This is a genomic window from Kitasatospora sp. NPDC058218 (assembly GCF_042882445.1).
Classification (GTDB): Bacteria; Actinomycetota; Actinomycetes; order Streptomycetales; family Streptomycetaceae; genus Kitasatospora.
Genome location: NZ_JBHVWC010000007.1, coordinates 57,672 through 173,014, shown reverse-complemented (window position 1 = coordinate 173,014; position 115,343 = coordinate 57,672). Strand labels below are relative to the sequence as shown.

Genomic DNA, 115,343 nt, shown 5'->3' with positions numbered 1-115,343 from the left:
CCAGGCCGTCCTCGGCGGTGGCGACGACGTCGATGTCGGGCTGGGCGCCGAGGAGGATCGAGAAGGCCTCCCGCACCATGGCCTGGTCGTCGGCGATGAGTACGCGGATCGTCATGCGGCAGCTTCCTTGTCGGCCGTGGAGGCACTGAGGGCCGTGGGCGTGGTGGGGGTGGGCAGGGTCGCGAAGACCTCGTAGCCGCCGCCACCGCTGGGGCCCGCGGCGAAGTCGCCGCCGAGCATCGCGGTGCGCTCCCGCATCCCGGTGACGCCGTGGCCGCCGCCGGGCGAGGGGCCGGCCGGGGCCACCGCCGGTCCGTTGACGACCCGCACGGTCAACGCGGCGGGCGTGTAGGTGAGTTCGACACCCGTGCCGGCGCCCGGTGCATGGCGCAGGACGTTGCTGAGGGCCTCCTGCACGATGCGGTAGGCCGACAGCTCCACACCCGGGGACAGGACGCGCGGTTCGCCCTCGGTCCGGACGGCGACCTCCAGGCCGGTGGCGCGCACGGTGCCGAGCAGCGCATCGAGCTGGGCCAGGGACGGCTGCGGTGCGGTGGCCGTGGTGCTGTCGCCGGGGCCGCCGGCGCGCAGCAGGCCGAGCAGCCGGCGCAGCTCGGCCAGCCCGTCCAGCGCGTTGGCTCGGATCGACGCCAGCTCGGCGACCAGGACCGGCGGCGGATCCTGGACGCGGTACGGCGCGGCGTCGGCCTGGATGGCGATGACCGACATGTGGTGGGCGACGACGTCGTGCAGCTCGCGGGCGATCCGGGCGCGCTCTTCCAGGACGGTGCGCAGCGCCCGTTCGTGGGCGGTGGCGGCGATCTGCTCGGTCAGGCGTTCCCGGTCCCGGCGACGCCCGCGGGCCACGGACGCGAGGGGGACCGCCAGAGTGAACAGGGTGAGCGCCCCGAGGATCACCGACCACGGGCCGACGGCGCAGCCGGCCAGCTTCAGCAGGACGGCCTGCAGGGCGCTGAGCACAGCCGCGGTGACCGCCGAGGAGGGGCGCACCCGCAGCGCGAGCAGGAAGAGCACCCCGGCCTGTACCGCCCAGACCCAGATCCGGTTGTCGTGGGTGGGCGGGTGGCCGAGCGTGATGCCGGTGACGAAGGCCGTCGACACCAACCAGGCCGGCGCCGGCCACCGCAGGGCCGTCACCAGGGTCGCCGCGTGTGCGACCGCCAGCAGCCGGGCGGTCAGGTCCGCTCCGGTGGCCGCCAGGGCCACGGCGCCGAGGAACACCAGGGCGTGGGGCAGCCACCGCAGCCGCCGTGGCCAGGACATCGGCGGCAGGGGGGCGGGCCGCAGGGTGAAGAGGTCCGTCCGAACCGCGCGGAGCCCGGGGCGACCCCCCGTCGGCGGGGTGGTCTCGTGCAGCTGATCACTGTGGGGCACCGCGGGGATCCTTCGACGTGGAGACTTCAAGGTGGAGACGGCGCACGGCCGTGGGAGGAGGCGCGTGCAGGGCCCGGTCCCGCGCTTCCGCCCGGCGTGACGCGGGCCGGGCGAGAGCCCGGAGGCGGGTCCACCCGGCACGCTACGCGGTGGAAGCCCTGGCCGACTTCCTGCCGCAGAGCCATCCTGCCGGGTAGCTCTCAGGGGGTACCCGGCGCCGACCCCGCTGCGTGCGCGAGCAGCGCGGCCTGGCCGGCGAAGCCCGGGACGTGTTCCGTGAGGCCGTCGAAGCGGGTTTCGGCCTTCGGGGAGTGGACGCTGACGCCGGACTCCGGACCGGATGCGGACCAGCCGACCTACGTCCTGGTGTGCTGCGGCGAGAGTGACCACGGAGTCGCATGTGCGGGCGCGTCCGAACCGGTGGCCACTCCGGCCGAGTTCGCCGAATGGGCTCGGAAGCACGTGTGGGAGCACCCCGACCACCGCTCCCTTCGGCTGCTCGCCACCGTACCGATGGTCATGGTGCCGAAGGTCGAACCCCTACCCAAGGGAGAACCGACGTGACCCGCGAGACGCTGTTGACCGGGCTGCTGGTGCTCGGCGTCGGCGTCGGTCCTGCCGGCCTGGTGCTCGGATTCGCCATGGCGGAGCCGGACCGTGGGCGAGGGTGGGTGCTCGCCTTCGTCGTCCTGGCGCTCGCCATGATCGGCACCGTGTACGGCCCCGAGTGGGTCGAGGGCTGGCAGCACCGAAGGCGCGCCCGAGCCCGGGTCCGCGCCGCGTCGCGCCGCTCGGCCGGGAGACGCCGGAACGAACCGTGACCGGGACCGGTGAGCTACCGACCTTCCCTTTCGGACTCGACTGGTCGTCCGGCTGGTGCTACCCGTGCGGAGACGTGCGGGACGTGACCGAGATCGAGTCGACATCCCGCCGGAGGGTGGAGCAGTTGGTGCTCCTGTGCCCGGGTGATCGCCCACTCGTCGAGCGGACGAAGGGCGTGGCCAGGGGCCGCCTCGGCCGAGGGCTCCGAGCTCACCCGGGCGTGAGTTCGCGGAGCCGCTGGCAGAGAATGCTCGACGACAGGCCGTCGCACCGCGCGAGCAGTACCCGGGCGCCGAGCGGGTCGTCACCGGGTGTTCGCCCGCGGGGGCGGGCGGCCACCCGGGTGACGACCGGTCAGGCGCAGGTGACCCCGGCGCTCTTCCAGCTGGCGGCATCGACCATGGTGGTCTTGGCGAACGCCTCGGCGGGCATCTCCTTGCCGCTCTTGAGCCTGTCGTACATGGTCTGGACGGCGAGCGCGCCGACGTCCTTGCCGTTGATGAACAGGGCGGCCTTCATCCCGGAGGGCTGGGTGCCGCTCCAGTCCTTGCAGGCGAGGTAGGCGCCGAGGCCGACGCCGATCACGTTGTCGGCGCTCAGGCCGGCGTTGCGCAGGGCGGTGACGCCGCCGTGCACGTTCTCGTCGTTGCAGCCCACGACGACCCAGTGCTTCACGCCGGGCTTCGTGTTGATGATCGCGGCGACCTTGTCCTGGGCGCCGGTGGGGGTGTTGTCGGTGGCGACGTCGATGGTCTGGACGCCGGGGGCGACGGCGCCGAAGGCCTCCTTCGCGGCCTTGACCCGGTCTCCGCAGACCGTGACGTCCTGCTTCCAGGCCGCGATGACCCGCGTCTCCGCGGGGTTCCAGCCCGCCGCCTTGTACTCGTCGGCGGCCCGCTTGCCGACCTCGGTGCCCATCTGGGTGCCGCTGAAGCCGACGCGCGGGACGAGGTCGCTCTTGGCGCAGACCGCCGGGTCCGGGCCGGTGGCGCAGACCTGGTCGTCCGAGGTGAGGAGCGCGACCTTGGCGTCCTTGGCGGTCTGCACGACCTGCGGGCCGACGGCCGGGTCCGGGACGACGACGATCACCCCGTTGGTCTTCTGGGCGATGGCCGCCTGCACCTCGCTGACGGTCTTGTTGGCGTCGCTGCCGAGGTTCACCACCTTGAGGTCGATGCCGAGCTCCACGGCCTTCGCCCGGGCGCCCGCGGCCTCGCCGACGAAGTACTCCTGGTCGCCCTGCTTCTGCAGGTAGGTCAGCGAGATCTTGCCGTTCACCGGGGCCACCGCGGCACCGCCGGTGGACTCCTGGCCGTTGGAGCAGGCGGTCGTGGTCAGGCCCAGCGCGAGCAGGAGGCCGACGGAGGTGGCACGACCGGTGGTGCTTCGGATCATGGGGGGAACGCTCCTTTGTGCCGGTCGGGGGCTCCGGCACGGGGTGGGGATCGTGGGTGGCACGTCGAACAGGCCAGGGCTGAGGGCATGTTCGATAAGCAATCAGAACCAAACGGATTTCAACGTGATGTGAAATATCACATGACTCGTCGATCCCTCGTCAAGCACGTTGTCACGCCGAGATCAACCTGTGACATGACGCGGCGCGGAAGGGCATCCACCAGATCACCCGGGCTGGGCCGGCCTCATCGACGGCTGCGTGCACGGTACTTGAGCACGAACTGCTCGTATGCCTATGCTGCGTTGCTTTCTGTTGGGACTTCAAACAGAAAACAACGGCAGTGGCTTGCCGATCCCCCACCCCACTTGCGCACCCTGGAGCGCCCCCCATGCGGATACCCCTGCCCCGCGCACTACCCCGCGCCCTGGTCGCACTGGCCCTCGCGGCGACCGGGCTCGGCAGCGTCGTCCTCGGCTCCTCCACCCCCGCGGCGGCCCTGGACAACGGACTCGCCCTCACCCCGCCGATGGGCTGGAACTCCTGGAACACCCTGGGCACCGCGGTGACCCAGGAACAGGTCGTCCAGACCATCGACTTCATGTCCGCCAACGGGCTCGTCCAGGCCGGCTACGACACCGTCACCATCGACGACGGCTGGTCGCTCGGCCACCGCGACGGCCAGACCACCGACCTGGTCAAGAACTCCTACGGCGCGATGCAGCTCTACGACGCCAACCACAACCCCGTCAGCGGCACCGACGGCAACGGGTTCGACCCGACCACCGGCCACCTCGTCCCCGCCCCGGACCGCTTCCCGGCGCGCACCGTCAACGGGCAGACCCTGAACGGGATCCAGTACCTGTCCTGGTACGCCCACAGCAAGGGCATGAAGTTCGGCCTCTACGCCACCGACACCTACACCACCTGCCAGGGCCGCCCCGGCAGCCTGGGCCACGAAGCCACCGACGCCGCCGACTTCGTCGCCTGGGGCGTGGACTTCGTCAAGTACGACGACTGCCCGTACGGCCCGCCGATCGTCGGGCCCGACGGGCACAACTACGGGACGCAGGGCGAGGGGAGGGAGCTGACCCGGTCCATCTACACCCGGGTGCGCGACTTCCAGCGGGCGCTCGACGCCGCCTCCCAGGCCCAGGGGCGCCCGCGGGTGGCCCTCAGCGTCTCGGCGCAGCCGGTGCACTCCGGGATCCCGTACCTGCTGGCCTCCGACGACCCGGCCCGCACCGACCCGGTGGTGGTCGCGGCCGGCACGCCCGCGTTCCAGGCACCCGGCTACGCCCCGACCGGGGTGTGGTGCGGCCAGGTCGCCAACCTCTGCCGGATCGGTGGTGACCGCGGCCCCGACCTGGAGGGCGTGCTCTACAACGGCCAGCTGCAGACCGCCCTGAAGTACCCGGGCAACGCCCGACCGGGCAGCTGGAACGACCTGGACATGATGTTCGCCGGCTGGGAGGACCCGTACGGCGTGTACGGCCAGACCGACACCTGCACCTGCCACAAGCCGATGTCCCTGACCGAGTCGCGCAGCGAGATGTCGATCCTCGCCATGATGGCCTCCCCGCTCATCTCCGGCGCGGACCTGCGCACCGCCGCGAACTCCCAGCACACCAAGGACGGCCTCACCTGGTCCACCGGCATCAGCGCCGACAAGCTGGCCGTCTACAAGAACACCGAGGTCATCGCGATCGACCAGGACCGGCTCGCCAGGCCCGCCACCCTGGTCGGCGCCCCGCCCGCCGGCAGCACGGCGCCGGTCGTCCTCAAGCGGCAACTGGCCAACGGTGACACCGCCGTGCTGCTGATCAACCAGGACCCGGCCGGCTACCGGAACATCTCCACCAGCCTGAGCGACCTCGGCCTCACCGGCCCCGGCTACTCGGCCAAGGACCTCTGGACCGGCTCCACCGGCAACGTGACCGCCGGCCTCAGCGCCCAGGTGGAGCCGCACGGCGTCGCCCTGTACCGCCTCAAGGCCCTGCCGGGCACCGTCCCGGCGACGGTCGTCGGCGACGGCCGCTACCACGGCATCAGCGCGGGCGGCACCGGCGGCAAGGCGCTGGAGGTCCAGGGCACCTGCAGCGCCCCCGACGGCTCGCCCACCGACATCAACACCTGGTGGGACACGCACACCTCGGAGCAGTGGAACTTCGCCGCGAACCCCGACGGCACGGTGCGCATCACCGACAACTGCTACACCGGCACGCAGAACCACGGCACCCTCACCGGCGCCGCGGCCGGCCAGCCCGCCCGGGCCCAGAACGCCTACGACCCCGGCAACCCGGCCCAGAAGTGGCGCGTCGTCCAGAACACCGCGACCGGCGCGCTGACCATCACCAACGTCGCCACCGGTCTCGTGCTGGCCGCCCCGCAGAGCGCCGCGACCTCCCCCGTCGTCCTCGGCCCGGCCGACGGATCGGCGGCGGGGCAGTCCTGGAGCCTGCTCTCCTGACGCTCCCCTCCCCCTGTTCCCCCCGGCTCCGGCACCTGTGCCGGAGCCGGGGTACTGCCCATCCACCACACCGTCCCTGGAGGACCTTTGCGCTCCCCCAGCACCTCACCGTTACGTCGCACGGCACTCTCGCGCCGCATGGCATCGGCACTGACGGCCGTGACCCTCCTCACCGGCGGCGGCGCCCTCGCCGTCGGACTCCAACTCGCCACCGCGCCACCGGCGCTGGCCCTGGACAACGGCATCAACCTGACGCCGCAGATGGGCTTCAACAACTGGAACTCCACCCTGTGCGGCGACCAGTTCGACGAAGCCATGATCAAGGGCATCGCCGACGCCTTCGTCGACAAGGGCCTCAAGGCCGCCGGCTACCAGTACGTCAACCTGGACGACTGCTGGGCCCTGCCGGAGCGCAACGCCGCCGGCGACCTCGTGCCCGACCCGGTCCGCTTCCCGCACGGCATCAAGGCGCTCGCCGACTACGTCCACGGCAAGGGCCTCAAGTTCGGCATCTACTCCAGCGCGGGCGACCACACCTGCGACGTCCGGGGCTTCCCCGGCGGCCTCGGCCACGAACAGCAGGACGCCCGGCTCTGGGCCTCGTGGGGCGTGGACTACCTCAAGTACGACAACTGCCACAACCAGGGGCTCGACGCCAAGACCCGCTACAGGACGATGGGCGACGCGCTGAAGGCGACCGGCCGCCCGATCCTCTACAGCATCTGCGAGTGGGGCAGCACCGGCCCGTGGAACTGGGCGCCCTCGGTCGGCAACTCCTGGCGCACCACCGGCGACATCAGTGACACCTGGCAGAGCATGATCTCCATCGCCCAGGCGAACCAGGGCCTGGCCGGCTACGCCAAGCCCGGGGCCTTCAACGACCCCGACATGCTGGAGGTCGGCAACGGCGGCATGACCGCGACGGAGTACCGGACCCACTTCAGCCTCTGGGCCGAGATGGCCGCGCCCCTGATGATCGGCACCGACCTGCGCACCGCCGCGCCGGAGACCCTGGAGATCCTGACCAACGCCGACGTGATCGCGGTGGACCAGGACCCGCTGGGCCGGCAGGGCTCGGTGGTCTCCAGCGAGCAGGGACTGGTCGTGATGTCCAAGCCGCTGGCCGACGGCGCCCGGGCGGTCACCCTCACCAACGAGGGCTCCTACGACACCACCATCACCGCCACCGCGCAGACCCTCGGCATCGGCGGGGCGGACTCGTACACGGTCAAGGACCTGTGGTCCAAGAAGACCACCACCGGCAACGGGACCGTCAGCGCCACCGTGCCGGGACACGGCACCGCGATGTTCCGGGTCACCCCGAGCTCGCCCGTGCCCCCGCCGACCGGGGTCACCCAGCTGAGCGACCTCCCGTTCGGCTCCGCCGCCAACCAGTGGGGACCGGTCGAACGGGACCGCAGCAACGGCGACCACCAGCCCGGTGACGGACAGACCATCAGCATCCGCGGCACCACCTACGCCAAGGGCCTGGGCGTGCACGCGGCCAGCGACGTCGCCTTCCACCTCGGGGGCGCCTGCCGGAGCCTGGTCACCGACGTCGGGATCGACGACGAGGCCTACGGCAACGGCTCGGTGGTGTTCCGGATCTACAAGGACGGCGCCAAGGTGGCCGACAGCGGCACCGTCACCGGGAAGGATCCCGCCAAGCGCCTCACCGCCGACCTGACCGGCGCCACGACCGTGCGCCTGGTGGTCACCGACGCCGGCGACGGCACCCGCTACGACCACGCCGACTGGGCGGGCGCGCACGTCGCCTGCGGCAGCGGTCCGGCCACCGGCACCTACCCGCTCTCCAGCCTCGCCTGGTCCTCCGCCGGCAACAGCTGGGGCCCGGTCGAGAAGGACATGAGCAACGGCGACAACCAGGCCCGGGACGGACGGACCATCACCATCGCGGGCACCACGTACGCCAAGGGCCTGGGCGTCAACGCGCTCAGCGAGGTGGTCTACTACCTCGGCGGCTCCTGCACCTCGCTCACCACCGATGTGGGCGTGGACGCCGAGGCGAACGGCCGCGGCAGCGTCTCCTTCGAGATCTACAAGGACGCCACCAAGGTCGCCGACAGCGGCCTGATGACCGCGAGCTCCGCCGCCAGGCACCTCACCGCCGACCTCACGGGCGCCGACGAGCTGCACCTCGTGGTCACCGACGGCGGCGACGGCACCAACAGCGATCACGCGGACTGGGCGAACCCCGTCCTCACCTGCTGACGGTCGCACGACCCGACGGCGCGGTGCCGGCCCCGGCCGGCACCGCGCCCGGGCGGCCACCCGGGTGACACGGACGGATCCGCGCGGTGTCAGCGCCGGCGCGCGGCGGTGCGGCGCAGCACGATCTGCGGCAGCACCAGCCAGGTGGCGGTGAACCAGGCCAGCACCGCACCGCTGAGGATCCACGCCACCGCCGGGTCGCCGGTCGCGGTGCGCAGCAGCAGGAGCAGGGCGCCGCTGATAGTGAGGGCGAGGGTGACGAGGCCGGTGGCGATGAGCCGGCCGGCCACCCGGATGAGCTCGGGTTTCATGCCGTGGCCGGCCAGGAAGCGGTGGAAGGCCACGGGTGCGACGAGTGCTCCGGTGGCGAAGGCACCGAGGACGACGGTGGCGACGTACAGGTTCTTGTCGAAGTCGGGCAGGTCGGCGAAGAGCGGGGTGAAGGCCACGCTGATGAGGAAGCCGAGAAGGATCTGTGCGCCGGTCTGGGCCACCCGGACTTCCTGGAGCGTCTCGGCCCAGAGGCGGTCCGCCCGTTCCTGAGGTGTCTCGTGGCGGCCGGATGCCGCCGGGCCGTCGGGCCCCGTCGCCGTCACCGCTCGCCTCCTCCGCCGCCGTGGCCGCGCCGCCACCGGTCATCGCCGAACCTACGTCCGTCGGCCGGGCGCCGCCTGCCGAGGCGGCAGCGGCCGAGCCACGGCCGGTGACCGATGCGGCTCCGGCCCGCGCTCGCGGCGGTCACCGCGGCCTCAGCGGCGGTGGCGTCCGACGGGCCGCCGCGAGGTGAACACCGGCCCCGAGGCCGGGAGGAAGAGCCGGGCCACCTCTCCCCCGAGGTTGACGCCGATGGCCAGGGCCATCGCCGTGGCGCACGCCCGGCCGACCCAGGTGCACCCGGCTTCGGGCCGGCCCTGGACGAAGGCGAGCATGCCGAAGTACAGCACCGAGCCGGGCATCAGCGGCCCGAGGGCCGCCGTGACGTGCGGCAGCGCGGACATGGCCCGGTAGCGGGCCATCAGCTGGCCGAACAGGCCCACCAGTCCGGCGGCGAGCCCGGTGGCCAGGATCGGCTCGACGCCGGCTTCGGCGAGGACGGCGTAGGTCGTCCAGCCGACGGCGCTGTTGAGGGCGACCAGCGTCAGGGTGGCCCGGTCGGTGCGCAGCAGTACCGCGAAGGCCAGGGCCAGCAGCATCGCGGCCGCCAGTTGCAGCGGCGGGTTCACCGTGCTGCCCGGCGTCGCGTCGGGGGTCAGGTCCGCGTCGTTGCTGACGCCCAGGTACAGCACCGTCATGACGCCGATCACGATGCCGGCCATCAGGTACAGCACTTCGACGAGGCGGGCGGCCGCGGTGAGGTAGAAGCCGGTCAGGCCGTCCTGTGCCGCGGCCACCAGGGGGCGCCCGGGCAGCAGGGCGAACAGCCCGCCGGTGATGACCACGGAGCCGCGCAGGTGGAGCCCGTTGAGCGAGAGCAGGCTGCCGATCGCGGCGGCGGGTGTCGCGGCGATCACGAAGCAGTAGAACTCGGGCAGGTCGTGGCGGGCGACGAGGGCGGCCAACCGCTCTCCCGTCAGGGCTGCGACGAAGGCGGACGCGAAGACCAGCCAGGCCCGGCCGTCGGACCGGCCGCCGACCAGCAGGGTCGCCGAGCCGGCCAGCAGCCCGGAGGCGAGGACGAGGAACCACCCGGGGTACGGGGGCCGCCGGCGCGCGGTCAGGGCGGCCAGCCGGCGGCAGGCGTCCTCGGCCGCCACCTCGCCGGCCGTGATGGCCGAGACCAGGCGGAAGACGGCGGCGAGCCGGGTGTAGTCGCTGGCGGGGCGGCGGACCGCCCGTTCCGCCGTCAGGGGAGCATCGTCCGGCGTCGGCTGGTAGGAGATCGCCACCAGGGTGAACGTCACTTGCGGCTCGCAGGGGTACACGCGGTAGGCATGGGCGACGCCCAGCATCGCGCCCTCCACGTCCTCGGCGGACTCACCGCTGGCGAGCAGCGACTCACCCACGCGCAGGGCGAGGTCCAGGACGCGCGACGCCTCGGCCGGCCCGGGCCGCTGCTGCGGCTCGGCGCCGGCGAGGACCGGGCGTTCGGCCATCGGCGTACGCACCAACGGGCGCATCCGGTCCGGCCAGGGGGTGGCTCCGCGGCCGGCGCGACCGGGAGCGGGGACGCTCTCCCCCTCGGCCGGCGGCCGGGGGGCGACCAGCCCGCCGCTGGCGCCCTCGGGCCGGGATCCGCCCGGCGCGGCGCGGTGCGGGCCGGGGATCGCGCCCGGGGCCGGCCCGTCGTCACCGACGCCGGGCCGACCGCTGGGGTGACGTTGCTTCGACACCGCCGCTCCTCACCGTCGTGCCGCGCGCCGTACCGGGTGCCGGCGGCGGGGTGTGGCCGCGTCGAGGCGGGGCAGGACCGTCACCGACTCGCTACGCATGGTGATTGATCTGCTACCCATGGTGACTTGAATGGGAACGCTCAAGGCGGCGCGCGCACGGCGCCCCGGAGTTCGGCGGGCTCCGTGCGCTCGGCCGACCGGGTGGCGCCGCAGCACCCCACCGCGCCGGTCGCCCCCTACGACCGGCGCACCCCGGGCGGGCGAAGGGGGTTACCCGGTCACCACGTTGAACACCGGGTAGACCTTCGGCTGCACGTCCGGAGCGCCGACCTCGCGCAGGATCGGCCTGATCACCTCGCCGAACCGCTCGAACGCCTCCGCGGACTCCCAGACGTCGGCGACGAACCACCCGTCGGGGGTGGGCGCGGCGGTGTGCGAGATGAGTCCGGGCACGGGCCAGTCGGCGGGGCTGTTGAGCCCGCCGGAACCCCCGCTCACCATGACGGTGGTCCGCTCGTAGGCGGCCTGGGTCATGCCGGGCAGTTCGAACATCACGAGGATCGCCATGGTGGGCTCCACTACGAAGAGGTTTACCGTGTGCGGCCCAGTCGACCATCCCGGACGGTCACCCGCGCGCTGGTCTGCGCCGGACAGGCGGGGCGGCCCCGGGCACCCGAGCTTCGTGGCCTCGCCTCCGGCCGGCAGTCGTGCCGGCGCGGCGGCCCGTGGGCGCTAACCGCCCGGCGCGAACGCCAGTGCGGTGTTGTGCCCTCCGAACCCGGCCGAGGTGCTGAGCGCGAGCCGCACCCGCTGCCGCCGGGGCCCGCCGTGGACGAGGTCGATCCGGCCGGTGTCCCGGTCGGGCTCCGCGAAGCCCGCGGTGGCGGGCACCGTCCGGTGCTGGACGGTCAGCACGGTCAGGGCCGCCTCGACGGCTCCGGCCGCGCCCATGGTGTGGCCCAGTGCCCCCTTGGCGGAGGTGACGGACGGCGGGCGGTGGGCGAACAGTCGCTCGATCATGCCCGCCTCGGCCCTGTCGTTGAGCCGGGTGCCGGTGCCGTGCGCGTTGACGTGGTCGACGTCCGCCACGCCGGCGCCGGCTTCGGCCAGGGCCTGCCGGACGGCCGCCTCCAGACCGCGGGCCTGCGGATGCGGGGCCACGGGGTGGTGCGCGTCGGCCGCCGACCCGACGCCGACCAGCAGGGCCCGGATCGGCACCCGCCGGCACACCGCGTCCGCGTGACGCTCCAGGACGGTGAAACCGGCCCCCTCTCCGAGGACGAAGCCGTCGCGGCGCCCGTCGAAGGGGCGCGAAGCGTACGCGGGATCGCCATGGCGCGAGAGCGCCCCCATCCGGGCGAACGCGGCGACGCAGACCGGGGTGATCATGGCATCGGTGCCACCGGCGAGGGCGATGTCACAGGCCCCGGCGTGCAGCAGCAGGGCGGCGGTGTGGAGGGCGGCCGCGCCGGACGCGCAGGCGGTCGCGGTGTGCAGCACGGGGCCGGTGGCACCCAGGTCGATGGCGAGCTGACCCGCCGCCATGTTCGGCAGGAAGGCGGGCAGCGCCAGCGCGGACACCGCGGCCGCTCCCCTGACGGCGAACCGCTGCGCCGCCTGCTCGTAACTGCCCACGCCTCCGGCGGCCGACCCGAGGACCACGGCGACCCGGGCGCCGTCCCACTCGGCGGGTCGCAGTCCGGCGTCGGCGACGGCCTCCCGCGCGGCGACCAGGGCGAAGTGGGTCGCACGGTCCAGCCGCCAGGAGTGGCGGCCGCCGATCAGCGCCCTGGCGTCGAACCGGGGCACCCGGCAGGAGATGCCGACCGGCAGTCCCGCGAGCTCCGGATCGATCGCCGCCGTGGCGCGGGCGTCGAGGACGCCCTGCCAGGTCGGGCCGGTCCCGGGACCGGCCGGGGTGACCAGGCCGATCCCGGTGACCGCGAGCGGCGGGCGCGCCGCGCTCATTCCGGCGCCCCGGGCTGCCCGGTGGCCTCGGCGATCAGGGCGTGGACGCGGTCGACGAGCCGGCCCACCGTGACCTCGGCCGCGGAGTCGCGGTCGTCGTCGAGGCCGATGCCCCAGTGCTCCTGCAGGCTGACGACCAGTTCGACGCGGGCGAGCGAGTCGAGGTCCAGGTCGCCGAGCGCGGCGTCGTCGTCGATCGTCTCCCTCGGGACCTCGAACTGTCCGGCGAGCAGGGCGACCAGGTGTTCGCGTACGGGGTTCACGGGGTGCCGACCTCCTTGGGGTCGAGGTGGTGCGGGCGGGCCTGCGGAGCGGCCGTGCGCACGGTGACGTCGGGCCAGAGCAGCGTCGCGGAGGCCCAGGTGAGGCCGCCGCCGAAGGCGGTGAGCAGGGTCGGGGCGCCCGGCGGGCAGACGCCCCGGGCAGCGGCGTCCGCCAGGGCGAGCGGAACGGACGCGCCGGCCGTGTTGCCGACCTCGCGGATGTTGCCGAAGCGGTGCTGCGGTGCGATGCCGAGCCGGTCGGCGACGGCGTCCAGGATGCGCTGGTTGGCCTGGTGGCCGATGAAGGCCCGGACGTCGCCCGGGTGCCAGCCGGTCGTGGCCAGCACGGTGGCGGCGGAGGCGGCCATCCGGCGCACGGCGTGCGCGTAGACCGGTCGGCCGCGCATCCGGAAGTAGCGCTCCTCGCGCCGCAGGCCGCCGGAGCCGGGCAGCCGCGTCCCGCCGCCGGCGACGGTGATCAGGTCGCTCCCGGCGCCGTCGCTCCCCCAGTCGGTCTCCAGCAGGGCGCCGGGCTCGGTGGGGTCGCCGCGGCGGAGCAGCACGGCGGCCGCCGCGTCGCCGAAGAGCGGTGCGGTGTCGCGGTCGAGCGGGTCGATGATCGCCGAGTACTTCTCCGCCGCGACCACCAGGGGTGCCCGGCAGGTCCCGCTGCGGAGCAGGGCGGCGGCCGTGGTCAGGGCGTAGAGGAAGCCGGAGCAGACGGCCGCGAGGTCGAAGGCGGGGACGGGCCCCAGGCCGAGGCGGTGCGCGACCTCCGGCGCGGTGGCCGGGCAGGGGCGGTCCGGCGTGGTCGTGGCGAGCAGGAGGAGGTCCGGCCGCGGACCGGCGGGGTCGAGCGCGGCGGAGTCGAGCGCGGCGCGGGCGGCGGCGGTGGCCAGGTCGCCGGTGCTGACGTCGAAGGCGGCCAGCCGCCGGCGGTGGATCCCGGTGCGGCTGGCGATCCACTCGGCGGTGGTGTCCAGGCCGCCCCGCTCGATGACCTGACGGTTGGTCACCACCAGGGGCGGGAGGCTGGCCCCGACCCCGGCGATCACCGCCGCGGGCCGGCCGGCCGCGGGCCCGCCCGGGGAGGTCATGGCGCGAGGAACGGGGAGCGCGGCTTGGGGATGCCCGCCAGACCGCCGTCGGGCACCGACAGGCCCCCGTCCAGGGCGACGGCCTGTCCGGTGAGGAAACCGGAGGCGGGCGAGGCCAGGAAGAGCGCGGCCGTGGCGACCTCCTCCGGTTCGGCCCACCGCCCCAGGGGCACGTGGGCGAGCAGCCAGTCGCTGAGCGCGGCGTCGGTGTGGACGGCGGCCGTCATGTCGGTGCGGACCCAGCCCGGACACAGGGCGTTGACCCTGATGCCGGCGCGGGCCCACCCGACGGCGAGGCTGCGGGCGAGCGACACCTGGGCGGCCTTGGTGGCGGCGTAGACCTCCATCAACGGCGTCCCCACCAGGCCGGCCACGGAGGACATCAGGACGAGACTGGCGCCGTCGGACCGGGCCAGGTACGGGTGGGCGTGCCGGCAGATCGCCGCGGTGGCGTTGAGGTTGACCGCGACCACCTCGTCCCAGACCGGCTGCGGGAGGTGCTGCAACGGCGCGAGGAGCGCGCTGCCGTCGGGCTCGGCGGGCAGGATCCCGGCGTTGTGGACGACGATGTCGAGCCCGCCCAGGGCCTCGGCGGCGCGGTCGACGAGCACCGCCTGGCGCGAGTCGGCGAGGTCGCCCGGCACGAGGGCGGGGCTGCCGGTGTGCTCGGCGACCAGGTCGGCGGTGTGCTTCAGCCCGGCGGCGGTGCGGGCGGACAGGGCGAGCCGCGCTCCGGCCTGGGCGAGCGCGACGGCGACGGCCTGGCCGATGCCGCGGGAGGCGCCGGTCACCAGCGCGCGTCGGCCGTCGAGGCGGAAGTGGTCGAGGACGGTCATGGGGGAGCTCCTCTGCTGCTGACGCATCAGGACGCGGTGGGTGCGGTGGGGACGGCGGGTCCGGTGGGTGGGGTGGACGCGGTGGCGTGCCGGGCGGGCGCACCGGTCCAGGTGAGCAGGGCGCTGCCCCAGGTGAGGCCGGCGCCGAGCACGCAGACGAGCAGGCGGGCGCGGTCGGGCAGCAGACCCCGGGACGCGGCGTCGGCCAGCGCGAACGGGGCGGAGGCCGCGCCGATGTTGCCGGTGCGGTCGCCGGTGATGTGGAGTCGCTCGGGCGGGATGCCGACAGCGGTCGCGACGGTGCGCAGGAGCAGCGGGTTGGGCTGGTGGGTGAGGAAGGCGTCGATGTCGTCGAGGTCGAGGCCGTGCTCGGCGAGGGTCTCCTCGACCATGCGCGGGAAGACCTCGGTGATGAAGTCCCGCACGGCCCGGCCGTCCATGTGGATGTGGTGCAGGCCCGCGGCGAGGGTCCGGGCGCTCGCGGGGATCCGGCTGCCTCCGCCGGGGATGAGCACATGGTGCGCTCCCCGGCCGTCCGAGCCGAGCCGGAAGCCCCGAAAGCCCGCCTCCCCGGGCACCGGGCCCAGCACGGCGGCGGCCGCGCCGTCCGCGAAGAGCACGGCGGTGCCCCGGTGGGCGGGGTCGACGAACTTCGAGTAGGCCTCGACGCCGACGACCGCCGCGTACCGGCTGCCCGGGGTCGTGGAGAGCCAGCCGTGGGCGACCTTGGCCGCGAACAGCCAGCCCGAGCAGGCCGCACTGACGTCCAGTGCCACGGCGTTCGCGGCGCCGGTCAGGGCCTGGACGCGGCAGGCGGTGGCCGGTCCGAGCTCGTCGGGGGTGGAGGTGGCCAGGACGAGGAGGTCGAGCCGCTCCGGCGGGATGCCGGCGGCCTCGCAGGCGGCGAGCACGGCCGCGGCCGCGAGGTCGGAGGCGGCCTCGCCGCCGGCCGCCACATGCCGTTCGACCACGCCGGTGCGCTCGACGATCCACGCGGCCGAGACGCCGGCGAGGCGGCCGACCTCGGTGTTTCCGCGCACCTGCGCGGGCAGGTAGGTGCCCATCCCCAGGATGCCGATCGCGGGCGCGGTGCTCTGGTTCACGCTGTGCTCCTGGTCAGGTCTCGGGCTGCGGGAGGGGTGCCGTGGGAGGGGTGCCGAGGGCCCCGAGCAGTTCGGCGGGGTAGTCGGGCCCGTCCAGCGCGGAGGGGGCGAGGGCCGCGCCGGGGTCGAGGGCGGCAACGATGTCCGCAAGGGCCGGTAGCAACCGGTCGCACAGCGTGTCCATGGCGGCCGGGAAGGCACGCACGGCTGCGGGTTCGAGCACACCGGTCGCCAGCAGCGGCCCGGCCAGCCGCCGGGCCCGGCGCAGTCCCGCCAGGGCCGCGAGGTCGTCGGCCTGGGGCACGGGCCACTCCGGTCCGTCCGGGCCCGTCGCGGCGGCGGCCGCCAGCCCGCAGGCCTGGACTTCTCCCAGCACCAGGGCATCCGCCAGGAGCGGATTCCACAGGTCCAGCGCGCGGTGCCCGGCCGCGACGCCGGCCGCGAGCGCCGCCGCGAGGTCGTCGGCGAGGCGGTCCCGCAGCGCGGCGACGACGGCCGGCCACCACGCGGCGTCGGTCGGACCGGCCGGTGCGCCGTACGGGCCGGTCGGTCGGCCCCACGCGGCGTCGGTCGGACCGGCCGGTGCGCCGTACGGACCGGCCGTCGGTGCGCCCCGACCGGTCCGCTCCTCGACCAGGGCGCGCCCGGCGTCCAGCAGGATGAGGGTGTTGTCGCCGCCCGCGTTGTCGAAGGCCCGGGCGAACCCGAGGTAGCCGGCGAACCGGTTGCCGTCGAAGAAGCCGGACACGCCGCAGCGGTGCTGCAGGCCGTCGATCAGCTCGGCGACGGCCCGCGTGCTGTGCGCCTTGTAGAGGGCGAGCGCCCGATCGACGCCCGCCCACGGCGAGAAGGTCATCGCCGCGTCCGCTCCGGCGGCCGGCCCGGCGGTGCGCACGGCCGCCCACGCGGAAAGGGCAGCCCGTGCGGTACGGCGCAGGGAGTAGGCCTCGGCCAGTGCGCCGACGACGGCGTGCTGCTGGGTGCGGTACTCCAGGAGGGAGCGTCCCGGGGCCAGCCGGCCGTGACTGCGCCGGCCGGCGCTGAACCGCCAGGCCATGGCCGCGCTGCGGCCCGCCAGACCCGCCATGGCCGAGGGCAGGGTGGCCCACAGGCCCTGACCGCAGCTCAGGGTCCGCTGCAGGCGGGCGTCGGGGCGCGGCTGCGGGTCGTGCAGCACCCCCGAGGCGTCGATCGTGGATCCGTCCGCGAGCCAGCGGTCGTGGCCCACGCGCGCGCCGTGGAAGCGCACGAGGCCGTAGGGCAGGGGGAGGGCCTCCACGGCGATCGGGTCCGAGATCGAGACGCCCGGCGCGGGGCGGCCCTCGGCATCGGTGATGTCGACCAGGAAGGAGAACACCCCGCCGTCCCGCCCGTTCACCACCAGCCTGGCGCAGACCACCGCCTGCTGGGGCAGCCCCGGCGCGGCCACCGAGGAGAACTTCGCGGCCCGGTCGTCGGGGGTGCGCAGGACGAACTCTCGGCGCGCGGCGTCGAAGTGCGCCTCGGTGCGGATGCCGAGGTGGCTGCCGGCCTCACCGATCTCGGTGACCATGAAGGAACCCTTGGTCCGGGCGTGCGCCAGGCCCCCGGACGGGTCCGCACGCCCGCCGCCGAGGAGTACCAGCGATCCCACGCACAGCGTGTAGTGGGAGAGGAAGGTCTGGTAGAGCGGCGGATCGGCGACGGCCGTCGCCTCGCCGAGGGCGGCCAGGAGTTCGGCGTCGGTGACCACGTCGGCGGCGGGGGGCAGCACGGCCGCCAGCCGGATCAGCCGTTCGTGGGCACGGGTGTCGGCGCGCAGGGCGGCCGGGCCGTCGGACGGCTGGTCCTCCGGTGTCCGGGCGTCCGGTGTCCGGTCCTCCGCCAGGAGCTTGCCGAGTTCGCCCGCCCGTCCGGGTGGCAGGAGTGTCGTCAGGCGCGCCACGACGTCCGCGGCGCCCGGTCGGTGCTGATCCCGGTGTCCGGTGTTCACGAGTCCCTCTCTCCTGTGGTGCTCCGGCGGGCGTCGGTCACGGTGCGGCGGGGACGGGTGTCCTCCCTGCCCGGCGGGTCGCAAGGCGGTCGGGGCCGTGGCAGCGGGACGGGCCACTCGCCGTCGAAGACCGGGGCCAGGGCGCCGATGTGCGGGGTGGCCAGCCGCACGCTGGTGGTCAGCGTCCGGCCGGTTCCCGCCTCGACGACCAGCGAGGCTCCGGCCAGCGCCGGGCCGAGCACCGCGGGGAGCGAGAAGGCGCGGACCAGACAGGCGGACAGCGCCCGCGGCAGATCCGTGTCCCGCTGATAGGACCGCCCGGCGACCACCGAGTAGACCGGCCGGCGCGGCGGTTCGAGGCGCAACCTCCGGGCGTAGTGTGCGAAGGCACCGGCCTCACGGGCGAGGGCCGGGTGGTGGCTCATGAACGGCAGCCGCAGGCGCTGGACGGCGACGCCCTGACGCCCGGCCAGCGACTCGACCTCGGCGAGGCCGGCCAAACTGCCGGAGAGCACCGTCTCCGCACCGTGGTTGACACACGCCACCACGACCGAGCCGGCTCCGGGCCCGGCCTCCGCCAGCAGCCGACGGGCCCGGCGCTCCGCCGCGCCCACCAGCGTCATGCCGCCTCCGGCGCCCGTCAGCAACTGTCCGAGCCGGCAGGCCAGTCGGGCGCCGTCGGCGATAGGGCAGCAGCCCGCCGCGGTGAGTGCGGGGATCTCGCCGAAGCTGACCGCGAGGATGCGGTCCGCCCGGAGGCCGTCGGCTTCGAGGGCGCGGTGGACCGCCACCGAGACGCCGAACAGGGCGAGTTGGACGGTTCCGGGCGACTCGCCGGCCAGCCCGCTCGTGCTGAGCACCGGCCCGACCGCCCCGAGCGCCGACCCACCCGTCCCGAGCGCCGGTGGCGCCGCCAATCGCGGGCCGATCGGCGCGACGCCGAACTCGGCGGCGACCGTGTCGGCTTCGCCGAACACCTCCGCCAGCGCCCGCGCCAGCGACGGGACCCGGGGAAGGACCCGCAGCAGCGGGGTCAGGCTGAAGTCCCCCTGGCCGGGGAACATGTGGACCACCCCACGGGTGCTGGTGGGGCCGTTCGGGCCGGTGATCACGGGCGCCGCCTCGACATCGGGGCGCTCCGGGAGGGAACCGCCGACACCACCGATGGTGAGGCCGTTCGCCGGTCGCGTCGCACCGCGCCGACCCCCGGCCTGTCAAGACTTACGCTCCGTCAATTCTCCTTGTCCGCAGGAAAATCCGACGTCCTCCTGGCTAGCATGGGCAGTGCATGCAGGGGCCCGCCCGGACACGGGAGCCCCGTGCCCCGGCCTCCCAGGGGGAGACATGACCGGCCGCCGTATCCCCAACACCCGTCTCAGGGAACTCCTCGGAGAGGCCCGCTGGACCGGCGAGGAGCTGGCCCGCGCCGTCAACCGGTCCGCCGCCGAGGCCGGCATGAGCCTGGCCTACCGGAGAGCCTCCGTCCACCAGTGGATCACCGGCGCGGAGCCCCGCCGGCCCGCCGCGCACTTCGTCTGCGCCGCACTGACCCGGCGCCTCGGGCGTACCGTCACCCTGGCGGACGCGGGGTTCGCCTCGCCCCGGCCGGACGCCGCGGTGGCGGTCTCCGACCGGGACGCGCTCCGCCGCCTCGCCGCGGCGGCAAGCGTCCCGGACCGGCACGGCGGGCTCCTCGCCTACCGCCCGCTGTCGGCCGAGGAGTACGTCACGACACTCGTCCGGCCGACGGACGGCGGGTCGGTGGTCGGCGACCGGAGGACCGACCGGCCGGCGGACCACTTCGGCCACCCCGGAGGGGAGACCGGCCCGACGGACGCCGAACCGGACGTGCTCAGGCAGGTGCTGACCGTCTTCGCCACCGTCGACCGCGCCCAGGGCGGCGGCCAGGCCCGCACCGCACTCGCCTCGCTGCTCGCCACCCTGGTGGCGCCCATGCTCGGGCGCCCCTACGGACCCGTCCGGCACGCGCGGCTCCTGGGCGACGCCGCCCGGCTCAGCTACCTGTGCGCGTTCATGCACGTCGACGACGAACTCAACGGCCTGGCGGGATGGTACTACCGGATCAGCCTCGCCCTCGCCCACCGCGCGGGCGACCCCGCCGCCCAGGCGATGGCGCTGCGGGCCATGAGCGCCCAGGCCTACGAACTCGGCCGCCCCCGCCAGAGCCTCCGGCTCGCCCGGGCCGCCGCCGACTGCCCCCTCGACGCGGCCCCGCCCCGGTTGCGCGCCTCGGTCCTGGGTCAACTCGCCCTCGCCGAAGCCGCAGCGGGCAACGGGACGGCCGCCCTGCGCCATCTCGACGACGCGCGCGACCTGCTCCCCCGCATCGTCGGTCCACCGCCGCCGATCGGCGACTACCACCGGTCGTCCTGGGACCACCAGCGCGCCCTGGTGAGGGCCGAACTCGGCGACCTCGCCGGGGCGATCAGCTCCCTGGAGGCGTCCACCGCCCGCCGGCCCCGGGCCGAGGCCCGCTCCCGTGCCATCGTCCTCAGCCGGCTGGCCGAACGACAGTTGGCCGCCGGACACGTCGAGAACGCGTGTGCCGCCTGGCACGAGTTCCTCGACCTCTACCCGCTGCTGTCCTCGCGCCGGGTCCACGCCGCCAGGGCGCGGCTGCCCGGTCTCCTGCTCCCCCACCGGCAGCGCCCGGCCGCGGAGCACCTCATCCGGCGCGCCGCCGCCCTGCGCCCCGTCCGACCACAGTGACCCGGGCACGGACCCAGGGCGCGGCCCGGTCGAACAGCGGACCGATCCGACCGTGGGCCCGATCAGACCGTGGCCAGGCCGAGGCCGTAGAACGTCACCGCGTAGGCGCCGATGTCCCCCGCCTCGCCTCCGAGCAGCAGGTCGTCGACCGAGGCCACTCCCTGGGCCCGCGCCGTCGCCACGACCATCTCGGCCAACGCACGCCCCGCCGGCACGCCGGGGCCGCGTCGGGCCCGGCACCCGCCACCGTCACGGCCAGCTCCAGATACGCCTCGTCGTCGACGTACCGGCGTTCGGACGGCCCGACCGCCCGAAGCCTCGGTCCACCCGGTGACGCCGGGTCGGTGACGTGCTCCCAGCGCAGACCCAGCTCCTGGACGAGTGCCCGGGCACCGTCCTCGCTCCAACCCCCGGTCCCCGCACCGCCGAGCCGGTGGGCCAGTTCGGCGAGCGGTTCGCCCGCGACGGTGAGGTGTTCTTCGATCACGGGGCAATTCTGCCCTTCGGGCGTCCGGCTGCTGCGTCCGGCCCGCGCGTACGAAGCCGGGCCGGCCGTCCGCACCGCTGCGGCAGGTCATCGAGTCGATCAACGAGATCTTCCAGGGGCCGCCCGGCCCGGAGCGCCACCGTGGCCGCACCCCGCGCGACGCGATCGCCGGCGACCGCAGCCCTGCGGTCGCGCTACGGGCGGTCCAGCGCCGCCACCAGCTGCGGCAGATCACCGCCGGCCACGATGAGGGCGAGGTGGTCGTGGAAGTCCCTGCTACTGACGATCAGGCCGTCGCGGACCCGCAGCACCTGGATGTTGGCGGTCTCGAAGTTCCGCCCGCTCACGCGGTGGTGCACCTGGTAGTCCCATTCGGCGACGATCACCTCCGGGTCGTCGGTCTGCCGGACCACCACGTTCGTCGCGGTCAGTTCCACGGGCGAATGCGCGGCGACGGCCGCGAACCGCTCCTTGAGTGCCGCCCGCCCTTCGATGCGGCGCGGCCCGACCGGCTCGAAGACGGTCTCCACTGCGGCGTCCTCGGCGTAGAGCTCGGCCAGCTCCGAGTACCGCCCTGCGGTGATGCCCTGGAGCAGCCGCTGGAAGACCTCGCGCGGTGACAGCGTTTCGGACATGATCAACCTCCATCGGTGACCGTCGCTACAATCGGACTGGCGACTCAGGTTACCGACGATACGGACTGGCGACTCCGCTTGTCCAGGGCGGCGGCCGTGCCGTCGGAGCAGGCTTCGGAGAAGCCCTCGGAGAAGCTGAGGAGTGGAAGACATGAGCGGCGCTCAGGAACGCCCGCTGCGGGCGGACGCGGCCCGCAACCGGGCCAGGCTCCTGGACACCGCCACGGAGGTGTTCACCACCCGTGGCGTCGGCGTACCCACGGAGGAGATCGCCCGGGCCGCCGGGGTCGGGGTCGGCACGCTCTTCCGGCACTTCCCCACCAAGGAAGCACTGCTGGAGGCGGTGATGGTGCGCAGACTGGAGGAGATCGCCGCCCGGACCGCGCAGCTGGCCGCCGAGGCCGATCCGGCCGAGGCCTTCTTCGCCTCCTTCCGACTGGTGATCGACCGGTCAGCGGGCAAGAGCGACTTCACCCGGGCACTCGCCGGGGCCGGCATGGATGCACACGCGGCCCTGCAGGAGTCGAACACGGTGATCAGGGAGCAGCTGGCCGGACTGCTGGCGAGGGCACAAGAGGTCGGGGCGGTCCGCCCGGAGCTGGGCCTACCGGAACTGGTCGCCCTGCTGGCCGGCACCAGCACGATGACGGAGCACCTCACGGCGGACCCGGCAGCCCGGGAGCGGATCTTCGAGGTGATCTTCGACGGACTGCGGCCGCGCTGAACCGGCCGGTGCGCAGCTACACCACCCGCCACGCCGGAGACGGACGGACCGAGCTGCTCATCGCCCCCGGTCACAACCGGACCCGGCCCGGCGGCCCCGACGCGCCACTCGACCGCCGGGAGAGCATCCCGGCCGTCGTCGACGCCCTCGAAGCGCAGGCCGGCGCCCCGGGCCCGCAGTTCCTGGACCGCCACGGCGAGACCGAGGCAGCCGGGGGGCCGCGCCCCCTCCTCACGCTGCCGGCGCCGGGGTCGTCGGCGGTTCAGGAAGGCTTGGCGGCCAGGATGTCGACGGCGCGGATGCTCGGCTCGGTCGCCAGCAGCCTCGGGGCGACCTCCATCAGCGCGGCGGCGATCGGGCCCTCCAGGTGCGCGGCCCGCCCGGCCTCGTCGGCGAAGGTGTCGAAGATCCCGAACACCGTGGGGCTCTCCCTGAAGGCGAACCAGGTCAGTGTCTGCTCCTCGGCCCGGGCCGCGTCGAGCGCCCCGCGCAACAGTGCCGCGACCTCGTCCGCATGCTCCGGCCGGGCTTCGATGCGAGCCAGCAGACCGTTCTTCGATGGCATTGCGCTGTTTCTCCGATCATGTCCGAGGGGCCGCCGCGTGCGTCGACGGCATCGGAGCAACCGGTAGCACGGCGGGCCGGCACAATGCGGTGTCCCCGCACCGGACGGGGCGCTCCTTCACCTGTTCGGTCGCGGCCCGGCCGTGCCGAGGGCCGCGATCCGCAGCGGAGGTCTCGTGGCGGGCGGCGCCCTCCTGGTGACGGGGAACTGACGGGATGTCGACCCACCTCGGTCGGCGAGGGCCGGTTTCGCGGGGTAGACGCCCGAAGCCCGGTACCGACTCGGCGGTCCAGGGGGATCCGCCGAGGGTGTGCCGGCGGACGGTGAGCAAGCGCTGACGGCAAGGACGGCCACGACGGCGTGGACGGAGCATCGCGCCTTCGATCCGCCTTCGGTACACGAAGGAGCCGCTTCGCCGACCGGTGGAGCCCCCTCAGCGCGTGGCACCGTCCCTCGAACGGCCGACCGCCGCCGCGCCCCGGTGGGCCTCGGGATCGCCGCCGGCCGGGGCACGGCGGCGGATACCGGGCCGGGCCGTCACAGCGCGTGAGCGTTCCGGGTGGCCGGTACCGGCAGCCTGTCCGAGGCTGGGGCATGACCGCCAGCACGCCGCTCTACCGGAGGGGTACCGATGTTCGACGAGAGCTTCGCGTATCCGCACCACCTGCTGGGCCGGACCGCCCACGCCCGCCACCGGGTCGCCGTGATCGGCGCCGGCGTGGCGGGCCTGGTCTGCGCGTACGAGCTGCACAGCCGCGGTTTCGACGTCGCCCTGTACGAACGCGCCAGCCGACCGGGCGGCCGCGTCCGGACCCACCGGTTCTGGGACGGCACGCACGCGGACCTCGGCGCGATGCGCATTCCGGGCAACCACCACTGCGTGCTGCACTACGTCCGGCAATTCGGCCTCGCCACCCGGCCGTTCGTCAACCACAACCCGGCCGCCCTCTACCACCTGCGCGGCCGCCGGGCCAGGGTGCGCGACGCCCACGCGCTCTTCCCCGCGTTCGCGCTGCGCCCCGGTGAACAGCAGTCGCCGACCGGCCTGCTCGACCGCCTGCTCGGCGCGGTCTGGGCGCAGCTCGGCGTCACCCGGCAACTCCGCGTGCTGCGCGGTCACTGGGACGACCCGGCACTCGAAAAGCTGCTCTCGGTGTCGCTCTGGCAGTTCGTCAGCGAGCAGCTCTCCCAGGAGGCCTGGGACTTCGTCGGGCACGCCAGCGGGCTGACCCACTACGAGCAGTCGTCGCTGCTGGAGGTGCTGGTCGACTACTTCGGCCTGTTCCACACCGGCCAGCTGGAACTGGTCGACGGAACGGACACCCTGATCCGCGCCTTCGTCCGCGAACTGCCGCCCGGCACCCTCCGGTTGTCCACACCGGTCGAGGAGCTGGCGGTCACCGGGACGGGCGTGACGGTCCACGGCACCCGACTGGGCCGGCCGTTCACCGACCACGTCGACTTCGCGGTGTGCTGCGTCCCGGCGCCCGTGCTCGAACGGATCACCGTCCGGCCCGGGCTGCCGAACCCGCAGCGGCACGCCGTCCGCGGCATCAGCTACGCCAGCAGCGCCAAGACCCTGCTGCACGTGACCCACCGTCGCTGGGAGTCGCAGGACGGGATCTTCGGCGGCGGCAGCTTCACCGACCTGCCGATCCAGCAGTGCTGGTACCCCTCGGACAACGCCCGCGCGGTGACGCACCGCATCGACGGCAGCGGCGGCCTGCGCTGGGTGGCCCGGGACCGGCAGCGCTCCGCGGAGCCCTCGGCTCTGCTCGGCGCCTACCTCTGGGGCGCCAACGCCCGCCGCTTCACGGCCCTGGCACCGGCCGACCGCGACCGGCTGGTCCTGGACTGCCTGGAGCAGCTGCACCCCGGCATCCGCGCCGACGTGGACGACATCGTGCACTGGAACTGGGACGAACAGGCCGGCGTGGGCGGCGCGTTCGCCCACCTCGCTCCCGGTGAGCACCTGCGTCACCTGGCCGTGCTCGGCGACCCGCACCCGCTCGGGGATCCGCGGATCTTCTTCGCCGGCGAGCACCTGTCCGGCGCGCACGCCTGGTGCCAGGGCGCCGCGCAGTCCGCCCTCGCGGCGGTCGGTCGGCTGCTCGACCGCGGGCGCCAGGTCGCGGTCGCCGCCACCGCGAGGGTGGCATGACCGAGCCTCCCCCAGCCGGCCGCCCCGGCCCGCGAGCAGCCGGTCCCGCCGACGTGCCCGCGCTGGGCCGCGAGGACCTGCGCACCCCCTTCGCCCGCACCGGCGCGCCGCTCGAACGCGTCGGGCTGGAGATCGAGAACGGTCTCGTCGACCCGGAGACCGGCCGCGCCGCGCGGTACGAGGGCCCGCGCGGCGTTCGTGCCGTCCTGGCGACGGCGCTCGCCGAGTGGGACGGCGAACCGCAGACGGACACCGGCCGGCTGACCGGCGTCACCCTTCCCGACGGCAGCCAGCTCAGCCTGGAACACGGCGGCCAGCTGGAGTACTCCTCCGCCCCGGTCGTCGGCCTGGGCCGGGCGGTGACCGATGCCGAAACCGCGTTGCGCCGACTGGCGGTGCTGGCCGACCGGTTCGGCCTGGCACTGTTGCCGGGCGCCCAACTGCCGTTCGAACGCCCGGACACCGTCTCATGGGTCCCGATGAGCCGCGGCGCCGTCATGCGGGACTACTTCGCCCGCACCGGCGAGCCGGCCGCGCGGGCCACCACGATCATGTCGATGTCGCTCTCCACCCAGGTGCACCTGGACCACCTCTCGGCCGCGGACTTCACCCGCAAACTCCGGATGCTGGTCGCGGCCGCCCCGGTGGTGGCCGCCCTGCTCGTCAACTCGCCGATCGCCGGAGGCCGTTCGAACGGAATGCTGTCACACCGTTCGTACAACTGGCTGCGGATGGACCCGCGGCGGTGCGGCCTCCTGCGGCCCGCACTGCGCCCGGACGTGAGCGTCGACGACCTCGTCGACTGGGCGCTGCGGCTTCCGATGATCTACTACCGGACGGCGGACGGCCGCTACCGGCTCGCCCCGGACCGGCCGTTCGCCGATCTGCTGACCAGCGGCTTCGACGACGGCACGACACCGACCCCCGCGCACTGGGCCGCCCACCTCTCGCAGATCTGGACGGACGTCCGGGTGCGCCGCACGTTCGAACTGCGCAGCGCCGACGGACCGCCCCACCACGGCATCCCGGCGCTGCCGGCCCTGTGGGTCGGGCTCGGCTATCACCCCCCGTCCTGCCAGGCCGCCTGGCAGCTGCTGCGCCACCACACCGCCGGCGAGTACCAGGCCCTCCTGGACGCACTCCCGTCCGAGGGCCTGCGCGCCCGCCTCGGCGACTCACCGGTCGGCGAGCTCGCCGCCGAGCTGCTCCGCCTGGCCCGCGCGGGCCTCACCGCCCGGGTCCGGACCGGACTCGAACCCCCCGAGGTGCTCGCCCACCTCGACCCGCTGGACGAGATCCTCGCCACCGGCCGCACCTTCGCCGAGCAGTGCCTCGCCCGCTGGGAGGGCGACCTGCGGGGCGACCCGCGCCGGTACGTCGCCGCCTACCGCGTCCGCGCCCGGTAGGCGGCCGGTCGCCGGTGGCAGCGGGACGCCGGCCGGTCGCCGGTGGCTCCGGGCACCCCGCGAGCCGCCCCGGCCCGGGAGTGCGCGAGTCGCACACCCGGGCCGGGGCGGGCCTGAGGACGGCGGCCTGCCGCGTCAGCCCTTGGTGGCCGCGTGGCCGGTCTCGGCGGCGAATCCCCAACCCGGGGTGGCGTCCCAGGGGATGTCCATGCCGTCGTCGGTGGCGTAGACGTAGCCGGCGCCACGGGTGAAGGCGGTGTCCAGGGCGGTGCGCATGGCAGTTGCGTCAGGGGTGTCGTAGACCAGGTGCCAGAACGCCGTGCCGCTCGGGTCGAGGGTCGCGCCGGAGTAGTAGCCGGCGGTGTAGTTGAAGACGTTGCCGCCCAGCCAGCCGCCGGTGTAGTCCGCGTAGCCGCCCTCGAAGGTCACGAAGACGTCGGCCGTGCGGTGGCCGGGCTCCAGGTAGCAGTCCGCGACCGCGGTGCCCGGATTGTCCACGACCAGGTCCTGGGCCTGCGGCGAGATCGCGTAGACGGTCTCCTGGACGTAGGCGCGCAGCTCCGCGTAGTAGTCCCGGGTGGAGTTGCCGGCCCCGCAGTCGCGTTGGGACTGGTCGAAGAAGATGCCGTCGACGTGCAGCCGGTGGTCGGCGGTCTTGAGGTAGTTGTCCACGGTCGCCCGGACCGCGGCCTGCGCGAGCGTGCCGTGGGCCGTGTCGACGTAGCCCAGCACCCGCGTGCGGCCGCCGTGCGCGGTGACACCGGCCCGCAGGGCGTCGGCCTGCGTCTGCCAGGTGGCGTCGAACGGGGCGTAGCCGTTGTAGGGGTTGAGGATGACGATCGACGGCGCCGGGCGGGTGGTCGGCAGACCGGTCAGCATGGGGTCGCCCGGCAGGACGTAGGCCGGGACGGCGACCTCCAGGCCCCGCGGTCTGTCGGCGGCCACCGCACCGGCCACACCGGATGACGCCGACGCGGCGGGCGCCGTCATGGTGACGGTCAGTGCCGCGCCGGCCAGAAGAACGGGCAGGGTCTTGGTGAACGAACGCATCGTGTCCCTTGATCGGTGAGTCGGGAATCGGGAGTCGGCAGTCGGAGGGCGCAAGCGGAAGTCGAGGGCGTGACATGCCCCCGCACCCGCTTCCCCCTCAGCCCGGCCAGGGCGGGCCGAACGCCCCCATTCCTACCGGGCCACCCCGGTCCGGGTGGCCAACTTGGAAAGAACGCAGGGAACTTCGACGCTTCGATCAATCCGTCGGGCACTCGCGGCGACCGCACCGGCTCGCTCGGCCGTCGAGAATCGCCGCCACCGGGGCGTTTCCCCGGCCGGACCCGACGAGTTGGGTGAGCAGTGTGTCGCGCTCGTCCCGAAGGCGGCGCGGCGCGGTCCGGACAACACGGGGCAGGCAGCACGGCCCCCGCAGGAGGTCTCCCATGAACCAGCACGATGTGAGCGAAGCCGCCAAGGCTGTCGTCCGGCGCAACACCGAGGAGATCCAGGGCGGTGGCAACTGGGCCCTGCTCGACGAGCTCTGGGCCGACGACTTCGTCGATCACACCCCCCAGCCGGGCCGCACCCCCGACCGCGCCGGTGCGCTGGAGCTCTACCGGGTCCTGCGAGCGGCGTTCCCCGACTTCCGCCCCGAGATCCACTGGCAGGCCGCCGACGGCAACCTCGTCACCACCTTCAAGACCTACCACGGCACCCACGAAGGCGAGTTCCTCGGGGTCGCCCCCACCGGCCGGAAGATCCACTTCGAGACCGTCGACGCCATGCGGGTGGTCGACGGCAGGATCACCGAACACTGGGGCGTGGCGAACCTCTTCTCCCTCATGGAACAGCTCGGCGCGGGGCCCGGTCGGTCCTGAGCGGAGTGACGCCGCACGGTCCTGGCCCTGACCCCGGGCACGGACCCGGCCGACGGACGGGCCGCCCGCACCGGTTGTCGAGAGGCGGCCGGCCCGTCCGTCGGGGCTACCGCTGCCCGACCCGCCGGCGGCCCGTCCGGCGGGAGTCAGCCACGATCGCGAAGGCGTAGTCCCTCATCCGCGCCTCGTACCCGCGGACCGCCTCCATCAGCGAGGCGCCGGGGTCGGGAGCGCCCGACACGCTGCCCAGGGCGCGGGTGAGTTCGCCGGCGTCGCGGATTGCGGTGTTGGCGCCCATCGCCAGGACCGGGCTCATCGCGTGGATCGCGTCGCCGATCAGCGTGACCGGCCCGGGCTCCCAGGCCGGCACCGGGGCCGCGGTGGAGATCCGCAGCGGGAACAGCGAGTCGGTGTCCCACAGGCCCAGCAGACGGTGGACGTCCTCGTGCCAGTCCCCGCCCATCAGGTCCGTCGCGAGCCGGCGCAGCGCCGGGGGCGTGAGCCGACGCAGGTCCTCGAAGGCCGGCATCGCGGGGTGGTCGACCGGGGCGCCGACCATGCAGGCGACGTAGTCGCCGACCGGGGGCAGGGCGACGGGCGGAATCCGGGCGGGGCCGGCGTGATCGGGCCGGGCCGCGAGCTCCACCGGGCCCAGCCCCAGGTGCGGGTGGCCCGGGCCGCCGGTGACCACGGTGAAGATGCTGTCGAAGACCCAGTCGGGAATGCCCGCCCGGGTCGTGGCGTCGAGCGGTATCCGCCCGTAGACCAGCCGCAGGCCGGCGTCCTCGACCCGGGCGCCGGGCAGCAGGAGCGGGCGCACGGCGGAGTTCACGCCGTCCGCGCCGACCAGCAGGTCGGCGGTCGCCGTGCGGCCGTCGGCGAAGCGGGCGGTGACCCCGCCGTCCGCCTCGTGCCGGTAGTCCACCAGCCGCGCACCGTGGTGCACGTGGTCGGCGAGCCCGCTGAGCATGATCCGACGCAGGGTCGGGCGGTCGAACGCGAACGGGCCCGGCTCGCCGGCCTCGCCGGAGCCGAGGGCGGCGGGCCGGTCCGCCAGGGTGTCCAGCCGGCGGTCGCGGACCGAGACCCGCGCGGGCGGCGCACCGGCGGTCGCCAGGCAGAGCCGGAACAGCGGTGCGGGCAGGCAGCGCCGCAGGCCGGTCAGGCCGGGTTCGTCGAGCTGGATGCGGTACCCCTGCGGGCGGGCGTCGGGGTGGGCGTCACGCTCGTAGACGGCGACGTCGATCCCCTGTCCGCGCAGACCGTGGGCGAGCGCGAGCCCGCCCAGTCCAGCACCGACGATGATCACACGATACGGAAAATGCACAGTCCTCTGCCTTCGTTCACGATCACGAAGGAAGCACCGGGTTCCTCGAAGAGGAACGAACACCGCACGGGCGCCGCTCAGAAACACCATTCAGGAGCGAGTTTTTCGCGCATTCCAGTCAGCGACCGCGACCCTAGCACGCATCCGCAGGCCGCATCCGCAAGCCGTCGCGCACGACCGCGGACCGGCGCGGGGCCGTCAGCCGGGCGGGGCCGTCGCCGCAGCCGGGGGCGCTCCCGCCGTGACGAGCCGGTGGATCTGGGCGGTCACCAGGTCGGCGCGCAGGGCCGGTGCGTGGGCGGTGTCGTCGACCACGGAGAACAGGATGCGGTTGTCGCCGACGGCCACGTAGAGGTAGACCCGGGTGCTTCCGCCGGCCGAGGCCACCGCGCCGGTGGGCGAGAGGGCCCGGAAGCCGACCGCCGGTGCCTCCAGCTCGGCGGAGGGCACCGCCTCGACCCGCAGTTCCGCCGCGCCGATGCCGCTCTCCATCCGGAAGCCGGGGCAGCCGCCGTGCACGGCGGCCGCCAGCGCGTCGAAGCGCTCCCACACCCGGCCGGCGGGGAAGCCGCCCACGTCCACCAGGGTCCGGTTGCCGAGCACGTTGCTCCCGGTGACGTACAGGCTCCGGGCGGACGCGGCGGGCTGTTCGGACAGGACCGTGAGGATCGGCGCACACGCCGGGCGGCGCTGCGCGGCCGCCTCGTAGCGCGCGGCCGTGCCGGGAGCGGGCGTGCTGTCGACGGCCTCGGCCGTGCTGCCCGCCGGCAGGTCGGCGACGGGCAGCAGCACGGCCGTCAACTGCTCGCGGGTCAAAGGCTCCAGAGCTTGCCGGACGGGCGCGGCGGCCGGTGACGCCGACTGGGACGTCGAGGCGGGGCCCGCCTGGCCACCGTCCGTCGGCGCGGGCGCCGCCGGGGGCGACCCGGCCGAACAGCCGACCGTGAGCAGGAACAGCGCCAACGCGATCGGTACCGCGCGGGCGGCGGGCCTTGCCAATGCTTCCCCCGAACTCCGTCGGACCTCCCGCCGACGGCGGGCGGCCGAAGGCGGGACGCCCGGGTGAGCCGCCATTGTCGCCACCGGTCGGGGCCGCGCGCCCGGAATTTCCCGGGCCCCGGCAGCGGCCGGGCGCCGGCCGGGCCAGGGCCCGGGCGGTGCCCGTCCCGGGGCCGGCTCGCCGGCGGCTCCGCACCCCACGCCTCCGGCGCCGGCCGGTGGCTGACGGAGCGGTCCGTCGGCGCGGGTCAGTAGCCGATGGTGAAGCGGCGCTGGACGAAGCGCGGCAGCTCCGCCTCGTCGACGAGGGCGACGGCGGCGTCCTCCGCGGAGATCCGGCTGCGCCCCTCCGCGTCGACGACCGGCTGGTCGCCGCCGATCCGGAACCGGCCGGTGCGCTCGCCGGGGGCGATGTCCTCGGCGGGGCTGAAGTACGTCCACAGCCGGTTGGAGGTGCGCAGGACGTTCAGGGCGTCCCGGGCGCCGCGCGCCGCGGCGGCGTACTCCCTGGGCAGCCCGAGCGCGTCCAGGACTTCGTGCATGCGCGCGTCGGAATCGGCGAGCGCGAGCCCGGGCTCGATCTCCAGGCTGCCCGCGCCCCCGATCACGATCAGCCTGGTCCTCGGGTGGCTCTCCAGCGCCTTCAGGAGCGCCCGCGCGGCAACGCTGTGGACGGTGGGATCGGCGATCGAGCGGGCCACCGTGTCCGCGATGTCCTTGGCCGCGTTGCCCGGCTGGAATCCACTGATCAGCACGTCCAGGCCGGGCAGGACCGCCGTGATGCTGTCCGCGTCGAGGACGTCGACGCTCTTCCAGACGATGTTCTCCCGGCCCTCCTCGATCCGACCGGCGTCCCGGCTGAACGCGGTGACGTGGTGCCCCCGGCCGAGGGCCTCGGTGACGACGCGGCTGCCGATGGTGCCCGTGGCCCCGATGACTCCGATGTGCATGGCTCTCCCCTGTTCCGTGCTGCTGATTGTGCCGAGCCGCTTGTGCACGGCGTAGGAAAACTATACGGCGTGCAGTTTTGATACGGCAACCAGCACGGTGACGCCGTAGAGGCGCGCTGTAGAGTGGCGGCGTGGGAAGCACAACGGGGCGCCGCGAGCGTCTGCGGGCCGAGACGACCGCCGAGATCAAGAAGGTCGCGCTGGAGCTGATGGCTTCGGGCGGCCCCGACGCGATCACCCTGCGGGCCATCGCCCGCGAGATGGGCATGACGGCCAACGCCATCTACGGCTACTTCGCCACCCGCGACGACCTGGTCACCACCCTGATCGACACCGTCTACACCTCACTGGCCGACGCCGTGGAAGCCGCCTGGGAGGCCGCGCCCGCCCTGGACCCGGCCGCCCGGATCCGGGCCTGGGCCGGCGCCTTCAGGAACTGGGCGCTGGCCAACCCCGAAGGCTTCCGCCTCGTCTACGGCGACCCCGTGCCCGGATACCGGCCCCCCGCGGGCGGAGCCGCCCCGGACGCCGCCCACCGGGCCTGCACCGGCATCACCGCGCTCGCGGCCGAGGCCTGGCCCTACGCCGAACCCCGGTACGCCGACGGCGACTTCGAGTGGGCCGACTTCGATCCCGGCCTGCTGGACAAGGTCCGCCCGGCCTTCCCGGACCTGCCCCCAGCCGGCGTCGCCCTCGCCCTGCGCATCTGGAGCCACCTGCACGGCCTGGTGTCGCTGGAGATCTACGGCCACCTGCGGACCCAGACCCTCAGCCCGGAGAAGCTCTTCCGCGAGGAACTGACCCAGCTCATCCGCTCCCTGGGCATCACCGCTCAGGGGTGACCCCTCTTGGCGGGTCGTCGACCCGCCACCGGTCCCGAGCCGCCGACCGGCACCACAGAAGGAGTCCCCCGGTGGACCACGGGAATCACGACGGGCCCGGCGACTACTGGGACCCGCTGCCCACCGCCCGGCGGTTGCTCGCCGAGCAGCCGCACCTGGACCAGTTCGGCGGCCTCTGGGACGAGCGCAACTGGCGCAACGTCCCGGGCCCGTTCTACGGCGCCGACACCGACAGCATGCAGATGGGCCGACACGACGCGGCCTTCCACATCGCCTACGACGACGACCACGGACCGCTGGACGGCAGGGAGTTCGTCTATCGCCAACCGGTCGGCCCCGCGCAGACCCATGACCTGGTGAGCGGCTGCCTCTTCGGCCACGGCGGCTTCGCGATGGACGGTGACGACCACTGGACCGTCCCGGCGGTGCGCGAGTGGTGGCAGGAGCGGGGCCGGGTGCGCGAGTGGGCCGTCGAGGTGTCCGACCGCTGGTCGCGTGCCGGCGGTCAGCACCGCGAGCACTACCGGGACGCCGCCCAGGGCCTGCGCGACTACATCGCCCACCTCGACCGCGGTCTGGAGGAGTACCTGCGCGGCTACCTCTTCTGGCTCGCCGAGCGCCGCCCGCGCCGCGCCGGCGAGTCACTGCCCCTGCTGGACCGGCCGCGGGCCGGTAGTACCGGCTCGGGGATCGCCACGAAGTAGCCGGCGAGCAGCAGCCTCACGGGGTCGGGCGCGGGAGCCGCACCGGCCCGCGGCGTTGCCCGCCGGGTACGCGGCCGGCCTGGTCGCCGCCTGGGACGGGACACCCGCCCGACGGCCGGAAGCGGCCGTCCCGGTGCGCGGTGGAGGCGCCGGTCGACGGGAAGCCTTCGGGACGGCAGGCGCCGGGGCCCTCCCGGCGCCGCGCTCCGCCGATCGCGAGGAGGCGTCCGATGGCCGATGGCCGGTCCGTACGGAGCAGCGATGCGCAGGGCACGTACCGGGCGTTGTTCCGCGCCCTCAACAACGGCCGGCCCGTGTCGTCGGCGGGGTTGGTGGCGCGGCTGAAGTCGGCCGGGATCCTGGAGGACGATCCGCGGATCGCGGGGATCCTGGGCGCCGCGGCCGAGCAGGAGGCGCTCGGTCTGGCCGAGTTCACCGCGGTGGTGCAGCAGTGCTCGGGGTTGGTCCAGCGGACCTTGCGGGGCGGTCTGGTCGTCCCCGAGTTCGCGGAGCTGGCGGGCCGGATCGCCGGCATCTACCGGGACCTGCTGCCGCTGCGGGACGGCACCGTCGCCACCTACATTCCGCAGCTGGCCCGGGTCGATCCCGAGCAGTTGGCGGTGTCGGTGTGCACGGTGGACGGGCAGCGGTACACCGTCGGCGACGGGGACGTACCGTTCTGCCTCCAGTCGGTGTCCAAGACGGTCGGCTACTGCCTGGCCCTGGAGGAGCACGGTGTCGAGGCGACCCACCGGCACGTCGGGCGCGAGCCCAGCGGGCAGGGCTTCAACGGACTGGCGCTGGACCGCTTCGGCCACCCGCACAATCCGATGGTGAACGCGGGGGCGATCATGTCGTGCGCGTTGATCCGGCCGGACCTGCCGCCCGCGGACCGGTTCGACCTCGTCGCGCAGACCTGGCGGCGCCTGTCCGGGGGCAGCCGGCCCTGGTTCAACAACGCGGTCTGCCTGAGCGAGCGGGAGACCGCCGACCGGAACTACGCGCTGGCGTACTCGATGCGCGAACAGCACGCCTTCCCCCCGGGCACCGACATGCACGCGGCTCTGGAGTTCTACTTCCAGTGCTGCAGCATCGAGGTCACCTCGCGGATGCTCGCCACCGCCGCGGCCTCCTTCGCCAACGGCGGGGTCTGCCCGCTCACCACGGACCGGGTGTTCTCGGAGGAGACCGTGCAGCACTGCCTGTCGCTGATGGCCAGTTGCGGCATGTACGACTACAGCGGGGAGTTCGCGTTCACCGTCGGGCTGCCCGCGAAGTCCGGGGTCTCCGGGGCGTTGATGATCGTCATCCCCAGACTCGCGGGCATCTGCGTGTGGTCGCCGCGCCTGGACGAACTGGGCAACAGCGTGCGCGGCATCGAGTTCTGCCGGCGCCTCGAACAGGCCTACAACATCCACCCCCTCACCCCGCCCACCCTCGGCACCCGCACCGACCTGCGGCTGCGCCGCAACCAGAGCACGGTGGAGAACACCGTCGGGCTCTGCTGGGCGGCGCGTCAGGGCGATCTGGACGACATCCGCCGCTACGCCGCGGCCGGCGCGGACCTGGCGGGCGCCGACTACGACGGCCGTACCCCGCTGCACCTCGCGGCGAGCGAAGGGCGTGTCAGGATCGTCCGTTACCTGCTGGCCCACGGCGTCCCGACGACGTCGACGGACCGCTGGGGCAACACCCCGCTGGACGACGCAGAACGCGAGGGCCACGACAAGGTCGCCCGGATCCTGCGCGGCGCCGGGCCGGGCCCGGCGCTCCCCCGGCAGCGGTCCGCACCGACCGCACCGCGCCGTCACGCGGCCGGAGGCGCCGGGCCCGGGTCCACCTCACCCTGACCGGTCGGCGCGCCCCCGTGGCCCCGTCACCGCCTCGCCGACGAGGTGTAGTCCGCGCGCAGCGCCACCAGGGCGCACAGCAGATCGTCGGTGCGCAGCAGGGCGCGCCCGTCCGGGGCGTGGATGTCCCAGGCGGCGTTCCCCGACCGGACGGCGACGCCCAGGGGCAACGGCCGGGTGATGTCGGTGACGTCGCTGACATCGATCCGGTCCTCCTCCGCCAAGGCGCAGTAGGTGCGGCCCATGCACTTGACGAGCCGGGCCCGGCCGGTGCCCTGCCCACAGCCGGGGGGCTGTGGGCAGGGCACGGCGGAGGACTCGACGTACGGGCGGGGCTGGGAATCCGGCATGACCTGTCACTCCAGGAAATCGGACCAATACACACCGTCAACTGTGGCACAGTCGCGACTCCCACTCAAAACGCCACCGCGCGGGCGGCACGCGGCGCGTGCGAAGAGGCGCCAACGGCGAAGATCGGGTGGGGGATCCGAGGAGCGCGCGGGCGCGAGGACAGGCCGCCCCGGCGGCCCGGGACGGGTCTCGGGCACTCCGCGGCCTCGTCGGCTCAGGTGTGCACGACGCCCCGTCTTCGCACGGGCGTTGCGGCGTCCGGCACGTCGGTGCCGCCGTTCCGCTCCTCGCCGTTGAGCTGCAGCACGTGCCCCGTCCAGGTGCGGAAGGTCCGCAGGCCGACGCGTTCGTAGAAGCCCCCGGCCGCCATGGGATTGGTGGTGTCGACGTCCAGTACGGCCCACCGGTAGCCCTGGGCCCTCGCCCGCGCGAGCGTGTGGGTGAAGACGGCCCGGTACAGGCCCTGCCCGTGCAGATCGGGACGGGTGCCGGCGTTGGCGAGGTACAGCTCGCGTTCGTCGGCCGCGTCGGTGAGTTCGGTGGACAGCAGGTAGCAGAGGATCTCCCGGCCGTCGGCGGACAGCAGGACGAAGGAGGACTCGGGGCGGAAGTACGGGCTCCCGGTCACCGAGTGGCGCCATGTCCCGGGCGTCATCGGGACGCTGCCCGGGTTGGCGGCGAAGATCTCGTTGCGGGCGGCCAGCAGCGGCGCCTCGTAGCGGTCCTCGAACGGCACGATCGCGGTGCCGGGCGGCAGTGCCGGGGCGGCGGCCGGTGCGTGTGCTGCCAGGCCGAGCCGCATGCCCCGGTAGCTGCGCACCCGCCGGTAGCCGGACGCGTCGAGCACGTCCGCGAGCCACCGCTGGTGGCCGTGAGTCCGGGCGTGGAGCTCCGACGGGGTGTCGCCGAAGCGTTCCCGGTGCCGGCGGGCCGCGGTGCGGCGGCACCAGGCGAGGAGGTGCGCGGCCGTGTCCGGAGTCCGGTGGGCGGGGTGCACCGCGATCTCCACCGTCATCTCGTGGACGGGGTCGGCGTGTTCACGCGCCCGCGTGACGGCGTGCGCCACCAGCTCGGGCCCGGCCCAGCCTGAGATCGTGCCGGTGGCGAGGTCGACGCCCGAGGCCGCCCAGCCGTCGAGGACGTCCTGCGTGCCGCGCCGGTCGCCGGTGCGGTCGGTCCGTTCGCAGGCCGCCAGCAGCTTCGCCGCCCGGGGTGCGTCAGTGGGGGCGAGCGGCCGCCACGCCACCTCACTCACCGCGGGCCGCCGCGAGTCCGCGCCCGCCGGGCACCACGACCTGGCCGTCGGTGACCAGCATGAACCGCTCCAGCCCGGGCACCAGCACGTTGACCACGGCCACGTCCGGAGTGACGTGGCGGTCGCGCTGGTAGGTCGCGAAGCCGTGCGCGCGCAGGAGGCCGAGGAGACGGTCGAGGTGCCCGCCGGGGGTGTCCGGCGCGGCGGTCGGCTCGAACGGGCGCACCTCCGCCACGGCCAGGGCGGCCTCGAAATCGGACAGGTAGCAGGCGTGCAGCTTCGGATAGGGCGCGGTGTCGTCGCGCTGCTCGGGCAACAGGTGCGCGTACTGATCGCGCAGACCGATGGTGCTGTGGAGCTGGACGAGTTCGCTCACCGCGCGCGAGATCGCGTACCGCCGGGAGAGCGAGGCTCCCCAACCGCAGACCCGCGCGGGCCGGCCCGGAGGCGCCGACTGGTAGGCCGCGTACGCCGGGACGCCCAGGTCGGTGGTCATGTCGATCAGGTGCACCGGCCGGCCGGTGCGGTCGGCGGCGAAGTCGAGGAGCGCGGCGAGGTCGGCGGGCAGCGTCGCCGGATCGACCACGACGAGGGGCCGCGGACGCTCGCGCAGGAACTGGCCGATCAGCAGCAGGGACAGCGCGTCGCGCTCGATCAGCTCGTTGATCGCGTGCACGGCGGCCTCGACCGGATCGGCCCCGGCGGCCCAGCCGTTGTTGACCGAGTAGCGGCCCACCGAACGGTAGTCGTAGGCGTCACCGACCTCCCGGCGCAGGCTCTCCCCGGCCGGCCGCAGGTACTCGGGCATGGCGAGGAAGAGCGGGACGTCGACGTCCGGACCACCGTCCAGCGACCGGTACGGCAGACAGCCGAGCGGCCGGTCGGGCGCCTGGGCCAGCAGCGCGGCGGCGACGTCCGGCGCGAGCGGGCCGGCGGCGACGCCGTGCGCGGCGGTCACCCGGATCTGCGAGCCGACGAGCCCGTCCACCCCGCTGAGGTAGTGCTCCAGCGCCTCGAACAGCGCCCCCGTCCGCGCCTCGTCCCGGCTGCCCTTGCCCAGGCCCAGCCCGGTGCGGATCGGCGCGCCGCCACGGCCGAGGACGCACCGCCACGTCCCGGGGCTGCCGTCCAGGACCGGCGCCAGATCGGACTCCAGCCCCAGGGCCGCGATCGCGGCTTCGGCCCTGGTGAACGCCTCGCTCAGGGCGAGGCTGCGCTCCCCGGACTGGGGAGGTGCGATGTGCGTGGTGGTGGTCACGGCCGTCCCCTCTGCTGGGCGGGGCACGGGCCGCGGCGGGCGACCGCCACGGCCCCGGAACCCCTGGGTTCCTGCCTGCGGACTGTGTCAGCCCTCGTCGGTGGACTCGCGCGGGTCGGCCTGGCCGTCCTTCGCGAGCTCGGCGATGACGCGCTGCTCGGCCGCCGACAGCACGACCTCGTCCGGGTGGAACTTGTCGCGGTCCTGGAATCCGCCCATGGGAACTACCTCCTGGAACTCGATGGCCGGCCACCGCTCAGCAGCCGGGTCGGGCCGCCCGGCACAGTGTGCGCATGCGTCCCACTGCCTATCGTGAGGAAGTGGACACGGTGCGTGAATGCTCGACCGTCCGCGAGATCTGCGCAGGCGTCCGGGATGCCTCGGGGCCCCGCACCCGCGACGGGCCAGGACGCTCCGCTCCGGGGTCGACGGCACTACCTCGTCCGGGTGAAGGGCGCTGCGCCCCGGGATCCACCCACCGGAGGGGCCTGCCCGGCCTCGGGCCCGCGCCGGCGGGGGCGTCGACCGCCCGGCGGCGCTTGCCCGTCCCGGCGACTTGCGCGACAGTCCCGCCATGGACGTGCTGCCCGCGCCACCCCCGCACCCGCCGGGGTGGGGCGACCCGATCGCCGAAACGCTCGAACTGGTCGGCGCCCGTTGCGCGCTGACGCGCGGCTTCACCTTCTCCGGCGCCTGGTCGCTCGCCTTTCCCGCACCGGGACGCCTGAAGATCCACGCGCTCCTCGAAGGCACCACCTGGCTGACGATGGACGGGGTCGGCAAGCCGATCCTGCTGGCGGCGGGGGACGTCGTGGTCCTCGCCGGCGACCGGCGCCACGTGCTGGCGAGCGCCCCCGACCTGGCCCCGGTCGAGGCCCTGCCACTGCTGAAGGCGACGGTGGAACCCTTCCACCACACGGGGCCGCCGGGCGCGCCGGAGGTCGTCGCGATCGGCGGCCACATCGAACTCGAAGCCGCCGGGAAGGATTTGATCCTCGACGCCCTGCCGCCGCTGATGCACATGCGGGCCTCGACCGCCGAGGCCCCGGCCGCCCGCTGGCTCCTCACCCAGGCCTTCCACGAGATGCGCGAGGACCGCCCCGGCGCCTCCTTCGTGGCGAACCACCTGGCCCAGCTCCTCTTCGTCCAGGTCCTGCGCACCTACCTGGGCGAGGCGCACACCTTCCCGGCCGGCTGGCTGCGGGCCCTGGCCGACGAGCACATCGCACCGGCGCTGCGGCTCATGCACGGCGACCCGGCCCATTCGTGGACCCTGGCCGAACTGGCCCGGGCGACGGCCATGTCACGCACCAGCTTCGCCGACCGCTTCAGGACCGTCGCCGGCGTCCCGCCCCTGACCTACCTCTACAACTGGCGGATACGGCTGGCCCGGCACCGCCTCCGGCACCACGACACACCGGTCGCCGCCCTCGCCGCCACCCTCGGCTACTCCTCGGAGAGCGCCTTCAGCAACGCCTTCAAACGCAGCACCGGCATGGCGCCGCTGCACTACCGCCACACCATGCCGACGGAGACCGTCCCGCCACCACGACCGCCGGCGTACGGCGAATCGCGTTGATCCGCGCGCGGCCGAAGGCCCCGGCCGCGCCACCGGCCCGCCGGCCGCGGCGACCTGACGCACCGGGTTCGACAAGGAGCGTTCCCTCCGGTGCTCCGTCCTCGGACGGCTCCGCGTTCCGGGCGTCCTGTTCCGGCGTTCCGGCTCGGGGCCCCGCAGCACCGGAATGAATATGACGCCCAGTCATCGGAATGTCACTCATTCCCGCAATCGGCGCCCGCCCGTGAGATCTCGCCCCTCTTCCACGGGCCGCTCGCGGTAGTCGGTTCATCACGCATTGTTTTCGCTCCGCCCGGCAATTGCCGGGCGGCGAACAGTCCGCCGGGAATTTCCCCCCGGACGGAGCGGCCGGCCCCGTCCGGAACCTAGACGTCCAACCCGGACTCGATGCGCTTGAGGCTGTGCCGGGCGAGCGCCAGGTTGGCCCGCGAGCGGTCCAGGGCCAGGTAGAGGAAGAGCGACCCACGAGCGCCGGCCAGCGGGCGGATCAGGTGGTACTGGGCGCCGAGCGTGATCAGGATGTCCTCGATGACGTCGTCGATCGACAGCGCGGCCATGGCGCGCATCTTCGCGCGGACGACCTCGGTATTGCTGGCCGCCGCGACCTCCAGATCGAGCTGCTGGCTCCCGCCGAGAAGCCCGAGCGACATACCGCTCTCGTAGTCGACCAGGGCCACCCCGATGGCGCCCTCGATGCCCATCGCGTCCGTGAGTGCGCTGTCAATGTTCATGAACTGTTCGTCCTTTGCGAGCCATCCGGGCGGAACCCCCGTGTGCAGGAACAAAGTAGCAAGAAGGTCATCAGGTGTGGCCACCGCACGGAATTGGTGAAATAAAGTACGCTGCCAGCGGTTCAGAAAGTGAAGGGGTACTGGTGCACGCGCTCGAAGCTTCCCTCTCCGATGTGCTCGACTCCCCCGGAGTGGTCGGCGCCGCACTCGTCGACGCCGTCACCGGCCTCGGCTACCAGAGCGCCGGGGAGCACCGACTGCTCGGCACCGGAGCCGAACTCGCCGAGCTGACCAATCTGATCGGCGAGCGGCTGTGCGAGGCCGGAGCCGAGGGCGAGTTGGAGAGTCTGGTGGTCACCAGCACCCGCCACCACCACGTCGTCCAGGTGGTTCCCCGGCAGGGCGACCCGCTGCTGCTGGCCACGGTGCTGGACCGGGAGCGGACCAACCTGGCGCTGGCGATCCGCCAGAGCGCCGACCGGGCGAGGGACCTGCTGGCATGACGGACCGCACCCCCCACGACGCCACCCGGCCGGCGACGCCCACCGCGCGCAACGTGCCGGCGCTCCTGCTGATGCTGCGCCAGGAGGACTTCACCGGCTCGGTCACCGTCTCCAGCGCGCCGGGTGGCACGATCCACCTGGAACAGGGGTTGGTGACCGCGATCGAGACCCCCGGCTCCCCGACCGTCGAGACCCTGCTGTTGAAGTCGCAGCGCGTCGGCGAGGCGGACTGGTCCGCCGCCGAGACGGCGGCGGCCGCCGCGCCGGGCCCACGGGCCGGCGACCTCGGTGCGGCTCTGGTGGCCCAGGGGTCGATCGGCGCCGCCGAGCTCGAAACCGTCTGCGCGGCCGCCGCCTTCGACGGCGCCTTCGCCCTGGTGCTGAGCCCGCCCGGCAGTTGGGAGGTGGCCGAGGCCGCCGCCCCCGCCAGGATCGCGCTGCGCCCCGGCATCGAACCGCGGCGACTGTTCGAGGAAACCGGCCAGCGGGTGGCCCTGTTGACCCGCCTCTGGGGCCCGCCCGGCGAACTGGCCCGCAGCCGGATCCGCCCCGCCGCCCAGGCCGAGTCCAGGGCCCTGCGGATCCCGGCCCGCTACCGGGAGATCCTGACCGCCGCCACCGGCCGGCGCACCGCGCGCGACATCGGATTCACGCTCGGGCGGGGGCTGTTCGCGGTGCTGCTCGACCTGGTCCGGATGGACGCCCGGCAGTTGCTCCACCGGGAGCCGGTGCGTCCGGCGGCCGGCGTGCCGAGCGTGGCGCCGCGCACACCGCACACCGGCCCGCCGCCGGCCCCGGCCGGTCCGCTGCCGCGTCGGATCCCCGGCAGGCGCGGCCCGGAGGGTCAGGGCGGACCCGCCGGGCCCGCCACACCGACCGACCTCGCCGGCCCGGCCGAGCGGCCCGATCAGGCCGAGACCCGGACCACCGTGCCCGAAGCCCGGACCGCCGTGCCCGAGTCCTGGACCGCCGCGTCCGACCGACCACTGAACGATCACCGCGCCGAGCGGACCGAGACGACCGAAGAGACCGAGAAGAGCGCACCATGAGCAGCCAGACCTCACCCGCAGCACTCGTCGACGAGCTGAAGTCCCTCCGTGACCGGGTCATGGGCATCTCCGAGAGTGTCATCTCGACCGCCGACGGACTGTTGGTGGCCGCCGACACGGCCGCCGTCCACCCCGAGTCGGCCTCCGCCCTGTCGGCCGCCATGCTCGGCCTCGGCCGGCGCACCGCCGCCGAGGTCGGCCTGGGCGGCCTGCGCGACGTGGTCACCCGCTGCAACGGCGGCTACGTCGTGGTCCTGGCGATCGGGGAGCAGGCGCTGCTGATGATCCTCGGCGACGAGGGCCTGGACATCGCCGGCCTGCACCGCGAGGCTCCCGCCACGATCCAGCGGCTGGGCGAACTTCTCGGAATGGTCCCCGCGGTCCAGGTGTAGTGGCCGAACGGCAGGCGACGGGGGCCCGGGGGCGAGGGCCCACGGCCCGCCGATGGGGGTGCGGCATCCGGGCCGGCGCCCGGACCGACCATCATTCCGCGGCGTGAACTGCACGCAAGGTCAAGGAAGTCCGCGCTCTGCGCCGATTCCCGGGCGGGCCCCGCCGGACATAGTTGCGACCAGTGCCATGAAAAGTACATCTCTCAGAGGGGTGACTCAGTGACAGCACACGCAACGCCCAGGTTCACCGCGTGGGGAAGGGCCCTGGCCGCCGTGGTGATGGCGGTCTTCGCCCTGGTGGCCACCACGACGGCGGCCGGGGCCGCCACCGGCCAGGCCGGGCCCGCCTCCCACCCGGGCTTCCGGGCACAGGCGAAGGACCTCGGGTTGAACGGCTCCCAGGCCAGGACGCTCCAGGACAGGGTCGACGGGTACCTGGCCACCACCGACGGCACCCAGGTGGCCGTCAACAAGATCGCCCTGAAGTCCGGGGGACAGCTGCTCCTCGCCCTGCCAGGTGAGGAGCGGGCCCGTGAGGTCTCCCCGGCCGGCGCCGACCGGCTCGCGGCCATCGCCTGTCCGTACACCTACGTGTGCGCGTACAGCGGGACCGACTTCACCGGCGATGTCTTCATGCTCTACACCTGCGACCGGCTGACCCCCATCTCCTGGACGGGAACGGGGTCGTGGATCAACAACCAGAACTCCACGCTGCACGCCAGGTTCTACAACTCGGCCGGGAACGTCGGCTGGACCTCGCCCGGCGGCTACAGCGAGGACCGTGCGGCCCCGTGGGGCTGGGTCTACTGGCTCAGCCCCTGCTAGAGCGCACCGGTCCTCCGCGGGTCACGACCGCCCCGGCCCCGGTGGCCGGGGCGGTCCGTGCCACACGGTGGCGCGTTCCCGGCCGCGCCCGGGGCCGTCGCCGTGTTCGTTCCAACGGCTCGGTCCGACCGGCCCGTTGTGGCCCCGGGCAGCGGCCCACGGTAGTGTCCGCAGTCAGCGGCCGGGGCGCGCTCCCGACCGGCCAGCCGGGACGCACCGGGGAGCGACCGCTCCTTCCGAGCCACTGACGCCACGCCGGCCCACCGGGCCGCCGGACACCCTACGGAGTACTCATGACCGCTGATGTCGTTGTCGTCGGGGGCGGGGTCATGGGATCGTCGGCCGCCTGGCATCTGGCCGCGCGGGGCCGACGGGTGACGCTCCTGGAACAGTTCGCCCCGGGGCACGGCCGGGGCAGCTCGCACGGCAGCTCGCGGATCTTCCGCCTGGCCTACCCGGAGCCCTTCTACGTCTCCCTCGCCGTGCGGGCCCTGCCGCTGTGGCGGCGGTTGGAGGAGGATGCGGGCACGAAGCTGCTGGACCTCACCGGTGCGGTGGATCACGGCCCGGCCGCTGCGACCTCGGCCCTGCACCAGGCGCTGACCGCCGCCGGGCGCCCCGCCGAGCTGCTCGACCCGACGCAGGTGGCCGAGCGGTGGCCCGGCCTGCGGGCCGACACCTCGGCGCTGTTCCACCCCGAGGCCGGTCGGCTGCACGCCGACGATTCGGTGGCGGCCTTCCAGCGCGCGGCCGCGGCGCACGGAGCCCAGGTCCGGCACGGGGTCCGGGCGAGCCGGCTCACCGTGCGCGACCGGGGCGTCGAGCTGGTGACCGACAGTGAGGAAGTGATCGTCGCCGAGCACGTCGTGGTGGCGGTCGGCGGGTGGGCGCCGAGCCTGCTGTCCGGACTCGTGCCCGGTCTGCCACCGATGCGGGTGACCGAGGAGCAGCCGGTGCACTTCCCGGCCGCCGCGCCGCTGGACTGGCCGAGCTTCATCCACCACGGCGGGGCCCGGCTGGACTCGGAGGCCGGCGTGTACGGTCTCGGCAGTGCGGACGGCGTCAAGGTCGGCTTCCACGGCGTCGGCCCGGTCGTCGACCCCGACCGTCGCGGGGGCGGCCCCGACGCGCGCGCGGTGGAACAGGTCCAGGAGTACGCGCGGCGGTGGCTGCCGGGCGTCGACCACACCACGCCGACCGCCACCACCTGCCTGTACACCACCACCCCCGACCACGACTTCGTCATCGACCGGCGCGGTCCGGTGACGGTCCTGGCCGGCTTCTCGGGACACGGCTTCAAGTTCGCGTCGGTGCTCGGTGAGCTCGCCGCGGACCTGGTCGAGGGCCACCCGGCGGCGAGCCGCTTCGCCCTCGGCGCCGCCCGGGCCCGCTGAGCGACCGCGGCCGGCCCCTTCCCACCCGCCGGCGGGTGGGAAGGGACCGGCCGGCGCGCGCTCGAGACCGTTCCACGGCCCCGGTGATCACCGGTTCTTGAACTCCTCGACGGCCGCGCGGGCCGCCTCCTTCATCGCCTCGCTGCCGACGTGCCCGGAGTCCTCGAAGATGCGCAGCCGCGCGTCCGGCCACACCTTCGCCAGCTCCCACGCCGTCTCCACCGGGCTGCCCATGTCGTGCCGGCCGTGGACCAGCACCCCCGGGATCCCGGCCAGTCTGTGGGCGTCGCGCAGCAGTTGGTCCTCCTCCAGCCAGGCGCCGTTGCTGAAGTAGTGGGCGCAGATCCGGACGAAGGCGATCTGCGCGTCGACCTCGCGGTCGCTGTAGATGCCGGGCACGCCGTTGGGCTCGTTCGAGATGACCGCGTCCTCCCAGGCGAGCCAGTCGGCCGCGGCCTTCGCCCGGACCGCCCGGTCGGGGTTCTCCATCAGCCGCGCGTAGGCCGCGAGCAGGTCGCCGTCGCGTTCGTCCTCGGGGACGCCGTCGCGGAACCGGTCCCACGCCTCGGGGTAGAACCGCCCGGCGCCCCGGTACAGCCAGTAGGTCTCGGAGGGGCGGGTCATCGTCACCGCCTGGATGGATATCTCGCTGACCCGCTCGGGGTGCTGCTGCGCGTAGGCCAGGATCAGCGTCGAGCCCCAGGAGCCGCCGGCCAGCAACCACCGCTCGATGCCGAGGTGTTCGCGCAGCCGCTCCATGTCGGCGATCAGGTGCCGGGTGGTGTTCAGGCTCATGTCCGCCGCCGGATCGGAGGCGTGCGGGGTGCTGCGACCGCAGTTGCGCTGGTCGAAGCGGATCAAGCGGTAGCACTCCGGGTCCCAGACCCTCGCGGGCTGCCTCGACGCGCCCGCTCCCGGGCCGCCGTGGACGGACAGGGCGGGCTTGCCGTCGGGGTTGCCGAGCTGTTCGTAGTAGACGCGGTTGCCGTCTCCGGTGTCGAGGAAACCGCTGTCGTAGGGGCTGGTGGGAGGATAGAGATCGACCATGGCCGTCGATCGTACGGGAATGACCGCCACCGGAGTCGGTGATCGGGGAGACCCGGCCCGGATCCGCCCGCCCCCATGCACCCTGGAGTGCCGGACCGGTGACGCCGTGTCACTCCACGAGGGACCCATCCCCACGAATCTGGGATACCGGCGGACCACCCGCCGCTGGAACACTGGCCGCGGTCCGCACCGCGCCGTGTCCGAACGCTCTCCCGGCGGCCCGCGCCCGGCCTGCCCGTCCGCATTCCGTCCGCACCCCTGGAGGACCGCGTGTCCGCGCTGCTCAAGCGACTTGTCACGGCGGTGGTGCTCGCGCTGATCGCCGTGGCGCTCACGCCGCTCACCGCCTCGGCGGGGCCCCCCGCGACGCTGCTGTACAACCAGGCGAACGGCCAGTGCCCGTCCGGCGGGGCCCTGCCCAGGGTGGACCTCATGCCCTGCGAGCCCCCGAACACACCGTCCAAGTGGCAGCTCCTGCCGGTCGGCAGCCTGCCGGGCGAGCTGACGATCAAGGCGGCTGCCAGCCCCGGCCTGTGCATCACCGCGGGCACGAGGGTGGGGGTCTCCCCCTGTGTCACCGGCGCCGACAGCCAGCGGTGGCAGGCCAGTCCGTACCAGACCACCGGCACGCCGCCCGCGCACGGCATGCGCGGACTGCGGTTGCGGCACGTGGCGACCGGCCTCTGCCTGGACAACGACAAGCTGCTCATCGGCCCCCGGTTCCTCTACCTGCACGAGTGCAACGACGGCGAGTACCAGCAGTGGAACGTCGACCCGGCCGCCTACCTCGCCGTGTTCGCCGCCAGGCACGCGGGCATGAGCTGGGCCCTGCTCGAACGGCGCGCCGACAACCTGGTCCACGTCGGCCACGACGAAGCGAGCAACCCCTACGCCGGCGACACCTCGCCGACCACCGCCCTGCCGCTGCTCTGCCTGAACCGGGACGGCCGCCCCGCCCCGGCGGGGATCCCCGCCGGCGGCTTCCACAGCTGGGCCGGCGGCGAGGTCGCGCCCACCCCGCCGATCCCCGGCTCCCGGCTCACCAGCCGGGCCGCCGCGGACGAGATCTGCTCGACCGGCTTCGGCCCCGGCTGGCGGATGGCCGAGTTCCACGACGGCCAGGGCTGGTCCTTCTGGGCCTACGGATCCCTGCCCACCGGCCTGCGCTTCTGGACCGCCATCGACGACCAGCCGGCCAACCCCTGGAACTGACGCCGGGACGGGCGCGCCCCCTCACGCCCGTGGCGGGCGGGTGCCGGCGCGGTGCGCGGCGATGGCCTGCCACACCTTGTCGCGGAGGAACGGCGCCTCGGTGAAGCGGATGCCGGTGGCGTCGCGCAGCGCGTTGGCGAAGGCCGGCGGGACGGGGTTGAACGGGCTCTCGCTCATCGACTTGGCGCCGAGCGGGCCGATCGAGTCGGAGGTCTCCGTGAAGCGCACCTCGGTGCGCGGCACGTCCGCGTAGGCGGGCAGCCGGTAGCGGCGGAAGGCGGCGGTGGTCACCTCGCCCCGCTCGTCGACGAGCACCTGTTCGAACAGGGTGGCGCCGAGCGCCTGGGCGACGCCGCCCTCGACCTGGCCACGGCACTGCAGCGGGTTCATCACCTTGCCGGCGTCGGCGCCGTGGACGCTGCGCAGGATCCGGATCTCCCCGGTGTCGGGGTCGACGGCGAGTCGGAACCACTGCGAGTTGAACGCCACCGAGCGCGGCGAGCCGCCCCAGTGCCCGTCGGCCGTCAGCTCGACGCCCTGGCCGCGCGCGGCCTCGAAGACCTCCTTGAGCGGGACGGGCCGGCCGTCGCAGTCCACGGCGTCGGCGTTCAGCCGGACCAGACTGCGCGGGGTGCGGGCGTACTCGGCGGTGAAGGAGAGGATCTGTTCGGCGAGGGCGTTGGCGGCCTTCATCACGGCCTTCCCGGCCACCACCGTGCCGGCCGAACCGAACGCACCGGTGTCGTGCCTGACCACGTCGGTGTCGGACTGCCGGATGGCGATGCGGTCCACCGTGGTGCCCAGTGCGCCGGCGGTGATCTGCTTGTGCACGGTGGTGGTGCCGTTGCCGAACTCCGCGGTGCCGACCGCGATGTCGTAGGTGCCGTCCTCCAGCAGCTTCACCGTGGCGTCGGCGAAGTGGCCGCCGGGCGGCCCGGTGGCGATGGCGGACATCGCGAAGCCCTGTCCGACCAGCCAGCCCGGCGGGGCCAGCTCGGCGCTGCGGTCGTCGGCGAGGGTGTCGCGGACCACCTGGAGGCACTGGTCCAGGCCGTAGCTCGCGATGTGCAGGTCCTCCTCCTCGCCGCAGGGGCCCTCCATGTGCTCGCCGGGGCCGATGACGTTCTTCTCGCGCAGGATCAGCGGGTCGATGTCCAGGCGGCGGGCCAGCTCGTCCATCGCCGACTCCAGCGCGAAGGTCACCTGCCCGAGGCCGTAGCCGCGGAACGCCCCGGCGGGCACGCAGTTGGTGTACACGGAGTAGGCGTTCACCTTCTTGTTCGGTGCCCGGTACACGCCCATCGACTCGCCGACGCTGTGGAACATCACCGCCGGGCCGTGGTTGCCGTACGCCCCGGTGTTGGCGACGACCCGGAACTGCAGGGCCGTCAGGACGCCGTCGCTCCTGGCGCCGACCTTCACCGTGACCTTGAACGGGTGCCGGGTGGTGGCGCCGTAGAACTGCTCGGGGCGGGTGAACTCCAGCTTGACCGGCCGGTGCAGCTTCAGTGCGGCGAGCACGACGATGTCCTCGGTGAGCATCTCCTGCTTGCCGCCGAACCCGCCGCCGACCCGGCCGGCGATCACCCGGACCTTCTCCATCGGCAGGTCGTACAGCGCGCACAGGGCCCGCCGGGTCAGGAACGGGACCTGGGTGCTGGAGCGCACCACGATCCGTTCCTCACCGCTCTCCTCGTTCTCCTCGAAGTACGCGACGCACCCGTGCGTCTCCAGGCTGGCGTGCTGGACCCGCTGGGTCCGGAAGGTCTCCTCGTACACGACGTCGGCCTCGGTGAACCCCTGCTCGACGTCGCCCAGTTCGCCGTGCACCTCGCCGCAGACGTTGTCCTCGGCTCGGAAGATGCGGGACTCCGGCCCCTTCGGGTGGATCACCGGCGCACCGGGCAGCATCGCCAGTTCGGGGTCGGTCACGTGCGGCAGCGGCTCGTACTCGACGACGATCCGGCGGCACCCCTCCTCGGCGGCGCCCTCGCTGTCGGCGACCACGGCGGCCACCCGCTGGCCGACGAAGCGGACGACGTCGTCCAGCACCCGGGTGTCGTCCGGGTCCTCAGTGGGATGCTCGTGCCGGGCCGAGGAGTAGAGCCGGTCCGGCACGTCGTGGTGGGTGAACACCGCCTGCACGCCGGGCACCCGCAGGGCGGCGGAGGTGTCGATCGAGACGATCCGGGCGTGCGGGTGCGGGGAGCGCAGCAGCTTCATGTGCAGCAGCCCCTCCACCTCGATGTCGAAGGTGTAGCGGGCCGTCCCGGTGACCACCTGCGGCCCGGCCGGCGCACCGAGGCTGCGACCGACGGCCTGCCCGGCGCAGGGCTCCTCCGCGTGCTTGACGCCGCGTACGGAGTCCTCGATCGCCCGGTAACCGGTGCAGCGGCACAGGTTGCCCTTCAAGGACCTGGGCAGGTCGGTGAGTTGCTCCTCGTTCAGGGCCGAGGTGGTCATCAGGAAGCCGGCGGTGCAGAAGCCGCACTGGAAGCCCTGCGCGTCCAGGAACCGCTGCTGCATCGGGTGGAGTTCGCCGTCCTTCGCCAGCCCCTCGACGGTGGTCACCGAGCGGCCCTCGGCGCGCACGGCCGGGTAGATGCAGCTGTGCACCGCCTCGCCGTCGACCTGCACGGTGCACGCTCCGCAGTCCCCGGCGTCGCAGCCCTTCTTCACCCCGAACCAGCCGCGCTCGCGCAGGTAGGTCCGCAGGCACTGCCCCGGCCGTGGCGCCGTGTCGAAGTCCTGGTCGTTGACGCGGATCCCGAAGCTCATCGTCCGGCCTCCTCGGTCGGTGCGCAGCGTGCGCAGTCGGTCGGCGCGCTGTCGGTCGGCGCGCTGTCCGTGGGTGCGCAGTCGGTCGGTGCGCAGTCGGTCGGTGCGCCGTCGGTGAGTTCGCGGCGGATCTCCTCGGCGAAGCGGAAGGTCATGTGCCGTCGCCAGGCGGGCAGTCCGTGGATGTCGTCGTAGTACTCCTCGGGCCTGACGGCGTACTCGACCGCCTCCCGCACGGCCTCCGCGTTCGGCGGCACCGGGAAGCGCAGTCGGATCGGCCGGACGGTCGAGGCGGTGATGGTGAGCGTCAGGGTGCCGTCGAGCGGGTCGGCCGCGCCGATGAGCAGCGCACCGGAGCGGCCCAGCCCGTACAGGGAGGCCTGCCGGAACGCCGTGCGGCTCGCGAGCGCGCGGGCGGGCAGGGTGATCGAGCGGAGCAGCTCCCCCGGCTGCAGGACCTTGACGCCGGCTCCGACGACGAAGTCGGCGACCGGTACCCTGCGCACCGAGCCGCTCTGGGAGAGCAGTTCGCAGACGCCGTCCAGTGCGGCGGTGAGGGAGATCATCGGCCCGGCGGGGAGCCCGTTGCACAGGTTTCCGCCGACGGTGGCCATGTTCCAGATCTTCCAGGACGCCAGGAAGGCCCGGCAGCACTGCTCGAACAGCGGGCCGGCCGTCCACGGCTTCGGGAAGCGCGAGAGCGTGGCGATCGTGCAGGTGGCGGCGATCTCCAGGTCTCCGCCGGCGGTCACCTTCAGCGGCTCCCAACCGGTCCGGCTCAGGTCGATCAGCCGCCGGATGTGCGGCTGCGGCTCGGAGAACAGGTACGTGCCGCCACCCAGCCAGGCGTCACCCTGCTGCCACACCTCGCGACGGCGGGCGTCGCGTACCTCCACCACCGTGTTCAGATCCATGTTGTTCCACCGTCCGGATAGCTCGATACGGCGATTGAAGCAACGTGGCGACGGTGCGGACGAGTGGTGCCGCACACCAGTGATCCACTGCCGGACTGGAGGATCAACCAGCGGGGACGGGCATCCAGAAGCTTGCATCTGCAAGGGCACTACTCATTGTTTCCTTGCAGATGCAAGCCGTGGGGCGTAGTGCTCATGGCTATCCCTCCAGCAGCGCCCGCCCGACGTAGTCCCCCGCCGCAAGGCCGCCCGCCGCGACGCCGCCCGTCACCACGATCCGCGCCGACGCCGCCGGGTCGCTCGGGTCGGGGTTGCCGCTGCCGTCGAGCTGACCCATGAGGTTGCGATCGGTGGTGTCGGCGGGGGCGGTACCCCGCGCGCGGCCGAAGCCTGCCATGAGCCACCGGCTGGCGGCGTCGCCCTGCGCGAGGCGCCGGACGGTGCGCAGGGCGTGCACGGCGGCGAGCGGGTCGTCGGCGCCGATCCGCACGAAGACGTCGCCGCCGCTGCGGGCGGGGTCGAGCCGGTCGTCGGGGAAGTCGGGCAGCGGCGCGAGCGCCGCCGGGCGGCGGCCCGGCGGCGTCGGAGGAGAGCCCGGCCGCGTCGGACGGCGGTCCGCCCGCGGCGGAGGAGCGGTCGACCGCGCCCGGAGCCCGTTCGCCGCCCGGCTCAGTGCCCACTGTCGACCACCGGGTCGACGGTGCCGACCCACAACTGGTTGAGCTCGGACACGTACCGACCGCCCTTCGTGTCCTGGGGTGCCACCAGGCGGGGCCCGGCGGTGTCGTCGAAGGGCACGCCGTCCTCGGACACCGCGAGCAGCACCTGGCTCCTGGCGAATCCCGGGTCGAGTTCGGCCCAGGCGAAGACCGCCCGGTAGTCGCCGCCGCCCCGAGCAACGGAAATGACACGCGCAACATACATGATCAGCGAGATCTTCCGACAGCTTTTCAGGTCGCGATCGCCCGCACCGGAATTCCCCTGTGGATATCACCAGATCCGATATCCGGGCTCCTTGTCGAAAGCACAATTGCGGATATCGAACCGGGTGCATTCGCATCGTCCGTCCACACTGCTCAGTAGACGTCCCGGGCGTAGCGCTTGTCGCCCGCCAGCTGCCGGACGTAGGCGGCGGCGGACTCCTCGTCCATCCCGCCGTGTGCGGCGACGATCTCCCGAAGGGCCCGGTCGACGTCCTTGGCCATCCGGCCCGCGTCTCCGCAGACGTAGACGTGGGCGCCGTCCTGGAGCCAGCGCCACAGGCGCGGGCCGTGTTCGCGCATCCGGTCCTGGACGTAGACCTTGTTGCGCTGGTCGCGCGAGAAGGCGACGTCGAGGCGGTCCAGGTGGCCGGACGCACGGAAGGCCTCCAGGTCCTCGCGGTAGTAGAAGTCGGTGGCTTCGCGCTGCTCGCCGAAGAACAGCCAGTTGGGGCCGGTGTGACCGCGGGCCTGCCGGTCCTCCAGGAAGCCGACGAACGGCGCGACGCCGGTGCCGGGGCCCACCATGATCATCGGGGTGGCCGGGCCGGCGGGCGGGCGGAAGTGCGGGGAGCGCTGGACGAACACCTGCACCGGGCCGTCGTCGGCACTGTCCGCCAGGTACGTGGAGCAGACGCCCTTGCGGTCGCGGCCGAGGTCGTTGGTGTAGCGGACGACGGACACCGTGAGGCGGACCTCGTCGGGATGGGCCAGCGGGCTGGAGGAGATGGAGTAGAGGCGGGGCTGGAGCCGCTTGAGCACCGCGGCCCATTCGGCGGCCGAGGCCCGGACGGGGAAGGCGCCGACCACGTCGGCGGCCTGCCGCCCCCAACTCCACTTCGCCAGCTCGCCCTTGTTGTCGGGGCGCAGCAGCCGCTTCAGGGAGCGGTCGCCGGTGCGCTCGGCGACGAACCCGAGCAGGTGGGGAGTGATGCGGGCGATGTCGAGTCGGGTCCGCAGGGCGTCGACGAGGGAGAGGTCGCCGCTGTCGGGCAGGCAGACCCTCTCCTCGGGGTCGAGGCCCGTCAGGGCCAGCCATTCGGCGACGAGTCCCGAGCCGTTGGCCGGCCACACGCCGAGGGCGTCACCGGCCTCGTAGCCGAGTGCGCCGCCGCGGGTGTCGAAGGCGAACTGCCGTATCTCCTTCTGCGATCCGGGCAGGCTGAGCAGCCGGTTGCCGACCAGGAGGGTCACGAAGGGGGACGCCTTCGTGTAGCCGGCCGGGGCGGCGGGCGCGGGCGCTCCGGCGGGCGGGACGGCGGAGGGCTCGGACGGCGCGGGTCGGAACGGGACGGCCGCGGGCGGCTGTTCGCCCGGTGCGGCGAGCGCGCCGGTGACCTGGTCGAGCCACTGCCCGGCGGGCTCGTCGTCACCGGCTTCGCAGTCGGTGCGGGGGTGCAGGCGGGTGGCGCCGAGTTCCGCGAGGCGCTCGTCCAGGCGGCGGCCGTGACCGCAGAAGTCCCCGTAGCTGGTGTCGCCGAAGGCGAGGACGGAGTAGCGCACGCCCTCCAGCCGCGGGGCGTCCGAGGCGCTGAGACGGTGCCAGAAGTCGGCGCCGTTGTCGGGCGCGTCCCCGTCGCCGAAGGTGCTGGTGACGATCAGCAGGTCGGTGCCGGCGGTGAGCCGCCCGGGGGTGGTGTCGGCCATGGCGAGCGGGGTGGCGGCCCGGCCCGCCGCCGCCAGGCGGGCCGCCGCGGTGGCGGCGAACTCCTCGGCGGTACCCGTCTGCGAGGCCCACAGGAGGAGCAGTTCCCGCGCTGGGGCGGCGGGTGCGGCCGGCCCGGAATCGACGGGATCGACGGGTGCGGCGGGTGCGGCGGGTGCCGCGGTCCGGGAGAACATGCCGGCCAGCACGCCGTCCACCCAGAGCGCCGTCCCCGGGGCGAACGGCGCACCCGCGGGCAGCACCGGCACCTCGCCGGGCGCCGCCGTGGCCCCGCCCGCGGCGTACCCGCGGAGGTACCCGGACAGGTAGCGGCGCTCCGGCTCGGTGAGGACCGGCGGTGTCAGGTCGGTGATGCCGAACAGCGCGGCCAGGACGGGCCCGGCCCCGGGCGACCCGTCGGCCGCGGCCGGGCCCACGACCTCGGCCGCCGGAGCGGCGGGCCGGTCCTGCGGCTGCCGCGCCGGGGCGGCGGGGCCGACGGCGGCCGGCCCGGGAGCCGCCGGCGCGGGTGTCGGGGCGGGCACCACGCGCAGCGCCACGGCACAGGCCTTGAACTCCGGCTGGTGGGAGATCGGGTCGACGGCGTCGTTGGTGACGGCGTTGATGCCGAGGTACTCGCCGAAGAGGTCGTTCCAGTGGAACGGCGCGAAGCAGTTCCCGGGGCGGACCCGGTCGGTGACGACGGCGGGCAGTACGGCGCGGCCGCGGCGGGAGGCCACCTCGATGCGGTCGCCGTCCTTGGCGTGAAGGGCGGCGGCGTCCTCGGGGTGGAGTTCGACGAAGGGGCCCGGGTCGAGCCGGTTGAGCCTGGCGACCTTGCCGGTCCGGGTGAGGGTGTGCCACTGGTGCGGGAGGCGGCCGGTGTTGAGGACGAACGGGTGGTCGTCGTCGGGGAGTTCGGCGGCGGGCAGGTGCGGCCGGCCGAGGAAGCGGGCGCGGCCGGTGGCGGTGGGGAAGGCGAGCCGGGGCCGCGTCCCGTCCGCGCGCTCCAGCAGGCTCTGGCTGACGCCGTCGTTGAGGTAGCGGATCGGGTTGCGGTCGGGCCCGTCCGGGGACGGCGCGGGCCACTGCACGGGGGTCTCGCGCAGCCGCTGGTAGCCGACGCCGCGCAGGTCCCAGCCGGTCGTCGGGTTCCAGGCCCGCTTGAGCTCCTCGAATACGTCCTCGGCGCTCGCGTAGGTGAAGGCGTCGGCGAAGCCCATCTCGCAGGCGACGCGGGCGATCAGTTGCCAGTCGGGCAGGGCCTGACCGGGCGGGTCGAGGACACCCTGGACGAGGGTGAGGTTCCGCTCCGAGTTGACCATGATGCCGTCGGACTCGGCCCACAGGGTGGCGGGCAGCACCACGTCGGCGTACGCGTTGGTCTCGGTCTCCGTGAACACGTCCTGGGCGATGACCAGTTCGGCGGCCTCCAGGGCGGCGATGACGGTCCTGCGGTTGGCGACGGAGGCGACCGGGTTGGTGCAGATGATCCAGCAGGCCTTGATCTCGCCGGCGGCCATCTGCTCGAACATCTCCACCGTGCCGCGCCCGACCTCGGTCCGCAGCGTGCCCGGCTCGACGCCCCAGAGCTCCTCGACGAAAGCACGTTCCGCGTCCACCAGGACGGAGCGCTGGCCGGGCAGGCCCGGCCCCAGGTAGCCCATCTCGCGGCCGCCCATCGCGTTGGGCTGGCCGGTGAGCGAGAACGGGCCGGAGCCGGGGCGGCAGATCGCGCCGGTGGCCAGGTGCAGGTTGACCAGCGCGTTGGTGTTCCAGGTGCCGTGGGTGGACTGGTTGAGGCCCATCGTCCAGCAGCTCATCCACTCGCCCGCCGCGCCGATCCACTGCGCGGCCTGCCGGATGTCCGCCTCCGGTATCCCGGTGATCGCGGCGACCCTCGCGGGCGGGTAGTCCGCCAGGAAGGAGGGCATCTCCTCCCAGCCCTCGGTGAACTCCGCGATGAACGCCTCGTCGGTGTGGCCGTTCTCCACCAGCAGGTGCAGCAGGCCGTTCAGCAGGGCCAGGTCGGTACCCGGTCTGATCTGCAGGAAGAGATCGGCCTTCGCGGCGGTGGCGGTGCGCCGCGGGTCGACGACGATGAGCTTCGCACCGGCGGCCCTGATCCGGTCCATCATGCGCAGGAACAGGATCGGGTGGCAGTCGGCCATGTTCGCACCGATCACGAAGAACGTGTCCGCGTGGTCGAAGTCCCGGTAGGAGCCGGGCGGCCCGTCCGCGCCGAGCGACAGCTTGTAGCCGGAGCCGGCGGAGGCCATGCACAGGCGGGAGTTGGACTCGATCCGGTTGGTGCGCACGAACCCCTTGGCGAGCTTGTTCGCCAGGTACTGCGCCTCCAGGGACATCTGCCCGGACACGTAGAAGGAGAGCGCGTCGGGGCCGTGCTCGTCCAGGATCGCCCGCAGGCGTCCGGCGACCGCCGTGATCGCCGCGTCCACGTCCACCTCGGCGGGCTCGGCGCCGCGCTCGGTGCGGACCAGTGCCGTGGCGGCCCGCCCGGGGGCGGCCATCATCTCGACGCTGGTGGCACCCTTGGTGCAGAGCCGCCCGGCGTTGGTCGGGTGGTCCCGGTCCCCCGCCACCTTGCGAGCGGTGCGCCTGCCGGTGGCGGCGTCCCGGCCGATGTCGAGCACGATGCCGCAGCCGACGCCGCAGTACGAGCAGACCGTCCGCACACTGTCCGCCTTCGAGGCCGGCATCGTCACCGGGACTCCCTCCGCAGGGATCACGCCGTGGGAAGGTCCCACGATCGTGACCCTAGGAAGGCCGCGTTTCCGCGCCGTCACAGCACGTGGTTCGGGGGGTTAACCGGATCGCACGGCCTGCTCGCGAGGGGTGTGAGCGGCGGCCTCCGCCGCCACGGCGTCGACGCGGTTGCGCCGCCCTGATGGACGCGGTCGGGCGGCACCGCGGCCGCAGGCGGCGTCGGCGGGCGGCGTCGGTCAGGCCGCCGCGCCGTCCGGCGTGCTCGCGGCGAGGTAGGCCCAGGCCTTGGCGCCCGAGCGCAGGGCGACCTCGGTCCTGACGTAGTCGTCGACCTCGTAGTCGTCCGCGGCGGCCAGTTCGGCCTCGGTGATGGCGAGGACGCTGCCCTCCACCGCGTCACCGTCCTCGGAGGAGGCGACCACGAGCGGGTGACGATCGGTGCCACTGGCCGCGATCACCTCCGGGTCGGTGATCGAGATCCAGGTCAGGCGAAAGCCCGGGAGCGCGTCGGGGCGTGCCTCCAGGAGCCGGCCGAAGCGGGCCAGCTGGACTTCGGGAAGCTGTAGCGTCCCGTACGAGAACAGCTGGTGAGCAGCCTGGTCGAGCATCGTGAAATCCCTCCGCAGAGCCTGGATTGCGCACGCCGGTGCTCCAAGCTATCGAACGCCGCCCGCACGGGGCGATCAGGGGTCCGGCCCCGCTCGGCGCGTTCCCGCCGTCGGATTCAGGCCGCCGTCGGATTCAGGCCGCCGTCCGTTCACGGCACCCGGACGAGGCCGAAAACCCGCCAAAGGACCGGCGGCCACCTACCCTCCGGACGACGAGAACGGCCGGCCGGGCCGCGCCCGGGGCGAATCCGGTGTGCGCCCCGGAGTCCAGGGAGAACCGCCGGGGTCTCCGGTGACGGAAACCGTCAGGAATTCACCCGGCCGGCCGGGAGGTTCTTTTCGCTCGGACCGACTTCGCGCTGCTCACCGCAGTTCGCCGTCACATTCACGCCGAGGTAGCGAAACGGCACCTTCACGCGGTAGTCAAATGACGTTCGGGTGCCTACATTTGACGGTCTGTAGGAAATGTCTCCGGCACCCGCCGTCGACCGATCACCGCCGCCCCGGCGGCCGAGACCCACCGGAGCTCCCCGTGACCATTTCCCCTCTCCCACGGACACGCCGGCGTCTCGCCGCGCTCGGCGTCCTGACCGCCATGGTCGCCGGCGTCACCGGCCTCAGCACGGGCGCGGCCTACGCGGAGCCGCCCAGCTCGTGCAATCTGAACCTCGAACACGAGTGGTACGAAGTGTCCAGCGCCGCCGTCGATCCCGTGCTCACGCACTGGAAGGGCATCACGATAGCCCCGGGCACCACCGGAAGCATCGAGACCACCCTGACCGAGGTCGAGGCCGTCAGCACCACCTTCAACACCTCCACCGAGATCAGCGCCGAGGCCAAGGTGTTCCTCGCGAAGGTCGCCGTCAAGGTCGGCTTCTCCGTGCAGACCGGCAAGTCCACCACCAGCACGTGGTCCCAGAAGGTCACTCTGAACTTCAACCGTCCCGGCGACTACGCCGTGTTCAAGGGCACCCACCGCGTCCGGGGCTCCGCCGACGTGTTCGTGTGCCTCCCCAGCGGCGACCCCTGGAACCCCGGTCCCGGCTTCTGGGCCTACGCCTTCGGCTCCCACCCCGCCTACACCACCTTCGACGCCGAGGTCGAGGGCACCGTCTCCTGCGACACCCCCGTCACCCCCGGAACGGTGCAGGAACTCGCCCGCAACAAGCTCATCTGCCGCTGACCCGCGCGCGGGCCCGGCGGTCGGGGCAGGAGCAGGGTCGCCACCCGCCGCTCCCGGGAAACGGGGAAGGCTCTCACGGATCTCCGTGAGAGCCTTCCCGCGTCCGGCCGGACCCTGCGGGCCCGAGGCCGCCCCCGGCCCCTCCGGGCAGGTGCTCCCCCTGCGTCAGATGCCGATCCGCAGAGCCCGGTCGCCGCTCCCCGCCACCCCTGCCCTCGCGCCGTCGACCACGAGCCCCAGGCAGTCCGGGGAGCGGGACTGCTCCACGGCCTGACCGATCCGGGTGACGAACAGAACGACGGCGACCGTCAGGGCCAGCAACAGCAGAGCGGCGGACAGCGCGACGGCCTCGTGCAGACGCCTGGTCACCAAACGGTGCTCCGCACGGTCGGAGCGGGGCGAATCCTGTCGAGACTCTTGACATGCACTGGACATAACGCCTCCTCGCAGGCCCTTCCGGCCTTCCATTCCCCAAGAGCCCGCCGACGACCGAAACCGCTTCCACGGCAAGAGCGAGGGGAATCCGGGCGACAAGTGGCAGCCGCGTCTTGCTCAGGCGAGCAAGAACCCCTAGGGTTTTGCTCATGCAAGCAAAGAGCAGCGCGAGCGAGCAAACCGGTTCCGGGTCCGGACGCACCTTCACCGAGTCGGCGCGACGCACCCAGATCGTCCAGGCCGCCATCGTGGTGCTCGCGGACGCCGGCTACGCGAAGACCTCCTTCGCGAAGATCGCGAAGCAGGCCGGGCTGAGCAGCACCGGGATGATCTCGTACCACTTCTCCGGCAAGGACGACCTGATGCACGAGGTGGTCGCCGAGGTGATGCGGGTGTCCGAGGCGTTCATGCTGCCCCGGATCACCGCCGCCGAGGGCTACTCGGGCAGGCTGCGGGCCTACATCGAGTCGAACGTCGAGCTCCTCGCGGCCCACCCCGACCACCTGCCGGCACTCACCGAGGTCGTCACCAACCTCAAGGGGGACGATCCGCACCGCGTCGGGTTCGCGGACTCCCTGAGGTCGATCATGGATGTGCAGGAGCAGCGCATGCGTGACGCGCAGGCCGCCGGGGAGTTCCGGGAGTTCGACGTCCACGTGATGGTCACCGCGATGCGCGGAGCCATCGACGGGGTGGTACTGCGCTCGGTCGCCGAACCGGGGCTGGACGTGGTCGCCTGCGGGCACGAGCTGGCCGACATCTTCGACCTGGCCACCCGCCGGACACCGTAGCGGCCCGCCCGCGCGGTAGGGCCGAGCACCACGGCCGCGCACCACGGCACGGGCTCACGATCATCACGGAACACCAAGCGACCGTGGGGGAACACGACATGCGGAACACCGAGGGGGACATCGTGAAGGACACCGCGACACCTGACGCCACACCGACACCGACACCGACGCGGGCAGCGGCGGAGCCGACGAACACCCGCGCCGGGCGCCTGGCCCTGGCCCGGGGGCTCGTCCTCGAACTGGCGCTGCCGCTCGCCGGCTACTACCTGCTGAAAGGCCTGGGGGCGAGCCAGTGGACCGCCCTGGCCGTCAGCGGGCTGCTGCTGGCCCCGTGGATCGGGTACGGGATGGTGAAACGCCGCAGGGTGGAGGCGATGCCCGTGTTCACCCTGACGCTCCTGGTCGTCGGCGCCCTCGTGTCGATGGTCACCGGGGACCCGAGGACCCTGCTCGTCCGGGACAGTTGGCTGTTCGGCGTGGTGGGCCTGTGGGTGCTCGGCACGCTGGCCACCCGGCGGCCGTTCATGCTCAGCGCCGGACGGTCGGTCGTCGCCTCCAAGGTCGGCGAGGAGAGCGCGCGGGAGTGGGCGGACCGCTGGGACCACGAGGCCGAATTCCGCCGGCACATCCGCCTGCTCACCGCCGTCTGGGGCGCCGGGTTCACCGCGGACGCCGTGATCAGGGTGGTCCTCGCCCGAACGCTCCCGATCGACGCGGTCCCACTGGTGACCAGCCTCCAGTGGCCGGCCGTCCTGGGCGCGCTGTTCGGCTTCCACTACTGGTACGTCACCCGCCACGGCCTGAAGGTCTGAACGTCTGAAGGCCTCAGGGCGGCACCGCCCACGGGCTGCCGGTGGCCGGACCGCTCAGCGGCCCGCGCCGCCCGGCCGTACGGTCCGTTCGAGGGCGTCGGTCAGCCACAGGTGGGAGGCCCCGATCGTGGCCGGGTCGCCGCCGGCCTCGGCCACCAGTCGCCAGTAGCGGCGCATCCGCGGGTCGCGGTCGGCCGCCAGGTGGGCCAGCAGCCGACGCCTGAACCGAGGGGTGTCGCCGCCAGCGCGCACCGAGGCGTGTGCCGCGACGAACCGGTCGAGTTCGGGGCCCGCACGGGGCGGCGTGCCCGCCCGCACCACAGGCTGTGCCAGCGCGCACGCCTCGCCGATCCCGTTCAGCAACTCGGCCTCGTCTGCGACCAGTTCGGCGTTGGCCCGAGCCATCGCCAGCAGACCTCGGGTCAGTTCCCGGTCGCCCGCCAGGGCGAACAGCTCGGCGAACGCGACCACCTGCGACGGCGTCGGATCGGCGGGCGGATCGGGCACTGCCGTGGTCACGAACGCGGCGAGCATCGCCTCGGACACCGGGGCCACCATCGTGCGCCGCCAGAAGTCGATCAGCGCGTCACGGGCGGCACCCCCGTCCTGCACGTCGGCCAGCAGCGCCAGCCGGGCCGCCCGGTCCGCCGGTCCGGCTTCCTCGACCGCGCGCAGCGAGGCCCGTCGCCAGGAGAGGTCCGCGAGCCGCACGTCGAGCGCGGCCCGCTCGGCCGCGACGACCTCGGCCACCGAGCGTTCGCCGGCGAGCACCTGCCTGACCGCCGGCAGCCCGAGGCCGAGCCCGCGCAGCCGTCTGACCAGGCCGAGCCGCTCCACGGCCGCCCGGTCGAACCTGCGGTGCCCGCCCGTGCTGCGCACCGAGTCGACGATGCCCTCGTCGCAGTAGAAGCGAACGGTCCGCACCGGCACACCGGTCAGCCGCGCCAGCTCCCCGATCCCGAGCGTCTCGTCGAGCAAAGGCACTTGAACCTCCACCGGGCTGGAGGTCCTACCGTACCCGCGAGACCCCGTGAGAGGAGCTTTCGTGAGGACATCGACCACGGACACCGCACGGCTCGTGGAGGGCCTGCGGGATCAGACCGCGGGGTTCGCCCGTGCCGTCGCCGACGGGGACCCGGACGGCCGGGTGCCCACCTGCCCGCAGTGGCCGCTGCGCACCCTCGTCGGGCACGTCGGCCAGGAACTCCGGTGGGCGGCCGAACTCGTGTGCACGGGCGAGCAGTTGCCCGTACCCGACCCGTGGCAGGCCGGGCCCGGTACCCCGGACGGCTGGGACCGGTGGCTGCGCGAGGGCGCGGAGGAGCTGATCCGCGCGATCGGGGAGACCGGCGCGGACACCGGGATCCGCACGTTCCTGGGGCCGCGACCGGCGGCCTTCCTCCTGCGCAGGATGCTGAGCGACACCTGCGTCCACCACTACGACGCGGCGCTCGCGACGGGCACCGCGTTCGCGATCGCCGACGACCTCGCGGCAGACGTGATCGGCGAGAACCTGGAGCTGCTGTCCGCCCCGGCCTTCGCGGCGGCCAGGCCGGCGCTCGCCGAGCTGCGCGGCCGGGGCGAGCGGATCGGGTTCCGGCCGGACACCGCGCCGGGCAGCGCGCCGGGCTGGGTGATCACCAGAACGCCCGAGGCACCGCGGTGGGAGCGCGGCCCGGTCGAGGCCGACGTGGTGGTGACGGGGGCGGTGGCCGACCTGATGCTGGTCGTCGCCCGCCGCGTCCCGCCGGACGACGACCGGGTGACCGTGACGGGCGACCGCGCACTGCTGGACCACTGGCTGGCCCACACGGCGCTCTAGACGCGGGGCCTGCGGGCACCGTCCCGTCGCCCTAGGGTGGAGGTGTGCGGCGCCGCCCGGACGACCGGCGTGTCGGCGTGCCGACCTGCGCTGCGGCCGGGACCGCTTCACGCGTGGCGCGCCGCCGGGTCGGCCGTGCCCCCCCGGGGAGGGGACGCCGCCCGGTCCGACCTCCCCACCGGAGCGAGGTGCGATGCGCCAGTTGCCCGACCGGCCGGTGCCCGCGCGCCGAGTCCGCCCGGAGCCGGCGGTGGTGCATCGCGCGGTCCGGGTCACCGCCGCGGCGTGCGCGGGCTTCTACACCTTCCGTTACGGCCTGGACCGGCCGGTGACGGCCACCTACGCACTGTTCGGGGCAGTCGCGGTCGGTGTGCTGGCCCGGGTGGAGGGCGGTGCGCGGACCCGTGCGCGCACGCTGCTGCTGACGCTGCCGTTCGCCTGGGCGCTGGTGTGCCTGGGCACCGTCCTGGCCGTGCACGCCTGGACGGCGGCGCTGGGCATGGCGGGCGTGGGCTTCGCGGTGGCCTTCGCCTCGGTGGGCGGGCCCCGGCTGGTGGGGCTCACCAACGGGCTCCAGCTCTTCTACATCCTGCCGTGCTTCCCGCCCTACGCCCCGGACACGCTGCCGCAGCGGCTGACCGGAGTGACGGTGGGTCTCCTGCTGCTCGCGGCGGCGGAGCGGCTGCTGTGGCCGGAGCCGTCGCCGACGGACTACCGCGCCCGGGTGGCGCTCGCCGCCCGGGCGCTGGCACGCCTCGCCGACCTCGCCGCCGCCGACTGCGCCGGACGCCCGCCCGCCGCTCCACCGAGCAGAGCCGGTCCGCCGTCGGCGCCGCCACCGGTATCGGCCCCGGCCCCGCCCGACAACCCCGCCGACGAGCGGGCTCTGGCGCTCCTCGACGACCTGCGGTTCTCCCGGATCCCGATGATGGAGCGCCCCGCCGGCCCCGGCGCCGTCGACCGCGCCCTCACGCACTGCGCGACCACCCTGCGCTTCATCGGCGCCGAGCTGCTGCGGGTCCGCCGGCTCGGCCCCGCCGGCGGTCCCTACCCGGAGGCGGCCGGTCTGGTGACGGCCACCGCCGACGCGCTGCGCGCGGCCGGGGCAGGGGTGCGGACGGACGGGCCGGTCCCGTCCGCCGCGCCGATCGAGGCACGGATCGCCGCCTTCGAGGCCACCCGCACGTCCCCCGGCGGCGGGGTGCCCACGACCTCTACGGATACCACCCGCAAGGCGGCCGGGCCCGGGGGGACGGCCGTGGCCCACCTGGCCCTCGGCACGCTCGCGCTGAGCGCCGCCGAGGGCGCCCGCTTCCTCGTCCTCGCCACCCGCACCACCCGACACGCGCCGCCACCGCCCGACCGCACGCCCCCCGACCAGCGGCCCGGGCCGTTCTGGTACGCCCACGAGCCGGCCGCGCTGCTCTGGTGGCGCCGGGTCCGCGGCAATCTGACGCCCGAGTCGGTGTACTTCCGCAACGCCCTGCGCACCGCCGGCGCCCTCAGCGCGGCCCGCCTGGTGGTCGGTGCGCTCGACCTCACCCACGGCTTCTGGGTCCTGCTGGCGACCCTCACCCTGATGCGGACCAGCGCCGCCGACACCCGGATGACGCTGCGCCCGGCCCTGGCCGGCACCGCCGGGGGCGCCGCCGTGACCGCCGCGCTGCTGATCGCGGTCGGCGAGCACCCGGTCTTCTACGCCGCCGCGCTGCCGCCCACCATGCTGTTCGCGTTCACGATCAGCCCGGGGCTGGGGCTGGCCTGGGCGCAGGGGACGTTCACCGTCGTGGTCGCCATGGTCTTCACCCAACTCACCCCGGCCGGTTGGCGACTGGCCGAGGCCCGGCTGATCGACGTGGCCACCGGCGCGACGATCGGCATCCTCGCCGGGTTCTGCGCCTGGCCCCGCGGCGGCGGCCAGGACCTGCGGCGGCGCACCGCCGAGCTGCTGGACCGCAGCGCCGCGGCACTGTCCGAGACCGTCGCCGTGGTCACCGGGTCGGGTCCGGCCCGGGGCGCCCTCCGGCGAGCCCGGCACAGCGCGCTGCTCACCGAGGCCCTGTACGCCCAGTACCGCAGCGAACGGCACCAACCGGCCGGGGACGGTGCGAACTGGCAGGCCGCCGTGCTCACCGGGCAGCACACCGTCCGCGGCGCCGAGCCCCTGCTCGCCCGCATCCCGCCCGGTACGGCGGCCGTCGGCCCGCACGCGGCGGCAGCCCTGGTGGACCGCGCGGACCAGGTCGCCGCGGCGTTTCGCCGCCAGGGCGCGGCGCTGCTCGAACCGGTCCGCGCCGACGCCGCGGACCGGGCGCTGGCCGAAGCCCACGAGGCCCTGCACGAGGACCGCGTCACGGCCACCCGGACGCCCGCCGACCCGACCTCGCTGCACACCGTCGACGTCACCCTGTGGCTCACCGGCCTGCTGGACGACCTGGCCCGGGTCCATGACTCCGCCCGGACCGCCCCCGCCGGCCCGCACTGACACCGCGTCCGGCGGCCCGGATCCTCGCTTGACAGATAGGCAAGCCTTACCTAAGTTCAACGTCCATGTTCCGCAACCGCCCCGACGCCACCCACCCGGCCACCCTCGCGCGACGTCTGCGCGTGGGGCTCGGACTCCTGCCGATCGACCCGCAGGCCGACATCGGGCGACGCGCCTGGGTGGCCTGCCCTGGCTGCGACGACGCCCGCGGCTGCAGCAGTTGCGCCGAGCGGCGCAACTGCCGGGACCACTGGCGCTACCTGCTGTCCAACACCGGCAGCCTGCTCCACCTCCAGTGCCCCACCTGCACCCACGTCTGGGACCACGAGACCGGTTTCGGCGCCACCCGCCACCACGTCCAGCGACCCGACTGAGCAACCGGCACCGAGCACCGGAGCTCCGACCCCGACCTCCTCAGCCGGGTGCCCGGGATCCGCTCCAACCGACGGACGGTCCGTCCACCCCGCCGGCCGGGAAGCGGAGCAGCGCCCGGGCGGATCGGGGCTCAAGGACAGTACGCCGACGGACGATGCACAAGGTGATCGTCACGTACGGGGCCGTTCGGGCCCCGGGACGGTCGGTTTCGTGAACGGAGCCTTCCATGCGACTGTCCGCGCGCTGCGCGTCCGCCGCACTCATCCTGCTCGTTCCCCTGTGTGCCGCACAGGGCGCCGCAGCCGGCGAACCCTCCGGGCGGGCCGTTCCGGCCCCGCTGCACAAGGCGGCCCGGACCGTCCCGGGCCAGTACATCGTCACCGTGCACAAGGGCCTCGACCCGGCCGCGACGGCCGCCGAGGTCCGCGGCGTCGAGCCGCTGCACACCTACCGCCACGCCCTGAACGGCTTCTCCGCCCGCCTGGACGCCGCCCAGCTGGAGCAGGTGCGGGCGCTGCCCGGTGTGGAGGCCGTCGAGGAGGACGCCGTCGCGAGCGTCCCGGAAGGCACCAGAGCGCCCGCCCCGGCCACCCGGGGAGCCGCCTCCAGCTGGGGCCTTGACCGCATCGATCAGCAGGATTGGGACAAGGACGCGGGTACGGGTGACGGTCAGTTCACCGTCGAGGGCGACGGAGCCGGTGTCACCGCCTATCTGATCGGCACCGGCATCGAGTTCGGCCACGACGAGTTCGAGGGCCGCGCCGTCCTCGGCACGGACACCATCGGCGACGGGCAGAACGGTGCCGACTGTCAAGGCGTCGGCACCCACGTCGCCGGCATCGTCGGCGGCAAGACCTACGGCGTCGCCCGCAAGGTGAACCTGGTCAGCGTCCGCGTCGTGGGCTGTGACGGCCAGGGCACCAACGAGCAGCTCATCGCCGGCCTCGACTGGGTGGCGGCGAACGCCAAGAAGCCCGCAGTCGCCAACATCTCCGTCGGCGGGGACGCGAACGAAACGATCAACAAGGCCGCCGACGCGCTCTCCACCGCGGGCATCCTGCCCGTCGTCTCCGGCGGCAACGGCGCCCGGGACGCCTGCCTCTCCTCACCCGCGTCCGCCAAGCGGGTCATCACCGTCGGCGCGACCAACAAGTACGACGAGGAGACCGACTTCAGCAACTACGGCACCTGCGTCTCGCTGTACGCGCCCGGCGAGGACATCACCTCCGCCAAGCTCGGCGGCGGCAGCGTCGTCCGGGGCGGCACCGCCATGGCCGCCCCGCACGTCACCGGCACCGTCGCCCTCTACCTCGCCGGGCACACCGACGCGACCCCCGAAGCCCTCGCCCTGTGGCTCTCCACCGAAACCACCAAGGACGCCCTGACCGTCAGCAAGAGCAGCCCCAACGAACTGCTGTACACCGCCGGCCTCTGACCGGCTCGGACGCCCACCGGACGCCCCACCGCGCCCCAGGGCCGGCGGGGCGTCCGCGTCACGGACCGGACCCCGGAGAGCGCCGGGCCGCGCCGGCCACTACGGGCGGACACTGATCCCACGAGCCACCGCAGCACACGCGGGCCCAGCGAGAACAGGCCGGAGCAATGAGTGAGCGGACCCATGACGATCACGTCGGCCGCGGCAGCCGACGCACCCGCCGAGAAGCCGTGAACGCGTCCGCCTCCACCTTCGACGAGGTCGCCGACGAGCTCTACGCGCTCGCTCCGGCGGACTTCACCTCGGTCCGCAACCGGCACGCCGACAGGCTGAAGGAGAGCGACCCACAGCTCGCCCGGCGGATCCGCGCGCTGCACCGCCCCACCCAGGCCGCGTGGGCCGCCAACCTCCTCGCCCACCGGCACCCCGGCCTCGTCGGGGAGCTGCTCGACCTCGGCCGGGCCCTGCGGGACGCACAGGCCCATCTCGCCGGCGAGCAGCTGCGCGGGCTCGTCGAGCAGCGTCGACAGCTGGTGCGGGCGCTGACCGAGCACGCCGAGCAGGACGCCGAGGCGGCCGGGCATCCGCTGGGCGCGGACGCCGTGGCCGGCGTGGACCGGACGCTCACCGCCGCGCTCGCCGACCCCGACGCCGGCCGGTCCCTCGCCGCGGGCCGGCTGACCGCCCCGCTGGAGCCGGTGCTCTGGCCGGAGAGCACCTCCGGCGGGCCGCAGGCCGAGGAGCCGGGCCGGGACGCCGGGAAGGCACCCGCGCCCCGACCGACCGCCAAGGTCGAGGCGCAGCCAGCGACCGAGCGGAAGCGGCTGCGCGCACAGGAACGCGCCCGGAAGGCGGTGGCCGCTGCGGAACGGGCCGCGAGCGCGGCCGCCGGGCGGTCCGAGGACGCCGCGCGGGCACTCGCCGACGCCGAGGCGGCCCGCCGGAAGGCGGCGGACGAAGCCGGGCGGGCCCGCGACGCGCTCGCCGGGGCCCGGGAGCGGGAGGCCCGCTCCCGGGCGGACCTCGCCCGCGCCGAGAAGCGGGTGCGGGCCGCCCAGGTCACCGCGGACGCGGCCGGCGAGGAAGCCGGACGGGCCCGGGAGGCCGCACTGGAGGCGGCCGAGCGGCTGCACGAACTCGGCCCCGCACGGGAGGCCGGCGCCCACGGCGGGAGCACCGGCTGAGCACCCCCTGTCACACCCGCGTCGCCGGGGTTTGGGCAGGTGGGTGACCGGCCAGGCTCCGGACAGGGCGTGTCCGCGCCTCCGAGCGGGGCGACCCGACGGCGCCCGTCGGCCCGGCACCGCGCACGGGCGGCCGGCACCGCGCGCGGGCGGCCGGTCCGGCGACGACGCCGGCGGTGAAGCCGTCCCGTGCGACCGGCGAAGGACCGGCCTGGTTCGAGAAGGAGGCCGTCATGGCCCGACCCGTGTGGACCGGGGTACTCACCTTCGGCCTGGTCACCGTGCCCGTCGCCCTGTACACGGCGACGCAGTCCCACGACGTGCGCTTCCACCAGCTCCAGCGGGGCACCTCCGACCGGGTCCGCAACAAGCGGGTCAACGAGCGGACCGGCAGCGAAGTGGACTACCGGGAGATCGTGAAGGGCTATCCGGTCGCCGAGGGCGAGTACGTGATCGTGGAACCGGAAGAGCTGGAGCAGCTTTCCCCCGGCCGCTCCCGCACCATCGACATCGCCGGCTTCGTCGACCTCGCCGACGTGGACCCGATCTTCTTCGACAAGACCTACTACCTGGGCCCGAAGGGAACGGAGTACGCGAAGGTCTACGCACTGCTCGTGGAGGCCCTCGACCACTCCGGGAAGGCCGGGCTGGCCATGTTCGCGATGCGGGGCAAGGAGTACCTGACCGCCGTCCGGTCCGAGAGCGGCCTGCTGGAGCTGCACACCATGCACTTCGCCGACGAGGTCCGCAACCCCCGCAGCGAGATCGACGACCTCCCCGAGAACGTGAAGCCGTCCGCCCAGGAGGTCAGGACCGCCGAACAGCTGATCGGCATGCTCGCCGTCGACTGGACCCCCGAGGACTGGCACGACACCTACGAGGACCAGGTCAAGAAGCTCATCGAGGACAAGCTCGCCGGCCGCGAGATCGCCGCCTCCGGTGGCCCCGCCCCCGAGGCCACCAACGTCATCGACCTGATGGACGCCCTGCGCCGCAGCCTCGACGACGCCCGCACGGAGGAACCCGGCGGCCGGAGGCGGAGCGGCGACCGGCCGACGCCCGCGCGTGCCGGTCGGACCCCCAAGCAGACCGGCGGCAAGAAGAGCACCTCGTCCAGGGCCGGCGCCACCGCCGAGGCCTCGGGGAAGCCGGCCGCCCAGCAGCTCTCCGGGCTCACCAAGGCCGAGCTCTACAAACGCGCCACCGACCTCGACATCCCCCGCCGCTCCACCATGACGCGCGACGAACTCCGACTCGCCCTCGAAGAGGCTGGCCGCCCCCACCGTGCCGCGTCCTGACCCTGACCCTGCCCGGGAGCTCCGCGGGCCGAGAGCTCCGCGGGCCGGGGCCGGCACGGCGAACCAGGGCTGCGGTGGAACGGAGGGGGAGCAGCGGCCGATGGCCGCCGACGCCGCCAGGCTCCCGGGATCTGACGTTGGGGTAGAGTCGCTGGCGCGGGGGGGCCAGTCGCCCTCCTCACCCACGGCCTGCGCGACCTGCGCGGGCCGACCGTCGTATCGGGGCCGATGACGCCCCCGCGCCGATGACGCCGCCGCGAGGAATCCACCGGCCCTCCGCGCCCCGTCCCCGCGCGCACCTGCCGGTCGCGCCCGAGCCCGACAGGTCCACGCCGTCTTGCAGACTCCCCCGCCCACCGTTGTCGCGCGCCTGCGCGGCGCCCGTCCCACCTGGCTGAACGACCCGAAGGTCTGGCGCACCGAGGTGCTGGCCGGCCTGGTGGTCGCGCTCGCGCTGATCCCCGAGGCGATCTCGTTCTCGATCATCGCCGGCGTGCCCCCCAAAATCGGCCTGTTCGCCTCCTTCACGATGGCGGTGACGATCGCGATCGTCGGCGGACGCCGCGCGATGATCTCGGCCGCGACCGGCGCCGTCGCGCTGGTCATCGGGCCGTTGAACCGCGAGCACGGCTTCGGCCACCTGGTGGCGGCGGTGATCCTGGCCGGGGTCTTCCAGATCGTGCTGGGCGCGCTCGGGGTGGCGAAGCTGATCCGGTTCGTGCCCCGCTCGGTGATGGTCGGCTTCGTCAACGCCCTGGCGATCCTGGTCTTCATGGCCCAGGTCCCCGAGATGACGCACGTGCCGTGGCCGGTCTATCCGCTGATCGCGGCCGGGCTGGCCCTGATGGTGTTCTTCCCGAAGGTCACCACCGTCGTGCCCGCGCCGTTGGTCTCGATCGTCATCCTCACCGTCGTCACCGTCGCGGCCGGCCTCGCGGTGCCGACCGTGGGCGACAAGGGCGAGCTGCCGTCCGCGCTGCCCGTGCCCGGGCTGCCGGACGTGCCGTTCACCCTGCACACGCTGACGATCATCGCCCCGTACGCCCTCGCGATGGCGCTGGTCGGGCTGATGGAGTCGCTGATGACCGCCCGGCTCGTCGACGACATCACCGACACCCGCTCCGACAAGACCCGCGAGTCGATCGGCCAGGGTGTCGCCAACATCGTCACCGGCTTCTTCGGCGGCATGGGCGGCTGCGCGATGATCGGGCAGACCATGATCAACGTGAAGGTGTCCGGGGCCCGTACCCGGCTCTCCACCTTCCTGGCCGGCGCGTTCCTGATGGTGCTGTGCATCGTCTTCGGCCCGGTCGTGTCCGACATCCCGATGGCCGCGCTGGTCGCCGTGATGGTGATGGTGTGCTTCGCGACGTTCGACTGGCACTCCATCGCCCCGAAGACCTTGCGGCGGATGCCGGCCGGGGAGATCGCCGTCATGGTGATCACCGTCGCCCTCGTCGTCGCCACGTCCAACCTCGCCGTCGGCGTCGTGGTCGGCTCGATCACCGCCATGGTGATCTTCGCCAGGCGCGTCGCCCACCACGCGGACATCGCCGCCGTCACCGATCCCGACGGCGGCCGGGTGGTCTACTCCGTGACCGGGGAGCTCTTCTTCGCCTCCAGCAACGACCTCCTCGGCCGGTTCGACTACGGAGGCGACCCGGACCGGGTCGTCATCGACCTGAGCCGCGCGCAGATCTGGGACGCCTCCTCCGTGGCCGCCCTCGACGCGGTCGAGGCGAAGTACGCGCAGCGCGGCAAGACCGTCGAGATCACCGGTCTCAACAAGCCCAGCGCCGAGATCCACCGGAGTCTCAGCGGCGAACTCACCAGCCACTGAGACCGCAGTATCCTGGAGGGTTCCGTCGCGTCCCGGTTTCCCAGGGGGTGCAGTCCCATGCAACAGCGTGCCGACCGAGATCTGACGACGCTCGGAGAGATCATCGAGCCGGCGGCCGCGGCCGCCCCGGCCCCGGTCCGAGCCCGGGCGAGGCTGGTGGTGGCCGCCCACTCCCGGGACCGGGAGGACTGCCGCGCGCTGCTCCAGGCGCTCGGCCTGGAGCGTGAGGACGACACCGAGGACGCGGGGACCGCGGGGGCGGCAGCCCGGATCTGCGTGCACTGTGGTCGCTCGTACCAGCACCCGGGAGTCAGACGGCGCGACCGGTTCTGCTCCACCCGGTGCTACCGGCTCTCCGGGGAGCAGCCCGGCGCCGCTGCGACAGCGGCCGCCCCGGAGGCGCCCGGCGACGCGGCGGCCGGTCCGCTTCCGGCCGTGGCGCCCGGGCCGCGCGGATCGGGGCAGCCGTAGGGGCTCCGAGGCCGTTCCAGTGCCCGCCGGCCGGTCAGTGACGTCCCCGCCCCCGACGGGTCGCGGTGCCGCCGGCGGAACCGCCACCGAGCGAGCCGCTCGGGTGGCACGCCGGACCGGTCGGGTCGGCCGGTCCACCGCTGTGGCCGGGGGCGTCGCAGTCCTCCAGTTGCTCGCGCAGCCCGGCCAGGACGGCGGAGAGGAGCCGGGACACCTGCATCTGGGAGACCCCGATCCGCTCGGCGATCTCCGCCTGGGTGCGGCCGTCCCAGAAGCGGAGCTTCAGCACGGTCTGTTCACGCTCGGGGAGCCGGCCCAGCAGCGGGCGCACGGCGGTACGGAACTCGACGAGTCCGAGGTCCGGGTCCTCCGCGCCGAGCCTGTCCAGGAGGGCGCTGCCGGCCTCGTCGGTGTCCTGCTCGCGCAGCGCGTCCAGTGAGTCGGACCGGTGGATCCGGCCGGCGACCAGGCCCTCGACGACCTGGTCGACCGTCAGCCCGAGATCCTCGGCGAGCTCCTCGGGGCGGGGCAGGCGGCCCAGCCGCTGCTCCAGCCGGTCCGAGCCGCGGACGACCGCCAGGTAGAGCTCCTGCATGCTGCGGGGAACGCGCACCGGCCAGGAGGTGTCACGGAAGAACCGCTTGATCTCCCCGGCGATGGTGGGGATCGCGTACGTCACGAACTCGGCCCCGCGTGCGGGGTCGTAGCCGTCGACGGCCTTGATCAGCCCGATGGTTCCGACCTGGAGGATGTCGTCCATGTCCTCCGGGCGGTGCCGGAAGCGGGAGGCGATGAAGCGCACCAGCGGCATGTTGAGTTCGATGATCGTGCCGCGGACGTAGCTGTAGGCGTGGGTCTCGCGCTCCAGGCTCGACAGCCGCTCGAACAGCGCGTCGCTGATCGCGCGGGCCTCGACCTTTCCCATCGCCCGCAGCTCCTCGGCGCTGGGGCGGCTGGGCAGACCGGGCGGCGGTGCGGCCGTCCGGCCGCCTCGACGACCGGTTCCTACGGTGGTGGACACGGCACTTCTCCTGGGCATCAGAGCCGACCGCCCTGGTCCGACGGCGCTCGCCGCCTGCTTGGCGCATGTGCGCGCTCTTCGTGGGCTCTCGTCCCGGGGGCCTGCCCGGCTTCGTCGGGCCGAGCCCCGTGGCACCCCGGTGGGGTGCGGGCGCGACCGGCACCTGACCCGGCCGCCGCCTTGTGTGGTACCCGATATCGACCGATTGATTCATCCATCTCCCGGTTCATCCCTCATCGACCGGATCGGGTCATCGACCGGATCGGCCGGCCGGCACGGACGGCTCCGGGTGGGCCCGGAACGCAGCGCGGTCGTCACGGCCCCGGACCTCGCGGGTCTCAGTCCCAGGCGCGGCGGGCGGGCGGTGCGAGCACCTCCAGCCAGACCGCCTTCCCCTCCCCCTCCGGCAGCGACCCCCACGCACGGGCGAGCCGGTCCACCACCCGCAGCCCGTGCCCGCCCGGGCGCCCCCGGTCCGCCGGGCGGCGAAGGAACGGCGCCACCGGACTCAGGTCCACGACCTCCGCCCGCAGCAGGACGCCGTCCCAGCCCAGACGCAGTTCCCGCGGGCCGCCCGGGGCGTGCAGACAGGCGTTGGTGACCAGCTCGGAGACCATCAGCAGGACGTCCTCGGCGGCGGCCCGCCGCTCCTCGCCACGGGCCGGCAGCCACGCCCAGTCGGTCAGCGCCCCGCGGGTGAACTCCCGGCAGCGGTGCACCGCACCGTGACCGCCGTACAGCGCCAGCCGTCTGACCTGCTGTGCGCCGGCCGGCCGGGGCTCGTCCTCATGGCGAACAATCATCGTGCGACCCTCGTTCGGCACCGGAGGATCCCAGCGGGCGGCGGGCGGGCCGGGTCGGACCCGCGGCAGCGGTCCGGGGCACCGCCCGGGGACCCGGCCGGTGGCCTCCGGCGTGCCCTTCGCATCCTCCTTGCCGGGCGAGTGCCCAGCCCGGGGGCGGTTACACACCCGCGGTCCGACGGAGTTGCCGCCGGGGCGGATCGACGAGCGGCGCCAACGGCAGGAGGGCTCCGACCGGGCCTCGAACCGGTGAGGATCACCCTTCACCGTGGAGGTCCCGGTGAAAGCACGACGGTCACGGCGCGGTGTCGTCGGCTCCCGGCCGCCCGGGGCGGCCATCGGGGCCGGGGGCGAACAGTCCGCGGGTGTCGGTGATGGCGAGGAGCCGCCCCACCTGGGCGCTGACCTCGGTGATGACCACGTCGCGGCCGGTGCGCAGGGCGGTCAGCCGAAGGCGCAGCAGGGTGTTGAGGCCGGTGCTGTTGCAGAAGGTGACGGCGGACAGGTCGACGTCGAGGCCGGTGCTGCTGGCGTGCAGGGCCTGTTCGAGGGCTTCGTCGAGGGGGCCGGCGACATCGAGATCGATCTGGCCGGACACCCGCACCCGGACACGGTCCTGTGCGGTCTCCGAGTCCACCCACAGATCGTCGGCGAGGCGCCGCTCCCCGAGCGGGCCGCTTCCGTCCACCGGCGCCGGCGGGGTGCTGGGCGCGGCGTCGGAACTCCTCGTACGCGGATCGTCTGGCATGGCCTCCTCCTCCGGGCGACGAAGGCGGACGTCTCCAGCGTGGAATGCAATGCTTCTCGCGTCAAGCGATACGTGAACAGAAATGCGTACATGAGGAAGCTGGAAGATCGGATCCTATGACGGAGCCGGACCGTACTCGGCGGCCAGTTCGATGACCTCCGCGACGGCGAACCCGGGGCGTGCGGGGACGCGGACACCTCCAGGGTGGCCCGCAGCACTTTTCACGTCAACAGATGCTTGAACGCGAATTCGCATGTGGCGAGAAGGGAATCGGCACTCCTACGATGGAGGCATGGCCCTCGAAGAATCCGCGCGGACGGGCTGGACGTTCGTCACCAACCACGCCCGGGTGCTCGCCGCGATCGCCCGTGACCCCGGTGTGCGTCTGCGGGACGTCGCGGTGGAGGTCCAGCTCACCGAGCGCGCCGTCCAAGCCATCGTGACCGACCTCGAACAGGCCGGTTATCTCACCCGTTCCCGCACCGGGCGCCGCAACCGCTACCGCATCACCTCCGGCACCTGGCTCAGGCACCCGGCGGAGTCCGGGCTCAGCGTCGCCGCGCTCCTCGACCTGCTGGCCCCGTCCCACACCCACGCCGCCGAGAACCCTGACGGGGACGGGGGCGGAGCCCGGGACGGCAACGGGCACGACCACGCCCCGGAGCCGGGCCGGACCCTTCCGCAACGGTCCGGCCACCACGCCGAACGCTGAGAAGGCGGCACCGGCGGGCGGGGACACGGGGTTGCTCGCGCGGCGGAATCGTTCGGCACTCCGGTGGGCGGTGGGCGCATATCCGTGGGCGACCTGGGCAGGCGCGCGACGACCGAGGAGGTCGCCGCGCCCGCGAGCGCGCCGACGCCCACGCGCCGGGTGGCGGCCACGCGCCGGGTGGCGGCCGGGGGCCGGGTGGCGGAGCATCCTGAGCATGGTGAGCGGCGACGAGGAACAGGTCCGGACGCTGATCCTGAACTGGGTGGCGGCCGTGCACGCCGGCGATCTGGACGCGGTCCTGGCGGACCACGCGGCGGACGTGGTGATGTTCGACGTGCCACCGCCGTACGAGGGCGTGCGCGGCATCGACGCCTACCGGGAGACCTGGCCGCCGTTCTTCGAGTGGCAGGCACGGGGCGCGGCGTTCGAGACCGAGTCGCTGGAGGTCACCGCCGGGGCCGAGGTCGCCTTCGCGTACGCGCTGTTGCGCTGCGGGACACCGCAGGACTTCACCGACCGACCGGCACAGCGACTGCGGCTCACCGTCGGGCTGCGCAAGGAGGGCGGCCGCTGGGTGGTCGCGCACGAGCACCACTCCTTCCCCGACCCGGGCGACGCCCGGTAGCCGCCTCACGTACCGCGGAGGCGCGCAGCCGTCGACGGTCACTGTGCGTAGCGGGGACCGGGGCTCGCGGAACCGGATTCCGACCCTCGGGGGCGGCGGATCCGAATCCGCGCCCCCTTGACCGGTCAAGTGCTTCAAGTAATGTCGCCAGCCGGGACCCAGGAGCCTCTGGATCTCCTTGTTGCTCGACCATGTGTTCCGCTCATGATCCGGATCTACGGCTGGAGTACAAGGCGATGACCGCGGCAACCGAGATCGGCGCTCGCTTCGCGTACCGCGTCTACCAGTCACTTCTGCGCGCCGAGCACGACGGCATCTGTCTGGAGGAGATCGCCCGGCACCTCGGCATCGGACTGGACCAGGTCCACGAGGCCGTGGAGTGGCTGGCCGAGAACGGCCTCCTCAACCAGAGCTGGAACTCGACCACCCTGGTCGCCACCCCGCAGAGCGTCCTGCGACGCCTGTTCGCCGACCAGCAGGAGCGCATCGCCGAGTTCACCCGCGCCAACGACCTGATCGCCGACCTGACGAACGGGTTCCTGACCATGCCGGCGTCCGAACGGGAGAGCCTGGCGGTCGAGGTGATCGAGTCCCGGGCCCGGCTGCGCCGAAGATTCGGGGACCTCCACGCGTCCAGCAGGTACGAGGTGTCGCTGATGCTGCCGACCCTGACCGAGCGGGAGCCCCTGCCCCTGTGCATCCGTGCGGACGTCGAACTGCTCAGACGGGGAGTCCGCTACCGCCTCATGGCGCCGTCCTCGGCCCTCGACAGCGCGGCCGCCGTCGAGTACGTCAACGCGCTCCAGGAGTCCGGCGCCGAGGTGCGGACCGCCGAGTCGCTGCCGCTGCGTCTGGTGATCCTCGACCAGGAGAAGGTCGTCACCCAGTCGCAGCTCGAAGGACTGCGCCTCAACGTGGTGATCAACGGCGGCCTGCTGGCCCAGCTCTTCACCCGCGTCTTCGAGCACAGCTGGTCCGGCGCCGCGCCGTACACCCGCCGGCGGCGGGTCCGTGGTGCGGCGCCGATGCTCACCGACACCCACAAGCTGGTGCTGCGGATGATGGCCGGCGGGACGACCGACAAGTCCATCGCCCGGCATCTCGGGTGCTCCGACCGGACGGTGCGGCGTTTCGTCGCCGAGATCCTGCGCGTGCTGGAGACCGACAACAGGCTCACCGCCATGGTGCGGGCCACCCGGCTCGGGCTCCTCGAACAGGAGGTGATGGCACCGTGAACGGCCGCACTCGTTCCGCCGGGTGCCCCAACGCCGCCCCGCAGGCCGGAGTTTGAAGACGGGCCCTACAACAGGCCCCGCTCGAAGGCGATCCGCGCGGCGTCGAAGCGGTTCCTCCCGTCGAGCTTGCGCATCGCGCACGAGGTGAGGTTGCGCACCGTCCCCGCCGCCAGATAGAGCTCGCGGGCCACCTCCTTCACCGAGGCCCCCGTCGCGGTGAGCCGGAGGATCTCCCGCTCCCGGCTGCTCAGGACCTGGCCGGTGACCGACGTCCGGGGGAACGGCTGCACGGAGCCGGTCGTCCGGACGCCCGCGGCGGCCTCCCGGATGGCGTCGACCAGGCGCGGGATCCTGGTCTGCTTCGGAATGACGCCGAGCACTCCCGCCGACACGGCACGGTCCACCAGCGCCCGGGTGGGCCGTGCCGTCATGATGACGACCCGGCAGTCGGGCAGCCGCTTGCCCAGCTCCCGCACCAGGCGGAAGCCGCCCTGGGCGGTGCCCATCCCGAGGACGGCCACGTCGGGCCGGCGGCGCACCGCCACCGGGACGATCAGCGCGCTCCTGCTCACCGCGCCGACGACCTCGAAGTCCGCCACGGAGGCGAGCACCTCGGCGATCGCCTCCAGGGGAAGCAGGTGCTCATCGGCTATCAACACACGAATGGTTCTCACTAGGTCCCCCCTGGGATCCCGTGAAACGGAACTCATGGTGATCGATTCGGCCCAGGGCCCCGGACGGACACGGCCCAGTGTGCGGTCGGCCGTCCGGCGCCGTCGACGGATCCGAACGTCCGCGTGCGGACATGTCCTCAGCAGGACTGGTGGGTCTACGCGTGTCATTGATGACCCTTCAACCTATCCCGGCTCCCCCGGCAGACCCGGCTCCCGGGCGCAGGGACGTGACAAGTGTCAGTAGAAGCTGGTCAAAGCCTTGTCCGCCGCGACCGACCCGGCCCACCATCGCACTGGTGATCGACTGCCTCGCGCCGCCCGGCGGCGCGAACGTCGCTCCGCCACCCGCCACCTGACCCACCGCCGCCCGCCTCACCGCGGACGGCCGCGTCGCCCCGCCGCCCCGCCGACGCCCGTTCGGCGGCACCCGTCCGACCGGCCCGAACCGAGCCGCCGTCCCCGTACGCGACACCCCCTCACCCCGCCCCCGCCGCACGCGCTCCCGGGCCTCCCTCGCCCGGAGCGGGACGACCTCACCGCCCCGGTCCGCACCGGCACCTGCCGACCGGGAGTCGACCCACGACCGATCCGGCTCACCACGGACGCCCGAGGAAGAGGACATGCACCCAGATCACGTGGTCCAGGACCAGACAGCGGCCCTGGCTGTCGTCGGAATGGCGGGACGGTTCCCCGGAGCCCCGGACGTCGAGAGCTTCTGGCGCCTGATGATGACGGGGGGCGACGCCGTCCGCCCCGTCCCCGCCACCCGGTGGGACGCCACCGCGCAACTCGACCCCCAGCGGGAGATCCAGGCCGTCGGCGGGTTCCTCGACGACGTCGAGCGGTTCGACGCCACCTTCTTCGGCATCTCCCCCCGGGAGGCCGAGATGCTCGACCCCCAGCAACGGCTGATGCTGGAGGCCGCCTGGCAGGCCCTGGAGGACGCCGGAACGCCCGCCCGCGCGCTGGCCGGCACCCGCACCGGCGTCTATGTCGGCGCTGGGTGGCACGACTACGAGCTGGTGGGCCGCAGGAGCGGCAGCGCCGTCACCCAGCACACCGCGCCCGGCTACGCGCTCGACATGATCGCCGCCCGGGTCTCCTACTTCCTCGGGCTCACCGGCCCCAGCCTGGTCGTCGAGACCGGCTGCTCCTCCGCACTGGTCGCGACGCACCTCGCCGCGCAGGCACTGCGCGCCGGCGAGGTCGACGGCGCCATCGTGGGCGGCGTCGCCCTGATGCTCGATCCGGCCGCGTCGATCGGCCTGACCCACTTCGGCGGGCTGTCCCCCGACGGCCGCAGCAAGGCCTTCGGCGCCGGGGCGAACGGCTTCGTGCGCGGCGAGGGCGTCGGCGCCCTGTACGTGAAGACCCTCGCCCGCGCGCTGGCGGACGGCGACCGGATCCACGGAGTCATCGCGGGCACGGCGGTGAACAACGACGGCGGCGGGCAGAGCGTGGTCTCGCCGAGCCCCGAGGGGCAGGAACAGCTGCTCCGGGACGCCTACCGGCGCTGGGGCATCCCGGCGGACCGGGTGGCCTACCTGGAGGCGCACGGCACCGGCACCGCGCTCGGCGACCCCATCGAGGCCGGTGCGGCCGGCCGGGTCCTGGGGCAGGCCCGCAGCGCCGACGCGGGGCCGCTGCCGATCGGATCGGTGAAGACCAACATCGGCCACCTGGAGGCCGCCGCCGGCATCCCGGGGCTGTTCAAGGCCCTGCTCTCGCTCCGGCACGGTGTCGTCCCGCCGAGCCTGCACTCCGCCGAGCTCAATCCCGAGATCGCGTTCGAGGAGCTCAATCTGCGGGTGGTCCGGGAGCCGCTGCCGCTGCCTGCGCATGAGCAGGCCTTCATCGGGGTGAGCAGCTTCGGCTGGGGCGGCACCAACGCGCACGTGGTGGTGACGAAGGCGCCCGGGCCCGCCCCGGCGACCGCCGCGCCCGCGCGGGAGGACAGCCGGCCCGGCACCCCGGTACTGCTGCCGCTCTCGGCGCACTCGGAGCAGGCGCTGGCCCAGCGGGCCCGCGACCTGCGCGAGACGCTGGCCGACGACGCCTGCCCGCTCCCCGCGCTCGCCGGCACGCTGGCCTGGCAGCGCGACCAGCTCCCGGTCCGGGCGGCCCTCACCGCCGCCGACGCCGCCGAGGCCGCCGAGCGGCTGGAGCGCCTGGCCGCCGACCCCGGGGCCCCGGGGCCCGGCGTGTTCACCGGGCGCGCCGCGGCCCGCGGCCGGACCGCCTTCGTCCTCCCGGGGCAGGGCTCGCAGTGGCACGGCATGGGCCGTGAACTCCTGGCCTCCGACCCGGTGTTCGCCGCCGTGGTCCGCCGCTGCGGCAAGGCCCTGGAGCCGTACGTCGACTGGGACCTGGTGCGGGTCGTCTCGGGTGAGGCCGGCGAGGAGTGGCTGTCGCGGATCGACATGCTCCAGCCGACCCTGTGGGCGGTCTCCCTGGGCCTGTACGAGGTGTGGCGGGCCGCGGGCGTCCACCCGGACGTGGTGGTCGGCCACAGCCAGGGCGAGGTCACCGCGGCCACCGCGGCGGGCATCCTCTCCTACGAGGACGGCGCGCTGGTGGTGGCCCGGCGCAGCGCCATCGCCCGGCGCGCCTCGGGCCGGGGCCGGATGCTGGCGGTGGACCTCGACCTCGACGCCGCCAAGGCGGCGCTGTCCGGCTTCGAGGAGGGCGTGTCCCTCGCCGTGAACAACGGGCCGAACAGCTGCGTGCTCTCCGGGGACACCGAACTGGTGCTGGCGCTCAAGGAGTTGTTGGAGGCCGAAGGGACGTTCTGCCGCCTGGTCAACGTGGACTACGCCTCGCACAGCCCGCAGATGGACGAGCTGGAGGAGGACCTGCTGGCGGCCCTGCGGACGGTGCGTCCGCGCCGGGGCGCCGTCGAACTGATGTCGACGGTCCGGGTGGCCTCGCTGGACGGGCCCGAGCTGGACGCCCGGTACTGGGTGGACAACCTGCGCCGGCCGGTGATGTTCGCCGACGCGATGGAGCGGCTCTTCGACAGCGGGGTCACCCATGTGGTGGAGATCAGCCCGCACCCGGTGCTCACCCCGGCCCTGGAACAGCTGGCGGCGCAGCGCCCCGTCCCGCCGCAGGTGCTGTCGACCCTGCGACGCGACCGGGGCTCGGCGGACATGGTCCGGGAGTCGATGGCCCTGGCGTACGTCAGCGGCCTCGAACCGTTCGAGGGCCTGCCCCGGGGCGCCTGGGCGCCGGTGCCGCCGTATCCGTGGCAGCGCAGCTCGCACTGGGTGGAGACGGGCCGTCGGCGAACCGCCGGCGGTACCGGGGACGACCTGGCGCTGATCCCCTCGGCGACCGAGCAGGGCGCCTGGCAGGGGACGCTGGAGCTGGCCCCGGCGGACATCCCCTGGGTGCGCGACCACCGGGTGTACGACGCGGTGGTGCTGCCCGGCACCGGGATGCTGGAGCTGGCCCTGCGGACGGCGCTGGCGCGCACCGGCGGCCCGCACCGGACGCTCGCGGACGTCGCCTTCCACAGCGATCTGACGCTCACCGAGGAGCCGGTGACGGTCGGTCTGGGCTGGCGCGACGACGTCACCGGCGGCGGCAGCTTCACCCTCTCCTCGTTGGAGGCGGGCGCGCACGGCTGGGTCCGGCACGCCTCGGCGCGGGTGCTGACGGACGACACGGCGACGGCGGTGCCGGCCTTCCCCGGGCACCTGCTGGGCCTGGACCCGACGCCGGCCGCGGAGTTCTACGCCGACTGCGCGGCGCGGGGGCTGAACTACGGACCGGCCTTCCAGGGCGTGCTGGAGCTGCGCGGCGGTGCGCGGGAGAGCCTGGCCGAGGTCCGGCTGCCGGACGGGTGCCCGGTCGGCGGCCACCGGCACCGGCTCCATCCGGCGCTGTGGGACGGGGCGCTGCAGGCCTGCGTCCCGCTCCACCCGGGCGAGGAGGCGGCCGTCCCGGTCGGGGTGCACCGCGTCCACCTGCACCAGGACCTGGCCGAACCGGTCACCGCGCTGTGGTCGCACGCGGTGCGCCGCGACCGGGGCGGGGTCGACCTGTTCCTCTTCGACGCGGACCGCCGGCCGCTGATGACGCTGGAGGGGCTGCGGATGCAGGGCCTCGCCGCCGCGGCCGATCCGTCCGACCCGTCCGCCACGGACACCGACCGGGTCCACCGGATGGAGTTCCGGCCGCAGGCCCGTCGGGAGGCGGACGGGTCCGGCGAGGGCGCCGCGGCCACCGGCCGCCGGGCGGTCTGCGCGGTGGCGGCGGTCGGCAGCACCGCGGCCCGCGAGCCGGCCGAGGCGCTGGCCGAGGCGCTGGGCGCACGGGGTGGTGCCGCCCTGGTCCGTACGGTGTCCGGCGCGGAGGCGGCCCGGACCACGGCCTGGGAGCAACAGCTCGCCTCGGTCGAGGAGTTGACCGAGGTGGTCTTCCTGGCGCCGCGCGCCGACGCCGGAGCGCGGGCCCAGCGCGACGGCCTGCTGGCACTGGCCGCGCTGGTCCGCGTCTGCACGTCCCGTCCGCTGGTCCCCCGGCTGGCCGTGGTCACGGCCGACGCGCAGCCCGGGCCGGCCGACACCGGCGACTGCGACCCGGGGGCGGCCCTGTACTGGGGCTTCGGGCGCGTGCTCCGCCGCGAGCATCCCGAACTGCGGCCGGTCCTCGTCGACATCGGATCCACCGAGCCCGCCTGGCCGGCGCACTGCGCCGCGGAGCTGCTCGCCGGCGACAGCGCGGACCAGGTGGTGCTGCGCGGTGGCGAACGCCTGGTCGGCCGACTGGTGCGGGGGGCGGTCCAGGATCCGGACGCCGCCCGGGATCCGGCCCGGCCCGCCTGGCGGACCGTCGGTCCGCAGCCGTTCCGTCTCGGCCCCGACCGCCAGGGCACCTGGGACGGGCTGGCGTTCCGCCCGCTGGAGCGGCGTGCCCCCGGCCCCGGGGAGATCGAGATCGCGGTGACCTCGGCCGCGCTGAACTTCATCGACGTGATGAAGGTGATGGGCACCTACCCCGACCCGACGGCCGACGGCCGGCTGCTCGGCCTCGACGGTGCGGGCGTGGTCACCAGAACGGGTGAGGGGGTGTCACGCTTCGCCCCCGGCGACCGGGTGGTCGCCTGCACCGGCGGCGGCTCGCTCGCCTCGCACCTGACGGTGCGCGCCGACCACGCGCACCCGGTGCCCGCGGGGATGGACGAGGCCACCGCGGCGGCGCTCCCGGCGGTCACGATCACCGCCTGGTACGGGCTGCGGCACCTCGCCGGGCTGGCCGTCGGCGAGACGGTGCTGATCCACTCGGCGGCCGGCGGCCTGGGGCTGGCGGCGGTCGGGGTGGCCCGGCTGCTCGGGGCCGAGATCATCGCGACGGCGGGCAGCGAGGAGAAGCGCCGGCGGCTCCGGACGCTCGGCATCCGGCACGTCTTCGACTCCCGGGACCTCTCCTGGGCCGACCGGGTGCGCGCGGCCACCGACGGCCGCGGCGTGGACGTCGTCCTCAACTCGCTGACCGGTGCGGCGATTCCGCTGGGGCTGGAGGTCCTGGCGGACGGCGGTCGCTTCGTCGAGGTGGGCAAGCAGGACATCTACGGCGGGCGCACGCTCAGCCTCGCCGCGTTCCGCAAGGGCATCAGCCTGGCCTCGCTGGACCTCGCCGCGGTGATCGCCCGCCGGCCCGGGCTGTTCACCCGACTGTTCGCCGAGGTGTGGGAGCGGGTCACCGCGGGCGAGCTGGGGCCGCTCCCGGTGCTGCGGTACGCCTTCGCGCAGGCACCGGAGGCGCTGCGCGCGATGTCGCGCGGCCAGCACATCGGCAAGTTCGTGCTGTCGGACCCCGCCACCGTCACCTCGGTGGCCCCGGAACCGCTGCGGGACGGCCGCTTCCGGGGCGACGGCACCTATCTGATCACCGGTGGCCTCGGTGCCCTCGGGCTGTCGCTCGCCGAGTTCATGGCGGAACGCGGCGCCGGCCGGCTCGCGCTGGTCGGGCGCTCGGCCCCGGGGGCCGAGGAGGTGGCGCGGATCGAGGCCGTCCGCGCGCGGGGCGTCACGGTGGAGACCTTCGAGGCCGACGTCGCCGACCCGGCCGCGGTGCACCGGGTACGGGCGCAACTGCCGCCGCTGCGGGGAGTGGCGCACGCGGCCGGCCTGCTGGACGACGCCACCGTCCGGAACCTGACGCCGGAGCAGCTGCGCCGGGTGCTGGCGCCCAAGGTGGACGGCGCGCTCAACCTGGACGCGGCCACCGGGGGCGACCCGCTGGACTTCTTCCTGCTGTTCTCCTCGGCGGCGGCGCTGTTCGGCAACGCCGGCCAGGCGGCCTACGCGGCGGGCAACGCCTTCCTGGACGCGCTCGCGGTGGCCCGGCGGCGGCGCGGCCTCCCCGCGCTGAGCGTGCAGTGGGGCCCGTTCAGCGACGTCGGCCTGGCCGCCCGGGAGGACAACCGGGGCGCCCGGCTGGCGGATCGCGGGATGGCCGGGTTCACCACCGGGGAGGCCTGGCGCGCCCTGGAGGGATTCCTGGGCGGCGACGAACAGGTGGTCTCCTACGTGCCGATCGACCTGCGGCAGTACCTGGAGGCCTACCCCGACACCGCGACCCTGGACAGCTGGAGCGCGCTGCGGGACCTCGCCCGGAGCGGCGCGAGCGCCACCACCGCCGGGGCGGCCTTCCTCGCCGACCTGCGGTCCGCCCCGCCGGACCGCCGGCAGGAGCTGCTGGAGGCCAAGGTGCAGGAGCTGGCCGGCCGGGTACTGCGGCTCGACGCGCAGGCCATCGACCGGGACGCGCCGTTCAAGGCGCTCGGGCTGGACTCCCTGATGGGGCTCGAACTGCGCAACCGGCTGGAGGCGGCGTTCGGACTGCGGCTGTCGCCGACCCTGCTGTGGACGTACGGCACCGCCCGGGCGCTCTCCGGGGTGCTGGCGGAGCGGCTGCTCGGTGACCCGGCGTCCGGCACGGACGCCCCTACGGACGAAGAGGACTGACGGCCGTGGAGGCACCGCGCGAGATCACCACTGCCGCGCCCACGCCGCTGACCAGGGCGCTCGACACCGTCCGGAGGCTGCGGGCGCAGCTGGACGCCGCGAACGGCACCGGGCCGCTGGCCGTCGTGGGCATCGGCCTGCGGCTCCCCGGCGGCATCGCGGACCTGGACGGGTACTGGACCGCGCTGGCACAGGGCCGCGACCTGGTGCGCCCGCTGCCCGCCGTGCGCCGCGGACCGTTCGCCGCACAGTGGGAAAGGCTGCCGCACGTCGGCGGCTTCCTGGACGAGGTCATGGACTTCGACGCGGACTTCTTCGGGATGACCGCCGCGGAGGCCCGGGGTACCGATCCGCAGCAGCGGCTGCTGCTGGAGGTCGCCTGGGAGGCCCTGGAGAACGCCGCGCTGCCGCCGGACCGGCTGGACGCGGCCCGGACCGGCCTGTTCGTCGGGATCACCGGCCAGGAGTACTGGGACTGGCAGCGCGGCGAGCCGGACACCCACTGGGCCGCCGGCAACGGCCACTGCTTCACGGTGGGCCGGCCGGCGTACGCGCTGGGGCTGGGCGGTCCGGCCATCACGGTGGACACCGCCTGCTCGTCGTCCCTGGTCGCCGTGCACCTGGCGCGGCAGGCGCTGGCCCGCCGGGAGTGCGACGTGGCGCTGGCCGGCGGGGTCAACCTGGTGCTCTCGCCGCGCGCGACCAGGCTGCACCAACTGGCGGGCACGCTGTCGCCGGACGGGCGGTGCAGCCCCTTCGACGCCCGCGCCAACGGCTTCACCCGGGGCGAGGGCTGCGGCGTCCTGGTCCTCAAGCGCCTGGCGGACGCACGGCGCGACGGCGACCGGGTGCACGCCGTGATCCGGGGGACGGCGGTGAACCAGACCGGCCGCTCCACCGGCTACACCGCTCCCAACGTGCTGTCGGAGGCCGCCCTGATCGGGACGGCGCTGGCGGACGCCGGACTCGCCCCCGCCGACATCGGCCTGGTGGAGGCGCACGGGACCGGCACCCCGCTCGGGGACGCCATCGAGATGGAGGCGATCGCCACCGCGCTGGGGGAGCGCAACGGCGGGGCCGCGCTGGCCGTCGGCTCGGTCAAGGCCAACCTGGGCCATCCGGAGTCCGCCGCCGGGGTCGTCTCGCTGATCAAGGCGGTGCTGTGCCTGCAACGGCGCGCGGTGCCGCCGCTGGTGCACTTCTCCACCCTGAACCCGCTGATCGACCTGGACGGCACGGGCATCACCCTGCCGACGGCGCTGCAGCCGTGGCCGGAACGCGCCGGCCGTCATGCCGCGGTCAGCGCCTTCGGCATGGGCGGGACCAACGCCCAGGTCATCCTCGGGCCGGCCGAGGAGCCGAGCGAGGAGCCGAGCAACGGGGCTGCGGGCGCCGCGGTGCCGGTCCGCGGCTTCGAGCTCTCGGCGCGGACGCCGGAGGCGTTGCGCGCCCTGGCGGCCGCCTTCCACCGGCGCCTCACGGAGCTGCCGGACGACAGCTACCCGGCGTTCGCGTACACGGCGGGCTCCGGCCGGGCGCACCACCGCTGGCGGGCGCGGATCGCCGCCCCCGACCGGGCCACCGCGCTGCGGGCGCTCCACGGGCTCGCCGAGGGCACCTCGCCCGAGCTGGTGCCGACCGACCGGGGCCAGGAGCGGGACAGCGGGCGGGACCACGGGCAGGACAGCGTGGACGGCGAGCCCGAGGTGCTTCCCCGGGCCGTCGTCGACCTCCCGAACTACCCCTGGCAGCGGCGGCGTTACGCACCCGAGCCGGCGGACGCCGGTGCGACGCCCACCGGTCCGACGCCCGCCGGCGCACAGCCCGCCGAGGCGGCGCCCGGGCCGGAGCGGCGGGGCGCCGAGGCCCCGGCCGACGCCGCCGCCGATCCCCCGGCCGCCCACGCGCTCTTCGCGCTGGAGTGGGCGAAGGCCGAGAACACCGGCGCGCCGCCCGCCGGCGGGCCCGGCCGGTGGCTGCTGTTCGCCGACCGCGCCGGTGCGGTCGAGGCACTGCGCGCCGAGATCACCGCCCGCGGCGGCAGCTGTGTGACCGTCACCCCGGGGACGCACTACCGACGGCCGGACCCGCTCCACCACGAGATCGACCCGCGGCGGCCGGAGCACCTCGCCGCCCTCCTCCAGGAGGTACGCGCCGGCGCCGACGAGCCCTGCGCCGGGGTGGTGTACGGCTGGGGCCTGGATGCCGACTCCGCTCTCCCGGGCGAGCCCGGCCGGCTGCCGGGGCCGGAGGAACGGGAGAGCGTCAGCCGACCCGTCCTGCGCCTGGTCGAGGAACTCGCCCGCGACGTCCTGCCCGGTGGGCCCCGGCTCACGCTGCTGACCCGGGGCGCGCAGCGGGTGGACGGCGCGGACCCGGCCCCCGTCCTCGCCCACGCGCTGCTGACAGGACCGGCCGGGGCGGCCGCGGCCGAGCACGACCGGCTGCGCCTCGCCGTCGTCGACCTCGACCCGGACCTCGCCCGGTACGACGCCGGCCGGCTGCTCGACGTGCTGCTGCTCCCCCGCGAGGAACCGCGGACCGCCCTGCGCGGCCCCGCCCGGTACACCCCCGTCCGGACTCCCCAGGACTCCGCGGACGGATCCGAACCCGCTTGGCAACGGCGGCCGTTCGCCCCGGAGCGGGATGCCAATCACCGGATCCTGGCGGTCCGGCCCGGCATCCTGGAGAGCCTGACGCCGACCCGGTGGGAGCGGACTCCGCCGGGGCCGGGCCAGGTCGAGATCGAGGTCGCGGCGGCCGGACTCAACTTCAGCGACGTCCTCAAGGCGATGGGCGCCTATCCGGGGGCCTCGGGAACCGTCCCGCTGGGCGTCGAGTGCGCGGGCCGGATCAGCGCGGTCGGCGAGGGCGTCGACCGCTTCCGGGTCGGGGACCGGGTGATGGCGGTGGTGCCGTCCGGGCTGGCCGCGTACACCACCACCGAGGCCCATCTGGTGGCACCGCGACCGGCGGCGCTCGACGACGACCGGGCGGCGGCCACCCCGGTCGCCTACCTCACCGCCGTGTACGGGCTGTGCCACCTGGCCCGGCTGCGGGCGGGCGAGCGGGTGCTGATCCACTCGGCGACCGGCGGCGTGGGCCTGGCCGCGCTGGCGGTGGCCCGGCGGTGCGGCGCGGAGGTCCTCGCCACGGCCGGGAGCGAGGAGAAGCGGCGGTTCCTGCGCGACCTGGGCGTGGAGCGGGTGATGGACTCCCGGTCGGTGGCCTTCGCCGACGAGGTCGTCGCGTGCACCGACGGCCGCGGTGTCGACGTGGTGCTCAACTCGCTGACCGGCGAGGCGCTGCGGCGCAGCCTGGCCCTGCTGGCGCCCGGCGGGAGGTTCGTGGAGCTCGGCAAGCGCGACATCCACGACGACAGCCCGGTCGGCCTCGGCTTCCTCAAACGGAACCGCTCGCTGTTCGCCGTCGACCTGGAGCAGACCTTCCTGGAGCAGCCGGCGCTGCTGGCCGAGCTGTTCGACGAGGTGGTGCGGGGCTTCGACAGCGGGCAGTTCGGCCCACTGCCGGTCACCGTCCACCCGTTCGCCGAGGCGCCGGCGGCCTTCGCCCGGATGGCCCGGGCCCGGCACACCGGGAAGCTGGTGCTCCGGCCGGAGCGGGCGCCGGAGATCGCGGTGCCGCCCACCCGGCCGGGCCTGCGGGCGGCGGCGTGCTACCTGGTCACCGGCGGGGCGAGGCCCGCGGCCCTGGCGGCGGCGCGGCAGCTGGCCGACCTGGGCGCCCGGCGGATCGCGCTGCTCCGGGCCCCGTCGGCCGACGCCGACACCGGAGCGGACACCGGGGCCGACGCCGACACCGGAGCCGTGTCCGAGGTGGTGGCCGAGCTGCGCTCCCTGGGCGTCGAGGTCACGCTGCCGATGGCGGACCTGTCCCGCTCCGGGGACGTGGCCGCCCTGCTGGCCGGGCTCGACACCGCGTCGGCGCCACTGGCCGGTGTGGTGCACACCGGGGACGCCCCGGACGACGCCACGGCGCCGGCGCCCAGCGACGACCTCCTGCACTCCACCGCGACCCAGGCCGCCGACGCCTGGCAACTCCATCTGGCCGCGTCCGCACGGAAACTGGACTTCTTCGTGCTGTGCTCCCCGGCCACCCGGCCGGGCCGGGACGCCCCGGTCGGCGCCTTCCTGGACGCGCTGGCCGCGCACCGCCGGGCCCTCGGACTGCCCGCCCTGAGCGTCAACCGCGAGGGCCTCGCGGCTCTCGGCCGCCTGCTGGACAGCCCGGCCGCGGTGGCCCGGGTGGCCACCGGCGACGACGCCCCGGCCGGGGACGGCGGCGCGATCCGCCGGCAGCTGCTGGAGGTCGAACCGGGCCGGCGCCGCCGGGCCCTGCTGGCCCGGCACTGCGGGGACCTCGCCGCCCGGGTGCTCGGGGCGCACCGGTCCACCCCGGACGGCGCCGCCATCGACGGCACCGCGCCGCTGGCCGCCCTCGGCTTCGACTCCATGCGCACCCTGGAGCTGCGCTCGCGGCTGGAGACGTCGCTCGGGGTGCGGCTGCCACCGACGCTCGGCTGGCAGTACCCCACCCTGGACGCGCTGGTGCCCTACCTCGCCGAGCGGATGGGGATCCCGCTGGAGGCCGTCGCGGCCACCGTCCCGCCGCCGGTCCGGGAGCCGGCGGCGGCCCCGGCCGCCGTGGCGGAGCTCGATCTCGACGGGCTCTCGGAGCGCGAGCTCGAAGCGCTCCTCCTCGCCAGGACCGAGCAGTTCGACACCAGTGCCGATCCGATCGAGCGGAGCCAGGGACGATGACCACACGGCCCACCAGCACACAGGACAGCAGCACCGGGGACAGCACCACCCGGGACGGTACGGCTCGGGGCGGCGGGCCCGCGTCGATGACCGCGATGAAGCGCGCCGTCCTGACGATGGAGCGGATGCAGCGCCGGATCGACGCGTACGAGCAGGCCCGGTCCGAGCCGATCGCCATCGTGGGCGTCGGCTGCCGGTTCCCCGGCGGGGTGACCGACCCCGAGTCGTACTGGGAGCTGCTGAGCGGCGGCACCGACGCGATCGGCGAGATCCCGCCCGACCGCTGGGACGTGGACGCGTTCTACGACGAGGAACCGCGCCGCCCGGGGCGGAGCAGCACCCGCTGGGGCGGCTTCCTGGACCACATCGACCGGTTCGACCACGAGTTCTTCGGCATCTCCCGGCGCGAGGCGGTGTCCATGGACCCGCAGCAGCGACTGGTGCTGGAGGTCGCCTGGGAGGCCCTGGAGGACGCCGGGCAGGCCCCGCACGCGCTGGCCGGCAGCCGGACCGGGGTCTTCCTGGGGATCTGCAGCAACGACTACGCCGGGCTGCTGTTCCGCGAGCCCGAGGACATCACGGCCCACGCGAGCACCGGGGTCGCCCACAGCATCGCCAGCGGCCGCCTGTCGTACCTGCTGGACCTGCGCGGGCCGAGCGTCTCGGTGGACACCGCCTGCTCCTCCTCGCTGGTCGCCGTGCACCAGGCGTGCCAGAACCTGCGGCTCGGCGAGTGCGACCTGGCGATCAGCGGCGGGGTGAACGCGGTGCTGTCGCCCGAGGCGGCCATCTCCTTCTCGCAGTTCCCGGAGATGCTGGCCGCCGACGGCCGGTGCAAGACCTTCGACGCGGCGGCGAACGGCTTCGTCCGCAGCGAGGGCTGCGGCGTGGTGGTGCTCAAGCGGCTGTCGGACGCGCTGCGGGACGACGACCGGGTGCTCGCGGTGATCCGCGGCTCCGCGGTCAACCAGGACGGGCGCAGCTCGGGCCTGACCGCGCCGAACGGAGCCGCGCAGCGCGACCTGTTCCACCGCGCCCTGGCGGCCGGCGGGACCGACCCGCGCCGGCTCGGCTACATCGAGACGCACGGCGCGGGCACCAGGCTGGGCGACCCGATCGAGGTGGCGGCGCTGGCCGAGGTCTACGGCCGCGAGGAGGGCTCGCCGCTCTACCTGGGCGCGGTGAAGACCAACCTCGGCCATCTGGAGGCGGCGGCCGGGATCGCCGGGCTGATCAAGGCCGCGCTCTGTGTCGACCGCGGCCTGATCCCGCCCAATCTGCACTTCGGCGAACTCAATCCGCACATCTCCTTCGACCGGACCACCTTCGCCGTGCCGACCCGCCTCACCCCGTGGCCGACCGGCGCGGGGCCGGCCGACGGGGAATCGTCCGACGAGGGGCCGATCGATGGGGGTCCGGCCGACGGGGGGCGGCGGCTGGCGGCCGTGAGCAGCTTCGGGTTCAGCGGGACCAACGCGCACCTGATCCTGGAGCAGGCACCCGAACGTCCGGTGCCCGAGCCGGACGCACGGCGCCCGCTCTCGGTGCTGGCCCTGTCGGCGAAGAGCGGGACGTCGCTGCTCAAGCTCGCCCGGCGCTACCAGGACCGGCTGTCGGCGGCGGATCCCGGGGCGGTGGCCGACCTCTGCTTCGCCGCCAACACCGGCCGCTCCCACTTCCCCCACCGGCTCGCGGCGGTGGGGGCCGGGGCCCGGGAGATCGCGGACCGGCTGGCGGACTTCGTGCGGGACGATCCCGGGGACGGGCTGGCGCTCGGCCGGGCCGACGGCGGCGGCGCCGCGGCCGGCGACGCGGTCTTCCTGTTCACCGGACAGGGCCCGCAACGGGCGGGCATGGCCCGGCAGTTGTACGAGACACAGCCGTCGTTCCGGCGGACCCTCGACCGTTGCGACGAGATCCTGCGGGACGTCCTGCCGTCGTCTTTGCTCTCCGCCGTCCACCCCGGGCGGCCGGGTGCGGCCGCCGACGGCGATCTGATCGACACCATGGAGTACGCCCAGCCCGGTCTCTTCGCCGTGGAGTACGCCCTGGCCGAGCTCTGGCGCTCGTGGGGCGTGGAGCCGGCCGCCGTCATCGGCCACAGCCTCGGCGAGTACACCGCCGCGTGCTTCGCGGGCGCGCTGTCGCTGGAGGACGGTCTGCGGCTGGTCGCCGAACGCGGCCGGCTGCTCCAGCAGCTCGCCGGGGCCGGCGCCATGGCGGCCGTCCGCGCCCCGGCCGAGGAGGTCGCGGAGGAACTCGCCCGGTACGAGGCCTCGCTGGTCTCGGTCGCCGCCGTCAACGGACCGGCGAACACCACCGTCTCGGGCGTGCGGGAGGTCGTCGACGCGGTCTGCGAGGCCTTCACCGCGCGCGGCGTGGAGGTGAAACGGCTGCGCATCTCCACCTCCTCGCACTCCCCGCTGGTCGAACCGGTCCTGGACCCGCTGCGCAAGGCGCTGGACCAGGTCTCCTTCGGCCCGCCCCGGATCCCGCTGCTGTCCAACCTGACCGGCCGGCTGTGGCCGTGGGACGAGCCGCTGGACACCGACTACTGGCTCCGGCACGCCCGGCAGCCGGTGCGCTTCGCCGACGGCGTCCGGGCCCTGCACGACCTGGGGTACCGCAGCTTCCTGGAGGTCGGCCCGGCGCCGACCCTGCTGGGCCTGGTCCGCGAGATCCTGACCGGCGACGACGTGCTGATGCTGCCCAGCCTGCGGCCGACGCACGACGACTGGGAGGTCCTGCTCGGCAGTTTGAGCCGGCTGTACGCCGACGGTGCCGAGGTCGACTGGGCCGGGTTCGACCGCGACTACACCCGCTCCCGGACGCCGCTGCCGCACTACCCGTTCGCCCCCACCCGTTGCTGGCACGAGCCGGGCGGCGGTGGATCCGCGGTCCCGGGCCGCGGTGCCCCGGCCCGGGGTGGCGCACGGCCGCCCGAGGAGCAGCCGGCCGAGCGGCCCGCGCGTCCCGGGGTGCCCGGCGCCCCGGGACGGTCCGCCGTGAGCGGGCTCCCCAGCGCCGAGGAGCTGCTGCGGGCACCCGCCGGGGAGCGCGTCGCCACACTGATCACCCGGCTGGCGTCCAGCGTGCGGGCGGCCCTGGGGTCGCGGGCGGCCGCCGTCGACCCCGACGTGCCGCTGTCGGGGCTCGGGCTGGACTCGCTGATGGCCGTGGAGCTCAGGAACGAGATCAGCAGCCGGCTGGGGATCACGGTGACGGTGGCCGACTTCCTCAAGGGCGCGACCCTCCGCAGCCTGGCCGAGCAGGTGGCCGGCGAGCTGGCGGACGGGCCGGCCGGCCCGGGGCTGGAGGGCACCGACGACGGGACGGCGATCCGCCGGGTGGCCCGGGCCGGGGACCGGACGGCGGAGCTGCTGGCACTCCTGGACCAGGTGTCCGGGGAGCCGGCGGGCACCCCGGCGGGAGCGGAGCGGTCGGATGACTGAGCTCGAAGAGCACCTCGCGGAACTGTCCCCGGAACAGCGGGCGCGCCTCGCGGAACTGTCCCCGGAACAGCGGGCGCGCCTCGCGGAACTGCTCACGGAACAGCGGGCGCGCCTCGCGGAACTGCTCACGGACCGGCCGCCGTCGGACGGCGCAGCGGCCGAGGACGTCTTCCCGCTCTCGGTGTTCCAGCAGGGCATGTGGTTCCTGGAGCAGGTCCGGCCGGAGAACCCGGCGTACGTGGTGCCGGGCGCGGTGCGCGTCCGCGGCGCCGTGGACGCCCGGCTGCTGCGGGACGCGCTGAACGAGGTGGTCCGGCGGCACGAGGCGCTGCGCACCACCTTCCGGCTGCGCGACGGCCGGCCGGTCCAGGTGGTGCGGCCCCGGCTGACGCTGGAGCTGCCCGAGGTCGATCTGCGGCAGGCGCGGCTCACGGGCGCCGAGTTGGAGCACCGGATCGCCGCGGCGGCGATCGGCGAGCCGTTCGACCTGGAGACCGGCCCGCTGGTGCGGACGGCGCTGCTGCGGACCGCCGACGACGAGTCGGTGCTGGTACTGGCCCTGCACCACCTGGTCTCGGACCGCTGGTCGGTCTGGGTGCTGCTGTCCGAACTCTCCACCCTGTACGCGGCGTTCGCGGCGGGCCGCCCCTCGCCGCTGCCGGACCTGCCGGTCCAGTACGGGGACTTCGCGCTCTGGCAGCGGGAGCAGCAGGAACAGGGCCGCTGGGCCGGACAGTTGGCGTACTGGCGGGAGCGGCTGGCCGGCGCCCCGGCGGCGCTGGAGCTGCCGACGGACCGGCCCCGGCCCGCGGTCCAGGGCTTCAACGGCGGCACGCTGCCGTTCGAGCTCCCCGAGCCGCTGATGCGGGAGCTGGGCCGGCTCGCCCACCGGCGCGGCGCGACCACCTACATGGCACTGCTGACCGTCTTCACCGTCCTGCTGTCCCGGTACGGCCGCCGGCCCGACGTGGTGGTGGGCGTGCCCATGGCCGTCCGGGACCGGCCCGAACTGGAGCCGCTGATCGGGTACTTCGTCAACACCCTGCCGATCAGGACCGACCTGGGCGGGGATCCGACCTTCGCCGAGGTGCTCGACCGGGTCCGGACGGCCTGCCTCGGCGCCTACGAGCACCAGGAGGTGCCGTTCGAGCTGGTGGTCGGGGAGGTGAACGCGGCACGCGACCTCAGCCGGCCGCCGGTCTGCCAGGTGAGCTTCGCCTACGGCGGGGAGGCGGTGCCGCGCCTCACCCTGGGCGGTGCGGAGCTGGACCGGGTGCCGGTCCGGAGCGAGGGGGCGCGCTTCGACCTGGAGCTCCAGGCCTTCGACCGCGACGGTGGGCTCAGCGGCTGGTTCGAGTACGACCGCGACCTGTTCGACGAAGCCACCGTCGCCCGGCTGGCCGCCCACTTCCGCCGGCTGGCGGAGCAGGTGGTGGCGGCCCCGGAACGGCCGGTCAGCGAACTGGAGTTGCTGGCGGACGACGAACGCCGGCGGATCCTGGAGGAGTTCAACGCCACCGACCGGACCTGGCCCGAGGAGGCGGGCTGGATCCACCGGTCCTTCGAGGAGCAGGCGCGGCGCCGCCCCGAGGCGGAGGCGGTGCGCTTCGAGGGGCGCGCACTGGGCTACCGGGAGCTGAACCGGCGCGCCAACCGGCTCGCCCACCGGCTGCTGCGGCTCGGGGTCGGCCGCGACGTCGTGGTGGGCGTCGTCATGGAGCGGTCACCGGAGCTGGTGGTGGCCCTGCTGGCGGTGCTCAAGGCGGGCGGCGCCTACCTGCCGCTGGACCCAGGCCTCCCGCCCGCCCGGCTGGAGCACATGATCCGGGACGCCCGGACGCCGGTGCTGCTCACCGAGCGCGGGCTGCTCGGACGGCTGCCCGCGACCGGCGCCGAGGTGCTGTGCGTGACGGAGTTCGAGGCCGCGCCGGGCGACGAGCCGGACAGCGACCCGCGGGTCGCGGTCGACGGCGAGGACCTGGCCTACGTGATCTACACCTCCGGCTCCACCGGCACCCCCAAGGGCGTGCTGAACGTGCACGCCGGGATCCGCAACCGGCTGCTGTGGATGCAGGACGCCTACCGCCTGGACGCCACCGACCGGGTGCTGCAGAAGACGCCGTTCTCCTTCGACGTGTCGGTGTGGGAGTTCTTCTGGCCGCTGACGACCGGGGCGACGCTCGTCCTCGCCCGCCCGGACGGCCACCGGGACGCCGGCTACCTGGCGCGGACGATCCGGCAGGAGCGGGTCACCACGGTGCACTTCGTGCCGTCCATGCTCCAGGTCTTCCTCCGGGAGCCGGTGGAGGAGTGCGGCAGCCTGCGCCGGGTGGTCTGCAGCGGCGAGGCGCTGCCGCGCGACCTCCAGGACCGCTTCCTGGCCCGCTCCCGGGCCCGGCTGTACAACCTGTACGGCCCGACCGAGGCGGCCGTCGACGTCACCCACTGGACCTGCCGCGCGGAGGACGACGCGCGGCCGGTGCCGATCGGCAGGCCGATCGCCAACACCCGGGTGTACGTGCTGGACGAGTCGCTGCGGCCGGTACCGGTCGGGGTGCCGGGGGAGCTCCACCTCGGCGGGCGGGGCCTGGCCCGCGGCTACCTGAACCGGCCCGACCTGACCGCCGAGCGGTTCGTCCGCAGCCCCTTCGACCCGGACCCGGCGGCGCGGCTCTACCGGACCGGGGACGTGGCCCGCTTCCGGACGGACGGGACGCTGGAGTTCCTGGGCCGGCTGGACCACCAGGTGAAGCTGCGCGGCTTCCGGATCGAGCCGGGCGAGATCGAGGCCGCGCTGGCCGCGCACCCCGGGGTGCGCGAGGCGGTGGTGACGGCCCGCCCGCACCGGGCCGGGGACGTCCGGCTGGTGGCCCACCTGACGGCGGCGGGCGCCGGGGCGCCCGAGGCCGGGGAGCTGGCCCGCCACCTGCGGCGGCAGCTGCCCGCGTACATGGTGCCCGCCGCCTTCGAGGTACTGGACGCCCTCCCGCTCACCCCCAACGGCAAGGTGGACCGCGCGGCCCTGCCCGAACCGAGCGGCGCCCGGCCCGAACCGGGGGCGCGGTTCACGGCGCCCTCGCCCGGCCTGGAACACACCCTGGCGGGGCTGTGGCGCACGGTGCTGGGGATCGACCGGGTCGGCGCCCACGACAACTTCTTCGACCTCGGCGGGCACTCGCTGCTGATGGCCGAGCTGCGCTCGCTGCTCGCCGCGGACACCGGGCACCGGGTGTCGATGGTCGAGCTGTTCCAGCACCCCACGGTCGCGTCGCTGGCCGCGCACCTGAGCCGGCCGGACGGTCCGTCCACGACCCCCGGGCCCGCGGCGCGCCGACGCGCGGAGGACCGTCGCCGGGCCGGCGCCCGACGACGACAGGCGGCCGGACGCCGCGCCGTACCCGAGAGCGATAGGTGACCCGATGTCGGAGATGTCCGAAGAGCTCGACCAGATAGCCATCGTCGGCATGGCCGGCCGCTTCCCCGGGGCCCCCGACGTCGACGCCTTCCGGAGGAACCTGGAGCAGGGCCGCGAGTCCATCACCACCTTCTCGGAGCACGAGCTCCTGGCCGCGGGGGTGAGCCCGGCCCTGCTGGGCCGGGACGGCTACGTCCGGGCCAGGGGCGTGCTGGAGGACGCCGACCGCTTCGACGCCGCCTTCTTCGGCTACAGCCCGCGCGAGGCCGAGATCATGGACCCGCAGCACCGGGTGTTCCTGGAGTGCGCCTGGGAGGCCCTGGAATCCGCCGGCTGCGTCCCGGAGGACTTCGAGGGGCGGATCGGGGTCTTCGCCGGGTCCGGGATGAACAGCTATCTGCTGCACAACGTGACGGCCAACCGCCGGGTCTTCGACGCCGCGGGGCCCTACCAGACCATGCTGGCCGGGGAGAAGGACTTCCTCGCCACCAGGGTCGCGTACAAGTTCGGCCTCACCGGCCCGGCGCTGAGCGTGCAGACCGCCTGCTCCACCTCGCTCACGGCGGTCCACCTGGCCTGCCAGAGCCTGCTCAACAGCGAGTGCGACCTCGCGCTGGCCGGCGGCGTCGCGGTCGGCTCGCCGCTGCGCCAGGGCCACCTGTACGAGCCCGGCGGCATCCTCTCGCCGGACGGGCACTGCCGCCCCTTCGACGCCGCGGCGGGCGGCACCGTACCCGGCAGCGGCACCGGCGTCGTGGTGCTGCGCCGGCTGGCCGACGCCCGCCGCGACGGCGACACCGTGGACGCCGTCATCCTGGGCTCCGCGATCAACAACGACGGCTCGCTGAAGGCGGGTTACACCGCGCCCGGGGTGGACGGACAGGCCGCGGTGATCGCCGAGGCGCTGGCGATGGCCGGCGTGAGCGCCGGCACCGTCGGCTACGTGGAGACCCACGGCACGGGCACCGCCCTCGGCGACCCGATCGAGATCGCCGCGCTGACCCGCGCCTTCCGCGCGGACACCGAGGCCACCGGCTACTGCGCGATCGGCTCGGTGAAGAGCAACATCGGCCACCTGGACGCCGCCGCCGGGGTCGCCTCGCTGATCAAGGCCGTGCTGGCACTGCGGCACGAGGCCCTTCCGCCGTCACTGCACTTCACCGAGCCCAACCCCGAACTCGACCTGGAGAAGAGCCCGTTCTTCGTCAACGACCGGCTGCGGCCGTGGCCCCGGGGGCCGGAGCCGCGCCGGGCCGGGGTCAGCTCCTTCGGCATCGGCGGCACCAATGTGCACCTGGTCCTGCAGGAGGCGCCCGCCCCGGAGCCCGCCAAGGTGCCCGCCGAGGTGCCCGCCGAGGTGCCCGCCGCCGGGCCGGTCCTGCTGCCGCTGTCGGGGCGGACGGCGGAGGCGGTCGCACAGAACGCGCACCGGCTCGCCGACCACCTGGCCGACCACCCCGAGGCCCGGTTGGAGGACGTCGCCCACACCCTGACCCGCCACCGGCGCGCGTTCGGGCAGCGCCGGACGGTGGTGGGTCGGGACCGGGCGGAGGCCGTCGCCGCTCTGCGCGCCGTCACGGCCGCCGAGGCCACCGAGGCCGCCGACCGGGCCCCGGTCGCCTTCCTCTTCCCCGGCCAGGGCACCCAGTACGTCGACATGGCCCGCGACCTGTACCGCCACGAGCCGGTCTTCACCGCCGAACTCGACCGCTGCGCCGAGCTGTTCACCGCCGAACTGGGCGAGGACCTCCGTGCCTCGCTGTTCCCCCGGCCCGGGCGGGCGGCCGCGGCCGAGGCCCGACTGGCCCGCACGGAGCTCGCCCAACCAGCCCTGTTCCTGGTCGAGTTCGCCCTCGCCCGGCAGTGGTCCGCCTGGGGCGTGCACCCGCACGCCATGGTCGGCCACAGCATCGGCGAGTACGTCGCGGCCTGCCTCGCGGGCGTCTTCTCCCTGGAGGACGCCGTCCACCTGGTGGCGGCGCGCGGCCGCCTGGTCCAGTCGATGCCGGCCGGGTCGATGCTCACCGTCTTCCTGTCCGAGGACGAGCTGGCGCCGTGGCTGGCCGACGACGACGGCGACGGCCTCGCCCTGGCCGCGGTCAACTCCAGTGCGCTGAGCGTGCTTTCCGGCCCGACCGGGGCGGTGGACGGGCTGGAGCGGCGGCTCGGGGCCGCCGGCATCCCCTGCCGCCGGCTGCACACCTCGCACGCCTTCCACTCCGCCACCATGGACGACGCCGTCGGGCCGCTGGTCGAGGCGGTCCGCACCGTCCGGCTGAACCCGCCGCGCATCCCGTTCTGCTCCAACGTCACCGGCACCTGGATCACCGACGAACAGGCGACCAGTCCGGAGTACTGGGGCCGCCACCTGCGGCAACCGGTGCGCTTCTGCGACGCCGCCGCACTGCTGCTGGCCGACCCGTCCCTGGTGCTGGTCGAGGTGGGCCCGGGCCACACCCTCGCCGACTTCCTCCACCGGCACCGCGACCGGCGCGACGACCGGGCCGTGGTCGGCTCGCTGCGGCACCCGCACGAGCGGGCCGACGACCGGGAGCACCTGCTGCACGCCCTGGGGGCGCTGTGGAGCGCCGGCGTCCCCGTCGACTGGACCGCCGTCCGCCCGGCCGCGGGCCGGCGGGCACTGCGCCTGCCCGGCTACGCCTTCCAGCGGCAGCGGTACTGGGTGGATCCCGACCCCGCCACCACCTCGGACGGCCTGCCGGTCGACGCCACCGCGCCGCTCGACGACTGGTTCCGCACCCCCGGCTGGAAGCGCCTCGCCCCCCGGGCCGCCGGCCACCGGCCCGAGGGCGGCCCGGAGCCGCTCTGGGTGGTGCTGGGCGACCACCTCGGCCTCGGCCGCGCCCTGGCCGGGCGGTTGGAGGAGCAGGGGGCATCCGTCGTCCGGGTCGGCGCCGGTGACGGGTTCCGCTCCCGCGGCGAGCGGTCGTGGTCGCTGGACCCGGCCGACCGGGAACACTTCGCCGACCTCCTCGGCTCACCGGAGGTGCGGGGCGCGGAGGCGGTCCGGCTGGTGCACCTGTTCAGCCTGGACGCCGAGCCGGCCGGGCCGACCGGCCCGCTGGACGAGAAGCGGTTCGACGAGGCCCGGCGGCTCGGCTTCGACAGCCTGCTCGCCCTGGCCCAGGCCATCGAGGACGCCCGCCCCTCGGTGCCGGTCACCATCGACGTGCTGTGCCGGGGCGTGCACAGCGTGACCGGGGAGGAGACGCTGCAGCCCGAGAACGCCACCCTGACCGGCCCGTGCACCGTCATCCCGCAGGAGCTGCCCGACGTCGAGTGCCGCGCCCTGGACATCACCGGCACCGACCCGGCCGCCCCGCCGGGCGCGTCGGTGCGCGCCGTGCACGAGCTGCTGGTCCGCGGCACCGAGGAACGCGAGCTGGCACTGCGCGGCCGGCACTGGTGGGTCCGCGACTTCGACCCGTTCCGGCTCGGCGCGGACGGCCCGGCGGACGGGGCCCCGGCGGACGGCCCGGCGGGCGAGACCCCGGCGGACGAGGCCCCGTTGCGCGCCGGCGGCGTCTACCTGATCACCGGCGGGCTCGGCGGCATGGGCCTGGCCTTCGCGGAGCAGCTGGCGCACAGCGTCGAGACCCCCGCGCTGGGGCTGCTCGGCCGCTCGGAGTTCCCCGCCGAGGAGGCCTGGGACCGCTGGCTGGACACCCACGGGGAGCAGGACCCGACCAGCGCCCGGATCCGGCGGCTGTCCCGGCTGCGGGAGCTCGGCGCCCGGATCGCGGTGCTGCGGGCCGATGTGACCGACCCGGCGCAGACCGCCGCCCGGATCGCCGAACTGCGCGACCGGTTCGGCCCGTTGAACGGCGTCATCCACGCGGCCGGGGCTCCGTCCGGCGGGATGATCGCGCGCAGGACCCGGGAGGACGCCGACCGGGTGCTGGCGGCGAAGACCCGCGGCACCCTGCTGCTCGACCGGCTCTGCCAGGACGACCCGCTGGACTTCTTCCTGCTCTGCTCCTCGGTCACCGCCGTCCTGGGCGGGCCCGGCCAGAGCGACTACGGCGCGGCCAACGCCTTCCTGGACGCCTTCGCCCAGTGGCGGCGGCAGCAGGGCCGCCCGGTGACCTCCATCGCCTGGGGCACCTGGGAGGGCGTCGGCATGGCGGCCGGGCTCACCCCCCGGCCGGACACGATCGGGGCGGTCGGGGCGAGCGCGGTCGACCCGGACGCGGTCGGGCCCGGCGGGCAGGAGACCGGCCACCCGCTGCTCCGCCTCGTCAGGTCCGAGGGGACCACCCACACCTACGCCACCGTCCTGAGCACCGCGGACCACTGGATCGTGGACGACCACCGCCTGATGGGCCACGGTCTCGTCCCGGGCACGGCCTACCTCGAACTGGTCCGCGCCGCGCTGGCCGAGCAGGCCGCCGGACGGGAGATCGAGCTCCACGACGTGCTGTTCATGACACCGGTGATCGTGCCCGACGGGCGACGCCGGACGGTATACACCACGATCGAGGAGCGGGACGGACGACCGCACTTCACGGTCCGCAGCCGCGGCGGCGAGGGCGCGCGGTGGCGGGAGCACGCCGTCGGGTCGGCGTCCTTCCACGAGCGCGGCCCGGACACCGTGCGCGACCCGGGCGCGGTGCCGGCCCGGTTCGAGGCCACCGAGGTCCTGTCGAGCGAGGAGGAGATCCGGCGCCGGCTGGGAGTGGAACGCTTCGAGGAGGGCGGCGGGCCGCTCCGGTTCCGGTTCGGGCCGCGCTGGCAGGTGCTGAAGACCATCCGGACCGACGGCCGGCGGATGCTCGCCACCCTCCGCCTGGACGACGCCTTCCTGGCCGACCTGGACGCCTACCCGCTGCACCCGGCCCTGCTCGACATGGCGGGCGGGGTCTTCCGGCTGCACGCCCGGGACCCGCACTACCTGCCGCTGACCTACCGCAGCCTGCGGATCCTGCACCCGCTGACCGCCACCGTGCTGGTCGGCGTGGAGATCGGGGAACCCGACGGGGCCACCGGCGAGACCCTCACCTGTGACCTCGAACTCCTCGACCCCGACGGTCGGTTGCTGGTCCAGGTGACCGACTTCACGGTCAAGCGGATCAACGACGTCGAGGCCCTGCTGGAGCAACTCCGGCAGACCGTCGCGGAGGCGGAAGGGGAGCCGGAGGGGGAAGCGACGGTGGAGGCGGCGGCCGCACCGGAGCACGGGACGGGAGGGAGCGGCGCCGGGACGGGGGCCCTGCGGGCACTCGGCGAGGGCTTCGACGAGCAGGCCGGCCGGGCAGCGTTCGCCCGGATCCTGTCGGAGCCCGCGCTCCCGGCCCATCTGGTGGTCTCGCCCAAGGACTTCACCGCGCTCCGCCGGCTGGCCCGGTCGATCACACCCGCCCTGCTCGCCCGGGAGATCGACCTCCTGGCGCCGCTGGGCGGCGCCCACCCGCGGCCCGACCTCGCCACCCCGTTCGTGGCCCCGGCCACCGACAGGGAGCAGGCGGTCGCGGCGCTCTGGCAGGAGGTCCTGGGCGTCGAGGAGGTCGGCGTCGACGACGACTTCTTCGCCCTGGGCGGCCACTCGCTGGCGGCGGTGCAGATCAACACCAGGATCCGGAGCCGGTTCGGGGCGGAGCTCGACCTGCGTGACTTCTTCCACTCCCCCACCGTCGCGCACACCGTCCGGCTGCTGGCCGGGGACGACGACGCGGACCGCGGCCGTGACGGGGACGGGATCGAGGTGCTGAGCCGCGACCGGCCGGACGAGCCGGCCGATGACCTGTCCGACCCGGATGACCAGGATGACCTGGATGACCCGGATGACCTGCGCGAACTGTCCGAGCTGGCGGACCTGTCCGACGACGAGGTGGCGGCCCGGCTGGCGGAGCTGCTCGCCGAGGAGCCGGACGACCGGCGGGACCGGAGGGCACAGCGATGAGCGAGCGAGAGCCGGCCGGTCGCGACACACACGAGGACGGACCTGCGATGACCACCCCCGACCCCGCCGACCTCACGGCCGCCGAGAAGCGGGCCCTGCTGGCCGAGCGCCTGCGCCGCAAGAAGGCCCTCCGGCAACGGACCGGACGGCAACCGGACGGACAGCCGCGGCAGCACCGCTTCGCCGCCTCGTTCCCGCAGCAGCGCATGTGGTTCCTGGACCAGCTGACGCCCGGTGACACCGCCTACAACGTCTCCGGCGCCACCCGGATCCGCGGCCCGCTGGACCTGGAGCTCTGGCGGCGCGCCGTCCGCGAGATCGCCCGGCGGCACGAGGCGCTGCGCACCACCTTCCGCGCGGTGGACGGCGAACCCGTGCAGGTGGTCACCGAGGGTGCCGGGCCCGAGTTCACCGTCGTGTCCTGCGAGCACCTGCGCGGACCGGACGGGGAGGCGGGCGTCCATGCCCTGGCCCAGCAGGAGTTCTCCCGTCCGTTCGACCTGGAGACCGGCCCGCTGATGCGGCTGCGGTTCCTGCGCCTCGCCCCGGACGAGCACGTCCTGCTGCTCACCATCCACCACATCGCCGGCGACCTCTGGTCCACCTCGGTCTTCCTCGACGAGTTGGTCGCGCTCCACGGGGCGTACGCCACCGGCACCGACGCCGCACTGCCCGAACTGCCGGTCCAGTACGCCGACTACGCGGCGTGGCAGCGCAAGCGGCTCGACGGCGAGGGGGCGGCGGCCGACCTCGCGTACTGGACGCAGGCGCTCGCCGGGGCCCCGGCGGCCCTGGAGCTGCCCACCGACCGCCCCCGGCCCGCCGTCCGGAGCACCCGGGGAGGGTCGCGTCCGTTCCGGCTCTCCGAGCAAGTGATGGACCGGGTCCGCTCGTTCAGCCGGAGCGAGGGCGTCACGCCGTTCATGACCCTGCTGGCGGCCTTCCAGGTGCTGCTGCACCGCTACACCCGCGAGGAGGACGTCGTCGTCGGGGTGCCGGTCGCCAACCGGGGCCGGCCCGAGGTCGAGCGGCTGATCGGGTACTTCGCCAACACGCTGGCGCTGCGGACGGACCTGTCGGGCGCGCCGTCCTTCCGGGACCTGCTGCGACGGGTACGGCCGGTGTGCCTCGGCGCCTTCGCGCACCAGGAGCTGCCCTTCGAGCGGCTCGTGGAGGAGCTGCACCCGCGGCGGGACCTCTCCCGCTCCCCGGTCTTCCAGGTCTCCTTCGTCTTCCAGAACATCGCGATGCCCGCCTTCGACGTGGCGGGCCTGCGCCTGGAGCCCGTGGAGGTGGACGGCACCACCGCCCGCTTCGACCTGGAACTGCAGGTGTTCGACCGCCCGGAGGGCCTGAGCGGCAGGTTCGACTACAACAGCGACCTGTTCGACGCGGCCACCGTCGACCAACTGTCCGGCCACCTTGGGCTGCTGGTGGAGAACCTGCTCGCCGACCCGGACCGCCCGGTCGGGCAGGTCCCGATGCTCGCGGCGCAGGAGGAGCGGCGGCTGCGCGACCGGTGGAACGACACCCGCCGGGAGTGGCCCGAGCCGGGGTTCGCCCACCACCGCTTCGAACGGCAGGCCGCCCGCACGCCGGAGGCCGAGGCCGTCCGCTGCGGCCCGGACGCACTGAGCTACGCCGAGCTGGACCGGCGCTCCAACCGGCTGGCCCACCGGCTGAAGCGGCACGGCGTCGGCCGGGACGTCCTGGTCGGCATCTGCACGGAGCGCTCGGTCGACCTGGTGGTGGCCCTGCTGGCCGTGCTGAAGGCGGGCGGCGCCTTCGTCCCGCTGGACCCGCGGTTCCCGCCGGAGCGGACCGCCTTCATGCTGGCCGACTCCGGGCTGCCGGTGCTGCTCACCCAGCGGCCGCTGGCGGAGGCACTGCCCGTGACCGGCGCCGAGGTGCTCTGCCTGGACGAACTCCATGAGGACCTCGCCGTCGAGCCCGCGCACGGCCTCGACGAGCCGGTGGCCGGGCAGGACCTCGCCTACGTGATCTACACCTCGGGATCGACCGGGCGGCCGAAGGGGGTCGAGATCCCGCACCGGGCGCTGGCCAACTTCCTGTGCGCGATGAAGGAACGGCCGGGCATCGGGCCGGACGACACCCTGCTCGCGGTGACCACGCACTCCTTCGACATCTCGCTGCTGGAACTGCTGCTGCCGCTCGCCGAGGGCGCCCGGGTGGTCGTCGCCGAGCGCGGGGCGGCCGCCGACGGCGAGCGGCTGGCCCGCCTGCTGGCCGGCTCCGGAGCCACCGTGATGCAGGCCACGCCGTCGACCTGGCGGATGCTGCTGGACGCGGGCTGGCAGGGCACGCCGGGCCTGCGGGTGCTGGCCGGGGGCGAGCCGCTGCCCGCCGACCTGGCCCGGCGGCTGCGGGCCGGCGGCATGACCCTGTGGAACATGTACGGCCCCACCGAGACGACGATCTGGTCGGCGGTGGCCGAGGTGGGCGAGGGCCCGATCTCGATCGGCGAGCCGATCGCCAACACCGAGCTGCACGTGCTCGACGACCGGGGCCGGCCGGCGCCGCCCGGGGTCCCCGGCGAGCTGCACATCGGTGGTGCCGGGCTGGCCCGGGGCTATCTGGGCCGGCCCGGGCTGACCGCCGAACGGTTCGTCCCGCACCCCTTCGGCAGCGCACCGGGGGACCGGCTGTACCGCACCGGGGACTCGGTGCGCCGACGGCGTGACGGCGGCATCGAGTTCCTGGGCCGGCTGGACCACCAGGTGAAGCTGCGCGGGTTCCGGATCGAGCTCGGCGAGATCGAGAGCGAGCTGGCCCGCCGACCCGAGGTCGGGGCCGCGGTGGTGACGGTCCGCGAGGACAGCCCGGGCGACCAGCGTCTGGTGGCCTACCTGGTGCCCGCCACAGACGACGCCGGGCCCGCGCAGGAGTGGCCCGACCAGGTCGACGAGTGGCGCCGGATCTGGGACACCGCCTACGACGACGCGGCGGACGGCAACCCGCCGCACCCCGGCGGCGACGGCTCCGACGGCTCCGACGGCCAGGACACCCCGGCCCCGGCCCCGATCCCGGCCGAGGACCTGCGCGGGTGGAACAGCAGCTACACCGGGGCGCCGATCCCGGCCGAGGAGATGCGCGAGTGGGCCGACCGCACCGCGGACCGGGTGCTCGGTCTGCGGCCCCGCTCGGTCCTGGAGATCGGCTGCGGCACCGGGCTGATCCTCCAGCGGGTCGCGCCGCACTGCGAGCGGTACTGGGGCACCGACATCTCCGAGGTCGCGCTCGCGGGGCTGCGCAGGGCCGCCGAAGCCCCCGGCCACCCGCTCGGCCGGGTCGAACTCCACCACTGCGCCGCCGACCGGCTGGACCGCCTGCCCGAGCGGCTCTTCGACGTGGTCGTGCTCAACTCGGTGGCGCAGTACTTCCCGGACGAGCGCTACCTGCTGCGGGTGGTCGAGGCCGCGCTGAGCCGGCTCGCCCCGGGCGGGTCGGTCTTCCTCGGCGACATCCGCAGCCTGCCGCTGCTGGAGGCGTTCCACCTCTCGGTGCAGCTGTCCCGCGCCGAAGGCGGCCTCCCGGCCGACCGGTTGCTCGCACGGGTGCGCCGGCACCTGGACGAGGACGAGGAACTGGTGGTCGACCCGCGGCTGTTCACCGCCCTGCCGCGGCGGTTCCCCGCCATCGGCGAGGTCCGCGTGCTGCCCAAGCGGGCCTGCTCCGACAACGAACTGACCCGCTTCCGCTACGACGTGGTCCTCACCACCGGGCCGGCCGGCGGGCAGGCGACCGGGACCCCGTCCGACCGCACCTGGCTGGACTGGGAGGCCGAGCGACTGAGCGTGGCGTCGCTGCGCGAGCGGCTGGCCACCGAACGGCCACCGCTGCTCGCCGTCCGCGGGGTGCCCAACGCCCGCGTCCGCGCGCTCGCCGACGCCGTCGGACGGCTGGGCACCGCGACCGTCGCCGAGCTGACGGACCACCTGGCCGCCCCGGCCGGGGCGGCCGTGGACCCGGAGGAGCTGTGGGCCCTCGCCGAAGGGACCGGCTACCAGATCGACCTGGACTGGTCCGGACACGGCCCGGACGGCGCGCTGGCCCTGGTGGCCCGCCGGGTCGACGCCGACGGCGAACCGGTGGCCGGACTGCCGCGCGGTGCCGAGCCGGCGGCCGGCGAACAGGGCGCCGGCGAACAGGACGCCGGTGAGCCGGACCGCCCCGAGCCGGACTGGGGCCGCCACGTCAACGGCGCCCGGCGCCGGCTGGCCCGCCGGCTCACCCCGGTGCTGCGGGCCGCGCTGGCCGAGCGACTGCCCGCCTACATGGTCCCGTCCGTCTTCGTCCTCCTCGACGCCCTGCCGCTGACGCCCAACGGCAAGACCGACCGGAAGGCACTGCCCGCACCGGACGGCGACCGCCGGGCCGTGAGCCCGGCGTACGTCGCGCCGCGCGACGCCCGGGAGGAGGCACTGTGCGAACTCTTCGCCACGGTGCTCGGGCTGCCCACCGTCGGCGTCCACGACGACTTCTTCGACCTGGGCGGCCACTCCCTGCTCGCCACCCGGCTGGTCTCCCGGATCCGGGCCGCCCTCGGCCTGGAGATCCAGGTCCGTACCCTGTTCGAGACGCCGTCGGTGGCCGGGCTGGCCCGCCGCCTCGGCGGTGCGGGTGCGGCTGCCCCGGCACCGCGGCCGGAGCCGCTGCCCGCGCTGCGGCCCGAACCGCGGCCGGCCGAGCTGCCGCTCTCCTTCGCCCAACGACGGCTGTGGTTCCTGGACCGCATGCAGGGCCCCTCCGCCACCTACAACATCCCGATGGCGGTACGCCTGACCGGAGTGCTGGACGTCGACGCGCTGCGGGCCGCGCTGGCGGACGTGGTGACCCGCCACGAGGTGCTGCGCACCACCTATCCCGACACCGGGGGCGTGCCGCGCCAGCACGTCCTCGACGCCGCGGCCGGGCGCCCCGCGCTGACCGTGACCGAGGTCTCCGGGCCCGGAGCGGACGACGCGGTGGCGGCCGCCGCCCGGTACCGCTTCGACCTGGCCCGTGAGGCGCCGCTGCACGCCGAACTGCTGCTCCACGGCCCGGACCGGCAGACGCTGGTCCTGGTGGTGCACCACATCGCGGCCGACGGCTGGTCCGTCGTCCTGCTCGGCCGCGACCTGGTCACCGCCTACTCCGCCCGCCGGGCCGGCCGGCCGCCGCACTGGGCACCGCTGCCCGTCCAGTACGCCGACTACACCCTGTGGCAGCACCGGCTCCTCGGCGGCCAGGACGACCCGGACAGCGTGTGGACCAGGCAACTCGCCTACTGGAAGCAGGCCCTGGACGGCCTGCCGGAGCGGATCGCACTGCCCACCGACCGGCCGCACCCGGCCGGGGCGAGCCACCGGGGCGGCACCATCGCCCTCCACTGGGACGCCGGGCTGCACACCGCCGTCGCCGCACTCGCCCGCCGCCACGACACCAGCGAGTTCATGGTCGTCCACGCCTGCCTGGCCGCACTGCTGCACCGCCTGGGCGGCGGGGACGACATCCCGATCGGGGCGACCGTCGCCGGACGCACCGACGCCGCCACCGAGGACCTGGTCGGGTTCTTCGTCAACACCCTGGTGCTGCGAGTCGACGTCTCCGGCCGGCCCACCTTCCGGGAGCTGCTCGCCCGGGTCCGGGAGCGCAGCCTGGACGGCTACGCCCACCAGGAGGTGCCCTTCGAGTTCCTGGTGGACGCGCTGCGGCCCGCCCGGTCCACCGCACACCACCCGCTGGTCCAGGTGATGCTCGCCTGGCAGAACGTGCCAGACGCCGAGCTGGGCCTGCCGGGCCTGACCGAGGAGGTCGTGCCGGTGGGCACCGGCACCGCCCGGATGGACCTGGTGTTCGCGCTGACCGGGCGGCGCGGCTCCGGGGACGCCGCGCAAGCCGGCATCGACGGTGTGGTCGAGTACAACGCCGACGTCTTCGACCCGGACACCGTCCAGGCCCTGGCCGACCGGCTGCGCCGGATGCTGCTGGCGGTCTGCGCCGACCCGGACCGGCCCGTCGACGGCGTGGACCTGCTCACCCCCCGCGAGCGCCACCGGCTGCTGACCGAGTGGAACGACACCGCCCGCGAACTGCCGCCGGCCACCCTGCCGCAGCTGTTCGAGGCCCAGGTGGCCCGCACCCCGGCGAACCTCGCGGTGATCGACGGCGAGCGGGAGCTGACCTACGCCCGGTTGGAGGCGGAGGCCAACCGCCTGGCCCGGCTGCTGATCGCCCGCGGCGCCGGTCCGGACCGGCCGGTGGCGGTGGCCCTGCCCCGCTCAGCACCCTCGGTGGTGGCGATGCTGGCGGTGGTCAAGGCCGGCTCCGCCTATCTGCCCGTCGACCCGGACCACCCGCCGCAGCGGATCGCCCTCCTGCTCGGGGACGCCCGGCCGGTGCTGCTGCTCACCGTCGACGCGCTGGCCGGCGTGCTGCCGGAGACCGGCGTCCCGCTCCTGCTGCTGGACCGGCCGGAGGTGCTCCGGGAGCTCGACGCCCTCCCCGCCACCGCCCCCGGGGACGGCGACCGGGTGGAGCCGCTGACCCCGGCACACGCCGCGTACGTCATCTACACCTCCGGCTCCACGGGCACGCCCAAGGGCGTGGTGGTCACCCACACCGGGATCGCCGGCCTGGTCGCGGCGCAGTCCGAGGGCTTCGGGCTGGACGGGCGCAGCCGGGTGCTGCAGTTCGCCTCGCCGAGCTTCGACGCCTCGGTGGCGGAGCGGTGCGACGCGCTGCTGACCGGCGCCGCCCTGGTCGTGGTCCCGAAGGAGGAACTGCTCCCGGGCGGGCCGCTGGCCCGCACCTGCGCCGAGTACGGCGTGACCAACGTGACGCTGCCGCCCAGCGTGCTGGCGGCCGTGCCGGAGGGCGGCCTGCCCGCCGGGATGTCCCTGGTGGTCGCCGGCGAGGCCTGCCCGGCGGGGCTGGCCGCCCGCTGGTCGGCCGGCCGGCGGATGGTCAACGCCTACGGCCCGACCGAGACCACGGTCTGCGCCACCCTGAGCGGCCCGCTGTCGGGCGGCGCCGCCCCGTCCGTCGGCCGGCCGATCGTCAACACGCAGGCGCACGTCCTGGACGAGGGGCTGCGGCCGGTGCCGGTCGGTGTCCCGGGCGAGCTGTTCGTCGCGGGCTCCGGGCTCGCCCGGGGCTATCTGGGCCGGACCGGGCTGACCGCGCGGCGCTTCCTCCCCGACCCGTTCGGACCGCCCGGGGCGCGGATGTACCGCACCGGGGACGTGGTGCGCCGGCGGCCGGACGGCCGGCTGGACTTCCTCGGCCGGACCGACCACCAGGTGAAGGTCCGGGGCTTCCGGATCGAGCCGGGCGAGATCGAGTCCGCGCTGACCGCCCTCCCGGAGGTAGCCCAGGCCGTGGTGACGGTCCGTGAGGACCGGCCGGGCAACCGGGCGCTGGTCGGCTACGTGGTCCCCCGCCCGGGCGCGCACCCGGACCCGGCCGCCGTGCGGGCCGCAGTCGCCGGACGGCTGCCGCCGTACCTGGTCCCGGCCGCGGTGGTGGTACTCGACGAGCTGCCGCTGACCGCCAACGGCAAGGTGGACCGGGAGCGGCTCCCGGCCCCCGACTTCCGGGCGGCGGTCGGCTCCGACCGCCCCCGCACCCCGGTCGAGGAGATCCTGTGCGGGATCTACGCCCAGGTGCTGGGACTGCCCGAGGTCGGTGCCGAGGACCGGTTCTTCGACCTCGGCGGTGACAGCATCCAGGCGATCCAGGTGGTCTCCCAGGCCCGGGCCGCCGGGCTGACGATCGGCGCGCGGGACGTGTTCGCCCACCAGTCGGTCGCCGCCCTGGCCGCGGTGGCCACCCGGCCGGAGGGCACGGCCGATCCCGGGGACGTCGGGATCGGCGAGATCGCGCCCACCCCGATCGTCGAGTGGCTGCGCGCACTGGACACCCCGATAGGCGGGTTCAGCCAGGAGGCGGTGGTCGCGGTCCCCGCGGGCGTGGACCGGGAGCAGGTGGCCGCGGTCCTGAGCGCCGTGGTCGACCACCACGACGCGCTGCGTTCCCGGCTGACCGTCCGGCCGGACGGCGGCTGGTCGCTCCGGGCCGGGCCGCCCGGCTCGGTGCCGGTGGCGGACCACCTCCTCCGGGTGGACGCCACCGGCCCGCTCGACCCGGCCGGACCGGACGGGCCCGGGCCGGACGGGGACCGGCTGCGGGCGCTGGTGGCCGCGCAGGCCGTCGCGGCCCGGCGCCGGCTGGCCCCCTTCGCCGGTGTGATGTTCCAGGCGGTGTGGTTCGACGCCGGGCCGCGGGAGCCGGGGCGGCTGCTGCTGGTGATCCACCACCTGGTGGTGGACGGGGTGTCCTGGCGGATCCTGCTGCCGGACCTGCGGGCCGCGGGCGAGGCGGTGCTGGCCGGCCGGCCCGCGGCGCCCGCCCCGGTGGGCACCTCGGTGCGCCGCTGGGCCGCCCTGCTGACCGCCGAAGCGGTCGCCCCGCACCGCGTCGCCGAACTCCCGGAGTGGACCGGGCTGCTGAGCGGCACGCCACCGCTCCTGGCCGAGCGGCCGGCGGGCGGCCGGCACCCGGCCGGAACGGGGCGGCTGGTGCTCACCCTGCCCCCCGAGGACACCGCGCCACTGCTGGGCCGGGCCCCCGGGGCCTTCCGCACCGGCGTCCAGGACGTGCTGCTGGCCGCCCTCGGCATCGCAGTGGAGGAGTGGCGGCGCCGACGCGGCCGGCCCGAGGGCGGGGTCCTGGTCGACGTGGAGAGCCACGGGCGGCACGAGGAGCTGGCGGCCGGGGTCGACCTGTCGCGCACCGTGGGCTGGTTCACCAGCGTCCAACCGGTCCGGCTCGCGCCCGGCCCGCTGAGTTGGCCCCAGGTGGCGGAGTCCGGGCCCGAGCTGGCCGCTGCCGTGGTCCGGATCAGGGAACAGCTGGCTGCCCTGCCCGGGGACGGTCTCGGGTACGGCCTGCTGCGCCACCTCAACCCGGACACCGCTCCCGCGCTGGCCGCGCTGCCCGTCCCGGAGGTCGCCTTCAACTACCTCGGGCGCTACAGCGGCACCGGCCAGGGCGCCCCCTGGGCGCCGGTCGGGGCCGACGCGGCGCAGGCCCTGGGCGGGGGCGAGGGGGCGGTCACCCTGCTCACGCATCCGCTGGAGCTCGACGCCGTCACCTACGACGGTCCCGGGGGGCCGCAGCTGGCGGCCGGCTGGACCTGGGCGGAAGGGCTGCTGGACGAGCGGGAGGTGCGCGAGCTGGCCGAGGCGTGGTTCGCCGCGCTACGGGCGGTCGCCGGCTGCGCCGCCCTGCCCGGTGCGGGCGGTCCGCCGCCCGCCCGGCCGGCGGTGGCGGACCGGTACCGGACCGGCCGACGGGACGGCGGGATCCCGGTGGCCGACCGGAGCGGGGGCGTGCCGCTGTCCTTCGCCCAGCTGGACATCATGCACCAGCCGGTGGACCCGAACGAGGCGCACCACAACGTCATCACCGCGACCGTCCTGAGCGGGGAGCTCGACCAGCGGGCACTGCGCCACAGCCTGGACCGGATCGTGCGGCGGCACGAGGCGCTGCGGACCCGGATCGTCGACGACCCCGCCGGCGGCTGGCGGCAACTGGTCGACCCGGCCGGGGGCTGGCCGCTGGCCACCGTGGACCTGCGGGCCGGGGCCGACCGGGCCCGGCCCGAGGAGCTGCGGCAGCTGGTCGAGGCCGAGGTCAGCCGCCCGTTCAGCCTGGCCGAGGGCCCGCTGGTGCGGGGCACCCTGGTCGCCACCGCCCCGGACGAGTGGGCGCTGGTCCTGGTGCTGCACCACATCGTGGTCGACCTCTGGTCCTACGCCCTGCTCGGCCGCGAACTGCGTGAGCTGTACGCCGCCCGGGTGCTGGGACGGGAGCCGGCGCTGCCCGAACCGGCGGTCCAGTACCCGGACTGGGCGGCCTGGCAGCGGCGGCGGCTGGCCGACGGCGCGCTGGACGAGCACGTCGCCTACTGGGAGCGGCTGTTGGAAGGCCTGCCGGCGCTGCCCCGGTTCGAGGCGCCCGAGCACCAGAAGGCCGAGGCCGCGGAGGGCCACACCAGCGGTTTCGTCCTGGGCCCGGAGATCACCGGGGCGCTGAAGGAGGCCGCGCACCGCGAGGGCGTGACCCTGTTCATGGTGCTGCTGACCGCCTTCCACCTGCTGCTGCTCAGCTACGCGGACGGCACCGGCGCGGACGGCGACCTCGCGGTGGGCTTCCCGCTGGCCGGGCGGGAGCACCCGGCGACCGAGCAGATGATCGGCTTCTTCATCAACCCGGTGGTGGTACGCCCCCGGCCCGCCGGGGACGCGACCGTCCGGGACCGGATCGCCGCGGTCCGCGAGGGCGTGCTGGAGGCCCATCTGCACCAGGAGGTGCCGCTGCGCCGGCTCCGCAAGGACGCCGGGGAGGACCACAACCCGCTGCGCCTGCTGTTCAACCTGCTCAACGTCGCCGGCGAGCCGCTGGACCTGCACGGCCTCAAGGCGGCGCCGCTGGACCTGAACGTCGGCGACGACGCGGTGATCCCGGAGCTGATCACCGAGATGCGGCCGCACAACGCCGACCTGTACCTGATGATGCACGAGTCCGACGGCGGCCTGCGCGGCCTGTGGCTGTACTCGCCCGAGCGGATCGAGCCGCGGGTGATGGCGGTGATGATGCGTCAGTGGCCGTACCTGCTCCAGCTGTTGGCAGGCCATCCGGACCTCCCGCTCACCGAACTGCGCCGCCTGATCCGGCAACGGCCTGCAGAGCCGCCCCGGGGGAGCGACCGGACCACCGCACCCGACACGAAAGGAATCGGATGAACAGGACGGCCCGGCCGGTGGCACTGATCACCGGCGGCTCCCGTGGGATCGGCCGCGCCACCGCACTGCGGCTGGCCCGGGACGGCTACGACATCGCCCTGTGCTACGGGACCGACGCGGAGCCCGCCCGGGCCCTGGAGAAGGACCTGCTGGACCTGGGCCGCACCACCTACGTCCGCCGCGCCGACGTGTCCGACGCCGCCGCCGTGCGGGCCCTGGTCGACGGCGCCGAGGACGCACTGGGACCGGTGACCGCCCTGGTCACCTCGGCGGCGATCCTCCGGGACACCCCGCTGGTGCTGATGGAGGACCAGGACTGGCAGGACGTCCTGCAGGTCAACCTCAGCGGCGTCTACCACGCCTGCCGCGCGGTGATCGACGGCATGGTGCTGCGCGGGCACGGTGCCGTCGTCAACCTCTCCTCGGTCGCCGGCATCAGCGGCAACCCCGGTCAGACCAACTACGCGGCGACCAAGGCCGGGATCATCGGATTCACCAAAGCCCTGTCCCAGGAGGTCGGCCGGTACGGCATCCGGGCCAATGTGGTGGCCCCCGGCTACATCGACACCGACCTGGTGGCGCAGCTCCCGGAGGAGGCCGTCGAGCGGTCCCTCGAACAGGTCTCGCTGCGCCGCCTCGGCCGCTCCGAGGAGGTGGCCGAGCTCGTCGCGTTCCTCCTGTCCGACCGGGCCGGCTACATCACCGGAGAGGTCTTCCGCATCGACGGCGGCTTCCGCTGACGGCCCGCCCCTCCCCCCTTGGAGCACTCGTGCACGACAACGCCGCCTCCGCCAGCGCACGCTGGACCGTCCTGGTCAACGACGAGCAGCAGCACGGCCTCTTCCCCACCGACCTCCCCGCCCCCGCCGGGTGGCACCCGACCGGCTTCACCGGCACGGAGGACGAGTGCGAGGCCTACACCGACGAGCACTGGACCGACCTCCGCCCACTGAGCCTGCGCCGCTAGGGCACCCGACCGACGGCAGGGTCAGCGGCCGGCGGTGCGCCTGCGGCGCCACCACCACGTGCCGCCGGCGGCAAGGACCACGACAACGACACCGATCGCGATGGGGACGGCGGCGGAGGAGTCGTCGCCGTTCGCGCTCGGCGAAGCGCTGGGCACCGCGCTGGGCGGAGCGGTCACACTCGGGGCTCCGGAGTGGCCGGCCGACACCGAGGGCGTGGCGGACGTCGAAGGCGTGGCGGAGGCGGAGGGCGTGGTGCCGGTGGCCGCCGCGGACGACGGGCCGACCGGCGTGGCTCCCGGTGCGGCCGCGGCCAGTTCGAGGGTGGGTGCGGGGTGCTCAGGTTCGGTGCCGTCCTTGGGCAGTTCGATCCAACGGTCGATCCGTCCGTCGCTGTACGTCTCCAGGGTCTTGAAGACCAGTTCCTCGGCGTCGGGCAGCTGCCGGATGGTGATCTTGTAGACGGCGTCCTTGCCCGGGGCGAGCGCGGGGCCGCCGACCGTGTAGCCGTCGGCGGTGACGGCGAAGGTCCAGCCCTGGGGCGCGTCGGCGAGCGCGACGTCGGCGGGGGCGATGCCCTCGGGCAGGACGACCTGGAACTTGGCGAGGCCGGCGGTGGTCGACTCGGCCTCGGCGGTGAAGGTGACGGTGGCGTTGGTGGCCAGTGCCCGGGCGGTCTCGGACTCGACCTCCACGTGGGCGAAGGCCGGCACAGCCGGCGCGAGGGAGCCGGCCACGACGGCCGTGATGGTGGTGGCCCGGCCGAGCAGGCGACAGGTGTTCATCTGGGCGGCACTCCGGAGGAGAGGGCGACCACCGGCCGGGGCGGGCCGGGGTCGCTCGGGGTGGGGCGTCCATGATGCACGATCCTTGCGGCCGATCGGCACCGCCGCGGGGCTTGTGACCTGGCCGGGCCGACCACCACGGCGGCGCGCCCTCGGTCGGCCGAGAGGCCTGATCGGTTCCCCGGTCCACTCGATGGGGGACCGTACGGCGTGTCCCTGTGCCCGCCGCGGAGCCATGCGCTGTCATAGCGGCGCCGAACGACGGCCCGTGCCCGTGCGGGCACGGGCCGCGAAGCCGTCCATGGGAGGTCCCCGCATGTCCATCACCACCGCCTTCGCCGTCGAAGGCATGAGCTGCGGCCACTGCGAGAAGACGGTGAGCGCAGGGCTGTCAGCCATCCCCGGCATCACCGACGTGTCGGCCGACGCCAAGGCCGGCCAGGTCACCGTCGCCTCCGAGGGTGAAGTCGACGAGGGCCTGATCCGCAGCGCGGTCGACAGGGCGGGTTTCGCCCTCGTGCACCGGATCTGAGACGCCCGGGAGCGCATGGTCACCCGGCTCCGACAGCTGAGACCGAACAGCACCGGACCCGGGTGACGCCCCCTCCGCGCGCCCTGCTCGGCCGGTCACCGGGCGGTCACCACCGCCGATACGAGGTCTGCACCCCGCGGCCGAGAACGAGCGCGACTCGGTGGCGTGCGGAGTGGAAATCAGGAAGGCTCGGGGGCATGGTTTCGATAGTGCAGAACGTGGCGATCGACTGTGCGGACGCCTATGAGCTGGCCCGCTTCTGGAGCAGGGTGACCGGCTGCCCGCTGCACCCGGAGGACAAACCGGGTGATCCGGACGTTCAGGTGCTGCTGGCGCAGGGGCCGGTCCTGTACTTCAACCAGGTGCCCGAGCCCAAGACGATCAAGAATCGGATCCATCTGTGCCTGCGCCCGGAGACCTCGCGCGAGAAGGAGGTCGAACGACTGTTGGGGCTCGGCGCCACCCTGGTCACCGATCACCGGAATCCCGACGGCTCCGGCTGGGCGGTCCTCGCCGACCCCAACACACGCGATTACCAGTTCTGTGCAGCTTAGCCGCAGGTCAGCACCAACGACAGAGCCCCGCCCGGCGCTTGGCCGAACGGGGCGTTTTGCTGTCTGGAGACACCCACGTGGCATGGGTGGCGCGGCGGTGGGGAGTCGTCCATCGGAGACCTACCCCGTGTCAGGCCTCCGGCCGGTAGAAGCGCACGGTGGGCCGGAACGGCTGCTCGGACGCCGGGGGCAGCTTGCCCGTAGGTGGGAGCGCCACCGTTTCAGGCCGGGGCGGAGTCAGGGCGCGCTGAGCCGACGCGTAGTCCGGGGCGACCCCTGTGGCACTCCATTGAATGCCGTCCCACTCTGCTAGGGCCCTTGGGGCCTCGGGGTTGACGTGCGCACCGTGCTGCGGGCCGTCGATGAGCGGGACTGCCCGTCGGGTGCCAGGTGCTCGCTTCCCGGCGGCGCGGCGGGCCGCCCATTCGTCGAGCGGTTCGTCAGCCATGCCTGTCCCCTTCCTGCGACGACCTGCCCAGTGTGCCGCCTGCTGGCGTTGCGCGGAAGTGGCGTTCAGAGCGTCGCACTCCAGCCGCTCCGGCTGAACGTGGTGGTGCCATCCGGGGTGATCTCGACGCGGGCGCCGTAGATGGGCAGCGAGCCGTCTCGGAGCCACCAGCGGCGGAACCGGTCGAGGTCATCCCACAGCCGCTTCGCTCCGGACTGGTGAATGGTCGCGGTGTCGGCGCCTGCCGGGGAAGTGGCCCGCGCCCACGACCCGTCAGGGTGCAGCATCCATGCTGTCAGTGCACCGTCGCCGGCTTGGCTGATCCGGTGTTCGACTCCGGGCACGGTGACTGTCATCAACGACCACAGCTCCCACGCGGCCAT

83 protein-coding genes (2 of these 83 cut by a window edge) are annotated in these 115,343 nt (G+C 74.4%); 42 read left to right on the top strand and 41 right to left on the bottom strand.

Features of this window, described 5'->3' with window-relative positions:
- Nucleotides 1-115: the 5' end (the start) of a response regulator gene (locus ACFVYI_RS06475; RefSeq protein ID WP_387882012.1), read on the bottom strand. 575 nt of this gene lie to the left of the window's left edge; only the first 115 of its 690 coding nucleotides appear in the window; the start codon lies at nt 113-115; the stop codon falls past the left edge of the window.
- Nucleotides 112-1,395 carry a sensor histidine kinase gene (locus ACFVYI_RS06470; RefSeq protein WP_387882011.1) on the bottom strand — a complete coding sequence of 428 codons (1,284 nt, stop codon included), beginning with the start codon at nt 1,393-1,395 and terminating at the stop codon, nt 112-114. The genes ACFVYI_RS06475 and ACFVYI_RS06470 overlap by 4 nt, the downstream gene beginning before the upstream one ends.
- Before the next feature lie 560 nt (nt 1,396-1,955).
- Between ACFVYI_RS06470 and ACFVYI_RS06465 the strand changes: the two genes are divergently transcribed.
- Entirely contained in the window at nt 1,956-2,216 is a 261-nt protein-coding gene (locus tag ACFVYI_RS06465) for a hypothetical protein (RefSeq protein WP_387882010.1), read from the top strand.
- Between the two features lie 355 nt (nt 2,217-2,571).
- Here the strand turns inward: ACFVYI_RS06465 and ACFVYI_RS06460 are convergent, their stop codons facing one another.
- A complete protein-coding gene (locus ACFVYI_RS06460) occupies nt 2,572-3,612 on the bottom strand; it encodes a substrate-binding domain-containing protein (protein WP_387882009.1) in 1,041 nt (346 codons plus the stop codon).
- Nucleotides 3,613-4,001: 389 nt separating this feature from the next.
- Between ACFVYI_RS06460 and ACFVYI_RS06455 the strand changes: the two genes are divergently transcribed.
- Both ACFVYI_RS06455 and ACFVYI_RS06450 read left to right on the top strand, forming a co-directional pair.
- On the top strand, nt 4,002-6,080 hold the full coding sequence (locus tag ACFVYI_RS06455) for an alpha-galactosidase (protein WP_387882008.1): 2,079 nt from the start codon (nt 4,002-4,004) through the stop codon (nt 6,078-6,080).
- A 138-nt stretch (nt 6,081-6,218) separates the two neighbouring features.
- On the top strand, nt 6,219-8,312 hold the full coding sequence (locus ACFVYI_RS06450; protein ID WP_387882007.1) for an NPCBM/NEW2 domain-containing protein: 2,094 nt from the start codon (nt 6,219-6,221) through the stop codon (nt 8,310-8,312).
- An 89-nt stretch (nt 8,313-8,401) separates the two neighbouring features.
- On the opposite strand, the gene ACFVYI_RS06445 is transcribed toward ACFVYI_RS06450, so the two are convergent.
- The 10 genes from ACFVYI_RS06445 to ACFVYI_RS06400 form a co-directional block, all read right to left on the bottom strand.
- Nucleotides 8,402-8,908 (bottom strand): DUF6328 family protein, encoded by a 507-nt coding sequence (locus tag ACFVYI_RS06445; protein ID WP_387882006.1) that lies wholly within the window; start codon nt 8,906-8,908, stop codon nt 8,402-8,404.
- Nucleotides 8,909-9,061: 153 nt separating this feature from the next.
- The gene (locus ACFVYI_RS06440) at nt 9,062-10,642 is read right to left on the bottom strand and encodes a threonine/serine exporter family protein (RefSeq protein ID WP_387882005.1); all 1,581 of its coding nucleotides are present in this window, start codon (nt 10,640-10,642) and stop codon (nt 9,062-9,064) included.
- 270 nt (nt 10,643-10,912) lie between these two features.
- Entirely contained in the window at nt 10,913-11,209 is a 297-nt protein-coding gene (locus ACFVYI_RS06435) for a hypothetical protein (protein ID WP_387882004.1), read from the bottom strand.
- A 165-nt stretch (nt 11,210-11,374) separates the two neighbouring features.
- The gene (locus ACFVYI_RS06430; RefSeq protein ID WP_387882003.1) at nt 11,375-12,610 is read right to left on the bottom strand and encodes a beta-ketoacyl-[acyl-carrier-protein] synthase family protein; all 1,236 of its coding nucleotides are present in this window, start codon (nt 12,608-12,610) and stop codon (nt 11,375-11,377) included.
- Nucleotides 12,607-12,873 carry a phosphopantetheine-binding protein gene (locus ACFVYI_RS06425; protein WP_387882002.1) on the bottom strand — a complete coding sequence of 89 codons (267 nt, stop codon included), beginning with the start codon at nt 12,871-12,873 and terminating at the stop codon, nt 12,607-12,609. Before ACFVYI_RS06425 ends, ACFVYI_RS06430 begins: the two co-directional genes overlap by 4 nt.
- Nucleotides 12,870-13,970, bottom strand: coding sequence for a beta-ketoacyl-ACP synthase 3 (locus ACFVYI_RS06420; protein WP_387882001.1), 1,101 nt, complete (start codon nt 13,968-13,970; stop codon nt 12,870-12,872). The genes ACFVYI_RS06425 and ACFVYI_RS06420 overlap by 4 nt, the downstream gene beginning before the upstream one ends.
- The gene (locus tag ACFVYI_RS06415; RefSeq protein ID WP_387882000.1) at nt 13,967-14,806 is read right to left on the bottom strand and encodes an SDR family NAD(P)-dependent oxidoreductase; all 840 of its coding nucleotides are present in this window, start codon (nt 14,804-14,806) and stop codon (nt 13,967-13,969) included. The genes ACFVYI_RS06420 and ACFVYI_RS06415 overlap by 4 nt, the downstream gene beginning before the upstream one ends.
- 26 nt (nt 14,807-14,832) lie before the next feature.
- A complete protein-coding gene (locus ACFVYI_RS06410) occupies nt 14,833-15,909 on the bottom strand; it encodes a 3-oxoacyl-ACP synthase III family protein (protein ID WP_387881999.1) in 1,077 nt (358 codons plus the stop codon).
- 13 nt (nt 15,910-15,922) lie between these two features.
- Complete coding sequence (locus ACFVYI_RS06405; protein WP_387881998.1) at nt 15,923-17,881, bottom strand: hypothetical protein; 1,959 nt, start codon at nt 17,879-17,881, stop codon at nt 15,923-15,925.
- The gene (locus tag ACFVYI_RS06400) at nt 17,878-18,993 is read right to left on the bottom strand and encodes an acyltransferase domain-containing protein (protein ID WP_387881997.1); all 1,116 of its coding nucleotides are present in this window, start codon (nt 18,991-18,993) and stop codon (nt 17,878-17,880) included. The genes ACFVYI_RS06405 and ACFVYI_RS06400 overlap by 4 nt, the downstream gene beginning before the upstream one ends.
- Before the next feature lie 232 nt (nt 18,994-19,225).
- Between ACFVYI_RS06400 and ACFVYI_RS06395 the strand changes: the two genes are divergently transcribed.
- Complete coding sequence (locus tag ACFVYI_RS06395; protein ID WP_387881996.1) at nt 19,226-20,611, top strand: hypothetical protein; 1,386 nt, start codon at nt 19,226-19,228, stop codon at nt 20,609-20,611.
- 62 nt (nt 20,612-20,673) lie between these two features.
- Here the strand turns inward: ACFVYI_RS06395 and ACFVYI_RS06390 are convergent, their stop codons facing one another.
- Both ACFVYI_RS06390 and ACFVYI_RS06385 read right to left on the bottom strand, forming a co-directional pair.
- A complete protein-coding gene (locus tag ACFVYI_RS06390) occupies nt 20,674-20,808 on the bottom strand; it encodes a hypothetical protein (RefSeq protein WP_387881995.1) in 135 nt (44 codons plus the stop codon).
- 484 nt (nt 20,809-21,292) lie between these two features.
- Nucleotides 21,293-21,733, bottom strand: coding sequence for a nuclear transport factor 2 family protein (locus ACFVYI_RS06385; protein WP_387881994.1), 441 nt, complete (start codon nt 21,731-21,733; stop codon nt 21,293-21,295).
- Nucleotides 21,734-21,884: 151 nt separating this feature from the next.
- On the opposite strand from ACFVYI_RS06385, the gene ACFVYI_RS06380 reads away from it, so the two are divergent.
- The gene (locus ACFVYI_RS06380; RefSeq protein WP_387881993.1) at nt 21,885-22,457 is read left to right on the top strand and encodes a TetR/AcrR family transcriptional regulator; all 573 of its coding nucleotides are present in this window, start codon (nt 21,885-21,887) and stop codon (nt 22,455-22,457) included.
- A gap of 262 nt (nt 22,458-22,719) precedes the next feature.
- Here the strand turns inward: ACFVYI_RS06380 and ACFVYI_RS06375 are convergent, their stop codons facing one another.
- Entirely contained in the window at nt 22,720-23,022 is a 303-nt protein-coding gene (locus tag ACFVYI_RS06375; protein ID WP_387881992.1) for a putative quinol monooxygenase, read from the bottom strand.
- Between the two features lie 631 nt (nt 23,023-23,653).
- On the opposite strand from ACFVYI_RS06375, the gene ACFVYI_RS06370 reads away from it, so the two are divergent.
- A complete protein-coding gene (locus ACFVYI_RS06370; RefSeq protein ID WP_387881991.1) occupies nt 23,654-25,183 on the top strand; it encodes a flavin monoamine oxidase family protein in 1,530 nt (509 codons plus the stop codon).
- Nucleotides 25,180-26,589 (top strand): glutamate-cysteine ligase family protein, encoded by a 1,410-nt coding sequence (locus ACFVYI_RS06365; RefSeq protein ID WP_387881990.1) that lies wholly within the window; start codon nt 25,180-25,182, stop codon nt 26,587-26,589. Before ACFVYI_RS06370 ends, ACFVYI_RS06365 begins: the two co-directional genes overlap by 4 nt.
- Nucleotides 26,590-26,724: 135 nt before the next feature.
- Here ACFVYI_RS06365 and ACFVYI_RS06360 read toward each other — a convergent pair whose 3' ends face one another.
- A complete protein-coding gene (locus tag ACFVYI_RS06360; protein WP_387881989.1) occupies nt 26,725-27,639 on the bottom strand; it encodes a spherulation-specific family 4 protein in 915 nt (304 codons plus the stop codon).
- Nucleotides 27,640-28,022: 383 nt separating this feature from the next.
- Here ACFVYI_RS06360 and ACFVYI_RS06355 point away from each other — a divergent pair, with 383 nt between their 5' ends.
- On the top strand, nt 28,023-28,457 hold the full coding sequence (locus tag ACFVYI_RS06355) for an ester cyclase (protein WP_387881988.1): 435 nt from the start codon (nt 28,023-28,025) through the stop codon (nt 28,455-28,457).
- 106 nt (nt 28,458-28,563) lie between these two features.
- Here ACFVYI_RS06355 and ACFVYI_RS06350 read toward each other — a convergent pair whose 3' ends face one another.
- From ACFVYI_RS06350 to ACFVYI_RS06340, 3 genes are all read right to left on the bottom strand, one after another.
- Nucleotides 28,564-29,766 carry an FAD-dependent oxidoreductase gene (locus tag ACFVYI_RS06350; protein ID WP_387881987.1) on the bottom strand — a complete coding sequence of 401 codons (1,203 nt, stop codon included), beginning with the start codon at nt 29,764-29,766 and terminating at the stop codon, nt 28,564-28,566.
- 216 nt (nt 29,767-29,982) lie between these two features.
- Nucleotides 29,983-30,783: a hypothetical protein gene (locus ACFVYI_RS06345; protein WP_387881986.1), complete on the bottom strand. Its 801-nt coding sequence runs from the start codon at nt 30,781-30,783 to the stop codon at nt 29,983-29,985.
- 248 nt (nt 30,784-31,031) lie between these two features.
- Entirely contained in the window at nt 31,032-31,733 is a 702-nt protein-coding gene (locus ACFVYI_RS06340; RefSeq protein ID WP_387881985.1) for an NAD(P)-dependent oxidoreductase, read from the bottom strand.
- 131 nt (nt 31,734-31,864) lie between these two features.
- On the opposite strand from ACFVYI_RS06340, the gene ACFVYI_RS06335 reads away from it, so the two are divergent.
- The 3 genes from ACFVYI_RS06335 to glsA all read left to right on the top strand — a co-directional run bounded on the left by ACFVYI_RS06335 (nt 31,865) and on the right by glsA (nt 35,129).
- Nucleotides 31,865-32,575 (top strand): TetR/AcrR family transcriptional regulator, encoded by a 711-nt coding sequence (locus tag ACFVYI_RS06335; RefSeq protein ID WP_387881984.1) that lies wholly within the window; start codon nt 31,865-31,867, stop codon nt 32,573-32,575.
- 71 nt (nt 32,576-32,646) lie between these two features.
- On the top strand, nt 32,647-33,279 hold the full coding sequence (locus tag ACFVYI_RS06330) for a ferredoxin (RefSeq protein ID WP_387881983.1): 633 nt from the start codon (nt 32,647-32,649) through the stop codon (nt 33,277-33,279).
- A gap of 230 nt (nt 33,280-33,509) precedes the next feature.
- Nucleotides 33,510-35,129: a glutaminase A gene (glsA, locus tag ACFVYI_RS06325; RefSeq protein ID WP_387881982.1), complete on the top strand. Its 1,620-nt coding sequence runs from the start codon at nt 33,510-33,512 to the stop codon at nt 35,127-35,129.
- A 26-nt stretch (nt 35,130-35,155) separates the two neighbouring features.
- Here glsA and ACFVYI_RS06320 read toward each other — a convergent pair whose 3' ends face one another.
- The 4 genes from ACFVYI_RS06320 to ACFVYI_RS06305 all read right to left on the bottom strand — a co-directional run bounded on the left by ACFVYI_RS06320 (nt 35,156) and on the right by ACFVYI_RS06305 (nt 38,212).
- Nucleotides 35,156-35,479, bottom strand: coding sequence for a hypothetical protein (locus ACFVYI_RS06320; protein ID WP_387881981.1), 324 nt, complete (start codon nt 35,477-35,479; stop codon nt 35,156-35,158).
- A 215-nt stretch (nt 35,480-35,694) separates the two neighbouring features.
- Entirely contained in the window at nt 35,695-36,735 is a 1,041-nt protein-coding gene (locus ACFVYI_RS06315; RefSeq protein WP_387881980.1) for a GNAT family N-acetyltransferase, read from the bottom strand.
- Nucleotides 36,728-37,993 (bottom strand): YcaO-like family protein, encoded by a 1,266-nt coding sequence (locus ACFVYI_RS06310; protein WP_387881979.1) that lies wholly within the window; start codon nt 37,991-37,993, stop codon nt 36,728-36,730. Before ACFVYI_RS06310 ends, ACFVYI_RS06315 begins: the two co-directional genes overlap by 8 nt.
- 87 nt (nt 37,994-38,080) lie before the next feature.
- Nucleotides 38,081-38,212, bottom strand: coding sequence for a hypothetical protein (locus tag ACFVYI_RS06305; RefSeq protein WP_387881978.1), 132 nt, complete (start codon nt 38,210-38,212; stop codon nt 38,081-38,083).
- Nucleotides 38,213-38,567: 355 nt separating this feature from the next.
- Between ACFVYI_RS06305 and ACFVYI_RS06300 the strand changes: the two genes are divergently transcribed.
- A complete protein-coding gene (locus tag ACFVYI_RS06300; RefSeq protein WP_387881977.1) occupies nt 38,568-39,572 on the top strand; it encodes an AraC family transcriptional regulator in 1,005 nt (334 codons plus the stop codon).
- Nucleotides 39,573-39,937: 365 nt separating this feature from the next.
- Here the strand turns inward: ACFVYI_RS06300 and ACFVYI_RS06295 are convergent, their stop codons facing one another.
- Nucleotides 39,938-40,303, bottom strand: a complete 366-nt coding sequence (locus ACFVYI_RS06295) for a hypothetical protein (protein ID WP_387881976.1) — start codon at nt 40,301-40,303, stop codon at nt 39,938-39,940.
- A gap of 143 nt (nt 40,304-40,446) precedes the next feature.
- On the opposite strand from ACFVYI_RS06295, the gene ACFVYI_RS06290 reads away from it, so the two are divergent.
- The 5 genes from ACFVYI_RS06290 (at nt 40,447) to ACFVYI_RS06270 (ending at nt 44,466) form a co-directional block, all read left to right on the top strand.
- The gene (locus ACFVYI_RS06290; protein WP_387881975.1) at nt 40,447-40,806 is read left to right on the top strand and encodes a hypothetical protein; all 360 of its coding nucleotides are present in this window, start codon (nt 40,447-40,449) and stop codon (nt 40,804-40,806) included.
- Nucleotides 40,803-41,855 (top strand): hypothetical protein, encoded by a 1,053-nt coding sequence (locus ACFVYI_RS06285; RefSeq protein ID WP_387881974.1) that lies wholly within the window; start codon nt 40,803-40,805, stop codon nt 41,853-41,855. Before ACFVYI_RS06290 ends, ACFVYI_RS06285 begins: the two co-directional genes overlap by 4 nt.
- Nucleotides 41,852-42,247, top strand: a complete 396-nt coding sequence (locus ACFVYI_RS06280; RefSeq protein WP_387881973.1) for a roadblock/LC7 domain-containing protein — start codon at nt 41,852-41,854, stop codon at nt 42,245-42,247. The genes ACFVYI_RS06285 and ACFVYI_RS06280 overlap by 4 nt, the downstream gene beginning before the upstream one ends.
- Before the next feature lie 219 nt (nt 42,248-42,466).
- Nucleotides 42,467-43,072 carry a peptidase inhibitor family I36 protein gene (locus ACFVYI_RS06275; RefSeq protein WP_387881972.1) on the top strand — a complete coding sequence of 202 codons (606 nt, stop codon included), beginning with the start codon at nt 42,467-42,469 and terminating at the stop codon, nt 43,070-43,072.
- Between the two features lie 293 nt (nt 43,073-43,365).
- On the top strand, nt 43,366-44,466 hold the full coding sequence (locus ACFVYI_RS06270) for an FAD-dependent oxidoreductase (protein ID WP_387881971.1): 1,101 nt from the start codon (nt 43,366-43,368) through the stop codon (nt 44,464-44,466).
- A gap of 87 nt (nt 44,467-44,553) precedes the next feature.
- Here the strand turns inward: ACFVYI_RS06270 and pip are convergent, their stop codons facing one another.
- Nucleotides 44,554-45,513: a prolyl aminopeptidase gene (gene pip, locus ACFVYI_RS06265; RefSeq protein WP_387881970.1), complete on the bottom strand. Its 960-nt coding sequence runs from the start codon at nt 45,511-45,513 to the stop codon at nt 44,554-44,556.
- 270 nt (nt 45,514-45,783) lie between these two features.
- Between pip and ACFVYI_RS06260 the strand changes: the two genes are divergently transcribed.
- Nucleotides 45,784-46,725 (top strand): hypothetical protein, encoded by a 942-nt coding sequence (locus tag ACFVYI_RS06260; protein ID WP_387881969.1) that lies wholly within the window; start codon nt 45,784-45,786, stop codon nt 46,723-46,725.
- A gap of 21 nt (nt 46,726-46,746) precedes the next feature.
- Here ACFVYI_RS06260 and ACFVYI_RS06255 read toward each other — a convergent pair whose 3' ends face one another.
- From ACFVYI_RS06255 to ACFVYI_RS06230, 6 genes are all read right to left on the bottom strand, one after another.
- A complete protein-coding gene (locus tag ACFVYI_RS06255) occupies nt 46,747-49,503 on the bottom strand; it encodes a molybdopterin-dependent oxidoreductase (protein ID WP_387881968.1) in 2,757 nt (918 codons plus the stop codon).
- Complete coding sequence (locus ACFVYI_RS06250) at nt 49,500-50,417, bottom strand: FAD binding domain-containing protein (RefSeq protein WP_387881967.1); 918 nt, start codon at nt 50,415-50,417, stop codon at nt 49,500-49,502. The genes ACFVYI_RS06255 and ACFVYI_RS06250 overlap by 4 nt, the downstream gene beginning before the upstream one ends.
- Before the next feature lie 199 nt (nt 50,418-50,616).
- Nucleotides 50,617-51,129, bottom strand: coding sequence for a Dyp-type peroxidase (locus ACFVYI_RS06245; protein ID WP_387881966.1), 513 nt, complete (start codon nt 51,127-51,129; stop codon nt 50,617-50,619).
- Nucleotides 51,087-51,341 carry a hypothetical protein gene (locus ACFVYI_RS06240; RefSeq protein ID WP_387881965.1) on the bottom strand — a complete coding sequence of 85 codons (255 nt, stop codon included), beginning with the start codon at nt 51,339-51,341 and terminating at the stop codon, nt 51,087-51,089. The genes ACFVYI_RS06245 and ACFVYI_RS06240 overlap by 43 nt, the downstream gene beginning before the upstream one ends.
- A gap of 152 nt (nt 51,342-51,493) precedes the next feature.
- A complete protein-coding gene (locus ACFVYI_RS06235; protein ID WP_387882039.1) occupies nt 51,494-55,762 on the bottom strand; it encodes a molybdopterin-dependent oxidoreductase in 4,269 nt (1,422 codons plus the stop codon).
- 243 nt (nt 55,763-56,005) lie between these two features.
- The gene (locus ACFVYI_RS06230) at nt 56,006-56,377 is read right to left on the bottom strand and encodes a gamma-glutamylcyclotransferase family protein (RefSeq protein ID WP_387881964.1); all 372 of its coding nucleotides are present in this window, start codon (nt 56,375-56,377) and stop codon (nt 56,006-56,008) included.
- Nucleotides 56,378-56,909: 532 nt separating this feature from the next.
- Here ACFVYI_RS06230 and ACFVYI_RS06225 point away from each other — a divergent pair.
- Nucleotides 56,910-57,560, top strand: coding sequence for a hypothetical protein (locus ACFVYI_RS06225; protein ID WP_387881963.1), 651 nt, complete (start codon nt 56,910-56,912; stop codon nt 57,558-57,560).
- A gap of 165 nt (nt 57,561-57,725) precedes the next feature.
- Here ACFVYI_RS06225 and ACFVYI_RS06220 read toward each other — a convergent pair whose 3' ends face one another.
- Entirely contained in the window at nt 57,726-57,929 is a 204-nt protein-coding gene (locus ACFVYI_RS06220) for a hypothetical protein (RefSeq protein WP_387881962.1), read from the bottom strand.
- A gap of 215 nt (nt 57,930-58,144) precedes the next feature.
- On the opposite strand from ACFVYI_RS06220, the gene ACFVYI_RS06215 reads away from it, so the two are divergent.
- Together ACFVYI_RS06215 and ACFVYI_RS06210 are read left to right on the top strand one after the other, a co-directional pair.
- The gene (locus ACFVYI_RS06215; RefSeq protein WP_387881961.1) at nt 58,145-58,786 is read left to right on the top strand and encodes a TetR/AcrR family transcriptional regulator; all 642 of its coding nucleotides are present in this window, start codon (nt 58,145-58,147) and stop codon (nt 58,784-58,786) included.
- A 98-nt stretch (nt 58,787-58,884) separates the two neighbouring features.
- The gene (locus ACFVYI_RS06210; protein WP_387881960.1) at nt 58,885-59,598 is read left to right on the top strand and encodes a VC0807 family protein; all 714 of its coding nucleotides are present in this window, start codon (nt 58,885-58,887) and stop codon (nt 59,596-59,598) included.
- 54 nt (nt 59,599-59,652) lie between these two features.
- On the opposite strand, the gene ACFVYI_RS06205 is transcribed toward ACFVYI_RS06210, so the two are convergent.
- Nucleotides 59,653-60,582 carry a MerR family transcriptional regulator gene (locus tag ACFVYI_RS06205; protein WP_387881959.1) on the bottom strand — a complete coding sequence of 310 codons (930 nt, stop codon included), beginning with the start codon at nt 60,580-60,582 and terminating at the stop codon, nt 59,653-59,655.
- Nucleotides 60,583-60,643: 61 nt separating this feature from the next.
- Between ACFVYI_RS06205 and ACFVYI_RS06200 the strand changes: the two genes are divergently transcribed.
- The 8 genes from ACFVYI_RS06200 to ACFVYI_RS06165 all read left to right on the top strand — a co-directional run bounded on the left by ACFVYI_RS06200 (nt 60,644) and on the right by ACFVYI_RS06165 (nt 70,508).
- The gene (locus tag ACFVYI_RS06200; RefSeq protein ID WP_387881958.1) at nt 60,644-61,420 is read left to right on the top strand and encodes a maleylpyruvate isomerase family mycothiol-dependent enzyme; all 777 of its coding nucleotides are present in this window, start codon (nt 60,644-60,646) and stop codon (nt 61,418-61,420) included.
- A 250-nt stretch (nt 61,421-61,670) separates the two neighbouring features.
- Nucleotides 61,671-63,905 carry an FUSC family protein gene (locus tag ACFVYI_RS06195; RefSeq protein WP_387881957.1) on the top strand — a complete coding sequence of 745 codons (2,235 nt, stop codon included), beginning with the start codon at nt 61,671-61,673 and terminating at the stop codon, nt 63,903-63,905.
- Between the two features lie 65 nt (nt 63,906-63,970).
- Nucleotides 63,971-64,279, top strand: coding sequence for a hypothetical protein (locus ACFVYI_RS06190; RefSeq protein ID WP_387881956.1), 309 nt, complete (start codon nt 63,971-63,973; stop codon nt 64,277-64,279).
- Between the two features lie 227 nt (nt 64,280-64,506).
- Nucleotides 64,507-65,715: a S8 family peptidase gene (locus ACFVYI_RS06185; RefSeq protein WP_387881955.1), complete on the top strand. Its 1,209-nt coding sequence runs from the start codon at nt 64,507-64,509 to the stop codon at nt 65,713-65,715.
- A gap of 230 nt (nt 65,716-65,945) precedes the next feature.
- Nucleotides 65,946-66,899, top strand: a complete 954-nt coding sequence (locus ACFVYI_RS06180) for a hypothetical protein (protein WP_387881954.1) — start codon at nt 65,946-65,948, stop codon at nt 66,897-66,899.
- 233 nt (nt 66,900-67,132) lie between these two features.
- A complete protein-coding gene (locus ACFVYI_RS06175) occupies nt 67,133-68,197 on the top strand; it encodes a Ku protein (protein ID WP_387881953.1) in 1,065 nt (354 codons plus the stop codon).
- A gap of 337 nt (nt 68,198-68,534) precedes the next feature.
- Nucleotides 68,535-70,037, top strand: coding sequence for a SulP family inorganic anion transporter (locus ACFVYI_RS06170; RefSeq protein WP_387881952.1), 1,503 nt, complete (start codon nt 68,535-68,537; stop codon nt 70,035-70,037).
- 57 nt (nt 70,038-70,094) lie between these two features.
- Nucleotides 70,095-70,508: a hypothetical protein gene (locus ACFVYI_RS06165; protein WP_387881951.1), complete on the top strand. Its 414-nt coding sequence runs from the start codon at nt 70,095-70,097 to the stop codon at nt 70,506-70,508.
- A 34-nt stretch (nt 70,509-70,542) separates the two neighbouring features.
- Here ACFVYI_RS06165 and ACFVYI_RS06160 read toward each other — a convergent pair whose 3' ends face one another.
- The 3 genes from ACFVYI_RS06160 to ACFVYI_RS06150 all read right to left on the bottom strand — a co-directional run bounded on the left by ACFVYI_RS06160 (nt 70,543) and on the right by ACFVYI_RS06150 (nt 73,080).
- Nucleotides 70,543-71,529, bottom strand: a complete 987-nt coding sequence (locus ACFVYI_RS06160) for a SigB/SigF/SigG family RNA polymerase sigma factor (protein ID WP_387881950.1) — start codon at nt 71,527-71,529, stop codon at nt 70,543-70,545.
- 338 nt (nt 71,530-71,867) lie between these two features.
- Nucleotides 71,868-72,332, bottom strand: coding sequence for an ATP-binding protein (locus tag ACFVYI_RS06155; protein ID WP_387881949.1), 465 nt, complete (start codon nt 72,330-72,332; stop codon nt 71,868-71,870).
- 295 nt (nt 72,333-72,627) lie between these two features.
- The gene (locus ACFVYI_RS06150) at nt 72,628-73,080 is read right to left on the bottom strand and encodes an STAS domain-containing protein (protein WP_387881948.1); all 453 of its coding nucleotides are present in this window, start codon (nt 73,078-73,080) and stop codon (nt 72,628-72,630) included.
- Between the two features lie 292 nt (nt 73,081-73,372).
- On the opposite strand from ACFVYI_RS06150, the gene ACFVYI_RS06145 reads away from it, so the two are divergent.
- The 3 genes from ACFVYI_RS06145 to ACFVYI_RS06135 all read left to right on the top strand — a co-directional run bounded on the left by ACFVYI_RS06145 (nt 73,373) and on the right by ACFVYI_RS06135 (nt 75,652).
- Nucleotides 73,373-73,792: a helix-turn-helix transcriptional regulator gene (locus ACFVYI_RS06145; protein WP_387881947.1), complete on the top strand. Its 420-nt coding sequence runs from the start codon at nt 73,373-73,375 to the stop codon at nt 73,790-73,792.
- A 217-nt stretch (nt 73,793-74,009) separates the two neighbouring features.
- Entirely contained in the window at nt 74,010-74,417 is a 408-nt protein-coding gene (locus tag ACFVYI_RS06140; protein ID WP_387882038.1) for a nuclear transport factor 2 family protein, read from the top strand.
- A gap of 236 nt (nt 74,418-74,653) precedes the next feature.
- Nucleotides 74,654-75,652 carry a LuxR C-terminal-related transcriptional regulator gene (locus ACFVYI_RS06135; protein ID WP_387881946.1) on the top strand — a complete coding sequence of 333 codons (999 nt, stop codon included), beginning with the start codon at nt 74,654-74,656 and terminating at the stop codon, nt 75,650-75,652.
- Nucleotides 75,653-75,717: 65 nt separating this feature from the next.
- Here the strand turns inward: ACFVYI_RS06135 and ACFVYI_RS06130 are convergent, their stop codons facing one another.
- Nucleotides 75,718-76,311: a LuxR C-terminal-related transcriptional regulator gene (locus ACFVYI_RS06130; protein ID WP_387881945.1), complete on the bottom strand. Its 594-nt coding sequence runs from the start codon at nt 76,309-76,311 to the stop codon at nt 75,718-75,720.
- Between the two features lie 635 nt (nt 76,312-76,946).
- On the opposite strand from ACFVYI_RS06130, the gene ACFVYI_RS06125 reads away from it, so the two are divergent.
- Genes ACFVYI_RS06125 through ACFVYI_RS06090 form a run of 8 tightly spaced genes read left to right on the top strand, consistent with a single transcriptional unit; the run spans nt 76,947 to nt 112,643 of the window.
- A complete protein-coding gene (locus tag ACFVYI_RS06125; protein ID WP_387881944.1) occupies nt 76,947-83,300 on the top strand; it encodes an SDR family NAD(P)-dependent oxidoreductase in 6,354 nt (2,117 codons plus the stop codon).
- Between the two features lie 5 nt (nt 83,301-83,305).
- The gene (locus tag ACFVYI_RS06120) at nt 83,306-88,081 is read left to right on the top strand and encodes a beta-ketoacyl synthase N-terminal-like domain-containing protein (protein WP_387881943.1); all 4,776 of its coding nucleotides are present in this window, start codon (nt 83,306-83,308) and stop codon (nt 88,079-88,081) included.
- Complete coding sequence (locus tag ACFVYI_RS06115) at nt 88,078-91,533, top strand: type I polyketide synthase (protein WP_387881942.1); 3,456 nt, start codon at nt 88,078-88,080, stop codon at nt 91,531-91,533. The genes ACFVYI_RS06120 and ACFVYI_RS06115 overlap by 4 nt, the downstream gene beginning before the upstream one ends.
- The gene (locus ACFVYI_RS06110; protein WP_387881941.1) at nt 91,526-94,948 is read left to right on the top strand and encodes an amino acid adenylation domain-containing protein; all 3,423 of its coding nucleotides are present in this window, start codon (nt 91,526-91,528) and stop codon (nt 94,946-94,948) included. The genes ACFVYI_RS06115 and ACFVYI_RS06110 overlap by 8 nt, the downstream gene beginning before the upstream one ends.
- A 4-nt stretch (nt 94,949-94,952) precedes the next feature.
- Nucleotides 94,953-100,868: an SDR family NAD(P)-dependent oxidoreductase gene (locus ACFVYI_RS06105; protein WP_387881940.1), complete on the top strand. Its 5,916-nt coding sequence runs from the start codon at nt 94,953-94,955 to the stop codon at nt 100,866-100,868.
- Nucleotides 100,869-100,915: 47 nt separating this feature from the next.
- The gene (locus ACFVYI_RS06100) at nt 100,916-111,676 is read left to right on the top strand and encodes an amino acid adenylation domain-containing protein (RefSeq protein WP_387881939.1); all 10,761 of its coding nucleotides are present in this window, start codon (nt 100,916-100,918) and stop codon (nt 111,674-111,676) included.
- A complete protein-coding gene (fabG, locus tag ACFVYI_RS06095; RefSeq protein WP_387881938.1) occupies nt 111,673-112,416 on the top strand; it encodes a 3-oxoacyl-ACP reductase FabG in 744 nt (247 codons plus the stop codon). Before ACFVYI_RS06100 ends, fabG begins: the two co-directional genes overlap by 4 nt.
- A gap of 29 nt (nt 112,417-112,445) precedes the next feature.
- The gene (locus ACFVYI_RS06090) at nt 112,446-112,643 is read left to right on the top strand and encodes an MbtH family protein (protein WP_387881937.1); all 198 of its coding nucleotides are present in this window, start codon (nt 112,446-112,448) and stop codon (nt 112,641-112,643) included.
- Between the two features lie 21 nt (nt 112,644-112,664).
- Here the strand turns inward: ACFVYI_RS06090 and ACFVYI_RS06085 are convergent, their stop codons facing one another.
- Nucleotides 112,665-113,426 carry a DUF1775 domain-containing protein gene (locus ACFVYI_RS06085; RefSeq protein ID WP_387881936.1) on the bottom strand — a complete coding sequence of 254 codons (762 nt, stop codon included), beginning with the start codon at nt 113,424-113,426 and terminating at the stop codon, nt 112,665-112,667.
- A 316-nt stretch (nt 113,427-113,742) separates the two neighbouring features.
- On the opposite strand from ACFVYI_RS06085, the gene ACFVYI_RS06080 reads away from it, so the two are divergent.
- Both ACFVYI_RS06080 and ACFVYI_RS06075 read left to right on the top strand, forming a co-directional pair.
- Nucleotides 113,743-113,958 carry a heavy-metal-associated domain-containing protein gene (locus ACFVYI_RS06080; protein ID WP_387881935.1) on the top strand — a complete coding sequence of 72 codons (216 nt, stop codon included), beginning with the start codon at nt 113,743-113,745 and terminating at the stop codon, nt 113,956-113,958.
- Nucleotides 113,959-114,155: 197 nt separating this feature from the next.
- On the top strand, nt 114,156-114,512 hold the full coding sequence (locus ACFVYI_RS06075; RefSeq protein ID WP_387881934.1) for a VOC family protein: 357 nt from the start codon (nt 114,156-114,158) through the stop codon (nt 114,510-114,512).
- Between the two features lie 130 nt (nt 114,513-114,642).
- Here the strand turns inward: ACFVYI_RS06075 and ACFVYI_RS06070 are convergent, their stop codons facing one another.
- Both ACFVYI_RS06070 and ACFVYI_RS06065 read right to left on the bottom strand, forming a co-directional pair.
- Complete coding sequence (locus tag ACFVYI_RS06070) at nt 114,643-114,960, bottom strand: DUF6087 family protein (RefSeq protein ID WP_387881933.1); 318 nt, start codon at nt 114,958-114,960, stop codon at nt 114,643-114,645.
- Nucleotides 114,961-115,025: 65 nt separating this feature from the next.
- Nucleotides 115,026-115,343, bottom strand: the end of a protein-coding gene (locus tag ACFVYI_RS06065; RefSeq protein ID WP_387881932.1) for a methyltransferase domain-containing protein. The gene runs 816 nt beyond the window's last position; only the last 318 of its 1,134 coding nucleotides appear in the window; its start codon lies beyond the right edge, outside the window; its stop codon occupies nt 115,026-115,028.

Coding starts and splice junctions, on each gene's coding strand:
- ACFVYI_RS06460 (WP_387882009.1), bottom strand. CDS start 3,612: ATGATCCGAAGCACCACCGGTCGTGCCACCTCCGTCGGCCTCCTGCTC.
- ACFVYI_RS06455 (WP_387882008.1), top strand. CDS start 4,002: ATGCGGATACCCCTGCCCCGCGCACTACCCCGCGCCCTGGTCGCACTG.
- ACFVYI_RS06450 (WP_387882007.1), top strand. CDS start 6,219: ATGGCATCGGCACTGACGGCCGTGACCCTCCTCACCGGCGGCGGCGCC.
- ACFVYI_RS06435 (WP_387882004.1), bottom strand. CDS start 11,209: ATGGCGATCCTCGTGATGTTCGAACTGCCCGGCATGACCCAGGCCGCC.
- ACFVYI_RS06430 (WP_387882003.1), bottom strand. CDS start 12,610: ATGAGCGCGGCGCGCCCGCCGCTCGCGGTCACCGGGATCGGCCTGGTC.
- ACFVYI_RS06420 (WP_387882001.1), bottom strand. CDS start 13,970: ATGACCTCCCCGGGCGGGCCCGCGGCCGGCCGGCCCGCGGCGGTGATC.
- ACFVYI_RS06415 (WP_387882000.1), bottom strand. CDS start 14,806: ATGACCGTCCTCGACCACTTCCGCCTCGACGGCCGACGCGCGCTGGTG.
- ACFVYI_RS06395 (WP_387881996.1), top strand. CDS start 19,226: ATGACCGGCCGCCGTATCCCCAACACCCGTCTCAGGGAACTCCTCGGA.
- ACFVYI_RS06385 (WP_387881994.1), bottom strand. CDS start 21,733: ATGTCCGAAACGCTGTCACCGCGCGAGGTCTTCCAGCGGCTGCTCCAG.
- ACFVYI_RS06380 (WP_387881993.1), top strand. CDS start 21,885: ATGAGCGGCGCTCAGGAACGCCCGCTGCGGGCGGACGCGGCCCGCAAC.
- ACFVYI_RS06375 (WP_387881992.1), bottom strand. CDS start 23,022: ATGCCATCGAAGAACGGTCTGCTGGCTCGCATCGAAGCCCGGCCGGAG.
- ACFVYI_RS06370 (WP_387881991.1), top strand. CDS start 23,654: ATGTTCGACGAGAGCTTCGCGTATCCGCACCACCTGCTGGGCCGGACC.
- ACFVYI_RS06365 (WP_387881990.1), top strand. CDS start 25,180: ATGACCGAGCCTCCCCCAGCCGGCCGCCCCGGCCCGCGAGCAGCCGGT.
- ACFVYI_RS06360 (WP_387881989.1), bottom strand. CDS start 27,639: ATGCGTTCGTTCACCAAGACCCTGCCCGTTCTTCTGGCCGGCGCGGCA.
- ACFVYI_RS06355 (WP_387881988.1), top strand. CDS start 28,023: ATGAACCAGCACGATGTGAGCGAAGCCGCCAAGGCTGTCGTCCGGCGC.
- ACFVYI_RS06340 (WP_387881985.1), bottom strand. CDS start 31,733: ATGCACATCGGAGTCATCGGGGCCACGGGCACCATCGGCAGCCGCGTC.
- glsA (WP_387881982.1), top strand. CDS start 33,510: ATGGCCGATGGCCGGTCCGTACGGAGCAGCGATGCGCAGGGCACGTAC.
- ACFVYI_RS06320 (WP_387881981.1), bottom strand. CDS start 35,479: ATGCCGGATTCCCAGCCCCGCCCGTACGTCGAGTCCTCCGCCGTGCCC.
- ACFVYI_RS06305 (WP_387881978.1), bottom strand. CDS start 38,212: ATGGGCGGATTCCAGGACCGCGACAAGTTCCACCCGGACGAGGTCGTG.
- ACFVYI_RS06300 (WP_387881977.1), top strand. CDS start 38,568: ATGGACGTGCTGCCCGCGCCACCCCCGCACCCGCCGGGGTGGGGCGAC.
- ACFVYI_RS06295 (WP_387881976.1), bottom strand. CDS start 40,303: ATGAACATTGACAGCGCACTCACGGACGCGATGGGCATCGAGGGCGCC.
- ACFVYI_RS06285 (WP_387881974.1), top strand. CDS start 40,803: ATGACGGACCGCACCCCCCACGACGCCACCCGGCCGGCGACGCCCACC.
- ACFVYI_RS06280 (WP_387881973.1), top strand. CDS start 41,852: ATGAGCAGCCAGACCTCACCCGCAGCACTCGTCGACGAGCTGAAGTCC.
- ACFVYI_RS06270 (WP_387881971.1), top strand. CDS start 43,366: ATGACCGCTGATGTCGTTGTCGTCGGGGGCGGGGTCATGGGATCGTCG.
- pip (WP_387881970.1), bottom strand. CDS start 45,513: ATGGTCGATCTCTATCCTCCCACCAGCCCCTACGACAGCGGTTTCCTC.
- ACFVYI_RS06255 (WP_387881968.1), bottom strand. CDS start 49,503: ATGAGCTTCGGGATCCGCGTCAACGACCAGGACTTCGACACGGCGCCA.
- ACFVYI_RS06250 (WP_387881967.1), bottom strand. CDS start 50,417: ATGGATCTGAACACGGTGGTGGAGGTACGCGACGCCCGCCGTCGCGAG.
- ACFVYI_RS06240 (WP_387881965.1), bottom strand. CDS start 51,341: ATGTATGTTGCGCGTGTCATTTCCGTTGCTCGGGGCGGCGGCGACTAC.
- ACFVYI_RS06235 (WP_387882039.1), bottom strand. CDS start 55,762: ATGCCGGCCTCGAAGGCGGACAGTGTGCGGACGGTCTGCTCGTACTGC.
- ACFVYI_RS06230 (WP_387881964.1), bottom strand. CDS start 56,377: ATGCTCGACCAGGCTGCTCACCAGCTGTTCTCGTACGGGACGCTACAG.
- ACFVYI_RS06215 (WP_387881961.1), top strand. CDS start 58,145: ATGCAAGCAAAGAGCAGCGCGAGCGAGCAAACCGGTTCCGGGTCCGGA.
- ACFVYI_RS06210 (WP_387881960.1), top strand. CDS start 58,885: ATGCGGAACACCGAGGGGGACATCGTGAAGGACACCGCGACACCTGAC.
- ACFVYI_RS06190 (WP_387881956.1), top strand. CDS start 63,971: ATGTTCCGCAACCGCCCCGACGCCACCCACCCGGCCACCCTCGCGCGA.
- ACFVYI_RS06185 (WP_387881955.1), top strand. CDS start 64,507: ATGCGACTGTCCGCGCGCTGCGCGTCCGCCGCACTCATCCTGCTCGTT.
- ACFVYI_RS06175 (WP_387881953.1), top strand. CDS start 67,133: ATGGCCCGACCCGTGTGGACCGGGGTACTCACCTTCGGCCTGGTCACC.
- ACFVYI_RS06165 (WP_387881951.1), top strand. CDS start 70,095: ATGCAACAGCGTGCCGACCGAGATCTGACGACGCTCGGAGAGATCATC.
- ACFVYI_RS06155 (WP_387881949.1), bottom strand. CDS start 72,332: ATGATTGTTCGCCATGAGGACGAGCCCCGGCCGGCCGGCGCACAGCAG.
- ACFVYI_RS06150 (WP_387881948.1), bottom strand. CDS start 73,080: ATGCCAGACGATCCGCGTACGAGGAGTTCCGACGCCGCGCCCAGCACC.
- ACFVYI_RS06145 (WP_387881947.1), top strand. CDS start 73,373: ATGGCCCTCGAAGAATCCGCGCGGACGGGCTGGACGTTCGTCACCAAC.
- ACFVYI_RS06135 (WP_387881946.1), top strand. CDS start 74,654: ATGACCGCGGCAACCGAGATCGGCGCTCGCTTCGCGTACCGCGTCTAC.
- ACFVYI_RS06125 (WP_387881944.1), top strand. CDS start 76,947: ATGCACCCAGATCACGTGGTCCAGGACCAGACAGCGGCCCTGGCTGTC.
- ACFVYI_RS06115 (WP_387881942.1), top strand. CDS start 88,078: ATGACCACACGGCCCACCAGCACACAGGACAGCAGCACCGGGGACAGC.
- ACFVYI_RS06110 (WP_387881941.1), top strand. CDS start 91,526: ATGACTGAGCTCGAAGAGCACCTCGCGGAACTGTCCCCGGAACAGCGG.
- ACFVYI_RS06105 (WP_387881940.1), top strand. CDS start 94,953: ATGTCGGAGATGTCCGAAGAGCTCGACCAGATAGCCATCGTCGGCATG.
- ACFVYI_RS06100 (WP_387881939.1), top strand. CDS start 100,916: ATGACCACCCCCGACCCCGCCGACCTCACGGCCGCCGAGAAGCGGGCC.
- fabG (WP_387881938.1), top strand. CDS start 111,673: ATGAACAGGACGGCCCGGCCGGTGGCACTGATCACCGGCGGCTCCCGT.
- ACFVYI_RS06085 (WP_387881936.1), bottom strand. CDS start 113,426: ATGAACACCTGTCGCCTGCTCGGCCGGGCCACCACCATCACGGCCGTC.
- ACFVYI_RS06080 (WP_387881935.1), top strand. CDS start 113,743: ATGTCCATCACCACCGCCTTCGCCGTCGAAGGCATGAGCTGCGGCCAC.
- ACFVYI_RS06075 (WP_387881934.1), top strand. CDS start 114,156: ATGGTTTCGATAGTGCAGAACGTGGCGATCGACTGTGCGGACGCCTAT.
- ACFVYI_RS06070 (WP_387881933.1), bottom strand. CDS start 114,960: ATGGCTGACGAACCGCTCGACGAATGGGCGGCCCGCCGCGCCGCCGGG.